The following is a 99175-nucleotide window of genomic DNA, read 5'->3' as shown; positions in this document are numbered from 1 at the left end:
CGGTTTTTCTCATTCCAAGCTCTTTATTAATGTTCGGGAAAAAGCGAGTCTTGCGTATTATGCAGCTTCTAGACTGGAAAGTCATAAGGGATTATTGATTGTGATGAGCGGGATAGAAACGGCCAATTACCGTCAAGCTGTTCAAATTATTTCTGAACAGATGAAAGCCATGAAAAACGGTGAATTTTCAGAGCAAGAGCTGGAACAAACAAAGGCTGTAATTCGAAACCAGATTCTTGAAACGATAGACTCTCCGCGCGGACTCGTGGAAATTCTTTATCATAATGTCATTGCAAAAACTGATATTCCTTTAGAAAAATGGCTGCAAACTACCGAGAAGATTACGAAGGCTGAAATAGTTGAAGCAGGGAAGAAAATCGAGTTGGATACGGTATATTTCTTAACTGGGACGGAGGTACCGCAGTAATGGAAAAAATCAAATTTGATCAATTGCAGGAAGAGATTCTACATGAAACAATGGCGAATGGTTTAGAGGTGTATATCATTCCTAAAAAAGGATTTAATAAATCGTTTGCAACGTTTACGACCAAATATGGTTCAATTGACAATCATTTTGTCCCGCTCGATAAGGATGATTATACGAAGGTACCAGACGGAATTGCGCACTTTCTAGAGCATAAATTATTTGAAAAAGAAGATGGAGATGTGTTTAACAAGTTTGGCCGATTGGGTGCTTCTGCCAATGCGTTTACCAGTTTTACTCGAACAGCGTATCTTTTTTCTAGCACTAGTCATGTTTCAGAAAGCTTAACAACTTTATTAGACTTTGTTCAAGAACCTTATTTTACAGAGGAAACAGTAAATAAAGAAAAAGGTATCATTGCTCAAGAGATTCAAATGTACGAGGATGAACCAGATTGGCGTTTGTTTTTTGGTATTTTAGGAAATATGTATCCTAAGCACCCTTTACACATCGATATTGCTGGAACTGTAGATAGCATTATGGACATCACACCTGAATTATTGTATGAAAATCATGCAACTTTTTATCATCCTAGTAATATGAGTTTGTTTGTTGTTGGGAAGTTAGATCCTGAAAAAATGATGAAGTTGATTCGAGAGAATCAAGCACAGAAAGAGTATGCTCCTGCCGAAGCCATTAAGCGAATTTTTCCAGAAGAAACGGTCAAAGATATTAAACCGTATAACTTTATTCATATGACTGTGAATCGGCCAAAGAGTATTGTAGGAGTAAAAGGAATAAGAGAAATTCCAAGCGGTATTGAAGCCTTAAAATACAAAACCACAATGGATTTATTGCTAATGCTATTATTTGGCCCTACATCAGCAAATTATTTAAAATTATACGATAAGGGTATCGTAGATGATAGTTTTTCGTTTGAATTTAACCTAGATCGTACATTCCATTTTATTGATGTTAGTGGAGATACGAAAGACTCTACAGTTTTTAGTGCCGAAATCAAAAAGTTGTTACTTGAAGCAAAAATGAGTTCAGAATTAACTGATGAAAACTTAGCAATAGTTAAAAAAAGAACGATTGGCCAAGAACTACAATCGTTAAATTCACTAGAATATATAGCCAATCAATATAGCCAACCTATATATGGCAAAGCAACTTTATTTGATGTTGTTCCTATTATAGAAAGTATTACATTGGATGAAATAAAGAAAGCGGCTGAAGAATTTATGGTTGAAGACCATATGACTACATTTCATATTTTACCAAAAGGAGACAAAGACGTGTGAAGTTTGCCTTGGTAATGGGAGCAAGTGGAGATATTGGAAAGAAAATTGCACAAGAATTAGCTGAAAAAGGATGGTCGCTTTATCTGCATTATCATTCAAATATGAAAAGTGCTGAAGAACAATTGCAAGAATATCAAAATCGCTACCCTAAACAAGATTTTTATGCATTATCTTTAGACATGACTCAAGAAGATGGGATTCCTCTATTCCTGAAATCCATTTTTCAGTTGGATGTTGTGATATTTGCAAGCGGCTTTACGACATATCAATTGTTAACCGAAGTCTCTACTGTGGATATGGATCATATGTGGGCAGTACATGTTAAAACACCAATTTTATTGCTCCAACATTTACAGTCTAAATTAGCTCATTCTAGGAATGGAAGAATCATTTTTATTAGCTCAATTTATGGTGAAACAGGTAGTGCGATGGAAGTTCTTTACAGTACAACAAAAGGCGCTCAATTGGCTTTTGTGAAAGCATATAGTAAAGAAGTAGCTAGTTTAGGGATAACAGTAAATGCGATTTCTCCAGGAGCTATTGCTACAAAAATGAATCAAGACTTCACTTCAACTGAAGTAAAAGAACTAGAAAATGAAATTCCCTTGGGGCGTTTAGGAAGTGTATCTGAAATCAGTTTTTGGGTTATGCAACTAGTGGATAAAAGAAGTGCGTATATGACCGGTCAATCTATTGTCATCAGTGGTGGTTGGCTAAAATAAGTAAAGTTAGTTATGCAGTATAAAGAAAAAATAATGTTTCTAAAGTATCAGGTATGTTATAATTCAGATGATATGAGATTTTCTCTCTAAAAAAGAGAACAGGTAGGTGAGACAATTGAATGAAATAGGCGAAAAATTAAAAGAAGCAAGAAAATCAAAAGGCTATACATTAGATGATTTGCAACAAATAACTAAAATTCAAAAACGTTACCTAATTGCTATTGAAGAAGGCAATTACGATGTTATGCCGGGAAAATTTTATGCTCGTGCATTTATTAAACAATATGCGGATACTGTTGGCTTAAATGGGGATCAACTATTAGAAGAATATACAGATGCGGTACCTCATACCCATGATGAAGAATCCATAGAAAAAATTGCTACGGATCAAACCCGTGTTGGAAAGAATACAGAAAATGCATTCTTAACAAAAGTCCAAGAATATTTACCTACAATCTTAATTGGCATAATAGCTGTAGCTATTGTAGCAGCCATTTATTTTGCAGTAATCAAAACAAATAATCAGGTTGATGAAGAAATGATCACAAAAGAATCTGAAGAAATATCTGTTTCTAGTGCAGAGTCTACAGCAACTGAAGAATCTGCAACGGAATCCTCAGAATCAGTAGAATCTGAGGAAAGTGAAGAAGATCAAGGCATAGAAGTCTTATCTTCTACTGGTTCTACGACAACTTATTCTGTTACAGGAAGTTCTGAAGGCAGTATTTTAACCTTAACAGCGACAGGTGGAGATTCTTGGATCAGTGTTGAAGCAGATGGTTCGACGATTGATGCTCAATTAATAACAGATGGTTCTAATTTAGAAACAGAAATTCCAGAAGGTACTTCATCTTTACTGGTCATCATTGGGAATGCTCCTGCAACGGAAGTTAATCTTAATGGCGAAGATATTTCATATGCTCCAGAAGCAGAAAATTCTGTTCGACAAGAAATTGAATTTCAATTTGAGTAAACCTATAAGATAAGAGGCCAAAAGGCTCTTTGGGCTCTTATCTTAGGAGTAGTGGGTATATATTATTGGAGAGAGGAAGCAAAAAATTGAACTTACCGAATAAGCTTACAGTATTGAGAATATTTATGATTCCAATATTTGTTATTGTAGTATTGGCACCATTTGATTGGGGCGTTTTTCAACTTTTAGGATCAACAATTGAAGTTACTCAGTTGGTAGGGGCAGTTTTATTTGCTTTAGCAAGTTTTACGGATTGGTTAGACGGTAAAATTGCGCGTGATAGAGGGTTAGTAACAAATTTTGGTAAATTTGCCGATCCTTTAGCTGACAAAATGTTGGTAATGACAGCTTTAATTATTCTAGTAGGGCAAGACTTAGCTCCTTCGTGGGTTGTATCTATTATTGTTTGTAGAGAGTTAGCAGTTACTGGATTAAGATTACTATTAGTAGAACAAGGCGGAACTGTTTTGGCAGCTGATTGGCCAGGGAAAATCAAGACAGCTACTCAAATGGTTGCCATTATATTATTACTGGTTGATAATTTGCCATTTAAAGGAATCGGGGTTCCAATGGCTTCAATTATGTTATATATTTGTTTATTCTTTACCATTTATTCAGGTGTAGATTATTTTGTTAAAAATAGTGCAGTGTTTAAAGGTCCAAAATAAAAAAATATTAAAATAGGAAAGAATGTGGAGAAGACTGTTTTAACAGGTCTTCTTTTTTTTACCTCATAAAAAGTATGGTAAACTAGGAAGACATTAACTAGTCTTTTATGGTTCTTAAGGAAAGATAAATAAAAGTTGCGGAACAAAATTCGCGTATTATAGAATTAGGAGTGAAGTAAAATGAACGCTGAAATCATAGCAGTTGGAACAGAACTTTTAATGGGACAAGTAGTAAACACAAATGCTTCTTTTCTTTCTCGTGAATTATCACTATTAGGGATAGATGTTTATCACCAAGTAGTGATTGGAGACAACCCGAAACGATTATTAGAAGTTATACAAGTGGCAGAAAAAAGAAGCGATCTAGTTATCCTTTCAGGTGGTCTTGGACCTACGAAAGATGATATTACAAAACAGGTAGTGGCTAAACATTTAAATAAAAAATTAATTTTAGATATGAATACTATGGAAAAAATAAGTAGCTATTTTAAAAATAGCAAGCGAGTAATGACAGAAAATAATCGGTTGCAGGCTATGGTAATTGAAGAATCTACTGTTTTAAAAAATGAAACAGGACTTGCAGCAGGGATGTTTTTAAATCAAGACAAACAAGCCTTTTTATTATTACCAGGTCCACCTAGTGAGTTAGAGCCTATGTTTATAAACGAAGTAAGGCCATTACTAGTGGACGGACGTCCAAACGAAAACCATCTCATATCAAGAGTTTTACGTTTCTTTGGTATTGGAGAATCTCAATTAGCTGCTGAAATAGATGATTTGATTGAAGAGCAAAAAAATCCTACTCTTGCTACATATGCTGGAAGACATGAAGTAACCTTACGTTTAACTGCAAACGGAAGCACTGAGGAAGCCTGTCAATTCTTATTAGATAAGATGGAAGCTACCATTCAACAACGCATAGGTGGCTATTTTTATGGGTATGGAGAGGATAGACGTTTAGTAAATGTAGTTACAGATTTATTAAAGGAACAAAATCTGACAATTACAGCTGCTGAGAGCTTGACTGGTGGTTCTTTTCAACACCTTATAACAAGTGTTTCAGGTGCAAGTGAATTTTTCAAAGGTGGAATTGTAACGTATAGTAATGATGCAAAAACGGCTATTTTAGGTGTTGAAAAAAAAACAATTGAAGAGTCTGGTGTCGTTAGCGCTGAGTGTGCAATAGAAATGGCAAAAAAAGCACAAAAGATGTTTGATACAGATTTGGCTATCTCCTTTACAGGGGTTGCAGGCCCAGATAAATTGGAAAATAAAGAAGTAGGAACCGTATGGATTGGTATTGTTACTAAAGAAACAGCCGTTGCTAAAGAGTATCATTTTGGTAAAGGACGCGAAGACAATCGAGAAAGGTCAATCATGTCTGGATTAGATTTAATTCGAAGAGTGTTGCTAGATTTACCTGTAGAACAAAAGGGTTTATGAAATAAAAATAAAAAAACAATCGATTTAAAAAGACCGAATGTTTGTTCGCTTTTTTCTTGCTTTTTTTATAAAAAAAAGGTATGATATTGTTTGTAGCAGATGAAAATATGAATGATTAATTAAATAATAAAAGAGACTTGAGGAGGATTTATTTAATGGCAGACGATCGTAAACAAGCATTAGATGCAGCGTTAAAAAAGATTGAAAAGAACTTTGGGAAAGGTTCCGTTATGAAACTTGGAGAAAAAGTTGATACGCGTATTTCTACAGTTCCTAGTGGATCATTAGCATTAGATGTAGCATTAGGAGTAGGTGGATTTCCTAGAGGAAGAATTATTGAAGTATATGGTCCTGAAAGTTCAGGTAAAACAACTGTAGCTTTGCATGCTGTTGCTGAGGTTCAAAAACAAGGCGGAATTGCTGCGTTTATTGATGCTGAAAATGCATTAGATCCAAAATACGCAGCTGCACTTGGAGTAGATATTGACGAATTGTTATTATCTCAACCAGATACGGGTGAGCAAGGTTTGGAAATTGCAGATGCATTGGTTTCCAGTGGAGCAGTTGATATTGTTGTCATTGACTCGGTTGCTGCATTAGTACCACGTGCGGAAATTGAAGGAGAAATGGGCGACTCTCATGTAGGTTTACAAGCTCGTTTGATGTCTCAGGCTTTACGTAAATTATCTGGTTCAATCAACAAAACAAAAACTATTGCTTTATTTATCAACCAAATTCGTGAAAAAGTTGGTGTTATGTTTGGTAACCCAGAAATCACACCAGGTGGACGTGCTTTGAAATTCTATGCTACGATTCGTTTGGAAGTTAGAAGAGCTGAACAAATTAAACAAGGTACAGATATTATGGGTAACCGTACAAAAATTAAAGTGGTTAAGAATAAAGTTGCTCCACCTTTTAGAGTAGCTGAAGTAGATATCATGTATGGTGAAGGTATTTCTCAAGTAGGGGAACTTGTAGATATGGGATCAGATAAAGATATCATTGATAAAGCAGGTGCATGGTACTCTTATGGTGGCGAGCGAATTGGCCAAGGGCGAGAAAATGCAAAAAAATTCTTCAAAGACAATCCTGAATTAAGAGCTGAAGTAGAACAAAAAGTTCGTGCAGCTTATGGTATTGGAGAAGCTGGTGAAGTAGTAGAAGAGTCTGAAACTGATTTACTAGAAGATTAAATGAACTAGAAGACAGAGAAAAGCCAATAAGCCTAGACGCTTGTTGGCTTTTTTTGAAAATATTATACTAAAAATGGATGGAAAAGGATTCCTAAATGAAGTGAATCAACACTATGAAAGTTTATGAAAGGGCTACAAAACCATTATTTAAGTTGACATGTCTCTTCACTACAATTAAAATTAAGATATCTATTAATTTAACATTAGATAACGGGTAGGTTTTATTGGTATAAAGCTATTCTTGTTCTACCAAATAATGGATAAATATTAAATGACAAATTAAATAAATGATACGGAGGTGGAAGAATGGATTTTAAAAGTGTTGCCTTCGCTATCGTTACTTTAGTTGTCGGTCTTATTGTTGGATATCTCGTCCGCAAAGCAAGCCACGAAAAAGAACTAGCTGGTGCTAGAAACACTGCAACTGGAATATTGGAAGAAGCAAAAAGAGAAGCAGAAACCATGAAAAAGGAAGCGATGTTAGAAGCGAAGGATGAAAGCCACAAATATCGAACTGAAATTGAAGCAGAGCTGAAAGAGAGAAGAAATGAAGTTCTAAGACAAGAAAATCGTTTGTTGCAACGTGAAGATAACATTGATCGCAAAAACGACAGCTTAGAAAAACGTGAACACACACTCGAGGCGAATGAAGAGAAATTAAGTTCTAGACAACTACATGTTAACGATTTAGAGAAGAAAGCCATTGAGTTGGTTCAACAACAAGAAAATGAATTGGAACGAGTTGCAGCTTTATCACGAGAAGAAGCAAGACAATTGATTTTAAAAGAAACAGAAAATGAATTGTCTCATGAATTAGCTGTAATGGTAAAAGATTCTGAACAAAAAGCAAAAGAGGAAGCAGATCGAAAAGCTAAAAATTTAATTGCATTAGCCATTCAACGTTCTGCAGCAGATCAAGTTTCAGAAACGACAGTATCCGTTGTAACATTGCCAAACGATGAAATGAAAGGCCGTATTATAGGCCGTGAAGGACGTAACATTAGAGCACTGGAGACCCTAACTGGTATGGATTTAATTATAGATGATACGCCAGAAGCAGTTGTACTTAGTGGATTTGATCCAATACGTCGTGAAATTGCTCGAATGACTCTTGAAAAATTGATCCAAGATGGGCGGATTCATCCAGCTCGAATTGAAGAGATGGTAGAAAAATCACGTAAGGAAATGGATGAAAGAATCAGAGAAATTGGAGAACAAGCTACTTTTGATGTAGGAGTACATTCCTTACACCCAGATTTGATCAAAATTTTAGGACGTCTGAAATTTAGAACAAGTTATGGTCAAAATGTTTTAAGTCACTCTATTGAAGTGGCTAAATTAGCTGGTGTGATGGCTGCCGAATTAGGAGAAGACGTTACATTAGCTAAGCGAGCAGGTCTACTTCATGATATTGGGAAAGCACTGGATCATGAAGTTGAAGGATCACATGTTGAAATTGGTGCAGAAATTGGGACGAAATATAAAGAGAATGAAACAGTTGTTAATGCAATTGCTTCACATCATGGTGATGTAGAAGCGACATCTGTCATTTCTGTTTTAGTCGCTTCAGCCGATGCAATATCTGCGGCACGTCCAGGTGCAAGAAGCGAGTCACTTGAAAATTATATTCACCGACTTGAAAAATTAGAAAGTATTTCTAATGATTTCGAAGGAGTGGAACAAAGTTTTGCAATACAAGCTGGTCGTGAAATCCGTATTATGGTCAAACCTGAAAAACTTGATGATTTAGCTGCAAGTAAGTTAGCGCGTGATATTAGAAACCGCATTGAAAGTGAATTGGATTATCCAGGACACATTAAAATTACGGTTATTCGAGAAACAAGAACAATAGAATACGCTAAGTAACTAGTAGTGTAGAAACCGATATGAGTCGATGATAAATCTGACTTATATCGGTTTTTCTGTTGTGAAATACCAAAAATTAACGTTAAACAAGTGAACAGATAAATAAAATGAAAAGGCCAGCTTTTATTTCAGTCTATTTATTGTTAAAATATAGAAGATGAAAAAGAGAAGAGGAATAATTGAATGAAATTATTATTTATTGGAGATGTTGTAGGTTCGATGGGCCGCGAAATGGTTCATGATTACTTACCTAAATTGAAAAAGATGTATAAACCACAAGTTACTATTTTAAATGGAGAAAACGCAGCAGCAGGGCGTGGAATTACAGAAAAAATTTATAAGGGCTTTTTACAAGATGGCGTAGATATTGTAACTATGGGAAATCATACTTGGGATAACCGAGATATTTTTGAGTTTATTGAAGATGCTAAAAAAATGATTCGACCGGCTAATTATCCAGAAGGAACACCCGGAAAGGGAATTTCCTATATAAAGGTCAATCAACTTGAGTTGGCTGTTATTAATTTACATGGCCGAGTGTTCATGACGGATGTTGATGATCCCTTTAGAAAAGCTGATGAACTAGTAGAAGAAGCGTTAAAACGCACGCCATTGATCTTTGTTGATTTCCATGCCGAAACGACTAGTGAGAAGCAGTCAATGGGATGGTATCTAGATGGTAGAGTATCAGCAGTAGTTGGAACACATACTCATGTGCAGACGAATGATGCTCGTATTTTACCAAATGGGACAGCTTATTTAACGGATGCTGGAATGACTGGGCCATATGATGAATCATTAGGTATGGATCGTGATGCTGTTTTAAGAAAATTTTTGACGCAGATGCCAACACGTTTTGAAGTTCCAAAAGAAGGTAGAAAAATTCTATCGGGTTGTTTTATTGATATCGACGATAGCACAGGTGAAGCTAAAAAAATTGAAAATATTGTGATCAATGAAGATCGTCCGTTTAATGGCGGTTTTGAATAAAGAACATTCAAGTTTACTGAACACTAAATAATCACAAGGGGGCGGGAAAAGTGCCACAAAAAACAAAACAAACGCCTATGATGGAACAGTATCTAGGGATAAAGGCAAATTACCCAGATGCTTTTTTATTTTATCGCTTGGGAGATTTTTATGAACTATTTAACGAAGATGCTGTTAAAGCTTCACAACTTTTAGAAGTTACGTTAACGAGTCGAAACCGTAATGCAGATGAACCGATTCCAATGTGTGGGGTTCCTTATCATGCAGCAAAAGGGTATATTGACAGTTTAATAGAACGAGGATACAAAGTAGCCATTTGTGAACAAGTAGAAGATCCAAAAACCGCAAAGGGTATGGTGAAAAGAGAAGTCGTTCAATTGATTACACCAGGTACAGCTATGGACATTAAATCAATGGATGCTAAAACAAATAATTATTTAGCTGCTCTAATAAGCACTCATACAGGTCACTATCATTTAGCATATGCCGATTTAAGTACAGGAGAATTAAAAACAACAACGTTAAATTCATTGGAAGCGGTAATGAGCGAACTAATGAGTTTGAAAGCAAAAGAAGTTGTTTTTAAAGAAGCGATGGAAGTAGATGTACAAGCAGAATTAGAGACGAAATTAGGCATCATGGTATCTACTCAAAAAGAAATGATTGAGCGTGCAGAATTTTCTTATCTCACAAGTGAGATAGAGAACAGTGGTTTGATTGATGTTGTGAAATTATTGTTTTCTTATTTATACGTCACCCAAAAACGAAATTTAGGTCACCTACAAAAAGTAGAAGTTTATTCTCCTACTAATTATTTGAAAATGGATCATTACTCTAAACATAATTTAGAATTGGTTTCTTCGATTCGTACAGGACAAAAAAAAGGGACTCTCTTGTGGTTGCTGGATGAAACAAAAACAGCAATGGGAGGAAGACTTTTAAAGCAATGGATTGATCGGCCTCTTATTCAAGAACAACAAATTTTGATGAGACAAAATATTGTTGAAAGTTTAATCAATCATTTCTTTGAAAGAACAGATCTGAATGAAGCATTGACGAGAGTATACGATTTGGAAAGGTTAGCTGGAAGAGTAGCATTCGGGAATGTTAATGGCCGTGACTTAATTCAACTCCAAACTTCGTTGCTTCAAATTCCTCAGTTAATTGAGATTATAAAATTGATGAATAAAGGCGAATGGGATCAATTGATTACCGACTTAGACCAAGTCCCTGAAATCGTTCAGTTGATTGATCAAGCAATAGATGAAAATGCTCCTCTTTCGATAAAAGATGGTGGAGTCATTAAAGATGGGTTCAATGAACAATTGGATATTTACCGTGATGCTATGCGTAATGGTAAAAAGTGGATCGCTCAATTAGAGGCTGAAGAAAAAGCAACGACAGGCATTAGAAACTTAAAAATTGGCTACAACCGTATCTTTGGTTACTATATCGAGATAACTAAAGCCAATCTTGCTAATTTGCCTGAAGGGCGTTACGAACGGAAACAAACCTTAGCAAATGCTGAACGGTTTATTACTCCAGAACTAAAGGAAAAAGAAGTTTTGATTCTAGAAGCTGAAGAGAAATCTATGCTTCTAGAATACACCTTATTTGCTGAAGTTAGAGAAACGATTAAAGACTACATTGAACGATTGCAAAAATTGGCCAAAACAGTAGCTGCTATAGATGTGTTACAGAGTTTTGCAACGATAAGCGAAAAATACCATTATACTCGCCCTTTAATGGGAGCTAATAGTCAAGAAATCAGTTTGATAGAAGGACGACATCCCGTTGTAGAAAAAGTTTTGGGACAACAAACGTATGTGCCAAATAGTGTTGAAATGGATCAAAATAATGAAATTTTGCTTATTACTGGTCCGAATATGTCTGGTAAAAGTACGTATATGAGGCAATTAGCCTTAACCGTTATTATGGCTCAAATGGGCTGTTTTGTTCCTGCTGATAAAGCGAGAATGCCGATATTTGATCAGATATTTACCCGTATTGGAGCAGCAGATGATTTAATTGCAGGTCAAAGTACCTTTATGGTTGAAATGATGGAAGCGAACGAAGCTTTGCGTTACGCTTCACAGAACAGCTTAATTTTATTTGATGAAATTGGACGTGGAACAGCCACATATGACGGCATGGCTTTAGCAGAAGCTATTATTGAATACATTCATGAGAATGTCCATGCAAAAACGTTATTTTCAACCCATTACCATGAGTTAACAGTATTAGATGAGCGACTGCCTCGCTTAACAAATGTCCATGTAGGTGCAGTAGAAGAAGAGGGAGAATTAGTCTTCTTACACAAAATGCTTCCTGGTCCTGCAGATAAAAGTTATGGAATACAAGTAGCAAAACTTGCTGGACTTCCTAATGATTTGCTTTCACGTGCAGCTGTTATTTTAGAACAACTGGAACAAAAAGAAGAAATCGTCCTGAATCGCTCTACTCAACTAGCTTCAGATAAAGAAACGTCAATTTCAGTTAAGTCTTCTCAAAAAGAAAAAGTTGAAGATAAAGATGAAGGACAGCTTTCTTTATTCGGGCTACTTGAAGATTCAGAGGCTGAAGTCGTTAAAGCTGTTCGAAAGATGAATTTATTAACAATGACCCCTTTAGAAGCATTGAATTGCATTAGTGAATGGCAAGAGAAATTGAACTGATGATAGTTAGTAGAAAGGAATGGAAGAGATGGCAAAAATTCAAGAACTCTCAGATGTATTAGCTAATCAAATTGCAGCTGGCGAAGTAATTGAGCGACCGGCTTCAGTAGTGAAAGAATTGATTGAAAATGCAATTGATGCAGAAAGCAGCCAGATTGACATTCTTATCGAAGAAGCTGGATTGAAAAAAATACAGATTATTGATAATGGACTAGGTATCGAACCAGAAGAAGTTCAAAATGCATTCAAGCGACATGCAACAAGTAAAATCTATTCTCGAGATGATCTTTTCCGAATTCGTACACTTGGATTTCGTGGAGAGGCTCTGCCTAGTATTGCGTCTGTTTCAGAGGTTACACTAGAAACATCGATTGGTGGAGAACGTGGCACGTACCTTTCTTTAAAAGGCGGTAAAATTATTGAAGAAAAAGCGAATGAAGCAAGAAAAGGAAGCAAAATCACAATAGAAAACCTTTTTTTTAATACGCCTGCACGATTAAAATACGTAAAGAGTTTGCAAACAGAACTGTCGAATGTGACAGATATTGTCAATCGATTGGCTATTAGTCACCCGAATATTGCTTTTCGCTTAGTTCATGATGGCAATCAGTTGTTGAGAACAGCTGGAAATGGCGATTTGAGACAAACACTAGCAGGTATTTATGGAGTTGCCACAGCCAAAAAAATGAGAGAAATAAAGAAAGAAGATTTAGACTTTAGAGTGTCGGGTTTTATTTCATTACCTGAACTCACAAGGGCAAGTCGAAATTACATCTCCATTATTATAAATGGGCGCTACATTAAAAATTATTTACTGAATAAAGCTATTATTTCAGGTTATCGGTCTAAACTTATGGTTGGACGCTATCCGGTTGCTGCTATTGAAATTGAAATGGATCCTTTGTTAGTAGATGTAAATGTGCATCCGACAAAACAAGAAGTTCGTATCAGTAAAGAAAAAGAATTAATGCAATTGCTAGAGTCCGCTATTCATGAGAGTCTAGGTAAAGAACAACTTATTCCTGACGCTTTAGAAAATTTATCTTTTAAAAAGAAAACAGACTTGCCGATGGAGGGGAATGAACAAACAACGTTTGAATTTCATCAAGAAAGAGACCCAGAAATAAAAAATGAAGACAATAAAGAGCCCGAAAATGATTATTCATCTTCAACCTCTTATAATGCTCATTATCCATCTAGATCTTTTGAAAAAAATAGTGTAGACAAGGCTGAAGAAAACCCGTTTTTCTTGCAAGAAGAGACTCAAGAGACTCAAGAGACTCAAGAGACTCCCTTTGAATATGTTTCGCAAGAAAGTCATAGTAGAGAAGTCCCAAATGAACGAGTCAGTGAATTGGTTGATTATCACCAAGAATCGCCATTAAAAACAGCCAGTAAATTAATGGAGAAAGAAAAAGTCCCTTCTGAATCTGTTGACCAATTTCCGACGCTAGAATATGTTGGTCAAATGCATGGAACGTATTTATTTGCGCAAAATGAAAAAGGATTGTATATTTTAGATCAACATGCTGCTCAAGAGCGAATAAAATACGAGTACTTCCGAAAAAAAATTGGTGAAGTTAGTAATGATTTACAGGATTTATTGGTACCTATAATGCTGGATTATCCAAATAGCGATGCAATCAAGATCCAAGAAAATAATGATGCATTGGAGAATGTAGGTATTTTCTTAGAACCATTTGGCCAAAATAGTTTTCTACTAAGAAGTCATCCTGTGTGGTTCAACCAAGGAGAAGAAGAAAGTATCGTAAGAGAAATGATTGATCTGTTATTGGAGCAAGGCAGTGTAAGTGTTGCTAAGTTTAGAGAAGCTACAGCCATTATGATGAGTTGTAAAGGTTCGATCAAAGCAAATCATTATTTAAATGATGCGGAAGCTAGAGCATTGTTGAAAGACTTAAAGAAGACAGAAAATCCATATAATTGTCCGCATGGAAGACCGGTGTTGATCCATTTTACCAATAAAGATATGGAAAAAATGTTCAAACGTATCCAAGACCCTCATTGAATCCAATAAATTAAATTCAATGAATTGAAGCAATTCTTTAAAAAGTGTAGAATGAAAATAGAATCAAAAAGGAGGATTTTCATGAACAGCTATGATAAAAACGAATTAAAGAATAAGTTAACCGATATTCAATATGAAGTAACTCAAAATGAAGCTACTGAACGTCCATTTACAGGTGAATACGATGATTTTTATAAAGATGGTATTTTTGTAGACGTTGTCAGTGGAAAACCACTATTCTCTTCAAATGATAAATATGATGCAGGATGTGGTTGGCCATCATTCACAAAACCCATTGAAGAAAAAGAAGTTATTGAAAAAATGGATGTGAAGTTTGGTATGCAACGTACGGAAGTGAGAAGTTCAGATGCGAACTCTCATTTAGGACATGTCTTTCCGGATGGTCCTCAAGATAAGGGCGGTTTACGCTACTGTATCAATTCAGCAGCTCTAAGATTTGTACCAGTTGATAAATTAGAAGAAGAAGGGTACGACAGTTACCGTAAATTATTTGCTTAATGTGGTAAGTTAAATAGGAAAAGCACTCTCTAACTGTTTACATGGTTTAGAGGGTGCTTTTTTATTTTGTCTAGGATTTTTTAGGCAGCAGCTCCTTTTATGGATGCAAATGTGGTAAACTAAATAGCGAACAGGTGTGCCTTTTTGCATCTAGTAAAACGATAGAATGAGTGAATGGAGAAAATAATATGTTTGAATACATTAAAGGGATAGTAACTTTTGTTAGTCCTGCGTATATTGTCCTTGAAACAAATGGGATAGGGTATCAATTGTTTATAGCTAACCCGTTTCGCTTTTCAAGTAAATTAAATGAGGAAGTAACAATTTATGTTCACCAAGCTGTTAGAGAAGATGCCATTACATTGTATGGTTTTAAAGATTATACCGAAAAACAACTGTATTTAAAATTGCTTAGCGTTTCAGGTATCGGTCCAAAAAGTGGATTAGCTATTTTAGCGAATGATAATCATCAAGGTCTTGTACAAGCAATTGAAAATGAAGATGCCGCTTATTTAACAAAATTTCCAGGAGTTGGAAAAAAGACGGCGTCACAAATCGTTTTGGATCTAAAAGGGAAATTAGCTGATTTGGCAGTTGCACCATTAGAGAATACAGTTGAGTATCAACAAGAATTAGTGTTGTCCACTAATTATAATCATGTTACTGAAGCAATGGAAGCATTAGAAGCGCTAGGATACAGTGCGAAAGAAATCAAAAAAGTTGAACCGCAAATTCGTAAATTAAATAAAGAATCGACAGATGCTTATTTACGAGAAGCTTTACGATTATTGATGAAGAAGTAAGCAGAGTGCAAAAAAAGAAAAGTGGTGAAAAACAATGAATTCAGAAGAACGCATTATTTCCGGTGATAGCAGTACGACAGATGAAATTTCGTTAGAAAAATCATTACGTCCACATTATTTAGAAGAATACATCGGCCAAGAAAAAGTAAAAAGAGAATTGTCAATTTATATAGAAGCAGCAAAGAATCGTGAAGAAGCTCTAGATCACGTTTTACTTTATGGTCCGCCTGGTTTAGGAAAAACAACGATGGCGATGGTGATCTCAAACGAAATGGACGTAGCGATAAGAACAACAAGTGGTCCTGCAATCGAGAAGGCAGGAGATTTAGTTGCTCTTTTAAATGAGTTAGAAGCTGGAGACGTTCTATTTATAGATGAAATCCATCGTATGCCAAGACTAGTTGAAGAAATGTTGTATTCTGCTATGGAGGATTACTTTGTAGATATCATTGTAGGACAAGGGCCAACTGCACACCCTGTTCACTTCCCGTTGCCACCTTTTACTCTTGTGGGCGCTACAACAAGAGCAGGGTTGTTGTCAGCTCCATTGAGGGACCGTTTTGGCATTGTCTCGCATATGGAATATTACACAATAGAAGAGCTGAGTGATATTGTTTTGCGTTCAGCAGACATCTTTAATACTGAAATAATCGAATCGGGTGCAATCGAAATTGCCAGACGATCGAGAGGGACTCCTCGAGTAGCAAACCGCTTGTTGAAACGTGTAAGGGACTACGCTCAAGTAGAATCTAATGGAGTGATAAAAAAACAAATAGCAGATGAAGCATTGGCAATGCTTCGAATCGATCAAGAAGGATTAGATTTTGTTGATCAAAAACTATTAAAAACGATGATTGAAAATTATCATGGTGGACCAGTTGGATTGTCTACGATTGCAGCTAATATCGGAGAAGAAATTGAAACAATTGAAGATATGGTTGAGCCATATTTATTGCAAGCAGGTTTTCTTCAACGGACTCCACGTGGAAGAATAGTAACTCATATGGGTTATGCTCACCTCGGTTACCCAATTACTTATATAGATTAGGAGTATGACTATGTTAACAACAAATGACTTTGATTTTGATTTACCAGAAGAATTAATTGCTCAAACCCCTTTAGAAAATCGATCAAGTTCAAAATTATTGGTTTTAGATAAAGAAACTGGCGAAGTTGAAGATGAACACTTCATGGATATCCTTGAAGAACTTAATGAAGGTGATGCACTGGTCATGAATGATACACGTGTACTTCCAGCACGGTTACACGGAGTAAAGCCAACAACAGGCGCACATCTTGAAATATTGTTATTAAAAAATACAGAAAAAGATCAATGGGAAACGCTTGTTAAACCAGCTAAAAAAGCTATAGTGGGTGATGTCATTTCTTTTGGAGATGGAAGACTGACTGCAACTGTAATTGAAGAATTAAATCATGGGGGGAGAATCATTGATTTTTCTTATGATGGTATCTTTTTAGAAGTTTTAGAATCATTAGGAGAAATGCCCCTTCCTCCCTATATCAAAGAACGATTAGAAGATAGTGAACGTTATCAAACTGTGTACGCAAAAGAAAATGGTTCTGCTGCTGCCCCTACAGCTGGCTTGCATTTTACAGAAGAGTTACTAGAACAAATCAAGTCAAAAGGTGTGAAGTTGGTCTTTTTAACCTTACATGTAGGTCTTGGTACTTTCAGACCTGTTAGTGTAGATTCGATTGAAGATCATGAAATGCATTCGGAATTTTATCGTTTAACAGAAGGGTCTGCCGAAGAATTAACAGCTGTTCGAAACAATGGTGGTAGAATTGTTGCTGTGGGAACAACTTCTATTCGTACTTTAGAAACGATTGGTACTAAATTTAATGGAGAAATAAAAGCAGACAGTGGATGGACGGATATTTTTATATCACCTGGTTATACATTCAAAGTTGTAGATGCTTTTTCAACTAACTTTCATTTGCCAAAATCAACATTAGTAATGCTGGTCAGTGCTTTTGCAGGAAGAGAGAATGTTCTAGCTGCTTATCAACATGCAGTAGACGAAAAATATCGTTTCTTTAGTTTTGGAGATGCAATGTTTGTTAAATAGATACTCTTAGTTAATCTGAATAAAAAATAGAAGCTGGCTTTTTAGGCCAACTTCTATTGGTTTTTAGAGAGGATATGAGTGAATCAGCGAATAGTTAAAAACAAATAGTTATTTGAACTTCTTTTAAAACGACATACAGTTTCTTTACTACTTTGGTTAAACTGCCTTTAAACCTTTAAAAATGGTACATATGGTGTTACCAAAGGTACAGCTTTATTTTTAAACGAATCGGACAGTGAATCTGGTAACTAAAAACAGAATGTTGATTTGTTTGCTTCTTCTACTTCTAAACACTAAAGAAATTCAACCAATTCACTCATATAAACGTCTCTCTATCCATCTATAATATACCACAATTAGAAAGCGTTTACTAATGAAGTGGCTTAAAATTAAAAAATAGCTTGTTTTCTAAAATTAGTGTGATAAACTGTTATATTGAGTGAGTACATACTTGTTTAAAAGTATGTTGAATTTGGAGGTCATAATTAAGTGGCAAATGTAAACGCGGAAGCATTAACAAAGACGCAACAACGTATTATTGATGCAGCATTAGATTTAGTTTCACATGTGGGATATAAAAGTACGACAACAAAGATGATCGCTCAAAAAGCTGAAGTCAATGAGACAACTATTTTTAAAAATTTTCAATCTAAACAAGTTTTAATGGATACTGCTTTTAAACAACACACAAAACAAATTACTAATGAAGTAGATGAATTTTTTTCTCAGAACTTTAAAGATACAACGGATTTAATGCAACAGTCCGGTCGCTTTATTGCGGATATTTTTGACAGGCATCGCCAAATTGTTCTTAGTACGATTAAGGAAGTAGGTAATGAACAAACTAAATCGATTTTCAACTATAAACAAGAATATATCCAACAATTACTCTGTACTAAATTAAAAGAGTTCTCGAAAGACCATTCATTAACAGATCAACAATATGAAACAATTGTTTATCTGTTTAATAGTGCTATTATGAGTCTTTTAGTTGATAAAGCTAGAAAAGAATACTCAGATGATGAACAAGGACTGACGATTCATTTGAATGATGTTATTGAGTTAATACTAAAAACTGTGTATTAAGGAATCATAAAATCTAAAAAATAATTAATAAATCTATAATTTATGAAGAACGAAAGTAGGAATAGAAACATGTCAGAACCAGCAATTAAATACCGATTGATAAAAAAAGAAAAACATACAGGCGCAAGATTAGGAGAAATTATTACTCCTCACGGAACTTTTCCAACTCCTATGTTTATGCCAGTTGGAACGTTAGCGACTGTAAAAAGTATTGCTCCTGAAGAATTAAAGTCAATGGGAGCAAGTATTATTTTAAGTAATACGTATCATTTATGGTTACGCCCGGGTGAGGATATCGTTGAAGAAGCTGGCGGATTACACAAATTCATGAATTGGGACAAAGGTATTTTAACCGATTCAGGCGGATTCCAAGTATTTTCATTAAGTGACTTGCGCAGAATTGAAGAAGAAGGGGTTCATTTCAGAAACCATTTGAATGGCTCAAAAATGTTCTTGTCTCCTGAAAAAGCCATTAATATTCAAAATAAACTTGGTCCAGATATTATGATGAGTTTTGATGAATGTCCACCGTTTGACGAAAGTTTTGATTATGTAAAAAAATCAGTTGAACGAACAAGTCGTTGGGCTGAAAGAGGCTTAAAAGCTCATGCAAATCCTGATCGTCAAGGTTTATTCGGTATTATCCAAGGTGCTGGATTTAAAGAACTTCGTCAACAAAGTGCTCGTGATTTAGTATCTATGGATTTTCCAGGGTATTCAATAGGAGGTTTATCTGTAGGAGAACCAAAGGAAAGTATGAATAAAGTTTTAGAATACACTACACCTCTTATTCCAGATGATAAACCGCGTTATTTGATGGGCGTAGGAACTGCCGATTCATTGATCGATGGTGTCATGAGAGGAGTCGATATGTTTGATTGCGTATTGCCTACTCGTATTGCTCGTAATGGGACATGTATGACCAGTAAAGGTCGAGTAGTTATTAAAAATGCACAATATGAACGTGATTTTGCGCCTTTGGATGATAAATGTGATTGCTACACTTGTCGAAATTATACAAGAGCTTATATTCGTCATTTGATTAAAGCAGATGAAACATTCGGATTACGTTTGACTAGTTATCATAATTTGTATTTCTTATTAAATGTAATGAAAGATGTAAGACAGGCTATTATGGATGATAATTTATTGGAGTACAGAGAAAGTTTTTTTGAAGAATATGGTTATAATAAACCAAATGCTAGAAATTTCTAAAGGTTTTATAAGAATCTTATTTAAGAGATAGTAAAAAGACTAGATGTTTGGTAAAGTAAGTAATGTAAAGATGATTGAATCGGAGAATGGAGTGGAAAAATGGAGTTAATTTTTAATTTTGTACCTTTTATTGCGATTATGGGTTTGATGTATTTTATGATGATTCGCCCGCAAAAAAAAGCTGCTACAAAAACACAAAATATGCTTGATGCTATGAAAAAAGGCGACTCAGTTGTAACAATTGGTGGACTACATGGGATTATTGATGAAGTAAATACAACCAATAATACTGTTGTACTTGATTGTGACGGAATCTTTTTAACATTTGAAAAGAAAGCCATTGCTCGCATAGTGACTAACGGAGTTTCAACTCCTGTAGAAGATCTTGGAACAAACACACCACCTCAAGATAGAGTAGAAAATAATACTGACGAAAAACTTTAATCGTTACACTTAAGATCTTAAAGGGTGCTATCAGACTAAAACTGATAGTATCCTTTTTTAATGCAATAGTTGTATTTTAAAACAAATTATGTTATTTTGTTTTAAAGTTCTGTAGTAGTTACATAGAAGGAATGAAGACAGTTTTTAGATAAGGAGTGTATGCTGTTGATCAATGAATCCTTTGCTTACTATGCTAAGTATGAACCGTGGCTAAAATTAAAAATGCAAGAATTTAATCTAATGGGTTACCATCAAATAAACGAAGAAGATTTATGGAATTACGTTACAAGCTTCTGTTGGAAAAGAATAAGACCAACTCACTATTACCAACAAATTAATGATATTATGAAAATTACACCAAATCAGTACTTAGATTATGCTGCTGTAGAAGCTCAAGTTTATAAAGTTACTTCACTTGAAGAGATGAACTTTGATGATTTATTTTAAAAAGAGGAATCAGTGTATTGACTGGTTCCTCTTTTTAAAAGTGATTTTGTGATTTTTTTAACATTTAAATATATGAGTGGGTAAAATTTATAAAAATATAAAACCTTAATATAAAAGGGTTTAAAATGAATTTAATTAAATGGCACTTTTTTACTTTACAAAAAAATAAAAATAAAGTATGATAATTGTGAAATTGATAACAATAATAGGAGGATTTAAAATGATGGAAGTTAGTATGAAAGAAAAAAACAAAACAGTTAAAAAAAGTGCTGTAAGGAATCAAATTAATGTAGCTGATGCAATCGACATCTTAGTTAGTCAAGGGAAAGAAGCATTAAGAGTTTTAGAAACGTTCGATCAAGAAAAAGTAGATTTTATTGTTCATCAAATGGCAATGGCAGGTTTAAACCAACACATGCCGTTAGCTAAAATGGCAGTTGAAGAAACTGGTCGAGGAATTTATGAAGATAAATGCATTAAAAATATGTTTGCCACAGAATCTATTTGGAATTCTATAAAAGACAATAAAACAGTTGGGATAATTAGCAAGGATGATCAAACTGAATTGATAGAAGTAGCCACACCAGTCGGAGTAGTATGTGGTGTAACACCTGTTACTAATCCAACATCTACAACGATGTTTAAAGCTTTAATTGCTTTAAAAACACGTAACCCAATTATTTTCTCTTTTCATCCAAGCGCACAAAAATGTTCTGTAGCTGCAGCAACTGTTTTGAAAGAAGCTGCTATAAAGGCTGGAGCACCGGAAAATTGTATTCAATGGATCGAGCAACCTTCATTGGAGGCTACGAATAGTTTGATGCAGCATCCGGGAGTTGCTGTTGTATTAGCAACTGGAGGATCTGCGATGGTCAAGTCAGCTTATTCCACTGGAAAACCTGCTTTAGGAGTAGGACCAGGAAATGTCCCAAGTTATATTGAAAAAACTGCAAAAATCAAACGTGCAGTTAATGACATTATTGCATCAAAAACATTTGATAATGGAATGATTTGTGCTTCTGAACAAGCAGTTATTGTAGATAAAGAAATTTATCAAGAAGTAAAAGAAGAATTTAAAAAACATTCTATTTATTTTGCTAAACCAAACGAAATAGAAAAATTTGAAAAAGCTGTGATGAATGAAGCAAAAGTTGCTGTAAATCCAGAAATAGTAGGGCAAGCTCCTTACAAAATTGCTGCACTCGCAGGTATAGAAATACCCCAAGAAACGAAAATGATTGTAGTAGAAATAAATGGAGTTGGCGAAGATTATCCGTTATCTCGCGAAAAATTATCTCCAGTACTTGCAATGATCAAAGCAGATTCTACTCGTCATGCATTTGATTTATCTCAACAGATGCTAGAATTGGGAGGATTAGGCCATTCAGCGGCAATTCATACACAAAATGATGGATTGGCAGAAAAATTTGGAGTAGAAATGAAAGCTTGCCGTATTTTGGTAAACTCTCCTACTGCTCAAGGTGGAATAGGCGATTTATACAATAACATGATTCCTTCATTAACACTAGGTTGCGGATCGTATGGAAAAAATTCAATTTCTAAAAATGTTACTGCTGTAAACTTAATGAACGTTAAAACAATCGCGAAACGGAGAAATAATATGCAGTGGTTTAAATTACCAGCAAAAGTTTATTTTGAGAAAAATTCTCTTGCTTATTTACAAGACATGGAGAATATCGAACGTGTTTTCTTGGTCTGTGATCCTGGTATGGTGAAATTTGGTTATGCAGATAAAGTTGTACAAGAGTTAATGAAGCGAACTAACAAAGTTCAAATTGAAATTTTCTCAGATGTTGAACCAAATCCTTCTACTGAAACAGTTAAAGCTGGAACAGAAGCTATGATTCGTTTTCAACCAGATACAATTATCGCTATTGGTGGCGGTTCCGCAATGGATGCTGCTAAAGGAATGTGGTTATTTTATGAAAAACCTGAAACGATTTTCTTTGGAGCTAAACAAAAGTTTTTAGATATTCGAAAAAGAACTTACAAAATTCCAAATTTAACAAAAACACAATTTGTTTGTATCCCAACAACTTCTGGAACAGGTTCTGAAGTAACACCATTTGCAGTAATTACAGATAGTGAAACACACGTGAAATACCCATTAGCTGATTATGCTCTAACACCAGATGTAGCAATTATCGATCCGCAGTTTGTTATGAGTGTGCCAAAATCAGTTACTGCTGATACGGGTATGGATGTTTTAACACATGCCATTGAATCATATGTTTCTGTAATGGCTAGTGATTACACTAGAGGATTAAGTCTTCAAGCAATTAAACTTGTATTTGAAAATTTACGTTCGTCTTATGAATATGGTACAGAAGAAGCTCGAGAAAAAATGCATAATGCTTCTACTATGGCTGGGATGGCATTTGCTAATGCATTTTTAGGCATCAATCATTCTATTGCACATAAAATCGGAGCTGCTTATGATATTCCTCATGGACGTACTAATGCCATATTAATGCCGCATGTGATTCGCTACAATGCAAAAGATCCCGCAAAACATGCATTGTTTCCGAAATATGAATATTTCCATGCACATGAAGATTATGCTGAAATCGCTCGTTTCTTAGGTTTTAAAGGGAACACTACAGAAGAATTAGTAGAATCTTTGGTTCAAGAAATTAATAAGTTAGGAAAAGATGTTGGTATCGATATGAGTTTGAAAGGTCAAGGTGTAACTTCTGAAACTCTATATGATACAGTTGATCAGTTAGCAGAATTAGCATTTGAAGATCAATGTACAACAGCTAATCCAAAACAACCTTTAATTAGTGAGTTGAAACAAATCATTATTGATGCATTTGAAGAAATACATTAAAAACAAAAAAGAAAAGCTAAGGCAATTTGCCTTAGCTTTTCTTTTTTGTTTTCAAAATGCAATTAGTTGGATAAAGGTCTTGCAAAAATAAAAAATCAAGGTATACTTTTAATATAAGTTAGGTAAGCCTAAAAAAACGATCGGATGCTGTTAGAGCTTTAAATAACAAGTAAAAAGATAATCCAATTGGGGTAACTTACTCTACAGTTCTTAAAAGGATAAACCTAAAAAATGAGGTAGGAGAAAATTATGACGCCAAATAAAGAAGATTACTTGAAAATGATTTATGAACTTGGTGGTACAACTAAAAAAGTGACCAATAAAGAACTCGTTGCAGGTCTAAAGGTATCTGCTGCATCAGTCAGCGAAATGGTAACGAAATTATTAAAAGGAGGATTTGTTGAACATGTTCCTTATCAAGGAATTCAATTAACCCAAGAGGGCCTTCAAAAAGCAAGTGCCTTAGTAAGAAAACATCGCTTGTGGGAAGTTTTTTTAGTTAGTCATTTAGGATATGCTTGGAATGAGGTTCATGAAGAAGCTGAGGTATTAGAACACGTTACTTCGGTTGAGTTAGCAAGGAAATTAGATTATTACTTAAATTTCCCTACTGTTTGTCCTCATGGAGGAATGATTCCAACTGAAAAAGGCATCATTGATGAAAAAACACTTCCGAATTTAGTTGATAAACAAGTTTATGATGTGGTCAAAATTAAACGAGTCGCAGATGAGAAAGAATTGCTAGATTATTTAGCTTCACTAGAAGTTAATATAGGGGATATATATAAAATAATAGATATTGGGGCTTATGAAGGACCTATTATACTTGAATCAGAAGGTAGGCAGCTATCAATCAGTTATAAAGCTGCTACGAGTATTTTTATTGAAATGGCATAGAAAGTAGGAAAAAGATGAAAACTATTAAGCGTATTCTTTTCAGTTCAATGTTTATTGCATTTATTTTTCTAACAGGTTGTTATAATTTTGGGTCAAATCAGGATTCGGATAAGTTACAAGTCGTAGCCACAACGACGATGCTAACTGATTTATTGAAAGAAATCGGTGGGGAACATGTGTATGTAACCGGACTGATGTCTGCTGGGGTAGATCCTCACTTGTACAAAGCAAGTGCAAGAGATGTCATTTATATGCAGTCTGCAGATGTAGTAGCTTACAACGGACTAGAACTTGAAGGGAAAATGGGTGAAATATTTCAAGGTCTAGAAGATCAGAAAAAAACCGTTATTGCTTTAGAAAATGGTTTAAACGAAAATGATGTTCTCTCTGCTGGAGAAGGAAGTACCTCCATTGACCCGCATATTTGGTTTGATGTAAGCCTTTGGAAAAAATCAGCAATAGAAGTATCTAAAGGGTTGATTTCTGCGGATCCTAAAAATGAAAAAAGTTATCAAGCAAACTTAGAAAGTTATTTGCTTGAATTGGAAGAGTTAGATCAATATGTAACCAATCGTGTAAATGAAATACCAGAAGATGATCGTGTTTTAGTAACAGCTCATGATGCCTTTAGTTACTTTGGTGAAGAATATGGATTTAACGTTATTGGGCTTCAAGGTTTAAATACAAATGCTGAAGCAGGGACAGGAGATATCAGCCAATTAGCTGATTATATTGTAGATAATGGTATAAAAGCTATTTTTATTGAGTCTTCTGTTCCAACAAGAACGATTGAATCTTTACAGGCAGCTACTAAAGCAAAAGGTTTTGAAGTTGAAATCGGAGGAGAACTCTACTCAGATTCTCTTGGGGACAAAGAAAACGACAGTGAAACTTATATAAAGACAGTGAAATCTAATGTAGATACCATTGTTGATGCGTTGAAATAAATCAAAAAGACTGGAGTGCATAAAGCATGGAGAATCAACAAATAGAAAAAACGACTGCAATACGCTTAAATCAATTGACTGTAGCTTATGAAGCACAACCGGTTTTGTGGAATATTTCGGTTAATATCCCTAAAGGCACATTAACAGCTATTGTTGGACCAAATGGTGCGGGTAAATCTACGCTTATTAAATCTTTAATCAATTTAATCAAGCCAATTGCTGGTGAAGTAGATTTTACTTTTGAACAAACCAAAGATGAAAATTATGGAAAAAATAAAAATTTAGTCGCATATGTACCTCAAAATGGAAGTGTGGATTGGGATTTTCCAACAACGGTTTTAGACGTTGTTGTGATGGGAAGATACGGTCACTTAGGATGGTTTAAAAGACCTAAAAAGAAAGATAAAACCTTAGCTAATGAGATGCTTGCAAAAGTAGGTATGTCTGACTTCAAAGATAAACAAATCAGTCAATTATCTGGTGGACAAAGACAGCGTGTTTTTCTCGCCCGAGCATTGGTTCAAGAAGCGGAAATTTATTTAATGGATGAACCTTTTCAAGGTGTAGATGCGCAAACAGAAAAAATTATTATTCAATTACTAAAGGAATTAAAAACAGAGGGGAAAACGATTGTCGTTGTTCACCATGATTTACAAACTGTTCCCGAATATTTTGATGAAGTTATTTTAATTAATCGTGAATTGATTGGAAGTGGACCAATTGAAACAACTTTTACTAAGGAATTGATTGCCAAAACTTATCGTCAAAATCAAACAAAACCATGGGAGGAAGAATAAATGGATGTACTAAGTGCTCTTTTCTTTGATTATACTTTTCAAGTAGTCGTTTTTGGTTCGAGTATCTTAGGCTTATTAAGCGGTGTTATCGGAAGTTTTGCAGTTTTGCGTAAACAAAGTTTGCTTGGTGATGCGGTGAGTCATGCAGCTCTACCAGGGATCTGTCTGGCATTTATACTTACCTCAAATAAACAAATGGAAATTTTGTTACTTGGAGCACTTATTTCAGGTTTGCTGGCTACTTGGTTGATCATGGTTATCGTTAAACACTCTAAAGTTAAATTTGATAGTGCATTGGCGCTGACTACATCCGTTTTCTTTGGTCTTGGTTTAGTTTTATTAACCTTTATCCAAAAAAGTCCAAACTCTAATCAAGCTGGTTTAGAAAAATTTATTTTTGGACAATCTTCTACTCTTTTAGAGAGAGATGTTAAAATTATGTTCCTAGTAGGGATCGTATTGTTGATCGTGGTCATCGCGTTTTGGAAAGAATTTAAATTGATGGCTTTTGATCATTCATTTGCTACCAGTATTGGATTGCCAGTCTACTGGATGAATAGTCTTTTAGCGACTCTAACGGTGATTGTTATCGTAATGGGATTACAATCCGTTGGAGTTATCTTAATGAGTTCTCTTTTGATTGGACCAGCAGTAGCAGCTAGACAATGGACGAATCATTTATCGATTATGGTAGTATTAGCAGCAATTTTTGGTTGTATTTCTGGGATTATTGGAACTATGATCAGTTCATTAGGCCAACAAATTCCGACAGGACCAACTATTGTTCTAATTATCAGTTCAATTGTGTTGATCAGTATTCTTTTTGCTCCAAGTAGAGGGATTATTTGGAAAATGATTAATAATATGCAACGTAAAAAAGAATTTGCAACTCAATTAAAGAAAGGCGGATAAGTATGAACCCTGTTTTTGAAATACAACTCATTGCAGTTTTAGTTTCTGTTGCTTGTGCATTACCGGGTGTCTTTCTGGTAATCCGCGGAATGGCTATGATGACAGATGCCATTACTCATACGATTTTGTTGGGTATTGTAGTAGCTTTTTTTATCACCCAAGATTTAAATTCGCCATTACTGATTGTAGGTGCTGCACTTGTAGGTATTCTTACAGTTTGGTTGACAGAATTGATTCATCAAACAAAATTACTGGATAAAGATGCCTCTATTGGAATTATTTTTCCCTTATTGTTTAGTATCGCTATTATTCTTATTACTCGTTATGCTGGGGATGTACATTTGGATACAGATTCAGTGTTATTAGGAGAATTAGCGTTTGCTCCTTTTGATCGATTGATTCTATTTGGAATTGATGTTGGTCCACAAGCTATTTACTCAATGGCTGCTATCCTTATTCTACTGCTTTTGTTCATAGGTTTTTTCTACAAAGAACTAAAATTGACTTCATTTGATGCTTTATTGGCAGCTTCGTTAGGGTTTTCTCCTGTCTTGTTGCACTATGCATTGATGTCATTGGTGTCCGTTACAGCGGTGGGAGCATTTGAAGCAGTGGGATCGATATTAGTGGTAGCATTTATGGTAGGACCCCCAGTTTCAGCATACCTGTTAACAAACCGGTTAAGTTACATGTTAGGCATTAGTGCTGTTTTAGGTGCTATAAATAGTTTGATCGGTTTTCAGCTTGCAATGTACTTTGATGTTTCCATTGCTGGTATGATAGCAGTTGTAACTGGTTTAACTTTTATAGTAATTTTTATCTTTTCTCCCAAAAAAGGATTTATCTATGAAATTCATCGAAAAAAAAGACAGAAAAAGACATTAAAGAAAGCACTGGAAAGTAATCATTTAAGCTAAAACGTAGGAAGGGTTTGGACAAAAGTCTGGGCCCTTTTTTCATGTTTGGTTTATTTTTTAATGAATATAGGAAGTTATCCATTCAGTACACCAAGCTTATAAATCTTGATTCAGAATGTACGTTCCCTTATAATGAGGGTGAAGGAGGTGGAAAAAGGATGGACATTGGTGTATTAAGATTCGATGAACCTAAAAGAGACACAACAAGGAAAATTATACACATTGATATGGACGCCTTTTTCGCCTCAGTAGAGGAACGAGAAAACCCTGATTTAAAAGGGAAACCCGTTATTATCGCACGGCATCCAAAAGAAACAGGAGGTAAAGGGGTCGTAGCTACTGCTAATTATGAAGCGCGCAAGTATGGTGTACATTCTGCAATGAGTGCTCAAAAAGCATATGAACTATGTCCACATGGAAATTTTATCTCTGGACATTATAACTTATACCGTGAAATTTCTGCAGAAGTTCGGTCAATATTTGAACGTTACACCGATACGATTGAACCTCTTTCATTAGACGAAGCGTATTTAGATGTAACGGTAAATAAACTAAACCTAACGAGTGCAACATATATTGCAAAACTCATTCAACGAGATATCTGGCAAGAAGTTCAATTGACTAGTTCAGCTGGAGTATCCTACAACAAGTTTATTGCAAAATTAGCTTCTGACTACCATAAGCCTGCTGGAATAACGGTTATCCCACCCGATGAAGCCTTGGATTTTTTACGGAAACTACCCATTGAAAAATTTTATGGTGTAGGAAAAAAGACTGTTGAAAAAATGCATGACCTTTCTATTTATACAGGAGAAGATTTATTTCAAAAAAATGAAATGGAATTGATTCAAAGGTTTGGTAGAATGGGATATTCTCTTTATCGTAAAGTTAGAGGAATCGATAATTCACCTGTTCAAGTAAGTCGTGAAAGAAAGTCAGTTGGTAGGGAGTTAACTTATGGGAAAAATCTTACAACCGAACAAGAAGTCTTGAGCGAATTAAGATTTATCGCAAATAAAGTGCAAATTTCACTTCGGAAAAATCAAAAACACGGAAAAACAGTGGTATTAAAAGTACGGTATTCAAATTTCGAAACAGCTACAAAACGACTAACGCTACCTAATTATGTGAAGAATGGGGAAGAAATATTCTTTCATGCCCAAAACCTCTGGGATGAAATTGGGGTATTGGATAGAGGTATACGATTACTAGGTATCACAGTGACTAACTTAGATCCTTTAGCCTATGAAAATATTGTCTTACCCTTATGGGACAAAGAAACTGATTATTGAGTCTTGTTATATAACAAGACTAATTGCATTCTATTTTTCACAACTGTATAATAAAATTATTCTATCGAGAGTTCGTTCAGCGAACGAAAGGGGAGTAATAAGATGAAAATTTCTTGGCATGGACAATCTTGTTTACAATTGTTGACTGATTCAGGAATGACTATTTTAATGGATCCTTTTATTACCGGAAATCCTAAAAGTGACTTAGACCCCAATACTGTTCAAGCAGATGTAATTATTCTAACACATGCACATGATGATCATATCGGAGATACGGAACCTATTGCAAAAAGAACAGGAGCTTTAATTGTTTCTAATGTAGAAATAGCCTCATTTTTTAAAAAGAAAGGCTTTAGAACACATGGCATGCAAATGGGTGGGAAACATCAATTTGATTTTGGTGAAATTAAAATGACACCTGCTATTCATGGTTCTTCATATGAAATAGAAGGAGAAGCTGTCACCTTGGGACTTGCAGCGGGTATCATTTTTAGTGCGGATAATCAAACGATTTATCATGCTGGTGATACAGCATTGTTTACAGATATGAAATTAATCGGTGTCTATAAAACCATTGATGTAGCCTTTTTACCTATAGGAGACAATTATACTATGGGACCAGAAGATGCTATCATTGCTGCAAGTTATATACAAGCTAAAAAAGTTGTTCCTATTCATTATAATACGTTTCCACTCATTGAACAGAATGCAGAAGATTTTTGCACAAGCTTAGCTGAAGATCAAGGTCTAGCCTTGAAAATTGGAGAAGTAATCGATTTATCTTATATGTAGTATGGAGGCAAGCGAATGACTACAAAACACGATCAGATCATCACGTATATAGAAAGATTACCGGTTGGAGAAAAGATTTCAGTAAGGTCAATTGCAAAGAATTTAAATGTTAGTGAAGGAACAGCATACCGTGCGATTAAAGATGCACAAAACGATGGATTAGTTTCAACGATTCAGCGAGTTGGAACAATTCGTATTGAACGTAAAATGAAAGAAACTTTCGAAACACTGACTTATGGGGAAGTTGTAAAAATTATAGACGGCGATATCTTGGGTGGTGAAGAAGGATTAGATAAAGATTTAAGCAAGTTTATTATTGGTGCAATGACGGAAGAAGCAATGATGCGATACATTACACCTGGTTCCTTGATGATAGTAGGGAACCGTGAAAATGCCCAGAAATTGGCTCTTGAATGCGGTGCGGCAGTCTTGATTACTGGTGGCTTTAAAACAAATGAAGCCATTATTTTGTTAGCCAATAAATTAAAAATGCCTGTACTAAGTACAACATATGATTCTTTTACGGTAGCAACATTGATCAACCGAGCAATTACAGATCAATTAATAAAAAAGGAAATTATGCTCGTTGATGATATTTATACAAAAGCTGATAAAACGTTGTATTTAACAGCTAATCAAGTCGTTCTAGATTATCGAAAATTAAATGAGGAAAGTCAACATACGCGCTTTCCTGTTGTGAATAAAAAAGGACGTTTGATTGGGATGGTTACTGCTAAAGATATTATTGGTAAACAGGATCATGTCGGCATTGAACGAGTCATGACAAAAAATCCTACATTTGCCAAAACTCACATGAGTGTAGCAAGTGTAGGCCATTTAATGATCTGGGATGGGTTGGAAGTGATGCCTATCGTTGAAGATGATTTAACACTTATGGGCATCGTTTCTCGTCAAGATGTTATGAAAGCCATGCAATCTTCTCAGCGACAACCGCAAATGGGAGATACGCTATCTGATCAAATAAATGAAAATATAGAGATCTTAACAACTTCTTCAGAAGAATGGACTTCTAAAATCCCTTATTATAAATTCAAAGTGACCCCACAAATGACTGATAATGTTGGAACGCTCTCATTTGGATTGTTGAGTGAAGTGATTTCTACTGTAACAAAAAATACCATGGTTGTTTACCAAAAAAAGAATGCTATGGTAGAACAAATGAATTTATATTATTTAAAATTGGTTCAACTTGGAAGTGAAATAGAAATCAGACCAAGTGTCTTTGAAATTGGCAGAAGAACGGCTAAATTGGATATTGAGGTTTACACTGATACGGTTTTAGTAGCGAAAGCAACTGTAGTATGTCAATTGATGCAAAGAAGTTAAAGGAGAAAAAGAATGTCTATAAACTTATACGATCAAATACTTGAAAAAATTAAAGAAACAGAAACAATTATTATTCATAGGCACAAAAATCCTGATCCAGATGCGCTTGGGTCACAAGGCGGATTAGCAGAAATTATAAAAGCTAGTTTTCCAACTAAAAAAGTTTTAAAGACGGGTGGACCAGTTGGTGATTTAAGCTATTTAACTGAAATGGATGATGTTTCAGATGAAGATTATCAAGAAGCTTTAGTTATTGTGACTGATACGGCAAATACACCGCGCATTAGCGATGAACGCTACAGTCAAGGAAAGTACTTAGTTAAAATAGATCATCATCCTAATGATGATGTTTACGGAGATATTGTTTTAGTGGATACGAATGCTAGTAGCTCTAGTGAAATAATTGCTGATTTCTGTTTTCAACAAAAAGAAACATTGAAAATGACAACTACAGCTGCTAAGTTATTGTACGCAGGTATTGTTGGAGATACAGGTCGTTTCTTATATCCAGCTACAACACCTAAAACGATGCGTATTGTTGCCGATTTAATGGAATTTCCTTTTAAACCGGATGAAATTAATCAGAAAATGAATGCTATGTCGCGAAAAGTAGCACATCTTTCAGGTTATGTTTTACAAAACATCGAAGTCCATTCATCTGGCGTAGGAAAAGTTGTTCTTACTAAGTCGATCCTAGATCAATTTGAGTTAACAGATGCTGAAACTTCTGCGGTTGTTTCATTACCTAGCGCACTTGAAGAAGTCATTTTATGGGGAATATTTGTTGAACAGCCGGATGGTCATTTTCGTTGCCGTTTACGTTCTAAAGGACCAGTTATTAATGAAATAGCCAAAAAACATGATGGTGGTGGTCACCCGTTAGCTAGTGGAGCTAACGCAAAAGATTTACGTGAAGTAGACCAAATCATTGATGAATTGATTCAGGTTGCTGAACAAAGACAATAAAAATAGATAAATGAAAGACATAATAAAAAGAGCCTAGATTGATTAATCTAGGCTTTTTTTATCTATCCTGAAATCTAAAGTTAATCTATTTCATTCATAGCAACTTGAGGGGTCTTTTTTATAATGTCTATAACTTCAAGGGTACCATTTCCTGATTTAATAACTTTAAAGATGTAATTATTAAAAGTTAATTCTTCATCGATGGAAATATCGTATTTTTGATTCATCATCCAGCCGCCTATAGTATCGACATCTTCTTCTTCGATGGAAAGACCAAAAATGTCATTTACATCATCAATCAACATCCTAGCACTAACGCGATAATGATGATCACCAATTTTCTTAATTTCGGGCTCGCCAACAACTTCATAATCGTCGCTAATATCCCCAACAATTTCTTCAACAATATCTTCCATTGAAATAATTCCACTGGTTCCACCGTATTCATCTACAAGTACAGCAATTTGATTTCGTTCTTTTTGCATTTTTACAAGAAGTTCTTTAATAGGAATTGTTTCAATAACCGAAATGATGGGTCTAATGTACTCAGCAAAACTAAAGGTTTCAGATAATTTTGCTTCCACGGCATCCACATAAACAGCGAATATTTCTTTTGTATTTATAATGCCTAATACAATGTCTTTATCACCATCTTTAATGACTGGGTAACGTGTAAATCGTTCTTTACTAACCAATTGAGCAATTTCTCTCAAAGTCATTGAGGTCGATACAGTCACCATTTCAGTACGAGGCACCATGATTTCACGACTCATCCGATCATCAAATGCAAATACATTTTCTACAAATTGATATTCATCGCGATTGATTTCGCCACTTTTTAAACTTTCACCCATGATGATACGAAGTTCTTCTTCAGAAACTCCTTCTTCGGGTTCACTGATATTCTTCATGCCGATTCGACGTGAAATACTATTTGCGATTCGATTCAATACATAAACTAAAGGATACATAATACGGAACCACATCTGCAGAGGTTTAGCGATAAATAAACCAATTTGTTCCGTTTTATTGATTGCAATATTTTTTGGCACTAGCTCTCCAATAATAACTTGAAGAGAAGTTAAAATGATAAAAGATAAAGTAATTGAAGCAATCGTTGAAACAGAAGAGGGAATATCAACGGATGAAAATAATAAATTAAACAAGCGCCCAAAAGTGGGATCACCTAACCAACCAATAGCTAGTGAAGTGATGGTTACCCCTAATTGAGTTGCTGAGAGATACGTATCTAATTTTTGTGTCATTTCTTTTAAAAGTATTGCACGTTTGTCGCCATTTTCAATTAAGTAATCCAATCTTGAAGGGCGAATGCGCACCAGTACGAATTCTGACATCACGAATAAAGCAGCGATAAATAAGATAATAAAGAATGCAATGATTCCAGTTGTAATTGACAAATTATTGTCTACGCTAGAATTATAGCGTAGACTTCACCTCCTTGTAGTATAGTTTGCAATGAATTGTTCTTAATAAGTATAAATAGTTCATCATACAAAGAGTATTTCAATGGTCATTATTAGTAAAGTCATCAGGGTGAGGATGAAATACAAGGTTAAAACGACCAAAAGAAACAGTTGTATAACTAAAACTATCCTTTTGATAGATTCGTACCTTTATTCTATTTTCTGTCCCAAGGTCTCACCTCATCCATTTTTTTTAAAACTAGTATTAAGCAAATAGTCAATTTTTCCATTTTAATAAAGTCTTTAACTTTACTCTACATCAATATGGTAAAATGATAAAGAAAAAATAGTGAAAACTAAGCAAAATGGCGAATAAAAAACAATTAGTCAATGAAGACATATCCTACTTAAGGAGGATGTGTCTTCATTAGTGATTTGTTAAACTTAAAATAAGGGTCGATTTAGAATAAAAAAATAAGGAATGAATGCGAATGAATGAATCTTCTTTTTTAGAGAAGTTACAAGGAGCTCTGATCACTTTTTGGAATTGGGCAAAACCGTATCTACTAAAGTTCCATAAAATACGACAACGAATTTGGAAGAAATACCATGTAAATAAAATTATCCTTTTAGTCATACTAACTGTTTCCCTAGTTGCAAGTGTTTATTTGTTATACTTAGCAAAAACAGCAAATGTTTCTACATTAAAAGCAGGTCTAGAACAAACAACAACAATCTATGATGTCAATAATGAAGAAGCTGGAACCTTGTACTCACAAAAGGGAACGTTTATTTCAGTTGATAATATATCTGACTCGATTGAACAAGCTGTCATTTCGACTGAAGATAAACGCTTTTACAAACACTCAGGATTTGATCCAATTGGAATTGCTAGAGCGGCGGTTGGCTATGTCATTAATGGCGGGAATATTGTCGGAGGCGGAAGCACAATTACTCAGCAATTAGCTAAAAATGCTTATCTGACATTGGATCAAACGTTTATTCGAAAATTAAAGGAACTTTTTTTAGCTATCGAAATCGAAAAAGTGTATACAAAAGATGAAATATTAGAGATGTATCTCAATAACTCTTATTTTGGAAATGGAGTTTGGGGAGTCGAAGATGCTTCTCAAAAATATTTTGGGAAATCTGCGGCAGAAGTAACTTTATCAGAAGCCGCTACAATAGCAGGTATGTTGAAGGCACCTACAAATTATAATCCTATTGACGATTACGATAATGCTATTTCTAGAAGAAACGTTGTTTTGGACTTAATGGTAACAAATGAGATTGTTACTCAAGAAGAAGTAGACAATATAAAAGCTGAAGGGTTAACACTAGTTGATGCGTACTCAGAAAAAGAAGGATATCAATACCCTTCTTATTTTGATGCAGTAGTAAATGAAGCAATTTATACCTATGATTTAAGTGAAGAACAAATCTTAAATAAAGGGTATAAAATTTATACCTCATTAAATCAAAATTACCAACGTGCAATGGATTTGGCTTATGAAAATGATTATTTATTCCAAAATGCAGCAGATGGAACATTATTAGAAAGTGGCTCTGTTGCATTGGATCCTGAGACTGGCGGAGTTTTTGCCATCTTTGGGGGCCGAAAAGAGCATACATTTAGAGGCTTTAATTATGCGACTCAAATGGTTAGGCAACCGGGTTCTATCATCAAACCACTAGCTGTTTATACTGTTGCTTTAGAGCAAGGATATACGATTGATTCAATGTTGGTTGATGAGCCAATTTCTTATGGTAAAGATAAGTATACTCCTGAAAATGTTGACCATGAATATGAAGGAGAAGTACCGATGTATCAAGCTTTGGCAGAAAGTAAAAATACCTCAGCAGTTTGGCTTCTAAATGAAATAGGATTAAACAAAGGATTTAAAAAAGTTGAAGAATTCGGCATTCCTCTAGCAGAAGGAACTGAAGGGGATGAATATCTAGGACTGGCTCTAGGTGGATTGAGTAAAGGAGTCTCTCCTCTTCAAATGGCGAGTGCCTATACAACGTTCGCTAACGGTGGTGTGATGAGTGAAGGACATTTCATTACTAAAATCGTTGATGCTACAGGTGCAGTCATTGTTGACAACACAGAACCCGAAACGAAAAAAGTGACTACTCCAGAAGTTGCAGACCAAATGACGAGTATGCTGATGGGCGTGTTTACAAATGGGACAGCACAAAACAATAACCCATCTGGTTATACAATAGCTGGAAAAACTGGGAGTACAGAAGTAACATTTAATGACGAAGGTGGTACAACGGATCAGTGGACAGTTGGTTATACACCTGATATTGTGGTTGCAACTTGGATGGGATTTGACCCAACTGACGAAGAACATTATATGACAACGGGAAGTTCCACTGGGGTAGGACCGCTGTTTAAAAAACAAATGGAAAATATTCTTCCATACACTGAACTAACAGCTTTCAATACAGAGAGTGCCCAAGAAATTGTTGCTGCAGAAGCAGAAACTGAAGCAGGTTCTAGTGACTGGAAACAAGGTGTGAAAGACACAATTGATTCAATTGGTGGAAAAGTAAAGGAAGGATCGGATATTGTTAAAGACAAATTTGGAAACTTGCTTGATCAATTTAAAAATAAAGTGACGCAATAGAAAAAAAGTTAGTGATTTAGATGAGAATATTGGAAAAATAATGTCTGAAATGATATAGTTATTAAGATGAAACCATTATTTGAATTGGAGAGTGAAGTATATTATGAGTACAAATATTTATGATACAGCCAATGCTTTAGAAAAAGAATTAAGAGATAGTGAAGAGTATACTATTTTAGTAGCAGCTTTTGATGAAGTTAAAAAAGATGAAGCAGCTAGCAAAATGTACTTTGACTTCCAAGAAGTTCAAATTAAATTGCAACAAAAACAAATGTCGGGTGAACAAATTACTGAAGAAGAAATTGCTGAAGCTCAAAACTTAGCTCAAACTTCTGGAGAAAATGATGTTATCAAAGGATTGATGGAAGCTGAACAACGTTTAAGCACATTGATTGAAGATTTAAACCGCATCATTATGAAACCTGTTCAAGATGTTTATCAAGGTTAAGAAATAGAGGACAAAAAAGAACTCACTAGTATAAAAGAGTAGTGAGTTCTTTTTTTTCTGATATTAAAGGAACGTATGTGCCCTTCGTAAGCTGGAGGCTATAAAAGAAAGGAAAGAGTGGATACAATGGTCAAATTTATTCATGCAGCTGATCTGCATTTGGACAGCCCCTTTATTGGCTTAAAAACGTTACCTGATTTTATTTGGAATGCTATTTATTTATCTACTTTTTCAGCTTTGACTACAATCGTCGATAGTGCGATACAAGAAAAGGTGGATTTTATCTGCTTAGTTGGAGATATTTATGATAATGATGAGCGGAGTGTGAAAGCTCAAGCCTATTTACGAAATGAAATGGAACGTTTAAATAAAGCTGAAATACCAGTCTATCTATTGCATGGAAATCATGATTACATAGAAAATACTGGGTTACACTTAGAAATGCCTGAAAATGTCGTTGTATTTACAGAATCAGTGGAAACAAAATGGTATACGACAACGGAAAATGATGAGATCGCCATTAGTGGTTTTAGTTACGATAAAAGATGGGTCCTTGAGCGGAAAATTAAGGAGTATCCAGAAAAACACCCACGTGCAAAGTATCATATTGGATTGTTACACGGCTTCTCTGAAGGCTTAGACTCAGAACACGGGAACTACGCACCCTTCTCATTAGGAGAGTTGAAAAGTAAGAAATATGATTACTGGGCCTTAGGTCATATTCATAAGAGACAGCAGTTAGCTGAAAATCCACCTGTCATTTATCCTGGAAATACTCAAGGCAGAAGCAGCAAGGAAAGTGGAGAAAAAGGTTTTGAATTAGTAACATTGTCTGAATCTGGGGTGTTAATGGAATTTAGACCAACCTCAACGATTCAATGGAAGACAATTGACCTTTCGATTAAAGAAACTAAGAGTTTAGATGAGCTTTACAAAGTCTTAAAAAATGTCGTTGAAGAACAAAAAAATAATTTTTATAGTCTGTTCCTTTCTATTCATTTAGTAGATAGTGAGAATTTGCTTGAAGGAGTTCTAAAAAAAATAAACCAAGGTGAATTATTAGAGGCCTTACAACAAATTCCAAAAACAGATACTTTCGTTTGGGTCCACAAAATAGAATTGCAGACAGTAGTTGAAAATCGAATACCAGCTATCCAAAAGATTTTTCCAAATGAATGGGAACAAGTTCAAAAAGAAATTGAAACAGAAAGTTTATTTAATAATCTAACGAATGCACTTTTTGATTTCCCTGGAATGGAAGAAGTTATAGAAACACGTGAAGAAAATTATCGAAAAAAAATTGTAAAAGATGCTAAAGAGTTGGTTAGCAATCAACTTGGACTTGAAAGAAGTGATAACCTTGAAGATTAAATCAATGGAAATATATGGTTATGGAAAATGGGTAGATCACAAAATTGATGATATAACTAACTTGCAATTATTTTATGGAGAAAATGAAGCGGGCAAGACAACTTTAATGTCGTTTATTCATAGTATTCTTTTTGGATTTCCTTCTAAGATTAGTTCTGAACTAAGGTATGAACCTAAAAGTAGCAGTCAATACGGAGGAAGACTCTTTTTAACTGGTACACAATATGGGGATGTTCAAATTGAGCGTGTACGAGGAAAAGCAAACGGCACGGTTACAGTAACTTTTGCTAGTGGAGAAATGGGTGGCGAAGAATGGCTTGAAAAAATATTATCCGGATTGGATAAGGCAACTTATCAAGCATTATTTTCTTTTAATTTAGCTGGCCTACAAAAAGTTCAACAATTAAATCGTGAAAAATTGAATCGTTATTTTTTAAGTGTAGGAACAATTGGGAACGAACAGTTGTTAAAGGTTGCCGATAAGTTTCAAATGGAAGCAAGTAAGTTGTTTAAGCCCAATGGCCGAGTGACCGTTATTAATAAAAAAATGGCCGATGTTGAATCAAAAAGGAAACAAGTAAAACTAGCAAAAGAAAAGAATAGTCAGTATATGAATTGGTTGCTTGAAAAAGAAAATCTTGAAAAAGAGTTAATCAGCTTACGAGAACAAAGGACACATTATGAAGATAAAGTGTTCAAGCTTACCCAATTAGAATCAAATTGGGTACTTTTTAGTGAGATGCAAGATATTCAACATCAAATAAAAAAAGAACAGCTCGAAAAATTGCCCAAAGATGGATTGTACCAGCTCAATCATTACAATCAAGAAATAAATCAACTTAAATTAACCATTACGCAACAACAAGAAAAATTGCATTATCTTAGAGATAAAACAGAGGAAACAAGGCAACTTAAAGTGTTTATTGAACATAGAGATGAAATGATCCAATTGATGGAAAATCTGGATCATTTCCAAGCTAAGTTACAAGAAACTACATTTATTAAAGAAACCATTTTAGCTACACAACATCAATTTTTGCGTGAAAAACAACAGTTAGGTCTAGAGGAACAACAAGCTATACCAGCTGCTATGACTGAGGAAAGTCGACTTAAATTAAATGATTTACAAGCTAAACAAAATCAAGCAGAGCAAAAAATAAAGAAACTAGCGGAACGCATAGCGTTTTTGAACTTCCAGCAAGAATCTTTAGGAGATCAACTCGATAAATTAGAAAAACGACTATGGGATAATCAAATCTATCAAGAAGTAGACGACCAACTAAAAAAAAGCAATCATGAACCACGTACGTATAATAAAATAGATAAGCAAAGTGAGCAAAAATTAAGTAAAGGAAAACTCATCAACTTAGTTATTGGATTAATGATAAGTATTCTAGGTTTGTACTTGTCTAATGGAACTGGATTAGTACTTACGATTGCTGGTTTAGGACTTCTATTCTATAGTATTTGGTCAATCATTAAAAAAAAGAATACACCAAATAAAGTAGAAGAGATCAGAGAGACTGCATATTCTTTTGAAGAATATATTCAGCAAACCGAAATTCGAAAACAGTGGCGAGAAAAACTTGCAGAAATTGATCAAGTTATTCTTGAATTAAATGAGAAACAGGTTCAATTTGAAGAGACTGAAAATCAACAAGTTCATATTGAAAAAGAATTTCAATCATGGAAACAAATATATGGTTACCCGTTAGAGTACTCAACTAGCGACTTGATGCAAGAAACGGATATTTTCGAAGCTATAAGAGAAAAAGCAAATAGCATCTATGAAAAGCAAACACAATTAAGCCAAATGGAGAATGAAATAGTTGAGTGGAAAGAATCCATTAGTTATTTACAGCCTGTTATTTTTGTTGATTGGAATAGTAATATGCAGCTAATTGAAGGAATAAAACAATTTTTTAAAGAAGTTACAGCTGATGAAGAAAACATAAAAAATCTTATAAGACAGCATAAAGAAGCACATCAGCATATTGAGCAGCTTATTATGCAACAAAAAGAGTTTGAACAAAAGAGAAGACATCTTCTTCAAACTGTTAAAGCTGAAACTGAAGAAGAATTTCGAAAAAAATATGTACTAGAGGAAGAATTGACAACAAAAAAAGCTCGTTTAAATTTGTTAGAACAGCAAGTTGGTGAATACAGTACTTTGTTAGAAAAATATCGCGATAAGGCTGCTTTAATTGAAAGTATCCAAAGTTTAAAAGCAAAACTGTATCAGTTAAAAGAATCAATTGAAAACAAATTAAATAAAAAAATTAAAACAGAAGTTGCATTGAAAAATTTAGAAGTTGGTGGAGCATATTCTGAATTGTTGCAAGAATATGCTAATTTAAAGAGTGAAACACAAATTTTAGTAGATGAATGGACAACGTATAAAATAGCCGCAGAACTTATTGAGAGAACGTTAACTGAAGCTAGAAAAGATCGTTTTCCAGCAACTATACGTGATACGACTTACTTTTTTTCCATTTTGACAAATGGTAATTATCAAAAAGTATTCTTAAAGGATCAAACGATAACGGTTCAACGTAAAGATGGCACTTTATTTGAAGCTGCTGAGCTTTCCCAAGCGACAGCTGAACAACTTTATGTGGCTCTGCGTTTTTCATTTGTAAAAAATGCTAATGACTTAATTCAATTGCCGTTGTTAGTAGATGATGGCTTTGTGAATTTTGATCATCAAAGAAAAAAAGAGATGTATCAACTATTAAAGAGCATTAGTGAAGACATACAGGTATTTTATTTTACATTTGATGAATCTGTAACAGATGTTTTTCGAAAAGAGCAGATAGAAATGTTATAATAAAGAAAAGATGCAAATAGAAAGAGGGAGTCAAATGGAAAAGAAATTATTTGAGTATACGAATGATGAAACCTTCGACATTCATTTATTAATCAAATCAGCGGATATTCGAGTTGCTAAAAATGGTAAAAAATTTATTGCTTTTACGTTTCAGGATACAAGTGGTCAAATGGATGGTAAATATTGGGATGCATCAGAAGATGATATTGCAGCATTTACTGCAGGGAAAGTAGTAAAAGTTTCAGGGAAAAGAGAACTTTATCAAGGAAATCCTCAAATTAAACTATTTAAAATTGCAGTGACAAAATCTGGAGATCCAGATAATCCAGATTTATATGTTGAAAGAGCTCCATTAAAGAAAGAAGATATGATGGAAGAAATAAACGATACATTATTTGAGATTACAAATGCGAATATGAATCGAATTGTACGTTATTTATTGAATCATTATCAAAAACCTTTTTTTCAACATCCAGCAGCTAAACGATTTCACCATGCTTTTACTGGTGGACTAGCTTACCATACCGTATCTATGTTAAGAATTGCAAAAACAATTGCGACTCAATATGAAGATATCAACAAGCCTTTACTTTATGCTGGTGTTATCTTACATGATTTGGGCAAAATTATAGAACTTTCAGGGCCGATATCTACAGAGTATACTTTAGAAGGAAATCTTTTAGGCCATATTGTGATAGTAGATGAAGAAATTACAAAAGCTTGTCTTGCTCTAAAAATTGATGAAAAAAGTGAAGATGTTTTGCTTTTGAAGCATATGGTATTGGCTCATCACGGATTACTTGAGTATGGTTCTCCGGTTAGGCCAAAGTTAAGAGAAGCTGAAATTTTATATATGATCGATAATTTAGATGCGACTGTAAACATGTTAAATTCGACATTAAATAGAACAGAGCCTGGGATGTTTACAGAAAGAATTTTTGGATTAGATAATCGGACATTCTACAAACCAAATGAATCTGAAAAAACAACTGATAGTAAATAAAAAAAGGAGTTAGGATATTAATCCTAACTCCTTTTTTATTTTAGTTATTTAATGTTGCTAAAGACACTAATGGTTATTCAGCAGCAGAGTCTTCTACAGCTGATTCCTCAGTAGCAGAGCTGTCAGCAGCAGGTTCTTCAGTGGTAGACTCTTCAGTAGCAGAGCTATCAGCAGCAGGTTCCTCAGTAGTAGATTCCTCAACAGCAGAGTCTTCTTTAGGAGCCAAGTAAGCATCCATTGCAGTAGATAGATCTTTATCATCAATAATGATATTTGCATCTTGCATAATACCTGAAATTACTTCTTGAATAGCAGCACTATCAGCTAATTTAGCTGTTAATAATTGATCTTTGATTGTATCTGTTTCTTCTTCAAGTGTTCCTTTTTCAGGTTTTTCAAGCATCTTGATAATGTGGAAACCATATTCTGAAGCAACTGGTTCAGTTGTCATTTCGCCTTCTTCTAAAGCATAAGCTGCTTCTTCGAATTCAGGAACCATTTCTCCAGATGAGAAAGTTATTTCTCCACCCTTAGGAGCAGTAGCGGTATCTATTGAGTTTTTAGTAGCAAGTTCAGCAAAGTCAGCACCATCATTTATTTGAGTGATAAGGTCTTTTGCAGTTTCTTCATCTTCTACAAGAATATGAGCAGCTGTTACAGGTGGGACGTAAGCGTCGTAAGCAGCTTGAATTTCTTCTTCAGTAAATTTTGTTTTGTCTTTTACTGCTTCTTCAATTAATAAGTTTAAACGGATCGTATCTTTATACTTTTCAGCGGTATAACCTTGTTGCAACATGATGTTTTCAAATGCTTCAGCACCACCATAATTTTTTTCTTCAGTAGAGTATTGTTTGTCTACTACTTCATCTGTAACTTTTTCTCCATATAAATCAGTTAAAACATCTTCAATAATCATTTGTTGAAGCATGCTTGTTCCAACGGTTTCTTTCATTGATTCATAAAACTCATCTTCCGTAATTTTCCCTGCAGTTGATGAGGCAACAGTGCTATCAGAACAACCCGCAATTGTTAATCCGGCTAAGATAGTAGCTGTAGCTAATAATAATTTTTTCATTTCCCTTACACATCCATTTCTTTTATTTTACGTTACCAAACTATTTCCTAATGACAAATATAAATATACCATACTCATTTGTATAAAAAAAACTAAAATCCCATTATTTAGTTTAAAGTCAATTAAAAATCACAAAAAAAACACAATCAAACGATTTTTTGAAAAAAATCAGATAGAATAGACAGTTACTGATATGGATTTTTGCAAAATAATTACAAGACTCTTTAAAGCAGTAGTAGATAAATAAAAGGAGCTGAGACTTTTAGGTCTCAACTCCGTTATTTAAAGTAAAGGATTAAGCTTGTTTCATGCTTTGAGTTAAATCTTCCACATCTGCAGTTAATTTTTCAGTATGTTCTTGAATTCGGCGCATACGAGGTTCTGCTTCATAGGTGAATTCATCAACAGACTCTTTTACATCTTGTGTAAATTCTTCAGCTAATGTTTTACCTTCATTTGTTAATTGAGCTATTGCACCTTTTAAATCATTAACACTTCTAGATACATCATTTACTAAAACGGTCGTATCATCAACATACGTTTTTAATACAGCTCTATTTTCTTTACCAGTACGTGGAGACTTAAGCAGGCCATATACTCCTCCAGCTGCAGCACCTAAAATTAATCCATTCATAAAGTGATTAGACATTAATATCCCTCCAATTTGCTTTTTATATTTATTACAATACTATCTAATTCTTCAATGGTGAAATTATTAGAATGATCGCCGAAATGAATTGAAAAATCATCTTGTTCGTCATAACGAGGCAAGATATGTATATGGGAATGGAACACAGATTGATAAGCAACAGTACCATTATTATTAACGATATTCATTCCTTTAATAGCAGGATTAGATTTCTTGATTGCTGTTGCGATTTTGGGAATTTTACTGCCAATGATAGCCGCTAAATCTTCATCTAATTCAAAAACATCTGCAACATGTTTCTTAGGAACAACTAAAGTATGACCTGGTGTTACTTGAGTAAGGTCTAAAAAAGCTACTACATCATCGTCTTCATAAACTTTTCTGCTGGGTATTTCATTGTTGATAATTTTACAAAAAATACAGTCTTCCATATAGAATCCTTCTTTCTCCTGCGAAATCTTTATATATAAGTCGCGATTAATAGAGAAATACATTCTCTTATTTAACAAATGTATCATAAAACTGAAAGAAAGTGAAACGGTAACACATGAAACAGAAAAGATTCTCTTTTGTTCTTATGGTACAATAACTACAATAAATTGTGTAGAAGGGACTAAACTAATTATGAGTTTAACAGTATCGCATGTTACAGGAGGCTATAGTCAAATTCCTGTATTAAAAGACGTATCATTTGAAGTAGGAGCTGGAAAATTAATTGGGTTAATCGGTTTAAATGGAGCTGGTAAAAGTACAACTATAAAACATATTATTGGACTGCTACAACCTCAAAAAGGAGAAATCAGTATCGATGGTCTAACTTTAAAGAACGATAAGGAAAACTATCGAAAAAAATTTGGTTTTATTCCTGAAACGCCAGTTTTATATGAAGAATTAACCTTAAAAGAGCACATTGAAATTACAGCAATGGCATATGATATACCAATTGAAACAGCACATGAACGTGCCGATAAGTTATTAAAAACATTTAGGTTAGAAAATAAGTTAGAGTGGTTTCCAGCTAATTTTTCTAAAGGAATGAAGCAAAAAGTGATGATTCTTTGCGCTTTTTTGGTAGAACCAAGCTTATACATCATCGATGAACCGTTTTTGGGATTAGACCCTCTTGGCATCAATGCCCTATTGGAACTTATGGAAGAAATGAAAAAACAAGGAGCTTCCATTTTAATGTCTACTCACATATTGGCAACAGCTGAAAGACAATGTGACGGATTTGTTTTATTACATGAAGGAAAAGTTAAAGCTGAAGGTACTTTGGAGGATTTAAGAAATACCTTTAATATGCCCGATGCGACGCTAGATGAGCTTTACATTCAATTAACAAAAGAAGAGGATAGTAAATGATGATAGAAATTTGGAAGCAACGAGTAAAACAACACCAAAAGAAAATGATGAAGTATCTAAAATATATATTTAATGATCACTTTGTCATTGTTTGTTTATTTTTAGTCGGTGCATTGGGATATGCATATTCAAATTACTTGAAAACCCTAACGTCTTATGATGTAAAAGGGCAATTAATAGGAATAATCGTTTTTACAGTAGTATTAAGCATTGGTAAGCTAGCAACACTTATTCAACCAGCGGATGCTGTATTTATGCTACCTAAAGAAAAAGCTATGGAAGAGTATTTTAAACAGACTAAATGGAGAAGTTTATGGCTGCCTAGCTTCGTTATTCTAATGACCGTAGCTATATTAATGCCATTGCTAGTTGCCATGTCTGGATTTTCTTTTTTTGATATGTTTTATTTTGTAATGATGTTGATTATTTTAAAAGAGACTGATCTTAATGCTCAGGTCCTCAATTTAAAAATAAAAGAAACAAGTGAATGGATTAAAATACGCCTTCTTTTATTTGGAATTTATTTGATTATGTCAAGTCTTGCGCTATTTATCAATCCTATAGTTGGTTTAGTAGGATCTGTGGTTGTAGCTATAAGCTATCGCTTTTTAGCCAAGCAAAAGAATGGTACTCTAACGTATCAATGGGAAAAAATGATAAAAGATGAAACGAATCGAATGAAGCGAATTTATCAGTTTATTAATTTGTTTACTGATATTCCAGCATTAAAGGGATCTGTTAAAAGAAGAGCTTATTTAGATATTTTTTTGAGGCCTATTCAAAAAAAACACGAAAATGTTTTCTACTATCTGTATGCTAGAGCATTTTTGAGAGGAACTGAATTTAGCGGGTTATACTTTCGCTTGGTTGTTATTGCAATGTTGCTAAGTGGCTTAGGACAATCGTTTATACTAAGTCTATTTTTAACAGTCATATTCCTCTACTTGACCGGCTTCCAACTACTACCACTTTATTTTCAATTTGATAACCTATCGTTAACTGTTTTATACCCCGTAAAGAAAAACAATAAACTTCAGGCAATAAAGAAATTGATACTGATGCTTATGATGATTGAAGGCTTGTTAATTATTGGTGTATCTGTTTTTTACCTTTCCTTTATAGAAGTACTGATTGTAGGAGTCAGTGCTACCGCATTTAACCTAGGATTTTGTCAATTTTACTTACCGTCGCGGATAAATAAAATGATCAAATTACAGCATTAATAATAAAGTGATTTTTAAATATTTAAATGTTAAGAATGCAAAGTGTCATGATTTTTGATATGATAGAAAAAATTTAATAGGTATTACTTTTTAAAGGAAGAGGTTAAAAAATGAAAGTTATTTGGAATAATCAAATTGTCGAACGTAGTGAAGTTAAAATCGATATGGAAGACAGAGGTTATCAGTTTGCAGATGGTATTTATGACGTTGTAAGAGTTTATAATGGTAAATTTTTTATGTTGGATGAACATGTAAATCGTTTGTTTTCAAGTGCTGAAAAAATCGAACTAGTCATGCCTTTTACAAAAGAGGAATTAAACCACCTTTTAAGTACATTGATTAAAGAAAATGATATTGAAACTGGTAATATTTACATGCAAGTAACCAGAGGAATTGGAATCCCCAGAAATCACACGTATACTGATCCAGAGTTAGTACCACCAGTATTTACAGCAACAACTACAATTGTTCCACGAGATCAAGAAAAAATGGATCAAGGGATGTCCGCTTTTATTGTACCTGATATGCGATGGTTGAGATGCGACATTAAATCGATTAGTTTACTGGGAAATATCATGGCTAAGCACGAAGCCCATAAAAAAGGTGGAGATGAAGCAATTTTGCACCGTGATGGTATCGTTACAGAATGTTCTTCTTCAAATGTATGGATGATTAAAGATGATACTATCTATACACATCCAGATGGTAATCTTGTTCTACCTGGAGTTACTAAGATAATGTTGTTAAAAGTTGCTCGGGAAGCAGGAATGTTAGTTAAAGAAGAAAGCTTTACTATAGATGATTTGAAAAAGGCAGATGAAGTATTTGCTTCAAGTACCACGATGGAAGCTGTTCCTATCATAAGTATAGATGGAAATCCTGTTGGACATGGAAAACGTGGAGTTGTTGTTGAAAAACTTCAGCAGTTATACGTTAATGCTGTTGAAAAAGAGTGTGGACAAATAAGATAGAGATCATCAGAGAATCAGCCAAACTCTTTTGTTTGGCTGATTCTCTTTGTGTAAAGATAGCACCAACAAAAATAAGTGTTAAAAAATCAAAAGTAATGAATGACTTGTGCCTAGTTCTATCTTCTATTTTTGTAGAAATAAAATAAACGCATTTGTAGAAAAAGAACGTATATATGCTTGACGTAGAATGAAATTCTATCTAAAATAGGAAATGAACAGAAAGATAGATGTCTTTTGTGATATCTGTCCTTTTTTTGTCTGGCTTTACTGGTAAACTATAAAAATGATTTAGTGTTATTGGTTTAACGGGTTTAAATTTTTTCGCTTATTCGAATAAGATGTTACAATCCCGTTTTGCTTTTCACGTCTGTGTAGAAATGTTTCAGAATATAAAGCAAGGAATGATTTGGTATGGATTTTGAAATAGATTCTGGATGGAAATTGCATCCCGTTGGTGGTGACACTGGACAAGCGTATATGGGTACAAGGGCAGAAGAAAAGCTTTTTTTGAAGCGAAATTCTTCACCTTTTTTAGCTGCATTATCTGTTGAGGGGATTACACCAAGATTGATGTGGACAAAACGCATCGGTAATGGAGATGTACTAACCGCTCAAGAGTGGTTAAATGGAAGAGCACTTACTAAAACAGAAATGTCCTCCCCACAGGTTGCAAAACTCATTAGTCGAATACATAATTCTACTACATTGAGAAGAATGCTTGCTCGTGTAGGCGGTGAAATTGTTACACCTGATCAATTAATTCACAAATATGAAGATAACTTGCCTTTAGATTTATACAATCATCCGTTACTATCACGAATAATAGAAAAACTAAAAGCAGAAGTAGAATTAATGAATATGGTTGAAACAAAAGTTTGCCATGGAGATATTTACCGGAAAAATTGGCTTTTATCAGATGAGAACCGTCTTTATCTAGTTGATTGGGATTCAGCTATGCTATGTGATCCAGCTATGGATCTGAGTATGTTGCTTTGTCAATATGTACCAAAAGATAACTGGGTTGATTGGTTAATTCATTATAATACGGAGCTAACTGAAGAGTTGAAAACGCGTATTATGTGGTATGCATTAATGAATTATTTGATTCAAACAAAAAAACACCATAACGAAACCAGATTTCATGAAATGAATAAAGACATTATTATGTTACAAACTCTTTATCAAGGCCAAAATTATTTTTTTAATTAATGATTAGCTTTAGCATTTATTCAAATCCTCTTCCTGTTTTTGAAGAGGATTTTTCTATGTAACTAGTAAAAAAAATGGAATATTAAAAAGAATGGAGAATAAGAATATGCGTTTAAGAAATAAACCAAATGCACCACAAAAAATTGCTGATTACCCTCAGTATATACCAGAACAACCTGATAATTGGGTAGGAAAATGGCACGAAAGATTTGGCAATGATCACCCTATTCATATTGAAGTCGGTACAGGAAAAGGTCGTTTTATTACTGAAATGGCAAAATTACACCCAGAAATCAATTATATTGGTATTGAACTTCAGATGAGTGTCATAGTTGTTGCACTAGATAGATTGATTGAGGAACAATTACCGAATCTTCAATTATTACACGTTAATGGGGGTTCTGTAACCCAATATTTTGCAGAAGGAGAAGTTGACCAAGTTTATTTAAACTTTTCTGACCCATGGCCAAAAACTCGCCATGAAAAAAGACGTTTAACGTATAAAAGTTTTTTAGAAAGTTATGAGATTATCCTTGTATCTGAAGGCGAAATTCATTTTAAAACGGATAATCAAGGACTATTTGAATATTCATTGAGCAGTTTTTCAAAGTACGGCATGACACTTGAACAAGTATGGTTAAATTTACATGAGAGTGATTTTGAGGGTAATGTGAGGACTGAATATGAAGAGAAATTTTCTTCGAGAGGTAGTCGGATTTATCGTGTAGTAGCAAAATTCCCTAAAAAAACCAAATAAAAAAGCATTAAAACAAGAATTGATTCTTGTTTTAATGCTTTTTTTGTTAAATACGATATAAATCCAAAATACTTCCGGTGTAAGCATCTGCGATAAATTCATACTGAACAAGTTGGTCTTCTTCAATTCTTGAAATTCCGCCATAATAAACATCTGTTTTAAGCGCAAATTTTTGTAAAGGAACTTTTTGTAATTCTATCCATGAACCTTCTACAGGTCCTTCTTTTAGAAATAATTGTTTTACGTATTTTAGAATGGTATCTCCATGGATTGCTTTTTTTGCAGTGATTAGTTTATGAAGAAAATAGCCGCAAGTTAATCCAGCTCCAAAAAGTAAGCCGCCAGCTAAAATATATGGTGTTGTTTCTTTTGTTTTACATACCATTTAATAAACTCCCCAATCTAATATTATTTTTTTATAGTATACCATGTTTAAAAATAAATGAAATTAAAGCATTCCTTCTTAAAATTAATTTGATTTAAGGTATAATAGAATAAATAGAATTTATAAGGGGGATAGATCATGTAGGTTGAAGTAAGAAAACCTATATGGGAAAATACTAATGGAAGATAAAACATTTGACTTAATCAAGAAATTAACCGAAGCACAAGGAACGAGTGGTTTTGAACACCGTGTACGGGATATTATGCGTGAAGAAATGACTCCATTAGTAGATGAAGTTCAGCAAGATGGTCTTGGAGGTATTTTTGGAATTCGCAAAAGTAAGATGGAAAATGCACCGAAAATTATGGTAGCTGCTCATATGGATGAAGTTGGTTTTATGATAGCTAGCATTTCAAAACAAGGTTTATTTAGAGTTGTACCTCTAGGTGGATGGAATCCGTATGTTGTTTCAGCACAACGTTTTACGCTTCAAACAGCTAAAGGCGACTACCCGTGTGTTTCTTCCTCTGTTCCACCTCACTTGTTAAGAGGCAAAGATGGAGCTGGGAGCAAATTGGATATCGCCGACATTTTATTTGATGCAGGTTTTGATTCTAAAGAAGAAGCTGAAGCATTTGGTGTACGCCCAGGGGATGCCATCGTACCTGATGTGGAAACGATAAAAATGGCTAATGGCAAAAAAGTTCTAAGCAAGGCTTGGGATAATCGCTATGGTACAACTGTTGTTATTGAAGCCTTAAAAGAACTACAGGGTGAGGAACTTCCTAATACATTAATTGCTGGTGCTAATGTTCAGGAAGAAGTAGGTTTACGTGGAGCAAAAGGAGCGGTTCATCAATTTAAACCAGATTTGTTTTTTGCTGTAGACTGTTCACCTGCTGATGACTTAACAGGAGACAAAACTAAATTTGGTCATCTTGGAGAAGGATTTTTATTGAGAATCCAAGATCCAGGAATGATTACTTTAAAAGGAATGCGTGAGTTCTTGCTTGATACTGCAGCAACACACAATATTCCTTATCAATATTTTGTTTCTAAAGGTGGTACAGATGCTGGCGCAGCTCATCAAATGAATAATGGGGTTCCTAGTGCAGTCATTGGTGTGTGCGCTCGTTATATCCACACACATCAAACGGTCTTTCATATAGATGATTATGCAGCAGCAAAAGAAATGGTTGTGCAAGTTGCACGTACTTTAGACCGCAGTACGTTTGAAACGATTATGAAAAATAATTAAGTGAACACAGAGAGGACTATTAAAATGGAATTATTAAATACAGTTGAGGAATTTTATATAATGGTTAAAGAAAGTAAAAGAAAAACGATTTTCTTTTTCACCGCTGATTGGTGTGGGGATTGTCAATTTATTAAACCAATTATGCCTGAAATAATCGAAAACCATTCTGAAATTGATTTTGTAGAAGTCGACCGTGATAAATTTATTGATCTTTGTGGCGATTTGTCTATTTTTGGAATTCCTAGTTTTGTGGCATTTGAAAATGGAGAAGAGACTGGACGCTTTGTAAACAAAGACCGCAAAACTAAAGAAGAAATAGAGCAGTTTATAGCAACTCTTTAATGGATAACTAAAATGATAAGAGGAGATGTGATTATGTTAGATACACAACAATACCAACGTATACTGATAGCAGTAGATGGAAGTGAATCTTCAGAAAACGCACTTACAAAGGCTATTAAAATAGCGGAAAGAAACAACAGTGAATTAATTATTGCTCATGTTTTTGATGTAAACTCTTATGCTTTAGGAATGATAGATACTGCGGGTATAACTGCTATAGATGCAATCGGAATTGATACGGACAAGGAAATAATGGAAAATCTTTTAAAAGAGTATAAAAAAGAAGCTACCAAACATAATTTAAAAAAAGTTGAAACAATCATGGTACAAGGCGCTCCAAAAATAGAATTAACTCAAGACATACCGAATGATTACCAAATAGATTTAATTGTGGTGGGGCACACGGGTATGAATGCTGTTGAAAGATGGATGATGGGTAGTGTGAGTGAATATATTACTCGTCATGCTCCTTGTGACGTGCTAGTTGTACGAAATAAAAAACAAGAAGAGGAAGTTAATAATGATTAGTATTTATAATAAAGCAGGCATTGGGGACACTCTTATTGTTATGTTAGACAATAGTGAACCTAAAGAACAAAATTTTGAAAAAAAACAGGATGTTGTTCGCATTTTTAAAGAATCAACCAACCAAACAGTTGGTTATAATTTTTTCAATAGTTCTCAATTTATTGCTATTGAGGGAACGGGGCAAGTATTTTTGACTAAGGAAAACATAAACAGCTTAAATGAAGCAATTGCTTTGGCTGGATTTTCCGATACTTTGGAGTCAGATGAATCTCCAAAATTTGTAATCGGAGAAGTAAAAGAATGTGTTGCTCATCCTGACTCAGATCATTTATCTATTACGCAAACTGAGGTAGATAATGGGGAAATACTTCAAATAGTTTGTGGGGCATCTAACATTGCTCAAGGCCAAAAAGTTGTGGTTGCTAAAGTAGGTGCTATGATGCCTAACGGAATGGCTATATGGGATGGAGAGTTAAGAGGAGAACCAAGTCATGGTATGATTTGCTCAGCTCGAGAATTAAATTTAAAAGGTGTTCCAGAACAAAAAGGGATTTTAGTATTGCCAGATTCAGCCGGAACAGGTGAACCATTTCAATTGAATTAATTTAGTATAAAGGCTCAAAAGCCCACTTTCAAAAAACAAGAAATGTATTTTTTGAAAGTGGGCTTTTTGTAAAGTCTTTTTTTGTGTCTGATTTGAAAAGATATCGTATGTTTCTTAAAGAAAGCACCTATAATCACGCTATTTTTTGTGGTAAACTAAGATTCGTAGTAAGGTAGGAAAGGAGGGTCATCATGCCCAAATATGATGGACCTAGTTATGAAAAAAATCAAGATCGCCAAAAAAAATTCAAGTTTCCTTTCTATCGTGATGCTGAGAACGCAGCGAGTAAGGAAGAGTTGATTAAAAAACCCCAATCAAAAAATAAAAATAGTCAACCAACTAAAAAAGTAATAAAAAGTGAAGGAAAAAATTCTAGAATTGATTTTACAACGTTTCAAAAAGACAATATTTCTGTTAGAAATTATCTCTCAACCATTGGGAAAGAGGAACAACAGAAACAACTTGAATTGAAAAAACAAAAAAAACAAGTTGAGAAAAGAATTAAACAAACAACTTATTCAAAAGAATCATTAAAACATGCAGCTACACCTTTTCAAGAAGGGAGAAGTTCGACTCCTTTTAAAGTTCAAAAGATTCCTTCTCCTTATCATGGATTTCAAGAGAGATCCAATAAGAAAATTAAAGAAATCAATTACACAACTATTCGTTTAGAATTAAAAAAGAAATCAGAAGATTTCTTGCTGTTTGAAGAGTATTTATTGAATGATTCAGGCCAGTCTTTTGTACATACAGAAGAGAAAGAAGAAGTACTTCAAGAAGCAGAGGCAATGCCAGAAGTAGAAACTGTACAAGAAGTAGAAGTATTACCAGAAGTAGAAACTGTACAAGAAGTAGAAGTATTACCAGAAGTAGAAACGGTAAAAGAGGTAGAAGTATTACCAGAAATAGAAACGGTACAAGAAGTAGAAGTATTATCAGAAGTGGAAACGGTACAAGAAGTAGAAGTATTACCAGAAGTAGAAACGATACAAGAAGTAGAAGTATTACCAAAAATAGAAATGATTCAAGAAGTAGATTTAATTCAAACACCAACACAAGAACTATCTGAGAAAATTACAGAAGTTGCTGCTAGTAATTCTGAATCAATAATTGTTGAGAGCTCGTTAAATGCTCCAAAGAAAAAGCGTGGATTATCTCGTTCTTTAGCTGGTATGATCGAGGAAGAGCAAAATATTCGACTTAATCGTGGGAAAAATGTAGCAAGGTATTTTGGTGAAGGGGGTACCTTACCCAAAATAGCAAAACCTGTTATTAAATCAACCCAGATTTTTAATAAATCTAAAATTCAAAGTTCTGAAGAAATAGAAAATATGGAACTTATGGCAGCACTAAGTCGAATGAATTATTTAGATAAACAAACATTTCCAACTAATGATTTAAAACAAACTGAAAAACCAGAACAATCTCAAGAAATCATTGAAACACAACCAGAAACACAACCAGAAACAACTCTTATCGAAGAAATTGAAGAAAGTAATTCTACTAATAGTATAGAAGAGTCAAACCAAGATGAGATAGAAAATACTGTAGAGATGAACAGTGAGATTACCACTTCATTATTGGAAATGACTGAAGAAGTATATGACGAAAACTACATGTTCCCATCTGTAGATCTTTTGCTTCGACCTGTAAAACTTGAACCAAATGCAATTGACGATTGGGTTCTAGAACAAGCAGAAATATTAAATGAGACTTTAGATGCTTTTAATATTCATGCTCAAGTAATTGGTTGGACAATTGGGCCAGCAGTTACTCAATTTGAACTTCAACTAGGCCGTGGGGTAAAAGTTAACAAAATTACAAACCTATCTGATGATTTAAAACTTTCGCTAGCGGCAAAGGATATTCGTATAGAAGCTCCAATTCTTGGGAAAAGTTCGGTAGGGATTGAAATTCCTAATAAAAAATCTAGACCTGTGATGTTATCGGAAGTGATGGAAAGTAAAGAGTTTAAAGAAAGTCATTCTCCGTTAACGGTTGCAATTGGAGTTAATATTGCAGGAGAAGCAGTTGTTTCGACTATCGATAAAATGCCTCATGGTTTGATTGCGGGAGCAACAGGTTCAGGTAAAAGTGTGTTCATTAATTCGCTTTTAGTAAGTCTATTGTACAAAGCTACACCTAGTGAAGTTAGGTTGATTTTAATTGATCCAAAAGCAGTTGAGTTGGCTCCTTATAATGAAATACCTCATTTACTTTCTCCTGTTATTTCTGAACCTAAAGCAGCAAGTGAAGCTTTAAAATGGGCAGTAAACGAAATGGAAGAACGTTATCAAAAACTAGCAGCAGCAGGAGTTCGAAATATCCAAGGCTTTAATGAAAAAGCAGAAGAACATAATGATTTTGGATTGAAAATGCCTTATATTGTAATCGTCATCGATGAATTAGCCGATTTAATGATGGTTGCCAGTAGTGACGTGCAAGATTCTATTGCAAGAATTACGCAAAAAGCTAGAGCAGCAGGTATCCATTTAATTGTGGCTACCCAACGTCCAAGTGTAGACGTTATTACAGGAACGATAAAAAACAATATTCCAACCAGAGTAGCCTTTATGGTATCTAGTCAGGTGGACTCGCGGACAATTTTAGATACAGGTGGAGCAGAAAAACTTCTTGGTAGAGGAGATATGTTGTTCCAAGAAAATGGTTCAGGCCGTCCAATACGGGTTCAAGGAACGTATGTTGAAAAAGAAATAGAACGAATTGTCAGACATGTAAAAGACCAACGACCTTCAAGGTATCTTTTTGAGCCAGAATCATTGATGGCTAAATTAGAATCAGTAGAAGGAAAAGACGAATTATTTGAAGACGTTCTTCCGTTTATTGTTTCTGAGGGTCAAATATCAGCGTCAGCACTTCAACGGAAATTTAAAATAGGATTTAATCGAGCAGCTAATTTGATTGAAACATTAGAAAATGAAAATTTTATATCAGGAAATAAAGGGTCTAAACCACGTGAAGTATTTTTAACTAAAGCTGATTATGAAGAAAAATTTTTATAAATAGTTCTACTGAAAAGTAATAAAACATGTTCCTCATAAGTCGACCTCCAAAACACTGGTTTTTGGGGGTCGTTTTGCGTCTTATATACCCTATTTAATTAGAAATAGATAATAGACATGTCATTTACAAAAATAGTATTAAAAAAAGATGTCAATTGTATAATTGAATCCGTTCACAATATTTCATTCTGCTAAGAGTCAGAGGAAAACGAGTTTTTAAGTGTGCTATTAAATTAATTCATGGTATACTAATTTCGTTGTAATTTTGTCTTTTTCAACTAACGCTAAACGAACCATCTTATTTTAATGAGAAATACAAAGATGGTTTTTTTTAACGCATCGTTCTATACTAACATTAAAGAACGTACTGGAATAGGATACATTAAATAGTCTCTCTCAAACATAACCATTCAAAAAGCATAAGGCTGAATTTACGAATATGGAGGAAATAAAGTAATGAAAAAAGAAACAATTTATCATTTTGTTGGTATTAAAGGTTCTGGTATGAGTGCTCTAGCTTTAATTTTGCACGATAAGGGATTTAAAGTTCAAGGATCGGATATTGAAAAATATTTCTTTACACAAAAAAATATTGAAGATGCTAAAATACCAATGTTAAATTTTGACAAAGAAAATATTCATCAAGGATTAACTGTTATTGCGGGAAATGCTTTCCCAGATACTCATGAAGAAATAGTTGCGGCTAATGAATTAGGCTTAACCGTTATTCGTTACCATGATTTCTTGGCACAATTTATTGGTCAATTTACTAGTGTTGCAGTTACAGGATCACATGGAAAAACAAGTACAACAGGATTATTAGCCCATGTGTTAAGTCCACTTAAAAGCACAAGTTACTTAATCGGAGATGGAACTGGTCATGGAGTACCTGATGCAGACTTCTTTATTTTAGAAGCATGTGAATACCGTCGTCATTTTTTAGCGTATCAACCTGATTACGCTATAATGACAAATATTGATTTTGACCATCCTGACTATTATAGCAGTCTTAGTGATGTTTTTGATGCTTTCCAATCAATGGCAGTTCAAGTAAAGAAAGCTATTGTAGCTTGTGGAGATGACGAACAATTACAAAAACTTCAAGCTAATGTACCAATCCTATATTATGGTTTTGAAGATCATAATGATTTTCAAGCTAAAAATATGACTCGTTCAACTACAGGTTCTACATTTGATGTTTATGTAAGAGATGAATTTTATGGACATTTTGAAATTCCAACGTTTGGTAAACACAATATTCTTAATGCACTTAGTGTGATAGCTATTTGCCAATATGAAAATATTGATAAAGAAGGTGTAATGGAAAACTTAAAAACATTTAAAGGCGTTAAACGCAGATTTACCGAAAAACAAATGTTGGACATGGTAATCATAGATGATTATGCACATCACCCATCTGAAATTCGTGCAACAATTGATGCCGCTCGTCAAAAATATCCAGATAAAGAAATTATTGCTATTTTCCAGCCACATACCTTTACTCGGACAGTTGCATTGCTGAGTGATTTTGCGGAATCGTTGAACTTAGCTGATTCTATTTATTTATGTGATATCTTTGGATCAGTACGTGAAAATCAAGGAGACATCACGATACAAGATTTAGTCAATAAAATTGATAATGGAGCGACAATATTAAGTGAAGAAAATATGTCACCATTGTTGGACCATCATGATGCAGTTGCTATTTTTATGGGAGCTGGAGATGTTCAAAAATTTGAATTAGCATACGAAACATTGCTAAGTCATTCGTCACTAACAAAAGAATAGAAAAAAGACCAAAAGCTATGAGATTAACCCATAGCTTTTGGTCTTTTTCAAAACTTATTTTAATTAATGGACCATCTGAAGAATGCTAAATTAAATTCAGAAGTTCCAACACTAGAGAAATGGTGAAAATGGTAATCAAGTTCGCTATCCTTCTATTTTTTTGTTAAAATAATAACGATAAGTAAGGTTTTTAAAAGGGATTATTAGATAACTAAATTAATCAAAACAGTAGCAGCTAAAGGAGTTTTATGATGAGTGAGAAAAAGAAATTAGTATTGATAGATGGAAATAGTGTTGCATATAGAGCTTTTTTTGCATTACATTCTCAATTAGAAAGAATGAAAAATAAAAATGGTTTACACACGAATGCATTATATGGTTTTCATAATATGATTGATAGTGTATTAACAAAAGAAAAGCCAACACATGTCTTGGTTGCTTTTGATGCTGGGAATACAACCTTTCGCCATAGTTTCTTTGATGACTATAAAGCAGGTCGCTCAAAGACGCCAAGAGAATTTTCAGAACAAATGCCTTATCTTAGAGAATTATTGGATGGATTTGGGATTAGACATTATGAATTAGAAAATTTTGAAGCAGATGATATTATTGGAACTCTGGCAACACAAGTTGATCCCAAAATATATGATGTAGTCGTTATATCTGGTGATCGAGATTTAACACAATTGGCAAAAGAGAATGTTCGAGTAGACATCACTGTAAAAGGTGTTAGTGAGTTAAAAGGGTATACACCTGAATCGATTTATGAAGAGATGGGAATCAGCCCGCTTCAAATCATTGATATGAAAGGTTTAGCAGGGGACGCGTCAGATAATATACCAGGTGTGACAAAGATTGGCGAAAAGACAGCTCTTAAGTTATTGAAAGAGTATGGATCGGTAGAAGGAATTTATGAAAATATTGATTTATTAAAGAAAAGTAAAATGAAAGAAAACCTGATAAATGAAAAAGAAACAGCACTACTAAGTAAACGACTTGCGACTATTGATACCGATTCTCCTATAAAAGTTGGTGTTGAAGAATTGAGTTTCAATGGACCGAACATGGAAAAACTTATTTCCTTTTATAAAGAAATGGATTTTAATTCTCATTTAAGTAAGCTTGATACTGCGGAATATGATGCAGAACAAAATAGTCAAAAAGAAGCTATTTCATATACGATCGTTACGGAAATTACAGAGAATATGTTTAATGATAATATGGCGCTTTATGTAGAAATGTTAGGGGATAACTATCATACTTCTCCTATTTTCTGTATTGGATGGGGAGATGACGAACATATCTATGTTTCGGAACCAGAAGTTGTTTTTGCATCAGATGATTTTAAAAACTGGGCAAAAGATAAAAGAGCTCAAAAGCAAGTATTTGATGCTAAAAGGACCTATGTTGCATTAAAGAGGCAAAATGTGGATATTGTATCAATTGACTTTGATATCTTGTTGGCTTCTTATTTGCTAAACACAAAAGACAATAGTAAAGATCTATCGGAAGTGGCTACAGAACATGAGTATTATGAGGTTTCCTCAGATGAAAGTGTTTATGGAAAAGGAGCAAAAATTGCAATTCCAGAAGAGAAGACTGTGACATACGATCATATTGCAAGAAAGATAAAAGCGATTCGCATTTTAAGTAAACAATTAGGAGAAAACTTAGAAAAAAATGAGCAAACTAAGTTGTTTAATGAAATGGAATTACCTTTATCCATCGTTTTAGCAGAAATGGAACTCACTGGTGTAAAAGTAAATGACAAACGATTAATGGAAATGAAAGAAGAATTTGCCATTCGTCTAACAGATATTGAACAACGAGTATATGAACTAGCTGGTGAAAAATTCAATTTAAACTCACCAAAACAATTAGGCGTTATTTTATTTGAAAAGATGGGTTACCCTGTGATTAAAAAAACTAAAACAGGTTATTCTACTGCAGTGGATGTTTTAGAGCAATTAAGAGAACAAGCTCCGATTGTTGAGCACATTTTAGACTATCGTCAAATCGCAAAAATACAATCCACTTATATAGAAGGTTTATTGAAAGTAATCGATAAAAAAACTGGGAAAATTCATACACGTTACATGCAGACAATTGCTCAAACGGGACGTTTAAGTTCAGTTGATCCGAACTTACAGAATATTCCGATTCGATTAGAAGAAGGCCGAAAGATTAGACAAGCGTTTGTCCCTAGTCATGAAGGTTGGGAAATATTTGCATCTGATTACTCGCAAATTGAATTGCGTGTATTGGGTCATGTTTCAGATGATAAATTATTAAAAGAAGCTTTTATTGAAGGCCAAGACATCCATTCAAGTACAGCTATGCGTGTATTTGGTATTGCATCTCCAGAAGAAGTTTCTTCTGAAATGCGTCGTAGAGCTAAAGCAGTTAATTTTGGAATTGTTTACGGCATAAGTGATTATGGTTTATCGCAAAACTTAGGAATCAGCCGAAAAGAAGCACAGCAATTTATTGATACGTACTTTGAAAAATATCCTGGCGTAAAAACATATATGGAAGATATCGTAAGAGAAGCAAAAGATAAAGGGTTTGTTGAAACACTCTTCCAACGTCGTCGTTATTTACCTGAAATCAATTCTCGAAATTTCAATTTGCGTTCATTTGCTGAAAGAACAGCTATTAACACGCCTATCCAAGGGAGTGCAGCAGATATTATAAAAATTGCTATGATTAAAATGGATAAAAAATTAAAAGAGTCAACTCTGCAAGCAACTATGCTGCTACAAGTACATGATGAACTAATTTTTGAAGCACCTAAAGAAGAAATTGAACAATTAAGAGCCTTAGTTGTTGAAGTTATGGAAGGTGCAGTAGAATTATCTGTTCCATTAAAAGTCGACAGCAATAGTGGGAAAAGTTGGTATGAAGCGAAATAATAAAATTTGTGTTTTTGCTATGATTATTTGTAGCAGAAGCACTTATTTTTCTAGAAGGGAAGAAAGACGTTTGCCGGAATTACCTGAAGTTGAAACAGTTAGAAAAGGTTTAGAAAAACTTGTATTAAAAGCAACGATAGAATCCGTTGATGTATACTGGAATCGTATTATTTCAGGACCAATTGAACCTACCGAGTTTAAACAAAATTTAATGGGTGAAAAAATTATTGAATTTGATAGACGAGGCAAATACATTATCATTCGTTTTAAACAGTGGGCGTTGGTTTCTCATTTGCGAATGGAAGGGAAGTATGAAGTAGAAGAATCATCAACACCTTTAAAAAAACATACACATGTGGTTTTTCATTTAGCGGATGGAAGAGACTTGCGTTATTTGGATGTGCGCAAATTTGGTAGAATGATGCTTGTGCCGCTAGGAGACGAGTTCACGGCAACTGGTATAAAACTATTAGGTCCAGAGCCTACGGTAGAGGCCTTTGATGAAGCAGCTTTTTATAAGAACTTGCAAACTAAAAAAAGAGCTATTAAGCCTCTTTTATTAGATCAAAAAATAGTAGCAGGTTTAGGGAATATCTATGTAGATGAAGCATTGTTTTTAGCCAAAATAAATCCTTTAAGAACAGCGAATAGTTTACGAAAAATTGAAGTTTCTCAGTTACATGAAGCCATCATAAAAGTACTTGGGGATGCAGTTGAAGCGGGTGGAACGACCATTCGTACGTATCAAAATGCATTAGGAGAAGCGGGCTCTTTTCAAGTAAAGTTGTCTGTCTATGGCAAAAAAGGGCTGCCGTGTGTTCGTTGCGGTACACCAATCGAAAAGATTAAAGTTGCACAAAGAGGGACTCATTTTTGTCCCAATTGTCAGCGATTAATGATTCATTAATAAAAAAGAGGCGATAGAATGACTGTGATATTAGGATTAACTGGAAGTATTGCTACAGGGAAGTCAACTGTTAGCAAAATTTTTAAAGAACAAGGTTTTCCTGTAGTGGATGCAGACCTAGGAGCGAGAGAAGTCGTTAAGCCAGGAACAGAAGGATTGTGTGAAATAAAAAAACAATTTGGAGATATCGTTATTTCAGTTGATGGTACATTAAACCGAGCGGCATTAGGAAAAATCGTGTTTAGAGATGAAGAACAAAGAGAAAAGTTAAATGTAATCTTAACTGAACGCATCTATCAATGGCTGATGGAACAAAAAAAAGAATGTTTAAAACGAGACCCTGAGATTGTTGTTTTGGATATCCCTCTTTTATTCGAGATGGGTTATGAAAAAGAAGTGGATCAAGTGATGGTAGTAGCTACGACAAAAGAAATTCAAATCGATCGATTGATGAAGAGGGATAAGATAGGAAAAGAAGAGGCAATTCAAAAAATCAACTCTCAACTTCCAATTTCAGAAAAAGTTGTTCTTGGAGATAGCGTTATTGACAATAACGGATCAACTGAAAATACGAAACAACAAGTTATAAAATGGATAGACAAAATAACAGCCAAATAAGAGATAAAAGAACAAGGAATTTCGCTTGTTCTTTTTTTATAGATCAAATTTGCACCTTATTTACCCGGTTTTATCTCTAGTTTTTGTGTGGTATAATACAGTAAATAAGTGCGTACAAATAGAGTGTTACTAAGAATAACACTTAAGATAGGAATGATAAACATGCAATGTCCACGCTGTCAAAATAATGGTTCTAAAGTTGTCGATAGTCGTCCAGCAGATGATGGGCGTGCTATTCGCAGAAGGAGAGAATGTGAAGCATGCAATTTTCGCTTTACTACATTTGAACGAGTAGAAAAAACACCGCTTTTAGTTATTAAAAAAAATGGTACGAGAGAAGAATTTAATCGCGAAAAAATTCTAAGAGGATTGATTCGTTCATGCGAAAAACGACCTGTAGCAATGGAGCAAGTTGAAAAAATAGTTGATGAGGTAGAAAATCAAATCAGAGGGTTAGGCGAAAATGAAATTGCTTCTGCTATTATTGGAGAATATATTATGGAAAAATTAGCCGACGTAGATGAGGTAGCTTATATACGTTTTGCTAGTGTTTACCGCCAATTCAAAGATATGAGTGTCTTTTTAAAAGAATTACAAGAATTTGAAAGAAAAAAAGCTGAAAAAAATTAATTGAAACAGAAAGGTGGGAGTCGTTTTGGGGTATCCATGGAAAAACTTAAGTCCCAAGGATGGTTTTTTAGTCAAACAACAAGCATTGCTTTCGGATATCGATCAAAAAATTCTCACTTTTTTGTATCAACCTTTAGTAGGAAATGCTGCATACAGTCTTTATATGACTTTGTGGACAGAGATAGAACAAGAGAATTATTGGAGTGAAGGTATCTTACATTCAGAATTGCTAGCTTTGTTAAATATTGGTATTCCTGAATTGTATCAAGCTAGAATTAAATTGGAAGCAATAGGATTAATTAAAACGTACCTTCAAACAAGTCCGACAAAGTTAATTGTCTATGAATTACAGGCTCCCCAAACAAGTGATGTCTTTTTTAAGGATGATCTATTGAGTTTGTTGTTATTAGAAAAAGTAGGAGAACGAAAATTTAAAAAATTAAGAAATCGCTTTGTTGTAGAAACCATTGATAAAAATAAGTTTCAAGAGATCACAAAGTCTTTCTTGGATGTATTTCAGTTTGATGCTGAATTATTAAAAAGAGAGAAAGAATTACTTAAACAACCGGTTTCTTATATTAGCAATACAAGTTCTACAAGACCCAAAGTTGATCCTAAAACATTTGATTTGAAATTCTTTTATACTGGGTTAAATCACCAATATGTTAACCGTTCCTCGATTACTAAAGAAATTGAAGAGACAATTTTGGTGTTGCATACGCTATATGGCTTAGATGAGTTAGCTATGCAACAGTTCGTATTAAATGCTTCGGATATCGAAACGGGTAAAATTGACGAAAAAAAATTGAAAAAGTTAGCGTATGATGATTACCACAATAAAAATCAACAAAATATCTCGTTAAAAGACGTTGTGGAAAAAGATATAGAAGTAGATGCCAACCAACAAAAAATGCGTGAAACAGAACTAACTAAAAGAGGATTAACGAAAGAAGACATTGCCGTTATTGAGGTGAGTGAGCAAATAAGCCCGGTTGATTTTATGAATTCTATTAAAGACCAAAAAGGCGGGTTTGTCACAAAACCAGAAGAATGGACACTGGAAGAAATTGTCAAAAAAGCTAACTTGCCAACGGCTGTTATCAATATTTTGATTCACTATATTTTAGTGGTAAGGAATAACCCAACATTGGATCAAAAATTAGCTTATAAAATCGCGAATGATTGGGCACAAGAGAAAGTTCTTGCACCTGAAGAAGCGATTCAAAAAGTGAAAAAAATGTATTCTGAAAATGCTGAGAAACGACAACAACAAGAAAATCGTAGCAAATCATATACGCAAAACAGAGGCAAAGCAAATTATGGCAATCAAACGACTATAAGAAAAGAAACGCTTCCTGATTGGGCTAAAGATGAAAATAGTCAAATGCAAGAAACACCGATGAGTGAAGAAGAAAAACAATCATTTATGGAACGTTTGAAACGAATTCAAAATTTTGGAAAAGGAAAAGAAGGTGAATAATAATGGAGGATATTGGTGAAAGTCTAACGCGAATGATTAAAGAACGAAACTTGAATCATAAATATGAGGAATTGATCCAAGAAGTATTAGATGATCCAGATGTCATGCAATTTATTGAAGACAATCGCCAAAAATTAGACGATGAAGCAATTGTCAAAAGTTATGCTAAGTTGTATGAATATGTACAAGAAAAAAAGAAATTTCATTTAAACAAAGGTATGATGGCGCCTGGTTACCATCCTAAATTGATTTTAAACTATCACTACATTGACGTAACCTATGTACCTTCTGCTGAGTTAATCGCTAGGCAAAAAGAATTAGAAATCAAAAATCGTATTTATTCTATGGATATGCCTAAAGATGTACGGAATGCTAAATTAGTAGACTTTGAGTTAACGGATGAACGGAGGTATGTTATTTCAGAAGCATATAATTTTATTGATGCTTATATGGCTAATCCTAAAGGCTACCATAAAGGGTTGTATTTACAAGGATCATTTGGTGTAGGGAAAACCTATCTTTTAGGTGCATTAGCACATGAATTAGCTAAAAACGGTTTTCCTTCTACGCTTATGCACTTTCCATCATTTGCAGTGGAAATGAAACAGTCTATTGGCAAGAATAACACCGGTGAAAAGTTAGAGTTTGTAAAAAAAGCCCCAATATTTATGTTAGATGATATTGGCGCGGATTCTATGTCTAGTTGGATAAGAGACGATGTATTAGGAGTCATTTTACAGTACCGCATGCAAGAACAACTGCCTACTTTTTTCTCTTCTAATTTTGATATGAGACAACTTGAAGAAGAGCACTTAAGAGTAACTCAAAGAGGCGAAGATGAACCATTAAAAGCAAAAAGAATAATGGAAAGGGTTCGTTATCTAGCTAAAGAAGTAAAAATGACGGGTTCTAATCGACGCCATCTCCAATAAAGAAATAAAAAATACACATCCTTTCCTTGAAATTAGACGTAAAAAGTGCTTTAATGATAGATATAAAAGAAATCATTGAGAAAGACACCAAAACTTGGTTGCGATTTTTTTAGAGAAGAAAACAATGCTGAAAGTTTTCTAATTTCGTTCTTGTTTTGACCCCTTTCGAGTGCCACTGTGAACCTATTCGTATTAGCAGTTGGACGTTTAGCTAGCGTTAACAGCTTAGAGTGAATTTAGTGTGTTTGCTAAATTCTGAATCTGGGTGGAACCACGTAATGAACGTCCCTTTTATGGTATTTTACATACTATAAAAGGGGCTTTTTTATATTCTAGCTGAACAAAGATGATATTTTTAAATTAGAATATGGAGGAATAAACTATGTCAGAAATTACTATTACGTTTCCAGATGGAGCAGTAAAATCTTTTCCAGCAGGTTCGTCTACAAAAGATATTGCTGAAAGTATTAGCAAAGGTTTAGCTAAAAAAGCATTAGCTGGTAAATTTAACGGAGAATTAGTGGATTTAGTACGTCCGCTAGAAGTAAATGGTGAGATTGAAATCATTACACCTGATCATGAAGATGCCTTACAAATTTTGCGTCATTCTACTGCTCACTTGATGGCAAATGCATTACGTCGTTTGTATCCAGATATAAAATTTGGAGTGGGTCCTGCCATTTCAACTGGATTTTACTATGACACAGATTCTGAAGCACCAATAACAGATGAAGATATTCCAAAAATTGAAGCTGAAATGATGGCAATTGTAAAAGAAAACAATCCTATTGTTCGTAAAGAAGTTACACGTGAAGAAGCGTTAGAAATCTTCAAAGATGATCCTTATAAAGTAGAATTGATTACAGCTTTACCTGAATCAGAAAAAATCACAGTGTATGACCAAGGTGATTTTGTGGATTTATGTCGTGGTGTCCATGTCCCATCTACAGGTCGTATTCAAGTATTTAAATTGTTATCTCTTGCAGGTGCCTACTGGAGAGGAAACTCGGATAATAAAATGATGCAACGGGTTTACGGAACAGCATTCTTTGATAAAAAAGACTTGAAAGAGTTTATAAAAATGCGTGAAGAAGCTAAATTACGTGATCACCGTAAGTTAGGTAAAGAATTAGACTTATTCATGATTTCTCCTGAAGTTGGCTCTGGTTTGCCGTTCTGGTTGCCAAAAGGCGCTACGATTCGTCGTACAATTGAACGTTACATCGTTGACCGTGAAATCAGTTTAGGTTATCAACATGTCTACACACCTATTATGGCTGATGTAAACCTATATAAAACTTCTGGTCATTGGGACCATTATCATGAAGACATGTTTCCACCTATGGATATGGGAGATGGCGAAATGCTTGTCTTGCGCCCAATGAACTGCCCACATCATATGATGGTATACAAAAACGATGTGCATAGCTACCGTGAGTTGCCGATTCGAATTGCTGAATTAGGACAAATGCATCGCTACGAAAAAAGTGGGGCTTTATCAGGATTACAAAGAGTCCGTGAAATGACTCTGAATGATGGACATACATTCGTACGTCCAGATCAAATTGAAGAAGAATTTAAACGTACATTGGAATTGATGTTAGCTGTATACAGTGATTTCAATATTACTGATTATCGTTTCCGTCTAAGTTACCGCGATCCTAATAACACAGAAAAATATTATGACGATGACGGTATGTGGGAAAAAGCCCAAACAATGCTTAAAGCAGCTATGGATGATATGAAACTAGAATATTTTGAAGCAGAAGGCGAAGCAGCTTTCTATGGTCCTAAACTAGACGTACTAGTAAAAACAGCTATTGGAATTGAAGAGACACTTTCAACGATCCAACTAGACTTTTTACTTCCAGAACGTTTTGATCTAACATATGTAGGAGAAGATGGTGAAAATAATCACCGTCCTGTAGTTATTCACCGTGGTATCGTTTCTACAATGGAGCGGTTTGTAGCTTACTTGATCGAAGAATATAAAGGGGCGTTTCCTACTTGGTTAGCACCGGTTCAAGCGACAATTATTCCAGTTAATTTAGATATGCATATAGATTATGCTTATGAGATCAAAAAACAATTGGAAAGTATTGGAATGCGCGTAGAAGTTGACGAGCGCAACGAAAAAATGGGGTATAAAATACGTGCTTCTCAAACACAAAAAATACCTTATCAATTAGTTGTTGGAGATAGTGAAGTTCAAGATAACACGGTTGCGGTACGTAAGTATGGCGAGAAAGCAACTGAAACAATTCGGTTAACTGATTATTTAGAAAAAGTTTCATCAGAAATAAAAAACTTTAGCAACTAATCATTGACATTCTAGATTCAATAAAGTATAATAAATGAGTTGAGAAAATCAAGCAGAAGCACCCGCTTCTCGCCTAAGTTGACGAAAGTGTCTCTGGGCTAGATATAAACGATGATAACTTGCATTCGGTGTGAGTTAGAAATTATTTATAGGCGGGTTCATAATGAACTCGTCTATTTTTCTGCTGTTCTTTCTCTCAAATCTAATGGAGGTGTATGACCATAGCAAAAGATATGATGGTAAATGACGGCATTCGTGCACGTGAATTACGCGTTATTGGTAGTAATAGCGAACAACTTGGTGTAATTACAAAAAGTGAAGCGTTAAAACTTGCAGAAGAAGCAAACTTAGACTTAGTACTAGTAGCTCCAAAAGCAAAACCGCCTGTAGCACGTATTATGGATTACGGTAAATTCCGTTTTGAGCAACAGAAAAAAGAACGTGAAGCCCGTAAAAATCAAAAAGTCATAAGTATCAAAGAAGTAAGATTAAGTCCTACTATTGATTTGAATGATTTTAATACTAAATTACGTAACGCGCGTAAGTTCCTTGAAAAAGGAGATAAAGTAAAGGCTTCAATCCGATTTAAAGGTCGTGCCATTACTCATAAAGGTATTGGTAAGGAAGTGTTGGATCGTTTAGCTAAAGAAACAGCTGATATTTCAACTATTGAATCAGCTGCTAAAATGGATGGTCGTAGCATGTTCTTAATTTTAGCACCAAAGAATGAAAAGTAAGAGTATTTTGAGGAGGAAATAACAAATGCCAAAACAAAAAACACACCGTGGTTCAGCAAAACGGTTCAAAAGAACAGGTAACGGCGGATTAAAACGTCACCATTCTAAAACAAGCCATATGTTTGCAAATAAATCACAAAAACAAAAACGTAAATTACGTAAATCAACAATGGTATCTTCTAGTGATATGAAACGTATCCGTCAACAATTAGCTAAATGGTAAACTTTTACCTTAGCGTATTTTAGTTCATTTTAAAAATGAACGAATGTAATTTAAATTAGTCAAAAGAGTTTTCTTGTAGAGAAAACATCTTAGAGGAGGAAATTAATATGCCACGTGTAAAAGGTGGAACGGTTACTCGTAAACGTCGTAAAAAAATATTAAAATTAGCAAAAGGGTACTACGGTTCAAAACATATTTTATTCAAAACTGCTAAGCAACAAGTAATGAAATCTTATACTTATGCTTATAGAGACCGTCGTCAAAAGAAACGTGATTTCCGTAAATTATGGATCGCACGTATCAATGCAGCTGCTCGTTTAAATAACATGAGCTACAGCACATTTATGCATGGTCTTAAATTAGCAGAAATCGATGTTAACCGTAAAATGTTAGCTGAGATTGCTGTTACAGATGCTCCTGCATTTACAGCGTTAGCTGAACAAGCTAAAACTGCGTTAAACAAATAAATAATATTTTAAAAGCTATTTCACTATTCTGTGAGATAGCTTTTTTTTTGGAATAATAATAAAATTAAATGTGTCAGATTTGTAACAAATAAAACGAAATTTTTAATAAGTAAAACTAATTAGAAAACTATATGTATAGGCATTGTTCATAAAAATAATGAGTATATGGTTAGGATAATAAATTTTTATTACATTATTTTAATAATTCTTATTGAAATTGTGATAATAAGATGATAATATAATTTGAGTAAACTAATATTGAGTTATTGATTATTAGAAGAATTGAAAAAGAAATAGGGGGATTTAATATGAAAAAGAGTAAATTAGTTAGTTTATTAGGTTTAACAGCTACATCTGCATTAATTTTAGCAGCTTGTGGTGGAAATGATGGAGAAACAGCAAGTAGTGAAAGTTCTACTGCCGGTACTTCTTCTGAAGAACAAGTACTTAACTTGATTGAATCTGCAGAATTACCTAATATGGATTCAGCAAAATCAACAGACGTAGTAAGTGGTACTGTTTTAAATAACGTAAATGAAGGCTTATATCGTCAAAACCCAGAGAATAAACTTGAATTAGGAATGGCTGAGGAAGAACCTGAAGTCAGTGAAGACGGATTAACGTACACTTTTAAAATCAGAGAAGATGCAGTTTGGTCTAATGGTGAACCCGTTACAGCAAATGATTTTGTCTATGCTTGGCAACGTTTAGCAACTCCTGAAACAGCTGCTGAATACTCGTATATGATTGACGGTGTTGTTGAGAATGCTTCTGCAATCTTAACTGGAGAAATGGAACCTTCAGAATTGGGTGCTACAGCTGTTGATGAAAAAACTTTAGAAGTTCAATTAGAAAAAGCTGTGCCTTACTTCAAAGATTTACTAACACTTCCTATGTTTTTACCACAAAATGAAGCTTTTGTAACAGAACAAGGTGAAAATTACGCAACTAATAGTGAAACCGTTCTTTATAATGGACCTTTTGTATTGGACGAATGGGATGGAACTGGCTTAAGCTGGGTGTTGAATAAAAATGAAGAGTACTGGGATGCAGAAACTGTCGTGTTAGATGCAATAAATGTTGATGTAGTTAAAGAAACATCTACTGCAATCAACTTATACGATACAGGAGCAGTTGACCGTATTACATTATCAGGTGAATATGTACAAACAAAACAAGGCGATCCTGAATTGAAAACTCAACCAACATCATCTGTTTTCTACTTTAAATTTAACCAAGAACGTGATGGAGAAGAAACACCTTTAGCTAATGAAAATATTCGTAAAGCTATTGCAATGGCGTTTGATAAACAAGCTTTTGCTGATACAGTTCTTCAAAACGGTTCTATTCCAGCTAATGGGTTAGTTCCAGCTGAATTAGCTGTTGATCCTGCTGCAGGTGAAGATTTCCGTGAACAAAGTGGAGATTTATTAACTTATGACGTTGAACAAGCGCAAGAGTATTTTGAAGCAGGTTTAGAAGAGTTAGGTGTAGATTCACTTACTTTAGAAATTTTAGGTGATGATACTGAAAATGCTAAAAAATCTCTAGAATTTATGCAAGGACAATTGACTTCAAATCTACCAGGTTTAGAAATTAATTTAAGAAATGTTCCATTTAAAGTTCGTTTGGATGCAGATACGAATCAAGATTACGATATCGAAATGGCTGGTTGGGGAGCTGACTATGCAGATCCAATCAACTTCTTAGAATTGTTCCATTCAGAAAATGGGAACAATAAATCAAGCTACTCTAATCCTGATTACGATGCATTAGTTGAAAGTGCTCAAACAAACGTAACAGATTTAGAAGGCCGTTGGGAAGATATGTTAGAAGCTGAAAAAATCTTAATGGAAACAGGCGGAATTGCACCAATTTATCAACGTGCATACTCTGTTTTAGAAAAAGATTATCTTAAAGATTTCTCAAGTCACTTAACAGGTGCAGAATACTCATACAAATGGGCTTCAATTGACGGAAAAGAATAAAACACAAAAAAAGAGCGAATTATATTCGCTCTTTTTTTGTGTTTAGTATGTGAGAAGGATAAGATTCCTATTAGAGTAAGTAAATACTCATTTCTCTCTCTTTTAAATGATGATAAAATGAAGAAGTTATGAATATTTCATTATGATTCATTAGGAGGAAAAGAAGTGGAAAAGAAAAAATATCTTCAGTTAATGGGGTTATCACTAGCTTCCGTTAGTTTATTAGCAGCTTGTGGTGGAAACAAAGAAGAATCGACAACAAATACAAATGGAAACGACAAACAAGAATTAAACTTAATTGAGTCAGCTGAATTACCAACAATGGATTCAGTATTAGCTACGGACGCTGTTAGTTTCAATGTAATGAACAACGTTAATGAAGGGCTATACCGTCAAGGACCAGAGGGTGAACTTGTTTTAGGAATGGCTGCTGAAGAACCAGAAATCAGTGAAGATGGATTGACTTACACCTTTAAAATCAGAGAAGATGCTGTATGGTCAAACGGTGACCCTGTAACAGCTAGCGACTTTGTTTTCGCATGGACACGCTTGGTAACACCTGAAACTGCTGCAGAGTACTCTTATATGATTGATGGAGTAGTAGCAAACGCAACGGCTATTTTACAAGGTGAAATGGAACCGTCTGAACTTGGAGTGACAGCTGTTGATGATAAAACGTTAGAAATCCAATTAGAAAAAGCAGTTCCTTATTTTGAAAGTTTGACAACATTGTCAATGTTCTTCCCTCAAAATGAAGCATACGTTACAGAACAGGGTGATGCTTATGCTTCAAATAGTGATCACGTTCTTTATAACGGACCTTTTGTACTAGATGAATGGGACGGAACCGGTTTAAGCTGGGTATTAAACAAGAACGAAGATTATTGGGATGCAGAAACTGTTGAATTAGATACAGCTAATATTGATGTTATCAAAGAAACATCAACTGCTTTGAATTTATATGATACTGGATCAATTGACCGTATGATTTTATCAGGCGATTACGTACAAACTCAACAAGGTAATCCAGACTTACAAACTCAGCCAACATCTACTGTAGCATACCTTAAATTCAATCAAAAACGTGATGGAGAAGAAACAGCTTTAGCAAATGAAAATATTCGCAAAGCTATTGCCATGGCTTTTGATAAACAAGCATATGTTGATACAGTTCTTCAAAATGGTTCTATCCCAGCTAACGGACTTGTTCCACAATCATTAGCTGTTGATCCATCAACTGGAGAAGACTACCGTGATCAAAACGGTGATCTATTGACATTTGATCTTGAACAAGCTCAAGAATATTGGGAAAAGGGATTACAAGAATTAGGAGTAGATTCTTTATCATTAGAAATTTTAAGTGATGATACTGAAAATGCTAAAAAATCAATTGAGTTTTTACAAGGACAATTAACACAAAACTTACCGGGATTAGATATCTCATTAAGAAATGTACCATTTAAAGTACGTCTAGATGCTAACAGCAATCAAGATTATGACATTCAATTAGCATTATGGGGAGCAGATTATGCTGATCCTATCAATTTCTTAGAATTATTCCAATCAGAAAATGGAAATAATAAATCTAGCTATAGCAGCGCTGATTACGATGCACTAATTGAAAGTGCTCAAACAAATGTGACAGATTTAGAATCACGTTGGCAAGATATGCTCGATGCAGAAAAAGTATTAATGGATGAAGCTGGTATTGCACCAATCTATCAACGTGCTTATGCAGTATTAAAAAAGGACTATGTTCAAGATTTTACAACATATTTAGTTGGAGCAGAATGGTCGCTTAAATGGACATCTGTTACAAAATAAGTTAAATTGAAAATTAGTATATCAATGATAAAGAAAGGGCCTGGACTTCTGTTCATGGCTCTTTCTTTGTTATTATCACTGGAAAATACTAAAATGTAAAAAATCAGCTTAAGAACCTATTTAATTATAAAGAATGTTATAATTAAACGTATAAATTAAATTGGAGGCGTATATTATGGAAGAAACAGAACTAAAGATGTTAAAAGAATTAACCGATGCAAAAGGGATTTCAGGAAACGAAGGACAAGTAAGAGAGGTATTTGTAAAATATGCTGAGCCTAATGCTGATAGTATTAGCTTTGATGGATTGGGTAGTGTCATTGCCAAAAGTATTGGAGATAAAACTGGGCCAAAAGTATTGTTTGCTGGACATTTAGATGAAGTCGGCTTTATGGTAACAAACATTACTGAAGAAGGTTTTATTAAATTTCAAACGATTGGTGGTTGGTGGGCACAAGTAATGTTGGCTCAACAAGTTCAAATTACAACTGGGAAAAATAATGTTATTCATGGAGTGATTGGATGTAAACCACCACATGTTTTAACTGCCGAAGTACGCAATAAAGCATATGATGTTCAAGAGATGTTTATTGATATTGGAGCTTCATCAAAAGAAGAAGTCGTAAATTGGGGAATCAAGCCGGGAGATATGGTAACACCATATACAGAGTTCAGACGCTTAAATGAATCTAAATTTTTATTAGCTAAAGCTTGGGACAATCGTATTGGAACAGCTGTTACTTTAAAAGTATTAGAAAATTTAAAAGCCGAAGGACATCCTAATAAAGCATTTGCTGTTGGAAATGTACAAGAAGAAGTGGGGTTAAGAGGTGCAAAAACAGCAACTCATTTAGTCGATCCGGATATTGCTTTTGCATTAGATACAGGTACAGCTGGTGATACTCCAGGGATGACTGAAAAAGAAGCCGATTCTAAATTAGGAAAAGGCCCACAAATCATCATTTATGATGCTTCAATGATAGCTCATAAAGGCTTACGTGACTTTGTGGTATCTGTTGCAGAAGAGTTAAATATACCTTTCCAATATACCGTGATTGCAGGTGGAGGAACAGATGCAGGAAGTCAGCATGTAAGTAAAAATGGGATACCAGCATTAGCAATTACAGTTGCGACGCGTTACTTACACTCCCATACTTCAGTTATTCATGAAGACGATTATTTGAATACTGTAAAACTAGTCACAGAAGTCATCAAGCGTTTAGATAGCGATACAGTTGAAAAAATTAAATACCATAGTTAAAATTTTAAGATGAGCTTTAAAAATAAACTAAGTTACATATATCTATTATATGTAACTTAGTTTATTTTTCGTCTAAATTGACTTTTCTTTATGACAGATTCATGAATTTTTGACTAATCTTTTATAGATAAACTAGAATAACGTTTCTTTTTATTAAAATAACAAGTAAAATAGATGTAATAAATAAAAACGAGAGGGGGGAAATAAATGAAGAGAGCCAAAAAGAGAATTGCAGTAATAGGCGGCGGAATAACAGGGCTCGTTACAGCTTATCGAATAAAACAGCAAATTGTAAATGAACAGCTGCCTTTTGAACTTATTTTATTAGAGTCTGCTCTAAAAGTCGGTGGTAAAATTTACACCATGAAGGTAGGTAACAACTACTTTGATCTAGGTGCTGAGTCAATCGATATTCGTTATCCCGAGGCTATGGATTTAATTAAAGAATTAGGTCTGATGGAGCAGTTAATTTATAGTGAAGGAAATAAGCCAGATATCTTTTTTTACAATAAGTTGCACAGTCTTAATTACCCAACTTATAAAGGTATTCCAGTGAGAAAAATGGATATTTGGAAAAGTGACTTACTAACGTTTCAAGGAAAAATGGCTAGTTTTAAAGATAATCTATTTCCCTTAAAACCCTTAGATAAAGACATTCAAATGAGCCTATATCTTAAAAGTCGATTCGGAGAAGAATTAGTAGAACATATTGTTGAGCCTTTCTTTTCAAAAGTTTATGCTAGTGATTTGGATGAAATGGGAATTAAATCTTCCAAAGAAGTTATTTATTCATTAGAACAAAAGTATGGAAGTTTATCAAATGGTATCAAGCATCATCCTGAGTTATTGGATGGTTCTGGTAATTACGTTACTTTCCAAAAGGGATTAGCTGTTTTAACGGATAAACTAACTGAAATTCTAAAACCGCATATTCAAACAAGTAAAAAAGTTTTTGAAATTAAAGAAGGTACGGAAGGCACTTATATTATTGATATTAACCGAAAAGAACAGATGCGGGTTGGTGCAATTTGCATAGCAACACCAGTAACCGAATACTCAAAACTAATAAAAAATGAAAGATTTGGACAAACATTTGATCAAGTCGAAACAGCGTCTATTGGATATATTTTATTTAAGTTTAAAAAATCAGCTATTAAAAATGAACCAACTGGTTTTGGTGTAGTGACCCCTAGAAGAAATGATTCGTATGTAACATCAATTGTGTTTTTAAATAAAAAGTGGCCATTTCTTAAAGATGAAGAAGATGTCTTTATCGGAGTAAGCTTTGGTAGAAAAGGTGAAGACCTACTTGTTACATTGGGCAATAAAGACATAGAAGAATCGATATTAAAAGACTTGGAAATCATACTTGGCATTACTGATAAGCCAATAAACCGAATTGTAAAACGATGGCCTGACGCAATACCTCAATACACTGTGGACCAGGAAGAAAAAACAAAAGAAATGATAGAAATGTTAAACTATGAATATCCGGGAATTTATATCTCTGGAATAGGGCTAGAAGGTTTTGGAATCAATCAATGTATTGGCCAAGCAAATAGAACAAGTAAAAATATAGTTGAACATATAAAAAAACAAAATTGTGTTTAACATAAAAATCTAATTGCTTATAATAAAATAAAAGACTCCTTTTTAAAATAAAAAGGTTTTTTTTATTTTAAACTGAGCCGTCTTGGTGTAAGGTGTTAGAGAAATGATAAATAAAAAACAGAAGCGGGGGATAAAAATGAAGTTAACCATTTTAGGCTTTTGGGGTGGATATCCAACGAATAATTCAGGTACAAGTTCGTATTTATTAGAAGCTGAAAACTATCACCTATTAATTGATGCAGGGAGTGCTTCCTTAATTGCTTTAGAAAATCACTTAGATCCATTACAGTTAGATGCTGTAATTTTATCTCATTACCACTATGATCATATTGCTGATTTAGGGGTGTTGCAATTTACACGTCAATTGAAGAGGATGAAAAATAATCTTGAGCGAGCTCCAATGCTGCCTATTTATGGACATGCAGGAGATAAGGAAAATTTTAAGCAGTTAACGATGGATCTTGTAAGTGAAGGCATAGAATACGAAGAAAATGAAAAAATATATATTGGTCCTTTCGAAATTCACTTTATGAAAACTTTACACCCGGTGGAATGCTACGCTATGAGAATTATAGAAGTAAAAACAGGAAAGACTCTTGTCTATACCGCTGATTCTGGTTACTTATCTGACTTTATTTCTTTTAGCAAAGATGCTGACATCTTGCTAGCAGATACGAATTTTTTTAACGGAATGGAAAACCATCGCGTTCACATGACCGCTTCTGAAGTAGGAAGGATTGCAAATGAAGCAAATGTAAAAAAAATTATTTTGACACATTTACCTCAAGAAGGAGACTTACAGCTTTTAAAAGCTCAAGCCATTAGTGAAACGCCAAGAACAGAAGTCGTATTGGCTAAAAAAGACCTCACAATTGAAATTTAACAAAAACAATATATAGAGAACAAAGAAAGAAGCCAGGAATGAGGAAAATTAAATGTATTATGTCAAAAATGTCCGTAATGGAAAAGAAATAACAGATCCATCTATTAACTTAGCGATTGAATACCACTTATTAAATAATGTCGTATTTGATGAACCAATTTTACTCTTTTATATTAATGAACCTTCTATTATAATTGGAAGAAATCAAAATACGATTGAAGAAATTAACACAGATTACGTTGAAAAAAAGAATATTCACGTAGTTCGTCGATTTTCAGGTGGTGGAGCGGTATACCATGATTTAGGAGTATTTTGTTTTTGTTTTATTACTAAAGATGATGGAGATTCATTTCGTGATTTCGGTAAATTTACAGAGCCTATAATTGATTCTTTACACAAAATGGGAGTAGAAGGCGCTAAACTTGAAGGTAGAAATGATTTATTGATTAATGGACAAAAATTTTCTGGAAATGCGATGTATTCAAAAAATGGTCGAATGACCGCACATGGTACAATCATGTTTGATAGTGATATTGAAGAAGTCGTGAACGCCCTTAAGGTAAGAAAAGATAAAATAGAGTCAAAAGGAATTAAATCAATAAGAAGCCGTGTAACAAATATAAAACCTTATTTATCTGATGACTATCAATTCTTAAGTACAAAAGAATTCCGCGACCGTTTATTGCTGAACATTTTTGATGTCAATACTCCTGAAGAAATTAAGGAGTATAAATTGACTGATGAGGATTGGAAACAGATTGAAGAACTGTCTGGAAAATATTTTAATAATTGGGATTGGAACTATGGGAAATCACCAAAATTTGAGTTAGTTCGTCGTCATCGTTTTTCTATTGGTTCAGTAGAATTCAAAATGAACGTAGACAAAGGTTTTATCCAAGATATCCGTATTTTTGGGGATTTCTTTGGATTAGGAGATATTTCTGATGTGGAAGAACAATTGAACGGAACTAAGTACGATGTAACATCAATAAGTGAGGCTCTTGATGACATAAATATCAAGAAGTACTTCGGAAATATTACTAAAGAAGAATTAATACATTTAATATACTAAAATAAAAAGCCGTTAGATTAGGAATTCTAACGGCTTTTCATTTTTATTATTTTCGTTTTCTGCCTAAGCCAATAGCATTTCTCATTTTCAAGAGAGTTTTATCAGCTACCATGCGTGCTTTAATGGCACCTTCATCCAAAATAGAGTCTAATTCATCTGAATTGATCAATTCATCATGTTTAATTTGAATAGGTTCTAATACCGAAACGATAGCTTCCCCCAGATCTTCTTTAAATTTACCATACCCACTATCTTGGTAACGATCTACTAATTCAGGAATATTAAAATCAGTAAATGAAGCGTAAATGGTTAATAAATTAGAAATACCAGGTTTATTTTCAGGATCATACTCAATCACACCACTTGAATCTGTTACAGCACTCTTGATTTTTTTACGAATAGTTGCGGGTTCGTCCAACATTGAAATAAAACTTTTTTTATTCTCATCAGACTTACTCATTTTTTTCAAGGGATCTTGTAAACTCATGATTCGTCCACCAGATTCTGGTATGTTTACTTCTGGCGTTGTAAGCAATTGATTGCCATTACCGTATTTATTGTTAAATCGACTAACAAAATCTCTGGTTAATTCTAAATGTTGCTTTTGGTCATCTCCCACAGGAACTAAGTCAGATTGATAAAGAATAATATCGGCTACCATTAGAGGAGGGTAAGTCAATAAACCAGCTGATACACCAGCACGATTATTTTTTGCAGATTTATCTTTAAATTGTGTCATCCGTTCTAATTCACCTAAACTAGTATTGCATTGGACGATCCAAGCAGCTTCAGCATGTGCAGAGACTTCAGATTGAATAAAAATAGTTGCTTTTTTTGGATCTAGTCCGATAGCTAAGTATAATGCAGCAAGACTTTTCGTTTGTTGTCTAAGCTTCAATGGTTCTTGTTGTACCGTAATTGCATGTTCATCCACGATACAAAAATAACTTGTATAACTTTCTTGTAAATCAATAAACTGTTTCATCGCTCCAATGTAATTTCCAATAGTAGGAGTTCCACTGGGCTGGATACCTGAAAAAATTGTCTTCATTAATTTTACACCCCTTAATTCTAAATACATTAATTATTATACGCTATTTTAAGTTGAATTAAATGATTTGTTCATAACAACTACTAAATAATCATCTTTCAATAAGGTAATAAGCTAATAAAGTAAGAATACAAACAATTAACAAGGCTGAACCTACTTTTAAAAAAAAATAATATCCTTTTCCGAATACTTTCGAAAGTGGTTTAACATGTAATTCTTCATCTGAGTTTCTACCTTTTCGAATATTAAAAGCAGCTTTTCTCATACTGTAGTTAAAAAAATCAAAAAATCCTGAAGAAAAAGATGCGCCAAAAAGACCAATAATAAGAAAGAAGGCAGCTCCATAGAAAGTAAGATTTGTAGTATGATAAAATGAAAGTTCTCTATAAATAATAAGTTCTAATAGTATACATAAAACGAGTATAGCTAAAAAGATCCGAACAGGTGTAAATTTTTGTTTCACTTAATTTCCTCCTTGAAGTAGAAAAATAATCGTTCTCAATCCATTATAAAGGAATACAATGAAAAATGTATGAATAAAATTAGATAGAGGTAATGATTTATCTTTTGTAAAACAATACGTTTTCTATTTGATTTCTAATCACATTTTAATCTTTAGGTAGAATATGATAGCTTAATTCAAAAAAGTTTTGCAAAATTGCTTTTGACAAGCTATTCTATATAGTATATTCTTTTTTGTAGGAGAATTAAAATTAAAATTGTTGGAGGTGCTTTAATCGATGAAAAGTTATGCTAGATTTTTAGGAAAGCGTGTATTATACATGTTATTGACATTATTTTTAATTGCATCGATTACTTTCTTCTTAATGAAGCTTTTACCAGGTACTCCATATAGTAACCAGGATAAACTTTCAGAAGAACAAATCTATATTATGAATGAACAATATGGATTAAACGAACCGGTTGCGGTTCAGTATTTAGTGTATATCGGGGGATTGCTTAAAGGGGATTTAGGAACATCATTCCAATTTAACAATACTCCTGTAACAAAACTGTTATCTACGCGTATAGGGCCATCCTTGCAGCTAGGTATTCAAGCAGTCGCACTTGGGACAATACTAGGTATTGTTTTAGGAGTAATCGCAGCAATGTATCAAAACACATGGATTGATACATTAGCAACATTTTCAGCAATTTTAGGTAGATCCATTCCTAACTTTGTTATTGCAGTATTATTGCAACTTATTTTTGGAGTATATCTACAATGGTTCCCAATTGCTTTATGGGATGGTGGATTCAGTTCATCTGTTTTGCCAACATTAGCATTAACGATATCTCCGTTAGCCGATTCTGCTCGTTTTATTAGAACAGAAATGGTAGATGTACTGAGTAGTGATTACGTTGAATTAGCAAGAGCAAAAGGGTTAAGCAGATGGACAGTTGCATTTAAACATGGTGTTCGTAATGCTTTGATTCCATTAGTTACGATTTTAGGGCCTATGGCAGTTGGTTTAATGACAGGTTCAATGGTTGTAGAAAATATTTATGCTATTCCAGGAATTGGAGAACAGTTCGTTAAATCAATTATGACAAATGATTACCCTACCATTATGGGTGTAACCATTCTTTATTCTGCTATGTTAGTATTTATCATTTTAGTTGTAGATATTTTATACGGAGTAATTGACCCACGTATTCGTGTTTCTACAGAAGGAGGGGACAAATAATGCATAATCAAGATAATACTCCTGTTGCAGATGAATTAAAGAATCTGTCTCCTGACATGTTTGCTCCAGCATCTGAGTCAAGTATTCAAGATAACGAAAAAATTGCAGCACCTTCATTAAGTTTTATTCAAGACTCATGGAGAAGATTGAAAAAAAATAAAGCGGCCGTAATTAGTCTGATTATTCTAACAATTATGATTATTCTAACAATTGCAGCTCCGCTTGTTGCACCGCATGACCCAAATGTTCAAACTGTAGAGTTTGCAAGTTTACCTCCTAAAATTCCGGGAATCGGAATTGATGGATTAAATGGAACTCAAGCGGTTGGAGATACACGTGTAGATAAATATGCTGAAAAAGGCGTTCCTGAAGATCAATACTATATTTTAGGTACAGACAGTTTAGGACGTGATTTACTTTCACGTATTCTTTATGGTACTCGTGTTTCCTTAATAATTGCATTTGTTGCAGCATTTTTTGACTTAACGATAGGTGTAACTTATGGTTTAGTTTCAGGATGGTGCGGCGGGAAAATTGATAATTTCATGCAACGTGTCTTAGAAATATTATCAGGAGTTCCTAACTTAGTAGTAGTTATCTTGATGCTCTTGGTTTTAGATCCAGGTATTATGTCAATTATTATTGCGTTAGCTATTACTGGTTGGATTTCAATGGCCAGGGTAGTTCGTGCACAAACGTTGAAATTGAAAAATCAAGAATATATCTTAGCAGCCCGTACTTTAGGTGAATCTTCAATAAAAATAGCATTTAAACATTTAATTCCAAATTTATCAGGTGTTATCATTATTCAAACCATGTTCTCAATACCGTCTGCTATTTTCTTCGAGGCATTCTTGAGTTTCATCGGTATAGGTATTCCTGCACCAACAGCGTCATTAGGAACACTGATTAATGATGGATACAAAACATTCCGCTTCTTACCTCATTTAATGTGGTATCCAGCAGCAGTTATTTGTATTTTAATGATTTCATTTAACTTGTTAGCAGATGGTTTGCGTGATGCATTTGATCCAAAAATGAAAGATTAGCGAGGTGAAAATGAATGAGCAATGTATTAGAAGTTAAAGATTTAGAAATCACATTCGACACTTATGCTGGTAAAGTAAAAGCTATCCGCGGTGTCAGTTTCGATTTAAAAAAAGGTGAAACATTAGCTATCGTAGGGGAATCCGGTTCTGGGAAATCTGTTACTACTCGTAGCATTATGCGTTTGCTGTCACAAAATGCAAATGTTGAAAATGGAGAAATCCTTTTTAATGGTGAAGATCTTATAAAAAAATCTGAAAAAGAAATGCAAGCTATTCGTGGTAAAGAAATTGCAATGATTTTTCAAGATCCTATGACATCTCTTAATCCAACAATGACCATTGGAAAACAAATTTCTGAACCAATTCGTTTACATCAAAAATTAAACAAAGAAGATGCAAATAAAAGAGCGTTAGAATTGTTAAATTTAGTTGGTTTACCTGATGCAGAAAGACGTATGAAACAATACCCTCACCAATTTTCTGGTGGACAAAGACAACGTATTGTTATTGCGATTGCTCTTGCATGTAATCCTGAAGTACTAATTGCTGATGAACCAACAACAGCTTTAGATGTAACGATTCAAGCACAAATCTTAGATCTTATGAAAGAACTGCAAAAGAAAATTGCAACTTCTATTATTTTCATTACACATGATTTAGGTGTAGTAGCTAATGTTGCAGATCGTGTTGCGGTTATGTATGCAGGTAAAATTATAGAAATTGGAACAGTGGATGAAATCTTTTACAATCCTCAACACCCATACACATGGGGACTGATCAGCTCTATGCCTACCTTAGAAATTACGGAAACACTTTATGCTATCCCAGGGACTCCACCAGATTTATTGGATCCACCAAAAGGGGATGCATTTGCTCCACGAAATGCATTTGCTATGAAAATTGATACAGAATTAGAACCACCATACTTTAAAGTTTCTGAAACACATTTAGCTGCAACGTGGTTATTACATCCCGATGCACCTGCTGTTGAACCACCACCAGAAATTAAAGCACGTCAAAAAATTTATGAAGAAAAATTTGCCCCACTCCATGCATCTTTAAAAAGTGCTAAGACTGAAGTCAAGGGAGGGGTAAACTAAGATGGAAAATAGAGAAAAGATTTTAGAAGTTAGAGGTCTAAAACAGTATTTCAACAAAGGAACAAAAAATGAAGTTCGTGCCGTAGATGATGTTACTTTTGACATCTATAAAGGTGAAACTTTTGGTTTAGTTGGTGAATCTGGTTCTGGTAAATCAACAACCGGTCGTTCAATCATTCGATTATATGATCCAACAGCTGGAGAAATTGATTTTGAAGGTACCAAAGTTCATGATATTTCTGGTAAAAAAGATATGTTGAAGTTCAGAAGAGATATGCAAATGATTTTCCAAGATCCATATGCATCTTTGAATCCAAAAATGAAAGTTCGCGATATTATCGCAGAAGGTATCGATATTCATGGCTTAGCTACTTCTACGGAAGACAGAAATAACCAAGTAAATGAACTGTTAAAAACAGTTGGGTTAAATCCAGACCATGCTTCTCGTTACCCACATGAGTTCTCAGGTGGACAAAGACAACGTATTGGAATTGCTAGAGCTCTTGCCGTTAAGCCTAAATTTATCATTGCTGATGAACCAATTTCTGCATTAGATGTTTCAATTCAAGCGCAAGTTGTCAATTTATTAATGGAGTTGCAAAAAACACAAAAATTAACGTTCTTGTTTATTGCCCATGATTTATCAATGGTTAAGTACATTAGTGACCGTATTGGTGTAATGAATACTGGTAAATTACTTGAGTTAGCACCTGCTGATGAAGTGTACAATACTCCATTGCATCCTTATACAGAAAGTTTATTGTCTGCTGTACCTTTACCAGATCCTGAATATGAACGTAATCGTGTGCGTACTCCTTATATTCCTCGTGAATCAAATGGAGAACCTGAAGAGTTACGTGAAATTTCTCCAGGGCATTATGTTTACTGTAGAGAATCTGATGTTGCTGCTTTGAAAGAAAAGAAAGCAAGCTACACAAAATAATTAAGTAAAAGCTATAAAGAAAACTGAACTGATCCCTGTCAAATAGACAGTGTAAAAAATAAAAACTTGTTGGTTTTAGACTTATGTATATACATAAGTCTTTTTTTGTGCAGTCCTTCCTTTGAAGGAAGATTAGCGAGCCAACAGATACTCTCTACGGAATTCCAAAGTGAGATAGGGCGTTGAATTTCAAAGGGGTTCAACATTCATTCTAGTTTTATATAAATTGATTAATTCCTTGTTCCAGTATTGAGAGTATTAAACTGTTTACGATAATAATATTCTGCTTTAATCAAACCGAAAAAACATTCAATCGGTTGGGTATCCAAACATTGGCTTGCTCTGGACATACTTTGAGTAAAGCCATATTCATATAGATACTTCAACACGGCATATTGTTTTTCATCGATTGTCCCTTGTTTATTTTTACGCAAAAATACCCCCATATTATAAACAATAGAATTTTTTATTATTTCTACTGTTTATAATATGGAGGCATATCAAACTGATAAAATCTATTTTATAGATTTTTTGTTGTTTTTAAAATAGCATGAATACTTTATAAAATAACTTTAGAAACAGAGAGTGCGTATAGCAGATTCAAGTTAAATAAAATAATGTTTGTTTTGAAACATTATTTTATTTAGAATGAATTCTTATTTATATTCATTGTTATTATTCTTATTTAAAAAAAAGCTTTATTAAATAAGGTTTTTCTATGTTTAAATGTGAACTAAAAAAAAAATTCTGTAAATTTAAGGTTAAAATTAAGTATAAGTGACAAAAAGATGGCAAAAAGGGTAGTAATTTTAAAATGGATGTTTTATAATATTCTTGTAAGGCATTTCATAGTTTCATTAACAGTCCTCAATTTTTTTGAACGATCTATCTGATTAAAAAAGGAGAGAATAACATATGGTAACTTTATATACATCGCCTAGTTGCACATCATGTCGTAAAGCAAGAGCTTGGTTAGAGGAAAACAATATTACTTATAAAGAAAGAAATATTTTTTCTGAACCACTGAAGATTGATGAAATAAAATCAATCTTAAGAATGACAGAAGATGGTACAGAAGAAATCATTTCGACTCGCTCTAAAGTATTTCAAGAACTAAATGTCGATCTTGATGACTTACCTTTAAACGAATTGTTTGATTTGATTCAAGATAATCCAGGACTTTTACGTCGACCAATCATGGTAGATGAAAAGAGATTACAAGTTGGGTATAACGAAGATGAAATCCGTCGCTTCTTGCCTCGTGAAGTAAGAGCACTTGAATTAAAACAAGCACAACTGATAGTTGGATACTAGTAATGAGGTAAAACTACACATCCCAAGGGTGTCGTAGTTTTTTTTGGTACATTTAACTTTACATTTTGTTTATTTCCTTTAGAATGGTTATATAGATTATTCATTAGTTGAATTGTTTTAACGATGAAGAAGAGAAATGAGGTGTAGGACTATGGAAATGGAACACATTAACGAAAACACCATCCGTGTATTAATTGAAAATGCTGATTTGGAAGAAAGAGGCGTAACATTTTTAGATCTTTTAGGAAACCACAAACAAATTGAAAATTTCTTTTATAGTATCTTAGAAGAAGTGGATGTTGACGAACAATTCCATGAATCTGATGCCATAACATTTCAAGTATTGCCAAATGGAAATGGTCTAGAATTGTTTATTAGTAAAGGTGGTCCATTAAACGACCAATTAGACTTTTCTTCAGCATCTGAGAATCTTAACTCAGATGAATTCTCCCAATATATAAAAAAACAAATGGTACAAAACTTAGAAAAATCCGAAGCTGAGATTGATGAAACTGCAGATCACATTGAAGATGAAACTAAAGAAGTTGTTTTGAGGTTTAATCAGTTTGAAGATATGATTGAATTATCAAAAATGATGCATGTAGATAAAGCGCGTTCTAATCTCTTTCTTTACAAAGAAAGCTATTATTTGAATCTAGTCTTTTTTGTTAGTGAAATGACTGAAAGAAGTGCTGAGGAAGAAATTTCTCTCGCGCTAGAGTTTGCTGAAAAAACATCAGTTACTCAAGGGATTTTAGAAGAACATGGAAAAATGCTTATGGAAAAAAATGCTTTAGAACTGACACGTCATTACTTTAAATAAATTAAATAGTATTAAATTGGGAATCAAAGAAAGTTTATCTTTCTTTGATTTTTTTTGTTAGTAGCGTTCTCACCTTCTTTGCGGATAGTTTAAGTAGAATAGCACAGAGAGGGGATCAAATATAATGTTAATCGCAGTAAGTAAGGGGAACCAGTATATTAATGCATTAGACGTGCAGAAAAATCCAAAACAAAAGAGGGACTATTATTGCCCAAGTTGTAAAGAACCCGTTTTTCTTAAAAAAGGAGCAGTCAAACAAGCTCATTTTACTCATTTTCAAAAAAACGACTGCACTGTTTTTTCAGAAGGAGAAACGCAAGAACATATTTCAGGGAAAAAGATACTTTTTCGGTGGTTCACACAACAAGAAATACCATGCCAACTTGAAGCCTATTTACCGAATTTAAAGCAACGACCAGATTTATTGGTCTGGTTAGATGATCAGACGCCAGTAGCTATAGAGTTTCAATGCAGTACACTTTCTGTTGAAAGAATGATAGAACGAACATTAGGTTATACTGAAAAAGGGTATAAAGTATACTGGATCTTAGGACAAAATTTCCATTTTAAAAATAAACTAACGAGTTTTCAGCGATTATTTATACAGGAACATAAAAAAATTGGGTGCTACTTTTTAGAATTACATATAGAAACCAACGATATGGTCATCCATTATGATATCAGTCAAAAAGGAAATTCATCATGTGTAATTTCTCAATACTGTTATTTAAAGATGGATGAAAGTACTAGTTTAAATGCAATAATCTACCAGTTCATGAATTACTCAAAACACAATAAATTAGAACCTGAAAAAAAGTTGATTCAAAGTCATTATTTTTTAAATAGGGGGAGGAACTATCAAGTACCGATAATAGTGGACTTCCAAAAGTACATTTATAAAAAAGGGGATTCGTTGGTTTCTTTGCCTCTAGAAGTTTATCTGCCTGTGAAAAATCAATTATTTATTAAAACACTTTCTTACTTTTGGAAATATCAGTTTCTAGAATGGATAATGGAAAGAAACAGTGGAGAAATTATATCTAAAAAAGAAATAGACCGACAAACTACAATAATGTTGAAAAATAATGATCTCAAATTTTACGTTATGCCTCTCATCTCTGATGAAAGTAAAAGGAAGTGCGTCGCTCATTTTATCACGTTATTGAATAAAAGGGGTCTCTTAATAGCTATTTCTCAGTCAGAATGGATGGTACAAAAGGAACCGCAGAGGTATAGTAATGAAAAGGAAAAGGTAACAGAGTTTTTAATATTAGATAGGTCTTTTATTGTGGACTCATAAGAGAGAATATTAAGGAATTTTCTTTATTTTAAGACAGTTTATGGTAAGATTAATGATAAGATAATTCCTAGGAGGTCTTTTAATGAGTGAGTCAAAAAAACTGCCAATAAGAAATAAAGTACCTAATGAATTGACATGGGATCTACAAGTGATTTTTCAATCCGATAATGATTTCAAACAATCTTATAAAGAACTTGAAGTTAAAATAGAGACTGTTACATCTTATAAAGGAACACTTAGTAACGGTTCAGAAAGTTTTTTAAAAGCTATTCAATCTATTTTAGATCTATCTAACCAACTGGAAACATTGTATGTCTATGCCCAATTAAAAAATGATCAAGATACAACAAACTCAATTTATCAAGGAATGTATGAACAGGCCAGCAAATTAGCAACACAGGCTAATGAAGCCATCTCGTGGTTTGAACCTGAAGTTTTAGAATTGTCAGAAGAAAAAATAGGTCACTATTTTAGTGAGAATGAAAATTTAATCATCTATAAACATTTTATCGAGCAATTAACAGCTGCTAGAAAACACGTTTTGAGTGCTAATGAAGAAGCTTTGTTAGCAGGGGCAGGAGAAATCTTTAATGCTTCAAGTCGCACATTTAATATTTTAAATAATGCAGATATAACTTTTCCAACCATTAAGGACGAAGAAGGAAATGATATTCAGTTATCACACGGTGTATACGGACAATTAATGGAAAGCACAGATCGTTCTGTTCGCGAATCAGCTTTCAAACAACTGTATAAAGTGTATGAAGGTTTACAAAATACTTTTTCAAGTACTCTTTCCTCACATGTTAAATACCATAATTACAATGCCAAAGTTCATCATTATCAAACAGCACGTGAGAAGGCATTAAGCAACAACCATATACCAGAAGCTGTATATGATACTTTATTAGATGTTGTACATGAACATTTACCATTGTTGCATCGCTATGTTGCTTTGAGAAAAGAACTATTAGATGTTGAAGAACTTCATATGTACGATATGTACACACCAATAAGTGGTGAAGCGGGAATTAAGTATACGTATAAAGATGCCCAAGCAGAAACTTTAAAAGCATTGAAACCTCTAGGTGAAGATTACTTATCTGTACTTAAAAAAGCCTTTAATAACCGTTGGATTGACAGTATCGAAAATGAAGGTAAAAGAAGTGGTGCCTATTCTTCTGGATCATACGACACTAATCCTTATATTTTATTGAACTGGCATGATTCTTTAAATCATTTGTATACGCTGGTCCATGAACTAGGTCATAGTGTTCACAGCTATTATACAAGAACGAATCAACCCTATGTCTATGGTGATTATTCTATCTTCTTAGCAGAAATAGCTTCCACTACAAATGAAAATATTTTAACAGATTATTTATTAGAGACACAAAAAGATCCAAAAGTTAGAGCATATGTACTGAATCATTATTTAGATGGATTTAAAGGAACTATATTTAGACAAACTCAATTCGCGGAGTTTGAACATTTTATTCATGAAGAAGATGCAAAAGGAACACCTTTAACAAGTGAGTTCTTATCAGATTATTACAGTGATTTAAATGCCCGTTATTATGGACCAGATGTCGTAAAAGATCCTGAGATTGCTTTCGAATGGACTAGAATACCTCATTTTTATTATAATTACTATGTTTATCAATATTCAACAGGTTTTTCAGCTGCTACAGCTTTAGCTGCCAAGATCGTCAATGGTGAAGAAAATGCTTTAGACAACTATTTAAATTATTTGAAATCTGGAAGCAGTGATTACCCTATTGAAGTAATGAAAAAAGCAGGCGTAGATATGACTAAGAAAACATATCTAGAAGATGCTATGAAAGTTTTTGAATCTAGATTAAATGAATTAGAAGAGCTTATTGAAAACTTAAAGTAACACACATCAAAAAAAACTGAGCCTGTTGGGCTCAGTTTTTTTTGATGTGTGGACTAAAAAATAAATAATTACAAAACTTGCAATGAAGCTTTATTAATTGAACGAATACCATTTTTAGAAATCATTTGATTTCTTGCTTCGACAATCAATGGGTTAGGGTTATGCAAGGCTTGAAGTAATTCAACTGTGATGCCTTCTTCAATCAAGAAACCATGATCTTTATGATGATCACTAAATAGTACACAAGAAGGAGCGTTAAAAGCATTCATTTCACGAGCTACTTTTTGATCAGCTTCAAAAGAAGTTTTTGTGAATTCTAATTCTTTATCTTCAAGAAACATTTGAATATCTAATTTAGCTTTTTTAGCTGCTTCTAAAACAAGAGCTTCTGAAAAAGATTTCTTTTGTTCAATTAGTGCATCTTGAAGTTCTAGTAAGAAATTACGGCCTTTTTTCTTCCCTTGCATTTTAGCGGCAGAATAATAAAGACAAATATCGTAAGTCACAGAACATACAGCATTACGTAAAGTTAAATCACTTTTTGATAAGTTATTTGTAGCAAGGTACTGAGTAACGGTACTTAAATTATGAATTGGAATAAAGTGAACGCTTATTTTACCAGTAGATTTTTCAACAAACTGCATAACTTCTTTTTCAGCTTGTAAGCAACTTGAGTCAATTGGATTAATAAATAAATAAATTTCAATCATTTCATTATGAGTGGATTCATTTTTAGTATGTGTAGTTGAGAACATTTATCTTCACCTTAGCCTTAGTATTTTGATTTTTATATACGTGGTCTGTTTTGTTAACAAATATACTTTATCAAAAATAGCTAAAAAAATATAATAAAGGACCTTGATTTTGGACAAACTTTCGCAAAAGTTGTAACAAAGTCGCCACATTTTATAAAGAATCCTTTAGTAGCATAGATAAACTGCTATATTGATTCCATCATTCGAACAATTTTATTTTTGGTGGGTCTCTTTTTGATTGAATATTTCTTTAGAAATTGTTCAAAATAAACTTTCCCCATTTCACGAGAGTTTGCTTCAAATTCTATTTCATAATCCTTTTTTGTACCATATGAACTCTCATCCAATACGATAAGTCCTTGAGGGATCTTTTTTTCATACCGCTTTGTTACTAACGATCCAAACACATACAAATCTTCTGGATGAATCTGTAGTTCAGCAAGTTTAGCTGCTACATAGCCATTTGTTTTAATAGATTGCGAGTTTAAAAATTGTTTTGCTTCTTTTAATGATAAAGAGTCAGTTGTTTCTAATAAATCTTCCCCAAGGGGTGTTTTTAAAGTCAATTCAGCAGAAGTTGCAAATAAACGAATACGCAAAGCGGAGTGTTTATTTTTTAATTTCCAATCTTTAGTATCATAGTAATGGTTTTCTTGAGTATAAGACTCATTTTCAGACAGGTTTAAATCCTTTAATAAATTGGTGTATTCTGTTTTTGTTAAACTATTTTTAAATTCAATTTCTATTTGCTGAGCCATTAGATATTCTCCTTTTAAATCAATTTAGTAAGTCTATTTATTTTATCATTTAATTTCTATTTTAGTATATTTCTTCTTTTAGGAGAAATATGGTAAAATGAAGCCGTATCACACTTTAAATAGTGCAAATCATAAGTTCCTAAAAGAGGGTATATAATGATGGATCAAAATTGGGAAAAATTTTTAACACCTTATAATCAAGCTGTTGAAGAATTGAAAATTAAATTAAAAGGTATTCGTAAAGAATACAGTAGAAGCAACATGCATGTACCAATTGAATTTGTTACTGGAAGAGTAAAACCAGTGAATAGTATTATTGGAAAAGCTGCATTAAGGAATATTTCTTTTGAAAATTTAGAGACTGAAATGCAAGATATAGCTGGACTAAGAATTATGTGTCAATTTGTAGAGGATATTCATGAAGTTGTTAGTTTGTTAAGAAATCGGAATGATATGAAAATAATTGAAGAAAGAGATTATATCACAAATAAGAAAGAAAGTGGTTACCGTTCCTATCATGTTGTATTTGAATACCCAGTGCAATTAATTCATGGTGAAAAACAAATTCTTGTTGAGATACAAGTACGGACATTAGCTATGAATTTTTGGGCAACGATTGAACATTCGTTGAACTACAAATATCAGGGTGAGTTTCCGGATGCCATCAATGTTCGGTTAAAAAGAGCAGCAGAAGCCGCTTTTCAGTTAGACGAAGAAATGTCTCAAATTAGAGAAGAAATCCAAGAAGCACAGCACCTATTTTCTCATAATAAAAGAACAACTATCAATAAAGCACCGGAAAACAATGAATTTTTTTAGTGCATATTGATTGAAGCTACAATAACAACGTGTTTAAATGAAAAAAAGGGGGGACAACATTGAAAATAGCAGTAGTCAATAATAATGTTGAGCAATCTTTAAAACTAGCCGAACAATTTCGTATACTCTGCTTGAAGAACCGTCTTCAGTTAGATGATAAAAATCCAGATGTCGTTGTAACGATTGGTGGGGATGGAACATTGTTGTCCGCCTTTCATAGGTATGCCCACATGCTTGATCAAGTCCGCTTTGTAGGAGTACATACAGGACATTTAGGCTTTTATACTGATTGGCGAGATTATGAACTAGAAGATCTCGTCGCAAGTTTGCTTAAGGACAAGGGAGAAAGTGTTAGTTACCCTTTACTTGATGTAAAAGTGACATATCAAGGACAAAAGGAACCTTCTCACTTTTTATCCTTAAATGAATCCACAATGAAACGTATAGATGGAACGATGGTGTGTGATGTCTTTATAAAGGACGAATTATTTGAGCGGTTTAGGGGAGATGGAATGTGCATCTCAACGCCTACTGGTTCAACAGGTTACAATAAGTCTGTTGGAGGAGCTGTTATCCATCCACGTCTTGAAGCATTACAGTTGACTGAAATTGCACCAATTAATAATCGTGTTTTTCGCATCTTAGGATCACCTTTAATTGTGGCACGAGATGAATGGATCAGAATAAAACCACTTACTACAGAAGGATTTGTTTTAACGATTGACCAGTTAACTTCTTCTGAGAAGAACATCACTGAATTAACTTATAGCATTGCGAAAGAACGCATTCACTTTGCTCGATACAGACACACTCATTTTTGGAGTCGAGTTGAAGATGCTTTTATTGGAGCGAAAAAAAAATATGAAATTTAGTTGGAGTTATGATTTGCCAACTAGTTTACAAGTGAAGTCTTTTCTAAAAACAAAAGGAATTTCACGTAGTCTACTAGCAAAAATAAAATTCCATGGGGGGAAAATCGAAGTCAATGAAATGGAAGTAACGGTACGCTATCTTTTAAATAACAAAGATAAAGTAAAAGTTACCATCCCTGATGAAGCTCCTCATGAAACAACTGTCCCTATTGATATCCCTATTGATATCGTATACGAAGATGAGCACTATTTAGTTGTAAATAAACCTTATGGGGTAGCCTCAGTACCTTCTCAAGTACATCCTGAAGGATCAATGGCTAATCGCGTCAAGGGCTATTACGTACGTCAAAATTACCCTGATCAAGTTATTCATATTGTGACTAGACTTGACCGCGATACAACAGGGCTTATGTTGTTTGCTAAACATGGATATGCACATGCACTAATGGATGCTAAACTAAGAGCTAAAGAAATTACAAAAAAATATACTGCCTTAATCAGTGGGCAGTTGGAAAAAGCCGAACACGGATTTATTGATGCGCCAATCGCACGCACCACTGATTCAATTATTACTAGAAGAGCACATGAATCTGGTAAAGAAGCGTTAACTGAATATTGGATCAAAGGATCTTTTCCACATGCTACTTTAGTTGATATTCAATTGCACACCGGCAGGACCCATCAAATCAGAGTGCATTTTGCCCATATCGGTCATCCGTTAATGGGTGATGACTTATATGGTGGTGAAAAAAATACTTGGATAACGAGGCAGGCGCTGCATTGCAGAGAACTAAACTTTAGTCATCCTTTTACAAATGAACAAATATATCTTGAACTAGATTACCCAGAAGATATTGCCCAATGGCTACATCAACATGAACAGCAAGAGGTTAATAGTTAATGGAGCGAACTTAGAAAGGGGTGTAGCCCTTGAAAGAAGTACAAATGGAATTTGAAGAGCAAATAGAGCAATTAAAAGGTTATTTAAATGCCCAAGAAATTACCCTATTTAGAGAAAACTTTTTAGACTTACACGTATACGAACAAAGCCAATTCTATCTTTCTTTATCAGACAATGAACGATTAAATTTATATAACTTTTTATCTCCTAAAGAAATGGCGGATATGTTTGAAGTTCTTGAGGAAGAAGAAGAATCCGTTGAAAAATATTTAGAAGAAATGAATCCTCAGTATGCTGCAGATATGTTAAGTGAGATGTACAGAGATAACGCGGTAGATATGTTGAATCAATTAGAACCAGCGACAATCAAAAAATATTTAAATTTGATGCCATCAGAGGATTCGGACGGTATTAAAAAGTTATTGAATTATGAAGATGATACTGCAGGTTCAATAATGACAACCGAATACATCTCGATTTTTGCGAATCAAACTATAAAATCAGCAATGGCCATTTTAAAAAAGAAAGCGCCAGAAGCTGAGACAATCTATTATGTGTACGTGGTAGAACTGAATAGGAAATTAGTGGGCGTAATCTCATTAAGAGATTTAATCGTACACGAAGACGATGAAATGATCTCCGACATCATGGGAGACCGCCTAGTGTACGTCAATGTGAATGATGACCAAAGAGATGTAGCACGTACAATGCAAGACTATGACTTTTTAGCTATTCCAGTAGTAGACAATGAAGAACGATTAATTGGAATCATCACGATTGATGATATTATTGATGTAATTAATGATGAGGCTGCCAGCGATTACTCTGGGTTAGCTGGGGTCGATGTAGATGAAAAATCGGAAAATCCATTTGTTGTTGCTTCAAAAAGGCTTCCATGGTTAATCATATTATTATTCCTTGGCATTGGCACATCTACTTTAATTAGCAATTATGAAGAAATGATCAGTGAAGCAAGTATTTTAGCTGTTTTTATATCGTTGATTACAGGAACTGCGGGTAACGCAGGGACCCAATCATTAGCTGTAGCTGTCCGTAAATTAGCAGACAGCGACGATAACAAGAGAAGTTTTAGAAAATTGATTTTGAGTGAAATAGCATCCGGTTTAATTACTGGTGTGGTAACAGGAGTTACGATTTTTTTAGCAGTAGGACTATGGCAACAAAATTACATTTTAGGACTAGTAATTGGTATTGCAATGCTGGCAGCTATCACAATTGCCAATCTTGCGGGTAGTTTCATACCTATCTTAATGGAAAGAATAGGATTTGATCCGGCAGTGGCTAGTGGTCCATTTATCACGACGCTCACTGATTTAACTAGTGTGCTGATATACTTTAATATTGCTGCATTATTTATGAATTATTTAGTCTAGAACTGCATTACTGAAATAGTAAATACAACTAAACAAGATAGACGTATTTGCGCTAGAAGAGGATGAACATCTGTGGCAAATAGAAAGAAAAAAAAGATCACAAAAAAACAAAAAGAACAAAAAACAAAATTAATTTCCACCGGTGTCGTACTCTTATTGGTTTTCTTCATGGGATTATTTCTAGGAGAAAATAAACAGTCTGACCTTTCTTTAAGTGGAAAAATAGAGCAGTTTAAAGAAGAACTGATCACCATTTTTCAGCCAGAAGAAAAAGAAGAAGTAGATAAGACAAAAAATCAAGAAACAACGATCCGTTTTTTAGATGCAAATCAAGGATCAGCAACTCTTATTCAAGCGAAAGACGGCACAACTATTTTAATAGATAGCGGGCGTTATGAAGACAAAGATAAGAAAATTATTCAACAGCTTGATGAATACATTGGAACAGGCGGAACGATTGATCTTCTTATATTTACTCATAATGATTCAGATCATATTGGGTATGGAGATCTTATCATCAATTATTATGATGTGAAAGAAGTCTGGATGAATGGAAATGATGCCACCAGTAAGATTTACGAACGGGTATTAGATGCTGTAGATGCAAGTAGTGCAATCTATACTGAACCTAAAACTGGAGAAAAGCATCAAGTAGGGCCTTTTCAAATCGATGTACTCAGTCCTAATGACCAGTCAGATAATGACCAAAATGATGATTCAATCGTGACCAAAATTACTGTTAATCAAGTAAGTGGATTATTCAGTGGGGATGCTTCTCAAAGTATTGAAAAAGAAATTATTGAATCTGGAGCAAATGTAACTGCTGACTTCATTTTGATGGGACATCATGGATCAGACACCAGCACTGGTGAAGAATGGATTCAGGCAAGTCAACCTGAGTTGGCGATTTTTTCAGCAGGGGAATCTAACAGTTATGGACATCCTGGTGAAGAAGCGATTGGCCGATTAAAAAGACTGGCTATTCCAATTTATGGGACAATCGAATATGGTACGATTACTTTAACGGTTCATGAAGATGGAACCTATAGTATTCACACTGAAAAGGGAGAGAACCCTGATGAAGATGGTACTTGAAGAAATAGAAGGTGAATTGGCTCGTTTTATACCTGATGAAGGACCTTTAGTTCATGTGAAAAAAGATCGCTTACCAGAAAATTATCGCCTTGGTGAGTTGTATGAAGTGACTATCGAAGATGAACGAATTATTTCTATTAAGCCTTTAAAAAAAGAAACAGAAGAAAGATTTGCTAAAATGAAGCAAAAGAGAGCAAAGCTTTTAAATAAAAAACGATAAAAAAGCACTGAAAAACATATTATGTTTTTCAGTGCTTTTTGGGTTGTACAGGATTTGTTTGATGATTAATTTAGCTTTTTAATCATCAAATGATGGGGGATGCCCGCATCCATAAAACCTTCACCTTCAACTTGATAACCTAATTTTTCATAAAAAGTTAAGGCATGGTCTTGTGCATCAAGCATGAGTGTATTAAATTCCTTTGTTTTAGCAAACCGTTCTATTTCTATCATTAATTCATGACCTAAATTCTTTTTACGAAAGTCCATTAAAACAGCTACTCGTTGGATTTTGAATGTAGTTGTATTTTTTTTGTAGATTCTTGCTGTGGAAACTGCTTTATTTTCTAAGTAGCCGATGACATGTAGTGTTTGGTCTTCTAAGTCATCAATTTCTAATTCTGGTGGAACAAGCTGTTCTTCGACAAATACTTTTTTTCTAATTTTTATAGCATCTTTATAATTATTAGAACTTAGATCCGTTGTCCAAATAAATTTCATAATATCCCTTCTTTCTATTTAGTTAAAATCGTACCATAACTAATAAAAGGAATCTATAAGAAAACAGATACAGCTTTTATTCAGAGCTTCTTTATTTATTTCGATGGATGAACTATACTAAAGAGTATAATTTATAGGAATGGTGGTTAATATAATGGATGAAAAAACGATTCAGCTGGTTGAAAAATTAACAAAGATCCCTTCTCCAACAGGGAACACGTATGAAATCATCGCTTTCATTGAAAACTATTTAAAACAAATAGGATATGAAGCAAAAAAAACAAACAAAGGTAGTTTAATGGTTACCGTAAAAGGAACAGACCATCAAAAACAACGTTTTGTAACAGCACATGTAGACACATTAGGAGCAATGGTAAGAGCAATCAAACCAAATGGACGTCTTAAATTAGATCTAATTGGAGGGTTTCGTTACAACGCTATTGAAGGTGAGTATTGTACGATACATACAGCTAAAGGGAATATATCTGGTACGATTTTGATGCACCAAACTAGTGTACACGTTTATAAAGATGCAGGAACTGCTGAGAGAAATCAAGATAATATGGAAGTTCGGATTGATGAAAAAGTACACACTAAAGAGGAAACAAAAGCACTTGGTATTTCTATCGGGGACTTTATCAGTTTTGATCCTAGAACTGAAATTACAGCTAATGGCTATATTAAATCGCGTCATTTAGATGACAAAGTAAGCGTAGCTATATTATTACAATTTTTAAAAAAAATAAGCTCTGAAAAAACAAATTTACCTTATACAACTCACTTTTATATTTCTACGAATGAAGAAATTGGATATGGTGGAAATTCGAATATCTCTGATAAAGTGGTTGAATATTTAGCGGTTGACATGGGTGCAATGGGAGACGACCAACAAACGGACGAATACTCTGTATCTATATGTGTCAAAGATGGAAGTGGTCCTTATCATTATGAAATGAGAAAAAAACTAACTCAAATTTGTGAAGATGAAAAAATTCCTTACCAACTTGATATTTATCCTTTTTACGGCAGTGATGCATCTGCAGCTATGAAAGCTGGGGCGGATGTTCGTCATGCACTAGTAGGTGCAGGAATCGAAGCTAGCCATGCTTATGAAAGAACCCATGAGGAGTCGATCATAGCAACAGAACAATTGATTGAGAAGTATTTAATGAGCAGTATGCAAGATTAACCGGAGAGGACTAATTTTTTTATGGATTATTTTAAAAAATCAAAATTAATGTTTTGGACAGTTTGGCTATTAGTGAGTGCAACATTAATATTTATGAGCACTAAAATTGAATTTATTTTCCAACCGTTGACAACATTTGTTTCGACGTTGTTTACACCTCTTATTGTAGCAGGTTTTTTATATTACTTGTTAAATCCAGTAATTGGTCAATTAGAAAAAATCAAAATCAAACGAAAATATGGAATCATCATCGTTTTTCTATTATTCCTTGGTTTTATAGTGTTTTCAGCGGTTTCAGTTATTCCTAATTTATTAGAACAAGTTGGGGAACTAATTACGAGCATACCGTCATTTTTAAAAACACTAGAAGATTTTTCTAATGAACTTTTACAAGGACCAATGCTTGAAAACTTTGAGTTAGAAAAAAGTTTAGGTACCATGGATCTCTCCATTGAAAATATCGCTAATACAATTTTCACAACATTGACTGCAAGTGTTGGAACTTTAGTAGGCGCATTAGCGAATACTACAATCGTCATTTTCACTGTGCCGATCATCTTATTTTATATGTTTAAAGATGGAAAACACTTTCGACCAGCGGTGGCTAAATTTTTTCCGAAAGAGTATAGAGGCCAAATGATTGAATTATTAGGACAAATGAATGAAACAATTGCTTCTTATATTAGTGGGCAAGCCTTAGTTTGCTTATTTGTAGCAATATTTACGTATTTAGGTTATTTGATTACAGGAATGCCTTACGGATTATTATTAGGGATCATTGCAGGAGTTACAAATATTATTCCTTATATCGGTCCTTATATTGGGGCAGCCCCTGCAGTCTTTATCGCTTTAACGATTTCTCCAACACAAGCTTTACTAGTGGCGCTTGTAGTATTAGTGGTGCAACAAATTGACAGTGCGTTTATTTCACCAAATGTGATTGGGAAAACATTATCAATCCATCCATTAACTATTATTGTATTGTTGTTAGTTGCAGGAAACATTGCAGGCATCCTTGGAATGATCTTAGGAGTTCCAACATATGCAGTAGTTAAGACGGTTGTTGTCTATTTAAGAGATATGTTTATGATAAGAAAAAAACATGCTTCAACTTAAAAAAGATCATATAAATTGTTGTTTTCTTTATATAGTTTGTGATATAGTGTTCAGAGTGAAAGTATGAACACTATATCACAATTTTTTTGTGGTGACTGAATGCAATCACATAATTCAAATGGCCTTATAGGAGGATATAAATAATGAAAGTAGTCGTTATTGGATGTACACATGCTGGTACCTCAGCTGTTAAAACAATCTTAAAAGAAAATCCATCTGTGGAAGTATCTGTTTTTGAAAGAAATGACAATGTTTCGTTCTTATCTTGTGGAATTGCAATGTATGTTGGTGGAGTTGTAAAAGATCCTGCTGGTTTATTTTATTCTAACCCTGAAGAATTAACTCAAATGGGTGCAAGTGTTAAAATGGAACACAATGTTAAAAGCATTGATACTGAAGCTAAAAAAGTAACTGTAGAAAACATGAATACTGGTGAAGTATTTGAAGAATCTTACGATAAATTAGTGAACACAACAGGTTCATGGCCGATTATACCGCCGATTCCTGGTATTGACACTAAAAATGTTTTATTATGTAAAAACTATAACCAAGCAGAAGAAGTTATCAAACAAAACCTAACAGCTAAAAAAGTTGTTATCGTTGGTGGAGGATACATCGGGATTGAGTTAGTAGAAGCTTTTGAACAATCAGGTAAAGAAGTTACATTAATTGATGGATTAGATCGTATTCTTAACAAATACCTAGATCCAGAATTTACTGACGTATTAGAAAGCACTTTAGAAGAACGTGGAATCAAATTAGCATTAAACCAAGCTGTAACTTCTTTCAACGCTGATGAAAATGGTTCAGTTAAATCTGTAACTACTCCAAAAGGCGAATACGAAGCAGATTTAGTTATTTTATGTGTTGGATTCCGTCCAAACAATGAACTATTAAAAGATAAAGTTGACATGATGCCAAATGGCGCAATCCTAGTTGATGAATATATGAGAACCAGCAACAAAGACATTTATGCAGCTGGAGACAGTTGTGCAGTTCATTACAATCCAAATGGCGGTGCAGCTTACATTCCT

General features: G+C 34.0%; 89 protein-coding genes and 1 other annotated feature (1 of these 90 running past the window's edge). Of the genes, 78 read left to right on the top strand and 11 right to left on the bottom strand.

The features are described from left to right. The 29 genes from ACKI3H_RS12150 to ACKI3H_RS12010 all read left to right on the top strand — a co-directional run. Window positions 1-427 (top strand): insulinase family protein (locus tag ACKI3H_RS12150; protein WP_407372501.1); only part of this gene is annotated, 427 nt, incomplete at its 5' end. Next, complete coding sequence (yfmH, locus tag ACKI3H_RS12145) at window positions 427-1728, top strand: EF-P 5-aminopentanol modification-associated protein YfmH (RefSeq protein WP_407372500.1); 1302 nt, start codon at window positions 427-429, stop codon at window positions 1726-1728. The genes ACKI3H_RS12150 and yfmH, both read left to right, overlap by 1 nt. Further along, window positions 1725-2450, top strand: a complete 726-nt coding sequence (ymfI, locus tag ACKI3H_RS12140) for an elongation factor P 5-aminopentanone reductase (RefSeq protein ID WP_407372499.1) — start codon at window positions 1725-1727, stop codon at window positions 2448-2450. The genes yfmH and ymfI overlap by 4 nt, the downstream gene beginning before the upstream one ends. 106 nt (window positions 2451-2556) lie before the next feature. Then, window positions 2557-3423 (top strand): helix-turn-helix domain-containing protein, encoded by an 867-nt coding sequence (locus ACKI3H_RS12135; protein ID WP_407372498.1) that lies wholly within the window; start codon window positions 2557-2559, stop codon window positions 3421-3423. 86 nt (window positions 3424-3509) lie between these two features. Continuing rightward, a complete protein-coding gene (pgsA, locus tag ACKI3H_RS12130; RefSeq protein WP_407372497.1) occupies window positions 3510-4091 on the top strand; it encodes a CDP-diacylglycerol--glycerol-3-phosphate 3-phosphatidyltransferase in 582 nt (193 codons plus the stop codon). Between the two features lie 180 nt (window positions 4092-4271). Continuing rightward, entirely contained in the window at window positions 4272-5534 is a 1263-nt protein-coding gene (locus tag ACKI3H_RS12125) for a competence/damage-inducible protein A (protein WP_407372496.1), read from the top strand. 155 nt (window positions 5535-5689) lie between these two features. Next, window positions 5690-6727: a recombinase RecA gene (recA, locus tag ACKI3H_RS12120; RefSeq protein WP_350451926.1), complete on the top strand. Its 1038-nt coding sequence runs from the start codon at window positions 5690-5692 to the stop codon at window positions 6725-6727. 306 nt (window positions 6728-7033) lie between these two features. Then, window positions 7034-8593, top strand: coding sequence for a ribonuclease Y (gene rny, locus ACKI3H_RS12115; RefSeq protein ID WP_407372495.1), 1560 nt, complete (start codon window positions 7034-7036; stop codon window positions 8591-8593). 183 nt (window positions 8594-8776) lie between these two features. Beyond that, window positions 8777-9583, top strand: a complete 807-nt coding sequence (locus ACKI3H_RS12110) for a TIGR00282 family metallophosphoesterase (protein WP_013710323.1) — start codon at window positions 8777-8779, stop codon at window positions 9581-9583. 50 nt (window positions 9584-9633) lie between these two features. Next, a complete protein-coding gene (gene mutS / locus ACKI3H_RS12105) occupies window positions 9634-12258 on the top strand; it encodes a DNA mismatch repair protein MutS (RefSeq protein ID WP_407372494.1) in 2625 nt (874 codons plus the stop codon). 28 nt (window positions 12259-12286) lie between these two features. Next, on the top strand, window positions 12287-14287 hold the full coding sequence (gene mutL / locus ACKI3H_RS12100) for a DNA mismatch repair endonuclease MutL (RefSeq protein ID WP_407372493.1): 2001 nt from the start codon (window positions 12287-12289) through the stop codon (window positions 14285-14287). A gap of 81 nt (window positions 14288-14368) precedes the next feature. Further along, window positions 14369-14806 (top strand): peptide-methionine (R)-S-oxide reductase MsrB, encoded by a 438-nt coding sequence (msrB, locus tag ACKI3H_RS12095; protein WP_035021923.1) that lies wholly within the window; start codon window positions 14369-14371, stop codon window positions 14804-14806. A 188-nt stretch (window positions 14807-14994) separates the two neighbouring features. Further along, a complete protein-coding gene (gene ruvA / locus ACKI3H_RS12090) occupies window positions 14995-15609 on the top strand; it encodes a Holliday junction branch migration protein RuvA (protein ID WP_407372492.1) in 615 nt (204 codons plus the stop codon). Between the two features lie 34 nt (window positions 15610-15643). Beyond that, window positions 15644-16657: a Holliday junction branch migration DNA helicase RuvB gene (ruvB, locus tag ACKI3H_RS12085; protein ID WP_407372491.1), complete on the top strand. Its 1014-nt coding sequence runs from the start codon at window positions 15644-15646 to the stop codon at window positions 16655-16657. 10 nt (window positions 16658-16667) lie between these two features. Continuing rightward, a complete protein-coding gene (gene queA / locus ACKI3H_RS12080) occupies window positions 16668-17699 on the top strand; it encodes a tRNA preQ1(34) S-adenosylmethionine ribosyltransferase-isomerase QueA (RefSeq protein ID WP_407372490.1) in 1032 nt (343 codons plus the stop codon). Between the two features lie 489 nt (window positions 17700-18188). Beyond that, complete coding sequence (locus tag ACKI3H_RS12075; protein WP_407372489.1) at window positions 18189-18785, top strand: TetR/AcrR family transcriptional regulator; 597 nt, start codon at window positions 18189-18191, stop codon at window positions 18783-18785. 69 nt (window positions 18786-18854) lie between these two features. Beyond that, entirely contained in the window at window positions 18855-20000 is a 1146-nt protein-coding gene (gene tgt, locus ACKI3H_RS12070) for a tRNA guanosine(34) transglycosylase Tgt (protein WP_407372488.1), read from the top strand. Window positions 20001-20099: 99 nt separating this feature from the next. Next, window positions 20100-20444 (top strand): preprotein translocase subunit YajC, encoded by a 345-nt coding sequence (gene yajC / locus ACKI3H_RS12065; protein WP_407372487.1) that lies wholly within the window; start codon window positions 20100-20102, stop codon window positions 20442-20444. A gap of 165 nt (window positions 20445-20609) precedes the next feature. Further along, window positions 20610-20891 (top strand): post-transcriptional regulator, encoded by a 282-nt coding sequence (locus ACKI3H_RS12060; RefSeq protein ID WP_407372486.1) that lies wholly within the window; start codon window positions 20610-20612, stop codon window positions 20889-20891. Window positions 20892-21111: 220 nt separating this feature from the next. After that, a complete protein-coding gene (gene adhE, locus ACKI3H_RS12055; protein WP_407372485.1) occupies window positions 21112-23742 on the top strand; it encodes a bifunctional acetaldehyde-CoA/alcohol dehydrogenase in 2631 nt (876 codons plus the stop codon). 249 nt (window positions 23743-23991) lie between these two features. After that, window positions 23992-24639, top strand: coding sequence for a metal-dependent transcriptional regulator (locus ACKI3H_RS12050; protein ID WP_407372484.1), 648 nt, complete (start codon window positions 23992-23994; stop codon window positions 24637-24639). A 14-nt stretch (window positions 24640-24653) separates the two neighbouring features. Beyond that, window positions 24654-25586 carry a metal ABC transporter solute-binding protein, Zn/Mn family gene (locus ACKI3H_RS12045; protein WP_407372483.1) on the top strand — a complete coding sequence of 311 codons (933 nt, stop codon included), beginning with the start codon at window positions 24654-24656 and terminating at the stop codon, window positions 25584-25586. A gap of 26 nt (window positions 25587-25612) precedes the next feature. Continuing rightward, window positions 25613-26383, top strand: coding sequence for a metal ABC transporter ATP-binding protein (locus tag ACKI3H_RS12040; protein WP_407372482.1), 771 nt, complete (start codon window positions 25613-25615; stop codon window positions 26381-26383). Further along, complete coding sequence (locus ACKI3H_RS12035) at window positions 26384-27295, top strand: metal ABC transporter permease (RefSeq protein ID WP_407372481.1); 912 nt, start codon at window positions 26384-26386, stop codon at window positions 27293-27295. A gap of 2 nt (window positions 27296-27297) precedes the next feature. Then, a complete protein-coding gene (locus tag ACKI3H_RS12030) occupies window positions 27298-28212 on the top strand; it encodes a metal ABC transporter permease (protein ID WP_407372480.1) in 915 nt (304 codons plus the stop codon). A gap of 158 nt (window positions 28213-28370) precedes the next feature. Next, a complete protein-coding gene (dinB, locus tag ACKI3H_RS12025) occupies window positions 28371-29504 on the top strand; it encodes a DNA polymerase IV (RefSeq protein ID WP_407372479.1) in 1134 nt (377 codons plus the stop codon). Window positions 29505-29606: 102 nt separating this feature from the next. Then, window positions 29607-30296 carry a metal-dependent hydrolase gene (locus ACKI3H_RS12020; RefSeq protein WP_407372478.1) on the top strand — a complete coding sequence of 230 codons (690 nt, stop codon included), beginning with the start codon at window positions 29607-29609 and terminating at the stop codon, window positions 30294-30296. Window positions 30297-30311: 15 nt separating this feature from the next. After that, window positions 30312-31643, top strand: a complete 1332-nt coding sequence (locus ACKI3H_RS12015; RefSeq protein ID WP_407372477.1) for a DRTGG domain-containing protein — start codon at window positions 30312-30314, stop codon at window positions 31641-31643. A 12-nt stretch (window positions 31644-31655) separates the two neighbouring features. Next, window positions 31656-32609, top strand: a complete 954-nt coding sequence (locus tag ACKI3H_RS12010) for a DHH family phosphoesterase (protein WP_407372476.1) — start codon at window positions 31656-31658, stop codon at window positions 32607-32609. Window positions 32610-32689: 80 nt separating this feature from the next. Here ACKI3H_RS12010 and ACKI3H_RS12005 read toward each other — a convergent pair whose 3' ends face one another. After that, entirely contained in the window at window positions 32690-34027 is a 1338-nt protein-coding gene (locus tag ACKI3H_RS12005; RefSeq protein ID WP_407372475.1) for a hemolysin family protein, read from the bottom strand. A 497-nt stretch (window positions 34028-34524) separates the two neighbouring features. Here ACKI3H_RS12005 and ACKI3H_RS12000 point away from each other — a divergent pair, with 497 nt between their 5' ends. The 5 genes from ACKI3H_RS12000 to ACKI3H_RS11980 all read left to right on the top strand — a co-directional run bounded on the left by ACKI3H_RS12000 (window position 34525) and on the right by ACKI3H_RS11980 (window position 42318). After that, window positions 34525-36669 (top strand): PBP1A family penicillin-binding protein, encoded by a 2145-nt coding sequence (locus ACKI3H_RS12000; RefSeq protein WP_407372474.1) that lies wholly within the window; start codon window positions 34525-34527, stop codon window positions 36667-36669. Window positions 36670-36772: 103 nt separating this feature from the next. After that, window positions 36773-37117, top strand: coding sequence for a YlbF family regulator (locus tag ACKI3H_RS11995; RefSeq protein WP_350451902.1), 345 nt, complete (start codon window positions 36773-36775; stop codon window positions 37115-37117). Window positions 37118-37243: 126 nt separating this feature from the next. Beyond that, window positions 37244-38488, top strand: coding sequence for an exonuclease SbcCD subunit D (locus ACKI3H_RS11990; RefSeq protein WP_407372473.1), 1245 nt, complete (start codon window positions 37244-37246; stop codon window positions 38486-38488). Then, window positions 38469-41315 (top strand): AAA family ATPase, encoded by a 2847-nt coding sequence (locus ACKI3H_RS11985; protein WP_407372472.1) that lies wholly within the window; start codon window positions 38469-38471, stop codon window positions 41313-41315. Before ACKI3H_RS11990 ends, ACKI3H_RS11985 begins: the two co-directional genes overlap by 20 nt. Window positions 41316-41349: 34 nt before the next feature. Continuing rightward, entirely contained in the window at window positions 41350-42318 is a 969-nt protein-coding gene (locus tag ACKI3H_RS11980; RefSeq protein WP_407372471.1) for a 3'-5' exoribonuclease YhaM family protein, read from the top strand. A gap of 73 nt (window positions 42319-42391) precedes the next feature. On the opposite strand, the gene ACKI3H_RS11975 is transcribed toward ACKI3H_RS11980, so the two are convergent. The 3 genes from ACKI3H_RS11975 to ACKI3H_RS11965 form a co-directional block, all read right to left on the bottom strand. Next, window positions 42392-43393, bottom strand: a complete 1002-nt coding sequence (locus tag ACKI3H_RS11975; RefSeq protein WP_407372470.1) for a peptidylprolyl isomerase — start codon at window positions 43391-43393, stop codon at window positions 42392-42394. Window positions 43394-43688: 295 nt separating this feature from the next. Next, window positions 43689-44042 carry a YtxH domain-containing protein gene (locus tag ACKI3H_RS11970; protein WP_407372469.1) on the bottom strand — a complete coding sequence of 118 codons (354 nt, stop codon included), beginning with the start codon at window positions 44040-44042 and terminating at the stop codon, window positions 43689-43691. Then, window positions 44042-44473: an HIT family protein gene (locus ACKI3H_RS11965; RefSeq protein WP_407372468.1), complete on the bottom strand. Its 432-nt coding sequence runs from the start codon at window positions 44471-44473 to the stop codon at window positions 44042-44044. Before ACKI3H_RS11965 ends, ACKI3H_RS11970 begins: the two co-directional genes overlap by 1 nt. Window positions 44474-44666: 193 nt before the next feature. Here ACKI3H_RS11965 and ACKI3H_RS11960 point away from each other — a divergent pair, with 193 nt between their 5' ends. The 5 genes from ACKI3H_RS11960 (at window position 44667) to trmB (ending at window position 49564) form a co-directional block, all read left to right on the top strand. Further along, window positions 44667-45404, top strand: coding sequence for an ABC transporter ATP-binding protein (locus tag ACKI3H_RS11960; protein WP_407372467.1), 738 nt, complete (start codon window positions 44667-44669; stop codon window positions 45402-45404). Beyond that, the gene (locus ACKI3H_RS11955; RefSeq protein WP_407372466.1) at window positions 45401-46627 is read left to right on the top strand and encodes an ABC transporter permease; all 1227 of its coding nucleotides are present in this window, start codon (window positions 45401-45403) and stop codon (window positions 46625-46627) included. Before ACKI3H_RS11960 ends, ACKI3H_RS11955 begins: the two co-directional genes overlap by 4 nt. Window positions 46628-46737: 110 nt before the next feature. Next, entirely contained in the window at window positions 46738-47598 is an 861-nt protein-coding gene (gene dat, locus ACKI3H_RS11950) for a D-amino-acid transaminase (RefSeq protein ID WP_407372465.1), read from the top strand. A gap of 411 nt (window positions 47599-48009) precedes the next feature. Next, the gene (locus tag ACKI3H_RS11945) at window positions 48010-48807 is read left to right on the top strand and encodes a phosphotransferase family protein (protein WP_407372464.1); all 798 of its coding nucleotides are present in this window, start codon (window positions 48010-48012) and stop codon (window positions 48805-48807) included. Window positions 48808-48913: 106 nt separating this feature from the next. After that, window positions 48914-49564, top strand: coding sequence for a tRNA (guanosine(46)-N7)-methyltransferase TrmB (trmB, locus tag ACKI3H_RS11940; protein WP_407372463.1), 651 nt, complete (start codon window positions 48914-48916; stop codon window positions 49562-49564). Between the two features lie 46 nt (window positions 49565-49610). On the opposite strand, the gene ACKI3H_RS11935 is transcribed toward trmB, so the two are convergent. Then, on the bottom strand, window positions 49611-49949 hold the full coding sequence (locus tag ACKI3H_RS11935) for a PepSY domain-containing protein (RefSeq protein WP_407372462.1): 339 nt from the start codon (window positions 49947-49949) through the stop codon (window positions 49611-49613). Window positions 49950-50127: 178 nt separating this feature from the next. Here ACKI3H_RS11935 and pepA point away from each other — a divergent pair, with 178 nt between their 5' ends. The 22 genes from pepA to ACKI3H_RS11825 all read left to right on the top strand — a co-directional run bounded on the left by pepA (window position 50128) and on the right by ACKI3H_RS11825 (window position 77357). After that, window positions 50128-51207 (top strand): glutamyl aminopeptidase, encoded by a 1080-nt coding sequence (pepA, locus tag ACKI3H_RS11930; protein WP_407372461.1) that lies wholly within the window; start codon window positions 50128-50130, stop codon window positions 51205-51207. Between the two features lie 24 nt (window positions 51208-51231). Continuing rightward, on the top strand, window positions 51232-51549 hold the full coding sequence (locus tag ACKI3H_RS11925; RefSeq protein ID WP_350466167.1) for a thioredoxin family protein: 318 nt from the start codon (window positions 51232-51234) through the stop codon (window positions 51547-51549). A gap of 33 nt (window positions 51550-51582) precedes the next feature. Continuing rightward, window positions 51583-52077 carry a universal stress protein gene (locus ACKI3H_RS11920; RefSeq protein ID WP_407372460.1) on the top strand — a complete coding sequence of 165 codons (495 nt, stop codon included), beginning with the start codon at window positions 51583-51585 and terminating at the stop codon, window positions 52075-52077. Then, window positions 52070-52681: a YtpR family tRNA-binding protein gene (gene ytpR, locus ACKI3H_RS11915; protein WP_407372459.1), complete on the top strand. Its 612-nt coding sequence runs from the start codon at window positions 52070-52072 to the stop codon at window positions 52679-52681. The genes ACKI3H_RS11920 and ytpR overlap by 8 nt, the downstream gene beginning before the upstream one ends. A gap of 191 nt (window positions 52682-52872) precedes the next feature. After that, the gene (locus tag ACKI3H_RS11910) at window positions 52873-55704 is read left to right on the top strand and encodes a DNA translocase FtsK (RefSeq protein WP_407372458.1); all 2832 of its coding nucleotides are present in this window, start codon (window positions 52873-52875) and stop codon (window positions 55702-55704) included. A 456-nt stretch (window positions 55705-56160) separates the two neighbouring features. After that, window positions 56161-57492 (top strand): UDP-N-acetylmuramate--L-alanine ligase, encoded by a 1332-nt coding sequence (murC, locus tag ACKI3H_RS11905; protein WP_407372457.1) that lies wholly within the window; start codon window positions 56161-56163, stop codon window positions 57490-57492. 251 nt (window positions 57493-57743) lie between these two features. Beyond that, entirely contained in the window at window positions 57744-60404 is a 2661-nt protein-coding gene (gene polA / locus ACKI3H_RS11900) for a DNA polymerase I (protein ID WP_407372456.1), read from the top strand. A 70-nt stretch (window positions 60405-60474) separates the two neighbouring features. Further along, window positions 60475-61311: a DNA-formamidopyrimidine glycosylase gene (gene mutM / locus ACKI3H_RS11895; RefSeq protein ID WP_407372505.1), complete on the top strand. Its 837-nt coding sequence runs from the start codon at window positions 60475-60477 to the stop codon at window positions 61309-61311. A gap of 18 nt (window positions 61312-61329) precedes the next feature. Further along, window positions 61330-61929: a dephospho-CoA kinase gene (gene coaE, locus ACKI3H_RS11890; RefSeq protein ID WP_407372455.1), complete on the top strand. Its 600-nt coding sequence runs from the start codon at window positions 61330-61332 to the stop codon at window positions 61927-61929. 162 nt (window positions 61930-62091) lie between these two features. Next, complete coding sequence (nrdR, locus tag ACKI3H_RS11885) at window positions 62092-62559, top strand: transcriptional regulator NrdR (protein WP_407372454.1); 468 nt, start codon at window positions 62092-62094, stop codon at window positions 62557-62559. Between the two features lie 25 nt (window positions 62560-62584). Further along, on the top strand, window positions 62585-64039 hold the full coding sequence (locus tag ACKI3H_RS11880; protein ID WP_407372453.1) for a replication initiation and membrane attachment family protein: 1455 nt from the start codon (window positions 62585-62587) through the stop codon (window positions 64037-64039). Between the two features lie 2 nt (window positions 64040-64041). Then, the gene (dnaI, locus tag ACKI3H_RS11875) at window positions 64042-64971 is read left to right on the top strand and encodes a primosomal protein DnaI (RefSeq protein ID WP_407372452.1); all 930 of its coding nucleotides are present in this window, start codon (window positions 64042-64044) and stop codon (window positions 64969-64971) included. Between the two features lie 382 nt (window positions 64972-65353). Continuing rightward, entirely contained in the window at window positions 65354-67291 is a 1938-nt protein-coding gene (thrS, locus tag ACKI3H_RS11870; RefSeq protein ID WP_407372451.1) for a threonine--tRNA ligase, read from the top strand. A gap of 44 nt (window positions 67292-67335) precedes the next feature. Next, window positions 67336-67478: a sequence feature (ribosomal protein L20 leader region), on the top strand. Window positions 67479-67506: 28 nt separating this feature from the next. Continuing rightward, window positions 67507-68028: a translation initiation factor IF-3 gene (infC, locus tag ACKI3H_RS11865; protein WP_035022042.1), complete on the top strand. Its 522-nt coding sequence runs from the start codon at window positions 67507-67509 to the stop codon at window positions 68026-68028. 25 nt (window positions 68029-68053) lie between these two features. Next, window positions 68054-68251 (top strand): 50S ribosomal protein L35, encoded by a 198-nt coding sequence (gene rpmI / locus ACKI3H_RS11860; RefSeq protein WP_407372450.1) that lies wholly within the window; start codon window positions 68054-68056, stop codon window positions 68249-68251. Window positions 68252-68358: 107 nt separating this feature from the next. After that, window positions 68359-68718 (top strand): 50S ribosomal protein L20, encoded by a 360-nt coding sequence (gene rplT, locus ACKI3H_RS11855; protein ID WP_407372449.1) that lies wholly within the window; start codon window positions 68359-68361, stop codon window positions 68716-68718. Window positions 68719-69026: 308 nt separating this feature from the next. Further along, window positions 69027-70706 (top strand): ABC transporter substrate-binding protein, encoded by a 1680-nt coding sequence (locus tag ACKI3H_RS11850; RefSeq protein ID WP_407372448.1) that lies wholly within the window; start codon window positions 69027-69029, stop codon window positions 70704-70706. A gap of 165 nt (window positions 70707-70871) precedes the next feature. Beyond that, window positions 70872-72530 carry a peptide ABC transporter substrate-binding protein gene (locus ACKI3H_RS11845; RefSeq protein WP_407372447.1) on the top strand — a complete coding sequence of 553 codons (1659 nt, stop codon included), beginning with the start codon at window positions 70872-70874 and terminating at the stop codon, window positions 72528-72530. Between the two features lie 175 nt (window positions 72531-72705). Beyond that, window positions 72706-73791: a M42 family metallopeptidase gene (locus ACKI3H_RS11840; protein ID WP_407372446.1), complete on the top strand. Its 1086-nt coding sequence runs from the start codon at window positions 72706-72708 to the stop codon at window positions 73789-73791. 207 nt (window positions 73792-73998) lie between these two features. Next, window positions 73999-75402, top strand: a complete 1404-nt coding sequence (hemG, locus tag ACKI3H_RS11835; RefSeq protein ID WP_407372445.1) for a protoporphyrinogen oxidase — start codon at window positions 73999-74001, stop codon at window positions 75400-75402. 136 nt (window positions 75403-75538) lie between these two features. Continuing rightward, window positions 75539-76285: an MBL fold metallo-hydrolase gene (locus ACKI3H_RS11830; protein WP_407372444.1), complete on the top strand. Its 747-nt coding sequence runs from the start codon at window positions 75539-75541 to the stop codon at window positions 76283-76285. 52 nt (window positions 76286-76337) lie between these two features. Beyond that, the gene (locus ACKI3H_RS11825; protein ID WP_407372443.1) at window positions 76338-77357 is read left to right on the top strand and encodes a lipoate--protein ligase; all 1020 of its coding nucleotides are present in this window, start codon (window positions 76338-76340) and stop codon (window positions 77355-77357) included. Between the two features lie 46 nt (window positions 77358-77403). Here the strand turns inward: ACKI3H_RS11825 and trpS are convergent, their stop codons facing one another. Continuing rightward, window positions 77404-78408 (bottom strand): tryptophan--tRNA ligase, encoded by a 1005-nt coding sequence (trpS, locus tag ACKI3H_RS11820; protein WP_407372442.1) that lies wholly within the window; start codon window positions 78406-78408, stop codon window positions 77404-77406. 91 nt (window positions 78409-78499) lie between these two features. Then, window positions 78500-78871: a DUF3899 domain-containing protein gene (locus tag ACKI3H_RS11815; RefSeq protein ID WP_407372441.1), complete on the bottom strand. Its 372-nt coding sequence runs from the start codon at window positions 78869-78871 to the stop codon at window positions 78500-78502. Between the two features lie 277 nt (window positions 78872-79148). Between ACKI3H_RS11815 and opp3b the strand changes: the two genes are divergently transcribed. The 4 genes from opp3b to ACKI3H_RS11795 are packed head-to-tail and all read left to right on the top strand — an operon-like array spanning window position 79149 to window position 83188. After that, complete coding sequence (gene opp3b, locus ACKI3H_RS11810) at window positions 79149-80096, top strand: oligopeptide ABC transporter permease (protein ID WP_013710383.1); 948 nt, start codon at window positions 79149-79151, stop codon at window positions 80094-80096. Next, a complete protein-coding gene (opp3C, locus tag ACKI3H_RS11805) occupies window positions 80096-81145 on the top strand; it encodes an oligopeptide ABC transporter permease (RefSeq protein ID WP_407372440.1) in 1050 nt (349 codons plus the stop codon). The genes opp3b and opp3C overlap by 1 nt, the downstream gene beginning before the upstream one ends. A gap of 14 nt (window positions 81146-81159) precedes the next feature. Next, window positions 81160-82245, top strand: coding sequence for an ABC transporter ATP-binding protein (locus ACKI3H_RS11800; RefSeq protein ID WP_407372439.1), 1086 nt, complete (start codon window positions 81160-81162; stop codon window positions 82243-82245). 1 nt (window position 82246) lies between these two features. Next, entirely contained in the window at window positions 82247-83188 is a 942-nt protein-coding gene (locus tag ACKI3H_RS11795) for an ABC transporter ATP-binding protein (protein WP_407372438.1), read from the top strand. A 230-nt stretch (window positions 83189-83418) separates the two neighbouring features. Here ACKI3H_RS11795 and ACKI3H_RS11790 read toward each other — a convergent pair whose 3' ends face one another. Further along, window positions 83419-83622, bottom strand: coding sequence for a hypothetical protein (locus ACKI3H_RS11790; protein ID WP_407372437.1), 204 nt, complete (start codon window positions 83620-83622; stop codon window positions 83419-83421). Between the two features lie 481 nt (window positions 83623-84103). Between ACKI3H_RS11790 and spxA the strand changes: the two genes are divergently transcribed. From spxA to pepF, 4 genes are all read left to right on the top strand, one after another. After that, complete coding sequence (gene spxA, locus ACKI3H_RS11785) at window positions 84104-84502, top strand: transcriptional regulator SpxA (RefSeq protein WP_407372436.1); 399 nt, start codon at window positions 84104-84106, stop codon at window positions 84500-84502. Window positions 84503-84653: 151 nt separating this feature from the next. Continuing rightward, window positions 84654-85325: an adaptor protein MecA gene (locus ACKI3H_RS11780; RefSeq protein ID WP_407372435.1), complete on the top strand. Its 672-nt coding sequence runs from the start codon at window positions 84654-84656 to the stop codon at window positions 85323-85325. Between the two features lie 124 nt (window positions 85326-85449). Beyond that, complete coding sequence (locus ACKI3H_RS11775; protein WP_407372434.1) at window positions 85450-86625, top strand: competence protein CoiA; 1176 nt, start codon at window positions 85450-85452, stop codon at window positions 86623-86625. An 82-nt stretch (window positions 86626-86707) separates the two neighbouring features. Next, window positions 86708-88522, top strand: coding sequence for an oligoendopeptidase F (gene pepF / locus ACKI3H_RS11770; RefSeq protein ID WP_407372433.1), 1815 nt, complete (start codon window positions 86708-86710; stop codon window positions 88520-88522). A gap of 68 nt (window positions 88523-88590) precedes the next feature. Here pepF and ACKI3H_RS11765 read toward each other — a convergent pair whose 3' ends face one another. Then, the gene (locus ACKI3H_RS11765; protein WP_407372432.1) at window positions 88591-89277 is read right to left on the bottom strand and encodes a DsbA family protein; all 687 of its coding nucleotides are present in this window, start codon (window positions 89275-89277) and stop codon (window positions 88591-88593) included. 185 nt (window positions 89278-89462) lie between these two features. Then, window positions 89463-90035 (bottom strand): CYTH domain-containing protein, encoded by a 573-nt coding sequence (locus ACKI3H_RS11760; protein WP_407372431.1) that lies wholly within the window; start codon window positions 90033-90035, stop codon window positions 89463-89465. Window positions 90036-90194: 159 nt separating this feature from the next. On the opposite strand from ACKI3H_RS11760, the gene ACKI3H_RS11755 reads away from it, so the two are divergent. The 6 genes from ACKI3H_RS11755 to ACKI3H_RS11730 all read left to right on the top strand — a co-directional run bounded on the left by ACKI3H_RS11755 (window position 90195) and on the right by ACKI3H_RS11730 (window position 95336). Further along, window positions 90195-90854 carry a GTP pyrophosphokinase family protein gene (locus ACKI3H_RS11755; protein WP_407372430.1) on the top strand — a complete coding sequence of 220 codons (660 nt, stop codon included), beginning with the start codon at window positions 90195-90197 and terminating at the stop codon, window positions 90852-90854. A 59-nt stretch (window positions 90855-90913) separates the two neighbouring features. Then, on the top strand, window positions 90914-91726 hold the full coding sequence (locus tag ACKI3H_RS11750) for an NAD kinase (RefSeq protein WP_041556152.1): 813 nt from the start codon (window positions 90914-90916) through the stop codon (window positions 91724-91726). Then, on the top strand, window positions 91716-92627 hold the full coding sequence (locus ACKI3H_RS11745; protein ID WP_407372429.1) for an RluA family pseudouridine synthase: 912 nt from the start codon (window positions 91716-91718) through the stop codon (window positions 92625-92627). Before ACKI3H_RS11750 ends, ACKI3H_RS11745 begins: the two co-directional genes overlap by 11 nt. 44 nt (window positions 92628-92671) lie before the next feature. Further along, on the top strand, window positions 92672-94021 hold the full coding sequence (gene mgtE, locus ACKI3H_RS11740; RefSeq protein ID WP_407372504.1) for a magnesium transporter: 1350 nt from the start codon (window positions 92672-92674) through the stop codon (window positions 94019-94021). A gap of 72 nt (window positions 94022-94093) precedes the next feature. Further along, on the top strand, window positions 94094-95116 hold the full coding sequence (locus tag ACKI3H_RS11735; protein ID WP_407372428.1) for a ComEC/Rec2 family competence protein: 1023 nt from the start codon (window positions 94094-94096) through the stop codon (window positions 95114-95116). Continuing rightward, window positions 95100-95336 (top strand): hypothetical protein, encoded by a 237-nt coding sequence (locus ACKI3H_RS11730; RefSeq protein ID WP_407372427.1) that lies wholly within the window; start codon window positions 95100-95102, stop codon window positions 95334-95336. The genes ACKI3H_RS11735 and ACKI3H_RS11730 overlap by 17 nt, the downstream gene beginning before the upstream one ends. A 65-nt stretch (window positions 95337-95401) precedes the next feature. Here ACKI3H_RS11730 and ACKI3H_RS11725 read toward each other — a convergent pair whose 3' ends face one another. Further along, window positions 95402-95836, bottom strand: a complete 435-nt coding sequence (locus ACKI3H_RS11725; RefSeq protein ID WP_407372426.1) for a GNAT family N-acetyltransferase — start codon at window positions 95834-95836, stop codon at window positions 95402-95404. A 154-nt stretch (window positions 95837-95990) separates the two neighbouring features. Here ACKI3H_RS11725 and ACKI3H_RS11720 point away from each other — a divergent pair, with 154 nt between their 5' ends. The 3 genes from ACKI3H_RS11720 to ACKI3H_RS11710 form a co-directional block, all read left to right on the top strand. Continuing rightward, window positions 95991-97025 (top strand): M42 family metallopeptidase, encoded by a 1035-nt coding sequence (locus ACKI3H_RS11720; protein WP_407372425.1) that lies wholly within the window; start codon window positions 95991-95993, stop codon window positions 97023-97025. 21 nt (window positions 97026-97046) lie between these two features. Further along, complete coding sequence (locus ACKI3H_RS11715) at window positions 97047-98141, top strand: AI-2E family transporter (protein ID WP_407372424.1); 1095 nt, start codon at window positions 97047-97049, stop codon at window positions 98139-98141. Window positions 98142-98284: 143 nt separating this feature from the next. After that, window positions 98285-99175: the 5' portion of an FAD-dependent oxidoreductase gene (locus ACKI3H_RS11710; protein ID WP_407372423.1), read on the top strand. It continues 465 nt past the right edge of the window; only the first 891 of its 1356 coding nucleotides appear in the window; its start codon is at window positions 98285-98287; its stop codon lies beyond the right edge, outside the window.

This window comes from Carnobacterium sp. (assembly GCF_045617425.1).
GTDB lineage: Bacteria > Bacillota > Bacilli > Lactobacillales > Carnobacteriaceae > Carnobacterium_B.
Note: the sequence above shows the minus strand (reverse complement) of the source record. Positions and strands in the feature narration are given on the sequence as shown.

Excerpts from the sequence above, each read along its gene's own strand:
- yfmH (WP_407372500.1), top strand. The coding sequence starts at position 427 with ATGGAAAAAATCAAATTTGATCAATTGCAGGAAGAGATTCTACATGAA.
- ACKI3H_RS12125 (WP_407372496.1), top strand. The coding sequence starts at position 4,272 with ATGAACGCTGAAATCATAGCAGTTGGAACAGAACTTTTAATGGGACAA.
- recA (WP_350451926.1), top strand. The coding sequence starts at position 5,690 with ATGGCAGACGATCGTAAACAAGCATTAGATGCAGCGTTAAAAAAGATT.
- rny (WP_407372495.1), top strand. The coding sequence starts at position 7,034 with ATGGATTTTAAAAGTGTTGCCTTCGCTATCGTTACTTTAGTTGTCGGT.
- ACKI3H_RS12110 (WP_013710323.1), top strand. The coding sequence starts at position 8,777 with ATGAAATTATTATTTATTGGAGATGTTGTAGGTTCGATGGGCCGCGAA.
- mutL (WP_407372493.1), top strand. The coding sequence starts at position 12,287 with ATGGCAAAAATTCAAGAACTCTCAGATGTATTAGCTAATCAAATTGCA.
- msrB (WP_035021923.1), top strand. The coding sequence starts at position 14,369 with ATGAACAGCTATGATAAAAACGAATTAAAGAATAAGTTAACCGATATT.
- ruvA (WP_407372492.1), top strand. The coding sequence starts at position 14,995 with ATGTTTGAATACATTAAAGGGATAGTAACTTTTGTTAGTCCTGCGTAT.
- ruvB (WP_407372491.1), top strand. The coding sequence starts at position 15,644 with ATGAATTCAGAAGAACGCATTATTTCCGGTGATAGCAGTACGACAGAT.
- queA (WP_407372490.1), top strand. The coding sequence starts at position 16,668 with ATGTTAACAACAAATGACTTTGATTTTGATTTACCAGAAGAATTAATT.
- tgt (WP_407372488.1), top strand. The coding sequence starts at position 18,855 with ATGTCAGAACCAGCAATTAAATACCGATTGATAAAAAAAGAAAAACAT.
- yajC (WP_407372487.1), top strand. The coding sequence starts at position 20,100 with ATGGAGTTAATTTTTAATTTTGTACCTTTTATTGCGATTATGGGTTTG.
- adhE (WP_407372485.1), top strand. The coding sequence starts at position 21,112 with ATGATGGAAGTTAGTATGAAAGAAAAAAACAAAACAGTTAAAAAAAGT.
- ACKI3H_RS12050 (WP_407372484.1), top strand. The coding sequence starts at position 23,992 with ATGACGCCAAATAAAGAAGATTACTTGAAAATGATTTATGAACTTGGT.
- ACKI3H_RS12045 (WP_407372483.1), top strand. The coding sequence starts at position 24,654 with ATGAAAACTATTAAGCGTATTCTTTTCAGTTCAATGTTTATTGCATTT.
- ACKI3H_RS12040 (WP_407372482.1), top strand. The coding sequence starts at position 25,613 with ATGGAGAATCAACAAATAGAAAAAACGACTGCAATACGCTTAAATCAA.
- ACKI3H_RS12035 (WP_407372481.1), top strand. The coding sequence starts at position 26,384 with ATGGATGTACTAAGTGCTCTTTTCTTTGATTATACTTTTCAAGTAGTC.
- ACKI3H_RS12030 (WP_407372480.1), top strand. The coding sequence starts at position 27,298 with ATGAACCCTGTTTTTGAAATACAACTCATTGCAGTTTTAGTTTCTGTT.
- dinB (WP_407372479.1), top strand. The coding sequence starts at position 28,371 with ATGGACATTGGTGTATTAAGATTCGATGAACCTAAAAGAGACACAACA.
- ACKI3H_RS12020 (WP_407372478.1), top strand. The coding sequence starts at position 29,607 with ATGAAAATTTCTTGGCATGGACAATCTTGTTTACAATTGTTGACTGAT.
- ACKI3H_RS12015 (WP_407372477.1), top strand. The coding sequence starts at position 30,312 with ATGACTACAAAACACGATCAGATCATCACGTATATAGAAAGATTACCG.
- ACKI3H_RS12010 (WP_407372476.1), top strand. The coding sequence starts at position 31,656 with ATGTCTATAAACTTATACGATCAAATACTTGAAAAAATTAAAGAAACA.
- ACKI3H_RS12000 (WP_407372474.1), top strand. The coding sequence starts at position 34,525 with ATGAATGAATCTTCTTTTTTAGAGAAGTTACAAGGAGCTCTGATCACT.
- ACKI3H_RS11995 (WP_350451902.1), top strand. The coding sequence starts at position 36,773 with ATGAGTACAAATATTTATGATACAGCCAATGCTTTAGAAAAAGAATTA.
- ACKI3H_RS11990 (WP_407372473.1), top strand. The coding sequence starts at position 37,244 with ATGGTCAAATTTATTCATGCAGCTGATCTGCATTTGGACAGCCCCTTT.
- ACKI3H_RS11980 (WP_407372471.1), top strand. The coding sequence starts at position 41,350 with ATGGAAAAGAAATTATTTGAGTATACGAATGATGAAACCTTCGACATT.
- ACKI3H_RS11975 (WP_407372470.1), bottom strand. The coding sequence starts at position 43,393 with ATGAAAAAATTATTATTAGCTACAGCTACTATCTTAGCCGGATTAACA.
- ACKI3H_RS11970 (WP_407372469.1), bottom strand. The coding sequence starts at position 44,042 with ATGTCTAATCACTTTATGAATGGATTAATTTTAGGTGCTGCAGCTGGA.
- ACKI3H_RS11965 (WP_407372468.1), bottom strand. The coding sequence starts at position 44,473 with ATGGAAGACTGTATTTTTTGTAAAATTATCAACAATGAAATACCCAGC.
- ACKI3H_RS11960 (WP_407372467.1), top strand. The coding sequence starts at position 44,667 with ATGAGTTTAACAGTATCGCATGTTACAGGAGGCTATAGTCAAATTCCT.
- ACKI3H_RS11955 (WP_407372466.1), top strand. The coding sequence starts at position 45,401 with ATGATGATAGAAATTTGGAAGCAACGAGTAAAACAACACCAAAAGAAA.
- dat (WP_407372465.1), top strand. The coding sequence starts at position 46,738 with ATGAAAGTTATTTGGAATAATCAAATTGTCGAACGTAGTGAAGTTAAA.
- ACKI3H_RS11945 (WP_407372464.1), top strand. The coding sequence starts at position 48,010 with ATGGATTTTGAAATAGATTCTGGATGGAAATTGCATCCCGTTGGTGGT.
- trmB (WP_407372463.1), top strand. The coding sequence starts at position 48,914 with ATGCGTTTAAGAAATAAACCAAATGCACCACAAAAAATTGCTGATTAC.
- ACKI3H_RS11935 (WP_407372462.1), bottom strand. The coding sequence starts at position 49,949 with ATGGTATGTAAAACAAAAGAAACAACACCATATATTTTAGCTGGCGGC.
- pepA (WP_407372461.1), top strand. The coding sequence starts at position 50,128 with ATGGAAGATAAAACATTTGACTTAATCAAGAAATTAACCGAAGCACAA.
- ACKI3H_RS11925 (WP_350466167.1), top strand. The coding sequence starts at position 51,232 with ATGGAATTATTAAATACAGTTGAGGAATTTTATATAATGGTTAAAGAA.
- ACKI3H_RS11920 (WP_407372460.1), top strand. The coding sequence starts at position 51,583 with ATGTTAGATACACAACAATACCAACGTATACTGATAGCAGTAGATGGA.
- ytpR (WP_407372459.1), top strand. The coding sequence starts at position 52,070 with ATGATTAGTATTTATAATAAAGCAGGCATTGGGGACACTCTTATTGTT.
- ACKI3H_RS11910 (WP_407372458.1), top strand. The coding sequence starts at position 52,873 with ATGCCCAAATATGATGGACCTAGTTATGAAAAAAATCAAGATCGCCAA.
- murC (WP_407372457.1), top strand. The coding sequence starts at position 56,161 with ATGAAAAAAGAAACAATTTATCATTTTGTTGGTATTAAAGGTTCTGGT.
- polA (WP_407372456.1), top strand. The coding sequence starts at position 57,744 with ATGAGTGAGAAAAAGAAATTAGTATTGATAGATGGAAATAGTGTTGCA.
- coaE (WP_407372455.1), top strand. The coding sequence starts at position 61,330 with ATGACTGTGATATTAGGATTAACTGGAAGTATTGCTACAGGGAAGTCA.
- nrdR (WP_407372454.1), top strand. The coding sequence starts at position 62,092 with ATGCAATGTCCACGCTGTCAAAATAATGGTTCTAAAGTTGTCGATAGT.
- dnaI (WP_407372452.1), top strand. The coding sequence starts at position 64,042 with ATGGAGGATATTGGTGAAAGTCTAACGCGAATGATTAAAGAACGAAAC.
- thrS (WP_407372451.1), top strand. The coding sequence starts at position 65,354 with ATGTCAGAAATTACTATTACGTTTCCAGATGGAGCAGTAAAATCTTTT.
- infC (WP_035022042.1), top strand. The coding sequence starts at position 67,507 with ATGACCATAGCAAAAGATATGATGGTAAATGACGGCATTCGTGCACGT.
- rpmI (WP_407372450.1), top strand. The coding sequence starts at position 68,054 with ATGCCAAAACAAAAAACACACCGTGGTTCAGCAAAACGGTTCAAAAGA.
- rplT (WP_407372449.1), top strand. The coding sequence starts at position 68,359 with ATGCCACGTGTAAAAGGTGGAACGGTTACTCGTAAACGTCGTAAAAAA.
- ACKI3H_RS11850 (WP_407372448.1), top strand. The coding sequence starts at position 69,027 with ATGAAAAAGAGTAAATTAGTTAGTTTATTAGGTTTAACAGCTACATCT.
- ACKI3H_RS11840 (WP_407372446.1), top strand. The coding sequence starts at position 72,706 with ATGGAAGAAACAGAACTAAAGATGTTAAAAGAATTAACCGATGCAAAA.
- hemG (WP_407372445.1), top strand. The coding sequence starts at position 73,999 with ATGAAGAGAGCCAAAAAGAGAATTGCAGTAATAGGCGGCGGAATAACA.
- ACKI3H_RS11830 (WP_407372444.1), top strand. The coding sequence starts at position 75,539 with ATGAAGTTAACCATTTTAGGCTTTTGGGGTGGATATCCAACGAATAAT.
- ACKI3H_RS11825 (WP_407372443.1), top strand. The coding sequence starts at position 76,338 with ATGTATTATGTCAAAAATGTCCGTAATGGAAAAGAAATAACAGATCCA.
- trpS (WP_407372442.1), bottom strand. The coding sequence starts at position 78,408 with ATGAAGACAATTTTTTCAGGTATCCAGCCCAGTGGAACTCCTACTATT.
- opp3b (WP_013710383.1), top strand. The coding sequence starts at position 79,149 with ATGAAAAGTTATGCTAGATTTTTAGGAAAGCGTGTATTATACATGTTA.
- opp3C (WP_407372440.1), top strand. The coding sequence starts at position 80,096 with ATGCATAATCAAGATAATACTCCTGTTGCAGATGAATTAAAGAATCTG.
- ACKI3H_RS11800 (WP_407372439.1), top strand. The coding sequence starts at position 81,160 with ATGAGCAATGTATTAGAAGTTAAAGATTTAGAAATCACATTCGACACT.
- ACKI3H_RS11795 (WP_407372438.1), top strand. The coding sequence starts at position 82,247 with ATGGAAAATAGAGAAAAGATTTTAGAAGTTAGAGGTCTAAAACAGTAT.
- spxA (WP_407372436.1), top strand. The coding sequence starts at position 84,104 with ATGGTAACTTTATATACATCGCCTAGTTGCACATCATGTCGTAAAGCA.
- ACKI3H_RS11780 (WP_407372435.1), top strand. The coding sequence starts at position 84,654 with ATGGAAATGGAACACATTAACGAAAACACCATCCGTGTATTAATTGAA.
- ACKI3H_RS11775 (WP_407372434.1), top strand. The coding sequence starts at position 85,450 with ATGTTAATCGCAGTAAGTAAGGGGAACCAGTATATTAATGCATTAGAC.
- pepF (WP_407372433.1), top strand. The coding sequence starts at position 86,708 with ATGAGTGAGTCAAAAAAACTGCCAATAAGAAATAAAGTACCTAATGAA.
- ACKI3H_RS11765 (WP_407372432.1), bottom strand. The coding sequence starts at position 89,277 with ATGTTCTCAACTACACATACTAAAAATGAATCCACTCATAATGAAATG.
- ACKI3H_RS11760 (WP_407372431.1), bottom strand. The coding sequence starts at position 90,035 with ATGGCTCAGCAAATAGAAATTGAATTTAAAAATAGTTTAACAAAAACA.
- ACKI3H_RS11755 (WP_407372430.1), top strand. The coding sequence starts at position 90,195 with ATGGATCAAAATTGGGAAAAATTTTTAACACCTTATAATCAAGCTGTT.
- ACKI3H_RS11745 (WP_407372429.1), top strand. The coding sequence starts at position 91,716 with ATGAAATTTAGTTGGAGTTATGATTTGCCAACTAGTTTACAAGTGAAG.
- mgtE (WP_407372504.1), top strand. The coding sequence starts at position 92,672 with ATGGAATTTGAAGAGCAAATAGAGCAATTAAAAGGTTATTTAAATGCC.
- ACKI3H_RS11730 (WP_407372427.1), top strand. The coding sequence starts at position 95,100 with ATGAAGATGGTACTTGAAGAAATAGAAGGTGAATTGGCTCGTTTTATA.
- ACKI3H_RS11725 (WP_407372426.1), bottom strand. The coding sequence starts at position 95,836 with ATGAAATTTATTTGGACAACGGATCTAAGTTCTAATAATTATAAAGAT.
- ACKI3H_RS11720 (WP_407372425.1), top strand. The coding sequence starts at position 95,991 with ATGGATGAAAAAACGATTCAGCTGGTTGAAAAATTAACAAAGATCCCT.
- ACKI3H_RS11715 (WP_407372424.1), top strand. The coding sequence starts at position 97,047 with ATGGATTATTTTAAAAAATCAAAATTAATGTTTTGGACAGTTTGGCTA.